This is a genomic window from Phycicoccus sp. Root563 (genome assembly GCF_001427915.1).
GTDB lineage: Bacteria > Actinomycetota > Actinomycetes > Actinomycetales > Dermatophilaceae > Pedococcus.
The window spans coordinates 1,143,677-1,248,313 of record NZ_LMGM01000001.1 but is presented as its reverse complement, the minus strand read 5'-3'; the positions used below and the strand labels follow the sequence as shown (position 1 = coordinate 1,248,313).

The 104,637-nt window shown below is 71.1% G+C and carries 106 protein-coding genes and 2 pseudogenes (1 of these 108 running past the window's edge); 81 read left to right on the top strand and 27 right to left on the bottom strand.

The features are described from left to right. Nucleotides 1-186: 186 nt before the first annotated feature. From cysT to trmD, 10 genes and pseudogenes are all read left to right on the top strand, one after another. The gene (gene cysT / locus ASD62_RS05840; RefSeq protein ID WP_235529054.1) at nucleotides 187-921 is read left to right on the top strand and encodes a sulfate ABC transporter permease subunit CysT; all 735 of its coding nucleotides are present in this window, start codon (nucleotides 187-189) and stop codon (nucleotides 919-921) included. Continuing rightward, a pseudogene (locus tag ASD62_RS20895) lies at nucleotides 918-995 on the top strand (hypothetical protein); the annotation flags it as partial. The gene cysT and the pseudogene ASD62_RS20895, both read left to right, overlap by 4 nt. A 1-nt stretch (nucleotide 996) precedes the next feature. Continuing rightward, nucleotides 997-1,664 (top strand): sulfate ABC transporter permease (locus tag ASD62_RS05835; RefSeq protein ID WP_235530644.1); only part of this gene is annotated, 668 nt, incomplete at its 5' end. After that, nucleotides 1,661-2,671 carry a sulfate/molybdate ABC transporter ATP-binding protein gene (locus ASD62_RS05830; RefSeq protein ID WP_056915148.1) on the top strand — a complete coding sequence of 337 codons (1,011 nt, stop codon included), beginning with the start codon at nucleotides 1,661-1,663 and terminating at the stop codon, nucleotides 2,669-2,671. The genes ASD62_RS05835 and ASD62_RS05830, both read left to right, overlap by 4 nt. 56 nt (nucleotides 2,672-2,727) lie before the next feature. Next, entirely contained in the window at nucleotides 2,728-3,192 is a 465-nt protein-coding gene (locus ASD62_RS05825; RefSeq protein ID WP_056915147.1) for an Rrf2 family transcriptional regulator, read from the top strand. Next, nucleotides 3,189-4,742 carry an SDR family NAD(P)-dependent oxidoreductase gene (locus ASD62_RS05820; protein WP_056917196.1) on the top strand — a complete coding sequence of 518 codons (1,554 nt, stop codon included), beginning with the start codon at nucleotides 3,189-3,191 and terminating at the stop codon, nucleotides 4,740-4,742. Before ASD62_RS05825 ends, ASD62_RS05820 begins: the two co-directional genes overlap by 4 nt. A 218-nt stretch (nucleotides 4,743-4,960) precedes the next feature. Further along, nucleotides 4,961-5,482, top strand: a complete 522-nt coding sequence (gene rpsP / locus ASD62_RS05815) for a 30S ribosomal protein S16 (RefSeq protein WP_056915146.1) — start codon at nucleotides 4,961-4,963, stop codon at nucleotides 5,480-5,482. A 2-nt stretch (nucleotides 5,483-5,484) separates the two neighbouring features. Further along, nucleotides 5,485-5,727, top strand: a complete 243-nt coding sequence (locus tag ASD62_RS05810) for an RNA-binding protein (protein WP_056915145.1) — start codon at nucleotides 5,485-5,487, stop codon at nucleotides 5,725-5,727. Nucleotides 5,728-5,821: 94 nt separating this feature from the next. Continuing rightward, the gene (gene rimM, locus ASD62_RS05805; protein WP_056915144.1) at nucleotides 5,822-6,370 is read left to right on the top strand and encodes a ribosome maturation factor RimM; all 549 of its coding nucleotides are present in this window, start codon (nucleotides 5,822-5,824) and stop codon (nucleotides 6,368-6,370) included. Between the two features lie 10 nt (nucleotides 6,371-6,380). Next, a complete protein-coding gene (trmD, locus tag ASD62_RS05800; protein WP_056915143.1) occupies nucleotides 6,381-7,640 on the top strand; it encodes a tRNA (guanosine(37)-N1)-methyltransferase TrmD in 1,260 nt (419 codons plus the stop codon). Here trmD and ASD62_RS05795 read toward each other — a convergent pair. Beyond that, nucleotides 7,623-8,381: an ABC transporter permease gene (locus ASD62_RS05795; RefSeq protein ID WP_056917195.1), complete on the bottom strand. Its 759-nt coding sequence runs from the start codon at nucleotides 8,379-8,381 to the stop codon at nucleotides 7,623-7,625. The genes trmD and ASD62_RS05795 overlap by 18 nt on opposite strands. Before the next feature lie 238 nt (nucleotides 8,382-8,619). Here ASD62_RS05795 and rplS point away from each other — a divergent pair, with 238 nt between their 5' ends. From rplS to ASD62_RS05735, 13 genes and pseudogenes are all read left to right on the top strand, one after another. Next, nucleotides 8,620-8,979, top strand: coding sequence for a 50S ribosomal protein L19 (gene rplS, locus ASD62_RS05790; protein ID WP_056915142.1), 360 nt, complete (start codon nucleotides 8,620-8,622; stop codon nucleotides 8,977-8,979). 135 nt (nucleotides 8,980-9,114) lie between these two features. Next, nucleotides 9,115-9,843 carry a signal peptidase I gene (gene lepB, locus ASD62_RS05785; protein WP_200956858.1) on the top strand — a complete coding sequence of 243 codons (729 nt, stop codon included), beginning with the start codon at nucleotides 9,115-9,117 and terminating at the stop codon, nucleotides 9,841-9,843. Next, nucleotides 9,840-11,117, top strand: a complete 1,278-nt coding sequence (gene lepB, locus ASD62_RS20600; RefSeq protein WP_235530643.1) for a signal peptidase I — start codon at nucleotides 9,840-9,842, stop codon at nucleotides 11,115-11,117. The genes lepB (ASD62_RS05785) and lepB (ASD62_RS20600) overlap by 4 nt, the downstream gene beginning before the upstream one ends. A 3-nt stretch (nucleotides 11,118-11,120) precedes the next feature. After that, complete coding sequence (locus tag ASD62_RS05775) at nucleotides 11,121-11,936, top strand: ribonuclease HII (protein ID WP_235530642.1); 816 nt, start codon at nucleotides 11,121-11,123, stop codon at nucleotides 11,934-11,936. Then, a complete protein-coding gene (locus tag ASD62_RS05770; RefSeq protein ID WP_056883649.1) occupies nucleotides 11,933-12,250 on the top strand; it encodes a DUF2469 domain-containing protein in 318 nt (105 codons plus the stop codon). Before ASD62_RS05775 ends, ASD62_RS05770 begins: the two co-directional genes overlap by 4 nt. 105 nt (nucleotides 12,251-12,355) lie before the next feature. Beyond that, entirely contained in the window at nucleotides 12,356-12,742 is a 387-nt protein-coding gene (locus ASD62_RS05765) for a YraN family protein (protein ID WP_056915141.1), read from the top strand. After that, nucleotides 12,739-13,656 (top strand): annotated as a pseudogene (locus ASD62_RS20595) (ATP-binding protein); the annotation flags it as partial. The gene ASD62_RS05765 and the pseudogene ASD62_RS20595, both read left to right, overlap by 4 nt. A 10-nt stretch (nucleotides 13,657-13,666) precedes the next feature. Beyond that, nucleotides 13,667-15,079: a recombinase family protein gene (locus ASD62_RS05755; RefSeq protein ID WP_082580595.1), complete on the top strand. Its 1,413-nt coding sequence runs from the start codon at nucleotides 13,667-13,669 to the stop codon at nucleotides 15,077-15,079. 571 nt (nucleotides 15,080-15,650) lie between these two features. Then, on the top strand, nucleotides 15,651-15,821 hold the full coding sequence (locus tag ASD62_RS19675) for a helix-turn-helix domain-containing protein (protein ID WP_082580594.1): 171 nt from the start codon (nucleotides 15,651-15,653) through the stop codon (nucleotides 15,819-15,821). Nucleotides 15,822-16,221: 400 nt separating this feature from the next. Next, complete coding sequence (locus ASD62_RS05750) at nucleotides 16,222-16,704, top strand: hypothetical protein (protein WP_056915138.1); 483 nt, start codon at nucleotides 16,222-16,224, stop codon at nucleotides 16,702-16,704. Continuing rightward, nucleotides 16,701-17,111, top strand: a complete 411-nt coding sequence (locus tag ASD62_RS05745; protein WP_056915137.1) for a hypothetical protein — start codon at nucleotides 16,701-16,703, stop codon at nucleotides 17,109-17,111. Before ASD62_RS05750 ends, ASD62_RS05745 begins: the two co-directional genes overlap by 4 nt. Nucleotides 17,112-17,313: 202 nt before the next feature. After that, complete coding sequence (locus ASD62_RS05740) at nucleotides 17,314-18,438, top strand: hypothetical protein (RefSeq protein WP_056915136.1); 1,125 nt, start codon at nucleotides 17,314-17,316, stop codon at nucleotides 18,436-18,438. Nucleotides 18,439-18,695: 257 nt separating this feature from the next. Then, complete coding sequence (locus ASD62_RS05735) at nucleotides 18,696-19,472, top strand: hypothetical protein (RefSeq protein ID WP_056915135.1); 777 nt, start codon at nucleotides 18,696-18,698, stop codon at nucleotides 19,470-19,472. A 64-nt stretch (nucleotides 19,473-19,536) separates the two neighbouring features. On the opposite strand, the gene ASD62_RS05730 is transcribed toward ASD62_RS05735, so the two are convergent. Further along, nucleotides 19,537-21,468 carry a DUF262 domain-containing HNH endonuclease family protein gene (locus ASD62_RS05730; RefSeq protein ID WP_056915134.1) on the bottom strand — a complete coding sequence of 644 codons (1,932 nt, stop codon included), beginning with the start codon at nucleotides 21,466-21,468 and terminating at the stop codon, nucleotides 19,537-19,539. Between the two features lie 119 nt (nucleotides 21,469-21,587). Beyond that, nucleotides 21,588-22,595, bottom strand: coding sequence for a hypothetical protein (locus tag ASD62_RS05725; RefSeq protein ID WP_056915133.1), 1,008 nt, complete (start codon nucleotides 22,593-22,595; stop codon nucleotides 21,588-21,590). A 121-nt stretch (nucleotides 22,596-22,716) separates the two neighbouring features. Between ASD62_RS05725 and ASD62_RS05720 the strand changes: the two genes are divergently transcribed. Further along, on the top strand, nucleotides 22,717-23,055 hold the full coding sequence (locus ASD62_RS05720; protein WP_056915132.1) for a nucleotide pyrophosphohydrolase: 339 nt from the start codon (nucleotides 22,717-22,719) through the stop codon (nucleotides 23,053-23,055). Between the two features lie 174 nt (nucleotides 23,056-23,229). Here the strand turns inward: ASD62_RS05720 and ASD62_RS05715 are convergent, their stop codons facing one another. Beyond that, nucleotides 23,230-24,447, bottom strand: coding sequence for a hypothetical protein (locus ASD62_RS05715; RefSeq protein ID WP_157581370.1), 1,218 nt, complete (start codon nucleotides 24,445-24,447; stop codon nucleotides 23,230-23,232). Between the two features lie 95 nt (nucleotides 24,448-24,542). Between ASD62_RS05715 and ASD62_RS05710 the strand changes: the two genes are divergently transcribed. The 5 genes from ASD62_RS05710 (at nucleotide 24,543) to ASD62_RS05690 (ending at nucleotide 28,991) form a co-directional block, all read left to right on the top strand. After that, nucleotides 24,543-25,184, top strand: a complete 642-nt coding sequence (locus tag ASD62_RS05710; RefSeq protein WP_056915130.1) for a ribonuclease D — start codon at nucleotides 24,543-24,545, stop codon at nucleotides 25,182-25,184. A gap of 82 nt (nucleotides 25,185-25,266) precedes the next feature. Next, nucleotides 25,267-25,887, top strand: a complete 621-nt coding sequence (locus ASD62_RS05705; RefSeq protein WP_056915129.1) for an ATP-binding protein — start codon at nucleotides 25,267-25,269, stop codon at nucleotides 25,885-25,887. Next, nucleotides 25,884-27,002 (top strand): DNA-processing protein DprA, encoded by a 1,119-nt coding sequence (dprA, locus tag ASD62_RS05700; RefSeq protein ID WP_056915128.1) that lies wholly within the window; start codon nucleotides 25,884-25,886, stop codon nucleotides 27,000-27,002. The genes ASD62_RS05705 and dprA overlap by 4 nt, the downstream gene beginning before the upstream one ends. A 62-nt stretch (nucleotides 27,003-27,064) precedes the next feature. Next, complete coding sequence (locus tag ASD62_RS05695; RefSeq protein ID WP_235529051.1) at nucleotides 27,065-28,000, top strand: tyrosine recombinase XerC; 936 nt, start codon at nucleotides 27,065-27,067, stop codon at nucleotides 27,998-28,000. Nucleotides 28,001-28,157: 157 nt separating this feature from the next. After that, nucleotides 28,158-28,991: a DUF3152 domain-containing protein gene (locus ASD62_RS05690; RefSeq protein ID WP_056915127.1), complete on the top strand. Its 834-nt coding sequence runs from the start codon at nucleotides 28,158-28,160 to the stop codon at nucleotides 28,989-28,991. A gap of 19 nt (nucleotides 28,992-29,010) precedes the next feature. Here ASD62_RS05690 and ASD62_RS20590 read toward each other — a convergent pair whose 3' ends face one another. Together ASD62_RS20590 and ASD62_RS05680 are read right to left on the bottom strand one after the other, a co-directional pair. Further along, nucleotides 29,011-29,625 carry a M23 family metallopeptidase gene (locus ASD62_RS20590; RefSeq protein ID WP_235530641.1) on the bottom strand — a complete coding sequence of 205 codons (615 nt, stop codon included), beginning with the start codon at nucleotides 29,623-29,625 and terminating at the stop codon, nucleotides 29,011-29,013. 240 nt (nucleotides 29,626-29,865) lie between these two features. Further along, nucleotides 29,866-31,026 carry a pyridoxal phosphate-dependent aminotransferase gene (locus ASD62_RS05680; protein ID WP_082552842.1) on the bottom strand — a complete coding sequence of 387 codons (1,161 nt, stop codon included), beginning with the start codon at nucleotides 31,024-31,026 and terminating at the stop codon, nucleotides 29,866-29,868. Between the two features lie 58 nt (nucleotides 31,027-31,084). Here ASD62_RS05680 and ASD62_RS05675 point away from each other — a divergent pair, with 58 nt between their 5' ends. Then, complete coding sequence (locus ASD62_RS05675) at nucleotides 31,085-31,450, top strand: SET domain-containing protein-lysine N-methyltransferase (protein ID WP_162254754.1); 366 nt, start codon at nucleotides 31,085-31,087, stop codon at nucleotides 31,448-31,450. A 6-nt stretch (nucleotides 31,451-31,456) separates the two neighbouring features. On the opposite strand, the gene ASD62_RS05670 is transcribed toward ASD62_RS05675, so the two are convergent. Next, nucleotides 31,457-32,746, bottom strand: a complete 1,290-nt coding sequence (locus tag ASD62_RS05670) for an MFS transporter (protein WP_082580592.1) — start codon at nucleotides 32,744-32,746, stop codon at nucleotides 31,457-31,459. A 358-nt stretch (nucleotides 32,747-33,104) separates the two neighbouring features. On the opposite strand from ASD62_RS05670, the gene rpsB reads away from it, so the two are divergent. The 3 genes from rpsB to ASD62_RS20060 all read left to right on the top strand — a co-directional run bounded on the left by rpsB (nucleotide 33,105) and on the right by ASD62_RS20060 (nucleotide 35,278). Beyond that, nucleotides 33,105-34,067 (top strand): 30S ribosomal protein S2, encoded by a 963-nt coding sequence (rpsB, locus tag ASD62_RS05665; RefSeq protein ID WP_056915124.1) that lies wholly within the window; start codon nucleotides 33,105-33,107, stop codon nucleotides 34,065-34,067. A 51-nt stretch (nucleotides 34,068-34,118) separates the two neighbouring features. Continuing rightward, nucleotides 34,119-34,949 (top strand): translation elongation factor Ts, encoded by an 831-nt coding sequence (gene tsf, locus ASD62_RS05660; RefSeq protein ID WP_056915123.1) that lies wholly within the window; start codon nucleotides 34,119-34,121, stop codon nucleotides 34,947-34,949. A 143-nt stretch (nucleotides 34,950-35,092) separates the two neighbouring features. Continuing rightward, nucleotides 35,093-35,278, top strand: a complete 186-nt coding sequence (locus ASD62_RS20060) for a hypothetical protein (protein ID WP_157581369.1) — start codon at nucleotides 35,093-35,095, stop codon at nucleotides 35,276-35,278. On the opposite strand, the gene ASD62_RS05655 is transcribed toward ASD62_RS20060, so the two are convergent. Beyond that, nucleotides 35,259-35,846 carry an antibiotic biosynthesis monooxygenase gene (locus tag ASD62_RS05655; protein ID WP_056915122.1) on the bottom strand — a complete coding sequence of 196 codons (588 nt, stop codon included), beginning with the start codon at nucleotides 35,844-35,846 and terminating at the stop codon, nucleotides 35,259-35,261. The two genes, ASD62_RS20060 and ASD62_RS05655, sit on opposite strands and share 20 nt — an antisense overlap. Before the next feature lie 8 nt (nucleotides 35,847-35,854). Further along, on the bottom strand, nucleotides 35,855-37,816 hold the full coding sequence (locus ASD62_RS05650) for a M13 family metallopeptidase (RefSeq protein WP_056915121.1): 1,962 nt from the start codon (nucleotides 37,814-37,816) through the stop codon (nucleotides 35,855-35,857). Nucleotides 37,817-38,037: 221 nt separating this feature from the next. Between ASD62_RS05650 and pyrH the strand changes: the two genes are divergently transcribed. The 3 genes from pyrH (at nucleotide 38,038) to ASD62_RS05635 (ending at nucleotide 40,348) form a co-directional block, all read left to right on the top strand. After that, on the top strand, nucleotides 38,038-38,763 hold the full coding sequence (gene pyrH / locus ASD62_RS05645; RefSeq protein ID WP_056917191.1) for a UMP kinase: 726 nt from the start codon (nucleotides 38,038-38,040) through the stop codon (nucleotides 38,761-38,763). An 89-nt stretch (nucleotides 38,764-38,852) separates the two neighbouring features. Further along, the gene (gene frr / locus ASD62_RS05640) at nucleotides 38,853-39,410 is read left to right on the top strand and encodes a ribosome recycling factor (protein ID WP_056915120.1); all 558 of its coding nucleotides are present in this window, start codon (nucleotides 38,853-38,855) and stop codon (nucleotides 39,408-39,410) included. 44 nt (nucleotides 39,411-39,454) lie between these two features. Then, entirely contained in the window at nucleotides 39,455-40,348 is an 894-nt protein-coding gene (locus tag ASD62_RS05635; RefSeq protein ID WP_082552919.1) for a phosphatidate cytidylyltransferase, read from the top strand. Nucleotides 40,349-40,420: 72 nt separating this feature from the next. On the opposite strand, the gene ASD62_RS05630 is transcribed toward ASD62_RS05635, so the two are convergent. Next, nucleotides 40,421-41,404: a hypothetical protein gene (locus ASD62_RS05630; protein ID WP_056915119.1), complete on the bottom strand. Its 984-nt coding sequence runs from the start codon at nucleotides 41,402-41,404 to the stop codon at nucleotides 40,421-40,423. A gap of 94 nt (nucleotides 41,405-41,498) precedes the next feature. Between ASD62_RS05630 and rlmN the strand changes: the two genes are divergently transcribed. Genes rlmN through purU form a run of 3 tightly spaced genes read left to right on the top strand, consistent with a single transcriptional unit; the run spans nucleotide 41,499 to nucleotide 44,879 of the window. Then, nucleotides 41,499-42,713 carry a 23S rRNA (adenine(2503)-C(2))-methyltransferase RlmN gene (gene rlmN / locus ASD62_RS05625; protein ID WP_056915118.1) on the top strand — a complete coding sequence of 405 codons (1,215 nt, stop codon included), beginning with the start codon at nucleotides 41,499-41,501 and terminating at the stop codon, nucleotides 42,711-42,713. 48 nt (nucleotides 42,714-42,761) lie between these two features. Beyond that, the gene (locus tag ASD62_RS05620) at nucleotides 42,762-43,985 is read left to right on the top strand and encodes a hypothetical protein (RefSeq protein WP_056915117.1); all 1,224 of its coding nucleotides are present in this window, start codon (nucleotides 42,762-42,764) and stop codon (nucleotides 43,983-43,985) included. Nucleotides 43,986-44,006: 21 nt separating this feature from the next. Beyond that, nucleotides 44,007-44,879, top strand: a complete 873-nt coding sequence (gene purU / locus ASD62_RS05615) for a formyltetrahydrofolate deformylase (RefSeq protein ID WP_056917189.1) — start codon at nucleotides 44,007-44,009, stop codon at nucleotides 44,877-44,879. 237 nt (nucleotides 44,880-45,116) lie between these two features. On the opposite strand, the gene ASD62_RS05610 is transcribed toward purU, so the two are convergent. Genes ASD62_RS05610 through ASD62_RS05595 form a run of 4 tightly spaced genes read right to left on the bottom strand, consistent with a single transcriptional unit; the run spans nucleotide 45,117 to nucleotide 47,993 of the window. Next, complete coding sequence (locus tag ASD62_RS05610) at nucleotides 45,117-45,506, bottom strand: VOC family protein (protein ID WP_056915116.1); 390 nt, start codon at nucleotides 45,504-45,506, stop codon at nucleotides 45,117-45,119. Further along, nucleotides 45,503-46,027 carry a DUF1990 family protein gene (locus ASD62_RS05605; protein ID WP_056915115.1) on the bottom strand — a complete coding sequence of 175 codons (525 nt, stop codon included), beginning with the start codon at nucleotides 46,025-46,027 and terminating at the stop codon, nucleotides 45,503-45,505. The genes ASD62_RS05610 and ASD62_RS05605 overlap by 4 nt, the downstream gene beginning before the upstream one ends. Further along, a complete protein-coding gene (locus ASD62_RS05600) occupies nucleotides 46,024-46,860 on the bottom strand; it encodes a YndJ family protein (protein WP_056915114.1) in 837 nt (278 codons plus the stop codon). The genes ASD62_RS05605 and ASD62_RS05600 overlap by 4 nt, the downstream gene beginning before the upstream one ends. Continuing rightward, nucleotides 46,857-47,993 carry an LOG family protein gene (locus ASD62_RS05595; RefSeq protein WP_056915113.1) on the bottom strand — a complete coding sequence of 379 codons (1,137 nt, stop codon included), beginning with the start codon at nucleotides 47,991-47,993 and terminating at the stop codon, nucleotides 46,857-46,859. The genes ASD62_RS05600 and ASD62_RS05595 overlap by 4 nt, the downstream gene beginning before the upstream one ends. Before the next feature lie 41 nt (nucleotides 47,994-48,034). Here ASD62_RS05595 and ASD62_RS05590 point away from each other — a divergent pair, with 41 nt between their 5' ends. After that, nucleotides 48,035-49,033, top strand: coding sequence for a phosphotransferase (locus tag ASD62_RS05590; protein WP_056915112.1), 999 nt, complete (start codon nucleotides 48,035-48,037; stop codon nucleotides 49,031-49,033). 16 nt (nucleotides 49,034-49,049) lie between these two features. Here the strand turns inward: ASD62_RS05590 and ASD62_RS05585 are convergent, their stop codons facing one another. Genes ASD62_RS05585 through ASD62_RS05570 form a run of 4 tightly spaced genes read right to left on the bottom strand, consistent with a single transcriptional unit; the run spans nucleotide 49,050 to nucleotide 52,798 of the window. Then, nucleotides 49,050-49,439: a pyridoxamine 5'-phosphate oxidase family protein gene (locus tag ASD62_RS05585; RefSeq protein WP_056915111.1), complete on the bottom strand. Its 390-nt coding sequence runs from the start codon at nucleotides 49,437-49,439 to the stop codon at nucleotides 49,050-49,052. Between the two features lie 47 nt (nucleotides 49,440-49,486). Next, nucleotides 49,487-50,914 carry an FAD-binding oxidoreductase gene (locus tag ASD62_RS05580; RefSeq protein ID WP_082580590.1) on the bottom strand — a complete coding sequence of 476 codons (1,428 nt, stop codon included), beginning with the start codon at nucleotides 50,912-50,914 and terminating at the stop codon, nucleotides 49,487-49,489. Nucleotides 50,915-50,927: 13 nt separating this feature from the next. Next, nucleotides 50,928-52,325 (bottom strand): aspartate aminotransferase family protein, encoded by a 1,398-nt coding sequence (locus ASD62_RS05575; protein WP_056915110.1) that lies wholly within the window; start codon nucleotides 52,323-52,325, stop codon nucleotides 50,928-50,930. Further along, nucleotides 52,322-52,798: an Lrp/AsnC family transcriptional regulator gene (locus ASD62_RS05570; RefSeq protein WP_200947704.1), complete on the bottom strand. Its 477-nt coding sequence runs from the start codon at nucleotides 52,796-52,798 to the stop codon at nucleotides 52,322-52,324. The genes ASD62_RS05575 and ASD62_RS05570 overlap by 4 nt, the downstream gene beginning before the upstream one ends. A 179-nt stretch (nucleotides 52,799-52,977) precedes the next feature. Between ASD62_RS05570 and ASD62_RS05565 the strand changes: the two genes are divergently transcribed. The 13 genes from ASD62_RS05565 to ASD62_RS05505 all read left to right on the top strand — a co-directional run bounded on the left by ASD62_RS05565 (nucleotide 52,978) and on the right by ASD62_RS05505 (nucleotide 68,201). Further along, a complete protein-coding gene (locus ASD62_RS05565; RefSeq protein ID WP_056915108.1) occupies nucleotides 52,978-54,462 on the top strand; it encodes a gamma-aminobutyraldehyde dehydrogenase in 1,485 nt (494 codons plus the stop codon). A 61-nt stretch (nucleotides 54,463-54,523) separates the two neighbouring features. After that, nucleotides 54,524-55,771 carry a PotD/PotF family extracellular solute-binding protein gene (locus ASD62_RS05560; RefSeq protein WP_056915107.1) on the top strand — a complete coding sequence of 416 codons (1,248 nt, stop codon included), beginning with the start codon at nucleotides 54,524-54,526 and terminating at the stop codon, nucleotides 55,769-55,771. After that, nucleotides 55,771-56,919, top strand: a complete 1,149-nt coding sequence (locus ASD62_RS05555) for an ABC transporter ATP-binding protein (protein ID WP_056915106.1) — start codon at nucleotides 55,771-55,773, stop codon at nucleotides 56,917-56,919. The genes ASD62_RS05560 and ASD62_RS05555 overlap by 1 nt, the downstream gene beginning before the upstream one ends. Beyond that, nucleotides 56,916-57,833, top strand: a complete 918-nt coding sequence (locus tag ASD62_RS05550; RefSeq protein ID WP_082552838.1) for an ABC transporter permease — start codon at nucleotides 56,916-56,918, stop codon at nucleotides 57,831-57,833. Before ASD62_RS05555 ends, ASD62_RS05550 begins: the two co-directional genes overlap by 4 nt. A 113-nt stretch (nucleotides 57,834-57,946) precedes the next feature. After that, nucleotides 57,947-58,720 (top strand): ABC transporter permease, encoded by a 774-nt coding sequence (locus ASD62_RS05545; protein ID WP_082552918.1) that lies wholly within the window; start codon nucleotides 57,947-57,949, stop codon nucleotides 58,718-58,720. A gap of 28 nt (nucleotides 58,721-58,748) precedes the next feature. Further along, nucleotides 58,749-60,026, top strand: coding sequence for a saccharopine dehydrogenase family protein (locus tag ASD62_RS05540; protein ID WP_056915105.1), 1,278 nt, complete (start codon nucleotides 58,749-58,751; stop codon nucleotides 60,024-60,026). Nucleotides 60,027-60,066: 40 nt separating this feature from the next. Then, a complete protein-coding gene (locus tag ASD62_RS05535) occupies nucleotides 60,067-61,125 on the top strand; it encodes a hypothetical protein (protein ID WP_056915104.1) in 1,059 nt (352 codons plus the stop codon). Next, nucleotides 61,122-62,228, top strand: coding sequence for an agmatinase (speB, locus tag ASD62_RS05530; RefSeq protein WP_082552837.1), 1,107 nt, complete (start codon nucleotides 61,122-61,124; stop codon nucleotides 62,226-62,228). Before ASD62_RS05535 ends, speB begins: the two co-directional genes overlap by 4 nt. Next, entirely contained in the window at nucleotides 62,228-63,688 is a 1,461-nt protein-coding gene (locus tag ASD62_RS05525; RefSeq protein ID WP_056915103.1) for an NAD-dependent succinate-semialdehyde dehydrogenase, read from the top strand. Before speB ends, ASD62_RS05525 begins: the two co-directional genes overlap by 1 nt. An 84-nt stretch (nucleotides 63,689-63,772) precedes the next feature. Beyond that, nucleotides 63,773-64,843, top strand: a complete 1,071-nt coding sequence (locus ASD62_RS05520; protein ID WP_056915102.1) for a DnaB-like helicase C-terminal domain-containing protein — start codon at nucleotides 63,773-63,775, stop codon at nucleotides 64,841-64,843. Nucleotides 64,844-64,880: 37 nt separating this feature from the next. Further along, complete coding sequence (locus ASD62_RS05515; protein ID WP_056915101.1) at nucleotides 64,881-65,534, top strand: Pr6Pr family membrane protein; 654 nt, start codon at nucleotides 64,881-64,883, stop codon at nucleotides 65,532-65,534. A gap of 31 nt (nucleotides 65,535-65,565) precedes the next feature. Beyond that, nucleotides 65,566-66,837, top strand: coding sequence for a 1-deoxy-D-xylulose-5-phosphate reductoisomerase (dxr, locus tag ASD62_RS05510; protein ID WP_056915100.1), 1,272 nt, complete (start codon nucleotides 65,566-65,568; stop codon nucleotides 66,835-66,837). Then, nucleotides 66,834-68,201 carry an RIP metalloprotease gene (locus tag ASD62_RS05505; RefSeq protein ID WP_056915099.1) on the top strand — a complete coding sequence of 456 codons (1,368 nt, stop codon included), beginning with the start codon at nucleotides 66,834-66,836 and terminating at the stop codon, nucleotides 68,199-68,201. The genes dxr and ASD62_RS05505 overlap by 4 nt, the downstream gene beginning before the upstream one ends. Here the strand turns inward: ASD62_RS05505 and ASD62_RS05500 are convergent. Beyond that, nucleotides 68,198-69,139 carry a hypothetical protein gene (locus tag ASD62_RS05500; RefSeq protein WP_157581367.1) on the bottom strand — a complete coding sequence of 314 codons (942 nt, stop codon included), beginning with the start codon at nucleotides 69,137-69,139 and terminating at the stop codon, nucleotides 68,198-68,200. The two genes, ASD62_RS05505 and ASD62_RS05500, sit on opposite strands and share 4 nt — an antisense overlap. 68 nt (nucleotides 69,140-69,207) lie before the next feature. Between ASD62_RS05500 and ispG the strand changes: the two genes are divergently transcribed. From ispG to ASD62_RS05465, 7 genes are all read left to right on the top strand, one after another. Further along, nucleotides 69,208-70,368 carry a flavodoxin-dependent (E)-4-hydroxy-3-methylbut-2-enyl-diphosphate synthase gene (gene ispG / locus ASD62_RS05495; RefSeq protein WP_056915097.1) on the top strand — a complete coding sequence of 387 codons (1,161 nt, stop codon included), beginning with the start codon at nucleotides 69,208-69,210 and terminating at the stop codon, nucleotides 70,366-70,368. Between the two features lie 303 nt (nucleotides 70,369-70,671). Then, nucleotides 70,672-71,508 (top strand): ABC transporter substrate-binding protein, encoded by an 837-nt coding sequence (locus ASD62_RS05490; RefSeq protein WP_056915096.1) that lies wholly within the window; start codon nucleotides 70,672-70,674, stop codon nucleotides 71,506-71,508. Between the two features lie 39 nt (nucleotides 71,509-71,547). Continuing rightward, on the top strand, nucleotides 71,548-72,336 hold the full coding sequence (locus ASD62_RS05485) for an amino acid ABC transporter permease (RefSeq protein ID WP_056915095.1): 789 nt from the start codon (nucleotides 71,548-71,550) through the stop codon (nucleotides 72,334-72,336). Further along, on the top strand, nucleotides 72,333-73,091 hold the full coding sequence (locus ASD62_RS05480) for an amino acid ABC transporter ATP-binding protein (RefSeq protein ID WP_056915094.1): 759 nt from the start codon (nucleotides 72,333-72,335) through the stop codon (nucleotides 73,089-73,091). The genes ASD62_RS05485 and ASD62_RS05480 overlap by 4 nt, the downstream gene beginning before the upstream one ends. Nucleotides 73,092-73,157: 66 nt before the next feature. After that, complete coding sequence (locus ASD62_RS05475) at nucleotides 73,158-74,003, top strand: DUF4081 domain-containing GNAT family N-acetyltransferase (protein ID WP_056915093.1); 846 nt, start codon at nucleotides 73,158-73,160, stop codon at nucleotides 74,001-74,003. Further along, nucleotides 74,003-74,254, top strand: a complete 252-nt coding sequence (locus tag ASD62_RS05470) for a hypothetical protein (protein WP_056915092.1) — start codon at nucleotides 74,003-74,005, stop codon at nucleotides 74,252-74,254. Before ASD62_RS05475 ends, ASD62_RS05470 begins: the two co-directional genes overlap by 1 nt. Continuing rightward, nucleotides 74,251-74,667 (top strand): MauE/DoxX family redox-associated membrane protein, encoded by a 417-nt coding sequence (locus tag ASD62_RS05465; RefSeq protein ID WP_056915091.1) that lies wholly within the window; start codon nucleotides 74,251-74,253, stop codon nucleotides 74,665-74,667. The genes ASD62_RS05470 and ASD62_RS05465 overlap by 4 nt, the downstream gene beginning before the upstream one ends. A 13-nt stretch (nucleotides 74,668-74,680) precedes the next feature. Here the strand turns inward: ASD62_RS05465 and ASD62_RS05460 are convergent, their stop codons facing one another. Continuing rightward, nucleotides 74,681-75,316, bottom strand: a complete 636-nt coding sequence (locus ASD62_RS05460; protein ID WP_056915090.1) for a pyridoxamine 5'-phosphate oxidase family protein — start codon at nucleotides 75,314-75,316, stop codon at nucleotides 74,681-74,683. Nucleotides 75,317-75,435: 119 nt separating this feature from the next. On the opposite strand from ASD62_RS05460, the gene ASD62_RS05455 reads away from it, so the two are divergent. From ASD62_RS05455 to ASD62_RS05440, 4 genes are read left to right on the top strand one after another with little or no spacing between them, the layout of a single operon-like run. Continuing rightward, nucleotides 75,436-77,220 carry a proline--tRNA ligase gene (locus tag ASD62_RS05455; protein ID WP_056915089.1) on the top strand — a complete coding sequence of 595 codons (1,785 nt, stop codon included), beginning with the start codon at nucleotides 75,436-75,438 and terminating at the stop codon, nucleotides 77,218-77,220. Beyond that, on the top strand, nucleotides 77,220-77,978 hold the full coding sequence (locus tag ASD62_RS05450) for an HAD family hydrolase (RefSeq protein WP_056915088.1): 759 nt from the start codon (nucleotides 77,220-77,222) through the stop codon (nucleotides 77,976-77,978). The genes ASD62_RS05455 and ASD62_RS05450 overlap by 1 nt, the downstream gene beginning before the upstream one ends. Next, on the top strand, nucleotides 77,979-78,761 hold the full coding sequence (locus ASD62_RS05445) for a TSUP family transporter (protein ID WP_056915087.1): 783 nt from the start codon (nucleotides 77,979-77,981) through the stop codon (nucleotides 78,759-78,761). Then, entirely contained in the window at nucleotides 78,758-79,438 is a 681-nt protein-coding gene (locus ASD62_RS05440; RefSeq protein ID WP_056915086.1) for a nucleoside/nucleotide kinase family protein, read from the top strand. The genes ASD62_RS05445 and ASD62_RS05440 overlap by 4 nt, the downstream gene beginning before the upstream one ends. Nucleotides 79,439-79,538: 100 nt before the next feature. On the opposite strand, the gene ASD62_RS05435 is transcribed toward ASD62_RS05440, so the two are convergent. After that, a complete protein-coding gene (locus ASD62_RS05435; protein WP_056915085.1) occupies nucleotides 79,539-80,066 on the bottom strand; it encodes a TIGR03086 family metal-binding protein in 528 nt (175 codons plus the stop codon). Between the two features lie 120 nt (nucleotides 80,067-80,186). On the opposite strand from ASD62_RS05435, the gene ASD62_RS05430 reads away from it, so the two are divergent. Genes ASD62_RS05430 through ASD62_RS05415 form a run of 4 tightly spaced genes read left to right on the top strand, consistent with a single transcriptional unit; the run spans nucleotide 80,187 to nucleotide 83,661 of the window. Continuing rightward, complete coding sequence (locus ASD62_RS05430; RefSeq protein ID WP_235530640.1) at nucleotides 80,187-81,620, top strand: ferric reductase-like transmembrane domain-containing protein; 1,434 nt, start codon at nucleotides 80,187-80,189, stop codon at nucleotides 81,618-81,620. 10 nt (nucleotides 81,621-81,630) lie between these two features. Beyond that, nucleotides 81,631-82,203, top strand: coding sequence for an FMN-binding protein (locus ASD62_RS05425; protein WP_056915084.1), 573 nt, complete (start codon nucleotides 81,631-81,633; stop codon nucleotides 82,201-82,203). Then, the gene (locus ASD62_RS05420) at nucleotides 82,200-83,000 is read left to right on the top strand and encodes an FAD:protein FMN transferase (protein WP_235530639.1); all 801 of its coding nucleotides are present in this window, start codon (nucleotides 82,200-82,202) and stop codon (nucleotides 82,998-83,000) included. The genes ASD62_RS05425 and ASD62_RS05420 overlap by 4 nt, the downstream gene beginning before the upstream one ends. A 43-nt stretch (nucleotides 83,001-83,043) precedes the next feature. Further along, nucleotides 83,044-83,661 (top strand): histone deacetylase, encoded by a 618-nt coding sequence (locus tag ASD62_RS05415; RefSeq protein ID WP_200956857.1) that lies wholly within the window; start codon nucleotides 83,044-83,046, stop codon nucleotides 83,659-83,661. On the opposite strand, the gene ASD62_RS05410 is transcribed toward ASD62_RS05415, so the two are convergent. Beyond that, the gene (locus tag ASD62_RS05410) at nucleotides 83,642-85,615 is read right to left on the bottom strand and encodes a thioredoxin domain-containing protein (protein ID WP_056915082.1); all 1,974 of its coding nucleotides are present in this window, start codon (nucleotides 85,613-85,615) and stop codon (nucleotides 83,642-83,644) included. The two genes, ASD62_RS05415 and ASD62_RS05410, sit on opposite strands and share 20 nt — an antisense overlap. A gap of 165 nt (nucleotides 85,616-85,780) precedes the next feature. On the opposite strand from ASD62_RS05410, the gene ASD62_RS05405 reads away from it, so the two are divergent. Further along, complete coding sequence (locus tag ASD62_RS05405; RefSeq protein WP_056915081.1) at nucleotides 85,781-86,917, top strand: FG-GAP-like repeat-containing protein; 1,137 nt, start codon at nucleotides 85,781-85,783, stop codon at nucleotides 86,915-86,917. On the opposite strand, the gene ASD62_RS05400 is transcribed toward ASD62_RS05405, so the two are convergent. Continuing rightward, nucleotides 86,908-87,510, bottom strand: a complete 603-nt coding sequence (locus ASD62_RS05400) for a GNAT family N-acetyltransferase (RefSeq protein ID WP_056915080.1) — start codon at nucleotides 87,508-87,510, stop codon at nucleotides 86,908-86,910. The genes ASD62_RS05405 and ASD62_RS05400 overlap by 10 nt on opposite strands. A 69-nt stretch (nucleotides 87,511-87,579) precedes the next feature. Between ASD62_RS05400 and ASD62_RS05395 the strand changes: the two genes are divergently transcribed. Together ASD62_RS05395 and ASD62_RS05390 are read left to right on the top strand one after the other, a co-directional pair. Further along, entirely contained in the window at nucleotides 87,580-88,824 is a 1,245-nt protein-coding gene (locus ASD62_RS05395) for an FAD-dependent oxidoreductase (protein WP_056915079.1), read from the top strand. After that, nucleotides 88,821-89,606, top strand: coding sequence for a YqjF family protein (locus ASD62_RS05390; RefSeq protein WP_056915078.1), 786 nt, complete (start codon nucleotides 88,821-88,823; stop codon nucleotides 89,604-89,606). The genes ASD62_RS05395 and ASD62_RS05390 overlap by 4 nt, the downstream gene beginning before the upstream one ends. Nucleotides 89,607-89,762: 156 nt before the next feature. Here the strand turns inward: ASD62_RS05390 and ASD62_RS05385 are convergent, their stop codons facing one another. Then, nucleotides 89,763-91,130, bottom strand: coding sequence for a cation:dicarboxylate symporter family transporter (locus ASD62_RS05385; protein WP_056915077.1), 1,368 nt, complete (start codon nucleotides 91,128-91,130; stop codon nucleotides 89,763-89,765). 212 nt (nucleotides 91,131-91,342) lie between these two features. Here ASD62_RS05385 and ASD62_RS05380 point away from each other — a divergent pair, with 212 nt between their 5' ends. Continuing rightward, nucleotides 91,343-92,920: a sensor histidine kinase gene (locus tag ASD62_RS05380; RefSeq protein ID WP_235530638.1), complete on the top strand. Its 1,578-nt coding sequence runs from the start codon at nucleotides 91,343-91,345 to the stop codon at nucleotides 92,918-92,920. Then, nucleotides 92,913-93,608 (top strand): response regulator, encoded by a 696-nt coding sequence (locus ASD62_RS05375; protein ID WP_056917183.1) that lies wholly within the window; start codon nucleotides 92,913-92,915, stop codon nucleotides 93,606-93,608. Before ASD62_RS05380 ends, ASD62_RS05375 begins: the two co-directional genes overlap by 8 nt. A gap of 7 nt (nucleotides 93,609-93,615) precedes the next feature. Here ASD62_RS05375 and ASD62_RS05370 read toward each other — a convergent pair whose 3' ends face one another. The 3 genes from ASD62_RS05370 to ASD62_RS20940 form a co-directional block, all read right to left on the bottom strand. Further along, on the bottom strand, nucleotides 93,616-94,494 hold the full coding sequence (locus tag ASD62_RS05370) for an LLM class F420-dependent oxidoreductase (RefSeq protein ID WP_056915075.1): 879 nt from the start codon (nucleotides 94,492-94,494) through the stop codon (nucleotides 93,616-93,618). A 104-nt stretch (nucleotides 94,495-94,598) separates the two neighbouring features. Continuing rightward, the gene (locus ASD62_RS05365) at nucleotides 94,599-95,558 is read right to left on the bottom strand and encodes an aminoglycoside phosphotransferase family protein (RefSeq protein WP_056915074.1); all 960 of its coding nucleotides are present in this window, start codon (nucleotides 95,556-95,558) and stop codon (nucleotides 94,599-94,601) included. Beyond that, nucleotides 95,555-96,577 carry a DUF4439 domain-containing protein gene (locus ASD62_RS20940; RefSeq protein ID WP_056915073.1) on the bottom strand — a complete coding sequence of 341 codons (1,023 nt, stop codon included), beginning with the start codon at nucleotides 96,575-96,577 and terminating at the stop codon, nucleotides 95,555-95,557. Before ASD62_RS20940 ends, ASD62_RS05365 begins: the two co-directional genes overlap by 4 nt. Nucleotides 96,578-96,679: 102 nt before the next feature. Here ASD62_RS20940 and rimP point away from each other — a divergent pair, with 102 nt between their 5' ends. The 8 genes from rimP to rodA form a co-directional block, all read left to right on the top strand. Further along, on the top strand, nucleotides 96,680-97,288 hold the full coding sequence (gene rimP, locus ASD62_RS05355) for a ribosome maturation factor RimP (protein ID WP_056915072.1): 609 nt from the start codon (nucleotides 96,680-96,682) through the stop codon (nucleotides 97,286-97,288). 2 nt (nucleotides 97,289-97,290) lie between these two features. Further along, nucleotides 97,291-98,451: a transcription termination factor NusA gene (gene nusA, locus ASD62_RS05350; protein WP_082580588.1), complete on the top strand. Its 1,161-nt coding sequence runs from the start codon at nucleotides 97,291-97,293 to the stop codon at nucleotides 98,449-98,451. An 11-nt stretch (nucleotides 98,452-98,462) separates the two neighbouring features. Then, nucleotides 98,463-98,828, top strand: coding sequence for a YlxR family protein (locus tag ASD62_RS19670; protein ID WP_369796179.1), 366 nt, complete (start codon nucleotides 98,463-98,465; stop codon nucleotides 98,826-98,828). A 154-nt stretch (nucleotides 98,829-98,982) separates the two neighbouring features. Then, nucleotides 98,983-101,895, top strand: coding sequence for a translation initiation factor IF-2 (infB, locus tag ASD62_RS05345; protein ID WP_056915071.1), 2,913 nt, complete (start codon nucleotides 98,983-98,985; stop codon nucleotides 101,893-101,895). 160 nt (nucleotides 101,896-102,055) lie between these two features. Beyond that, the gene (rbfA, locus tag ASD62_RS05340; RefSeq protein ID WP_056915070.1) at nucleotides 102,056-102,565 is read left to right on the top strand and encodes a 30S ribosome-binding factor RbfA; all 510 of its coding nucleotides are present in this window, start codon (nucleotides 102,056-102,058) and stop codon (nucleotides 102,563-102,565) included. Beyond that, complete coding sequence (gene truB, locus ASD62_RS05335; RefSeq protein WP_056915069.1) at nucleotides 102,552-103,466, top strand: tRNA pseudouridine(55) synthase TruB; 915 nt, start codon at nucleotides 102,552-102,554, stop codon at nucleotides 103,464-103,466. The genes rbfA and truB overlap by 14 nt, the downstream gene beginning before the upstream one ends. 10 nt (nucleotides 103,467-103,476) lie before the next feature. Then, the gene (locus tag ASD62_RS05330; protein ID WP_056917182.1) at nucleotides 103,477-104,439 is read left to right on the top strand and encodes a bifunctional riboflavin kinase/FAD synthetase; all 963 of its coding nucleotides are present in this window, start codon (nucleotides 103,477-103,479) and stop codon (nucleotides 104,437-104,439) included. After that, nucleotides 104,403-104,637 carry the 5' portion of a rod shape-determining protein RodA gene (gene rodA, locus ASD62_RS05325; protein ID WP_082580586.1) on the top strand. The gene runs 944 nt beyond the window's last position, so the window shows 235 of its 1,179 coding nt (coding positions 1-235); it begins with the start codon at nucleotides 104,403-104,405; the stop codon falls past the right edge of the window. Before ASD62_RS05330 ends, rodA begins: the two co-directional genes overlap by 37 nt.

Here is a 104,637-nt window from a genome sequence, read left to right as displayed (position 1 = left end):
TGATCTACGACAAGGCGACGTCGTAACCCATGACGACGACCCTCACCCCTCGTACGGGCGCCGGCAGGGACGACACCGACGTGTCGTCCCTGCCGGCGCGCCCNGGCGCCGCCGCGCAGCGGACTCGGCCGCCGCGTCGGCCGCCCCCTCGGAGTCGGGCTGGTCGGGCTCTGGCTCAGCATCATCGTGCTGCTGCCGCTCGCGGCGCTGACGGTGACCTCGTTCGGCGAGGGCTGGTCGGGCTTCTGGGACGCGGTCACCGCGCCCGTGGCCCTGGCCTCCCTGCGCGTCACGGTGGCGGTCTCGGCCGTCGTCGCCCTCGTCAACGCCGTCATGGGCACCCTCATCGCCTGGGTGCTGGTGCGTGACGACTTCCGGGGCAAGCGCGTCGTCAACGCGCTGATCGACCTGCCGTTCGCCCTGCCGACCATCGTCGCGAGCATCGTCCTGCTGTCCCTCTACGGCCCCAACAGCCCGGTCGGCATCCACCTCAACGCCACCCAGCCCGGTCTGCTCGTCGCCCTGGCGTTCGTGACGCTGCCGTTCGTGGTGCGCTCGGTGCAACCGGTCCTCATCGAGGCCGACCGCGAGGTGGAGGAGGCCGCGGCCTCGCTGGGTGCGTCGAACTGGACGACGTTCCGCCGGGTCGTGCTGCCCACCCTGGCACCGGCCGTCATCGGGGGCACCGGCCTCGCGTTCGCCCGTGCCATCGGCGAGTACGGCTCGGTCGTCCTCATCGGCGGCAACATTCCCCGGAAGACGCAGGTGGCCTCGCAGTACATCCAGCAGCAGATCGAGATCGACCGGCCGGTCAACGCCGCCGCGGTCTCGGTGGCCCTGCTCGCGATCGCATTCGTGACCCTGTTCGTCCTGCGCGTCCTCGCCGGACGCAGCCAGCGGCGCGAGGAGGACTCGGCATGAGGACCTCGACCGCTGCCCGCCTCAGCCTGCGCACCGTCGCCCTCGGCTACCTCGTCCTGCTCATCGGGGTGCCGNCCCCGGCCGCCATCTCGGCGCTCAACCTCTCCCTGCTCATCGTGGCCATCACCGTGCCGCTCAACGTCGTCTTCGGCGTGGGCACGGCGCTCGCGCTCGTGCGCGGGCGGTTCCGTGGCCGCGGCCTGATCCAGGCGGTCGTGGACCTGCCGTTCGCGGTGTCGCCGATCGTCGTGGGCGTCTCGCTCATCCTGCTGTGGGGCTCCAGCGGCTGGTTCGGGGGCATCGAGAACAACCTCGGTGTCCGCGTCATCTTCGGCCTTCCCGGCATGGTCATCGCGACGATCTTCGTGACGCTGCCGTTCGTCGTCCGCGAGGTCGAACCGGTCCTGCACGAGATCGGCACGGAGCAGGAGCAGGCCGCCTCGACCCTGGGGGCGAGCTCGGCCCAGACGTTCTGGCGGATCACGCTGCCCGCCATCCGGTGGGGCCTGACGTACGGCGTCGTGCTCACGATCGCCCGTGCCCTCGGCGAGTTCGGGGCGGTGATCATGGTCAGCTCCGGCTTCCCCGGGGTGTCCCAGACCCTGACGCTGCTCGTCCACTCCCGCTACATCGACGACCACAACACGTATGGCGCGTACGCCGCCGCCACCCTGCTCATGGGCCTCGCCGTCCTCACCCTGCTGCTGATGACCCTGCTCGACCGCAAGAGGAGCACGACATGATCACCGTGACCGGAGCCCGCAAGAACTACGGAGACTTCGCCGCGCTCGACGACGTGACGCTCGACATCCCCGCGGGCACGCTGACGGCGCTGCTGGGGCCGAGCGGCTCGGGCAAGTCGACCCTGCTGCGCTCCATCGCCGGTCTCGAGCGCCTCGACGCGGGCTCGATCGTCATCGGCGGCCGCGACGTCACCGGTGTGGCGCCGCAGAAGCGGGGGATCGGGTTCGTCTTCCAGCACTACGCCGCGTTCAAGCACATGACGGTGCGCGACAACGTGGCGTTCGGCCTGAGCATCCGCAAGCGCCCCAAGGCGGAGATCGCGAAGAAGGTCGACGACCTGCTCGAGATCGTCGGCCTCGACGGCTTCCAGCACCGCTACCCGGCCCAGCTCTCCGGTGGGCAGCGCCAGCGCATGGCCCTCGCGCGCGCGCTCGCCGTCGACCCGGAGGTGCTGCTGCTCGACGAGCCGTTCGGCGCCCTGGACGCCAAGGTGCGGGCCGACCTGCGCCAGTGGCTGCGGCGCCTGCACGACGAGGTCCACGTGACCACGGTGCTGGTCACCCACGACCAGGAGGAGGCGCTCGACGTCGCCGACCGGATCGCCGTCCTCAACAAGGGCCGGATCGAGCAGGTCGGGGACCCGGTCTCCCTCTACGACCGCCCCGCCAACGACTTCGTCATGTCGTTCCTGGGCTCGGTCGCCCGCCTCGGCGGCCAGCTGGTCCGCCCGCACGACATCGCGCTCGAGCGCAACCGTGACCGGGCCGTCGCCGCCGACGCCCTGACCGGCACCGCCGGCGGGGTCGTCGAGTCGGTCGTCGAGCGGGTCGTGCGGCTGGGTTTCGAGGTCCGCATCGACCTGCGGGCGGACTCCGGGCAACGGTTCGCGGCGCAGGTGACCCGCGGACAGGCCGACGTCCTCGGCCTCCAGGTGGGGGAGACGGTCTACGCCCGCGCCACGCACGGCCCCGACGCCTACGAGCTCGACCCCGCCCTCGCCATCTGAGCCGGCGCAGGACGCCCGCTGCACGGCATACCCTCCGGGTGCGACACAATGCGCCCGTGGACATCTCGGCGCGCACGGAGTACGCCGTCCGGGCCATGCTCATCCTCGCCGAGGCGGCGACCACCGCAGCGGGCCCGGTGAGCGTGGAGACGCTGGCATACCGGCAGACGCTCCCGCGCAAGTTCCTCGAGGCGATCGCGGCCGACCTCCGGACCGCCGGCCTCGTCAAGAGCACCAGAGGCGCCCGCGGCGGCTACGCCCTGGCCCGCGAGCCGCGCGACATCAGCCTCGGTGACGTGTTCCGTGCCGTCGACGGACCCCTCGCCGAGGTCCGCGGCCTGCGCCCGCACGAGACCCGGTACGACGGCGTGGCCGAGCACCTGCCCACGGTGTGGGTCGCCGTGCGAGCCAGCCTGCGCTCGGTGCTCGACGAGACCAGCCTCGCGGACGTCCTCTCCGGCGAGCTGCCCGAGCGCGTCTCCGCGCTCGCCGCCGACCCGGACGCGTGGCGCGCCCGATGAGCGAACCGACCCGCGAGCCCGTGTCCGAGGAGGACCCGACCACGTCGCCCACCGAGCTCGACCAGATCGACCCCGCCGACCTGGCCACCGCGCTCAAGGTCCTCGAGCTGCTGCCCGAGCTGGACGCGGGCCACCCCGACATCGAGACGATCAAGCGGGCGACGGGACGGATGTACAAGCGCGTCCGCAAGTCGCGCCGCCGCGCGGCCCTGCAGCCGCAGGTGGAGCACGACGAGGCGATCATCGCGGCGACGGCCACCGGATCGCCGATGCGGATCGACGACGAGACCAAGGGCATCCCGCTCGTCTCCAGCGTCCGTGGCGCCCATGCGGGTGAGCTGATGAAGTCCCGCGGCTGCTACATCTGCAAGGCGGAGTACACCCTCGTCGACGCGTTCTACCACTGGCTCTGCCCGGACTGTGCCGAGCTGAGCCACACCAAGCGCGACCAGCGCACCGACCTCACGGGTCGTCGCGCGCTGCTCACCGGTGGTCGGGCGAAGATCGGCATGTACATCGCGCTGCGCCTCCTGCGCGACGGTGCGCACCTGACCATCACCACCCGGTTCCCTCGCGACGCGGCGAGGCGCTTCGCGGCCCAGGAGGACTCGGGCGACTGGATCCACCGGCTCAAGGTCGTCGGCATCGACCTGCGCGACCCCACCCAGGTCGTCGCGCTCGCCGACGAGGTCGCGGCTGCCGGTCCGCTCGACATCCTCATCAACAACGCCGCGCAGACGGTGCGGCGCTCGCCGGGGTCGTACGGACACCTCGTCGACGGCGAGAACGCGCCGCTGCCCCAGGGCGTCGACCTGCCGGAGCTCGTGACGTTCGACCGGATCAGCGAGGCCCACCCGGCCAACCTCATCGGGACCCTGCGCGAGCACCAGGTCGCCCACCACGAGGGAGAGTCGCCCGAGCACGCGGAGGAGGTCCTCGCGGCGCGGTCGGCAGCCTCGATGACCGCGATGGCCCTCTCAGCCGGTCACGCCAGCCTCGACGCCCACCTCGCCGGGACCGCGCTCGACGCCGGGGGGCTGCTGCCCGACACCCAGGTCAACAACTCGTGGACCCAGAAGGTCGAGGAGGTCGACCCCCTCGAGCTGCTCGAGGTGCAGCTCTGCAACGCCACCGCGCCCTTCATCCTCGTGTCGCGGCTGCGGCCCGCGATGCGGGCGGCGGTCGCCGCCGGCGCGCGACGGGCCTACGTCGTCAACGTCTCGGCGATGGAGGGCCAGTTCTCGCGCCGCTACAAGGGCGCGGGTCACCCCCACACCAACATGGCCAAGGCCGCGCTCAACATGCTGACCCGCACCAGCGCGGGGGAGATGTTCGAGACCGACCGGATCCTCATGACCGCCGTCGACACCGGCTGGATCACCGACGAGCGCCCCCACCACGAGAAGCTGCGGATCGCCGCCGAGGGATGGCACGCACCCCTCGACCTCGTCGACGGCGCGGCCCGTGTCTACGACCCGATCGTGCGGGGTGAGGCGGGCGAGGACGTGTACGGCTGCTTCGTCAAGGACTACCGGCCCAGCCCGTGGTGACCGACGCCTGAACGCCGTGGTCCGGGCCACCCCCGGCGATCTGGCAGAATGGGCGGCTGTACCCGTCCAGGCACGGGCCCCCGTATGGCGCGGAGCACCGCTTCGCCCGTCGGACCGGGCCTCCTGGCTCTGGAACGCCTACACCGGGTTCCGGCACCCCGCGCGAACCGTGCGCGGTCTCGCCGTGCTCACAACACGAACAAGGAGACACCACCACCGTGGCCGTCAAGATCCGTCTGAAGCGCATGGGCAAGATCCGTGCACCGTTCTACCGCGTCGTCGTCATGGACTCGCGCGCCAAGCGCGATGGCCGTGCCATCGAGGAGATCGGCAAGTACCACCCCACCGAGGAGCCGTCGCTCATCGACATCAACTCGGACCGCGCCCAGTACTGGCTCGGCCAGGGTGCGCAGCCGACCGAGGCCGTCGCCGCCCTGCTGAAGATCACGGGTGACTGGCAGAAGTACAAGGGCGAGCCCGGCACCGAGGGCACCCTCAAGGTCAAGGCTGCGAAGCCGTCCAAGAAGGAGCTCTACGACGCGGCCATCGCCGCCGCCGGCAAGTCCGACGCGGGCGCCGACACGGCGACCACCCCGAAGAAGAAGGCCGCCAAGAAGGCTGACGAGGCCCCCGCCGAGGAGCCCAAGGTCGAGGAGCCCAAGGTCGAAGAGGCCAAGGCTGACGAGGCCACGACCGCGGAGGCCCCGGCCGCCGAGGCCGACGCCGCGGACCAGGCCTGACCGTGCTGGAAGAGGCGCTCGAGCACCTCGTGAAGGGCATCGTCGACCACAAGGACGAGGTTGCCGTTCGACGCAAGGAGCTCCGCCGCGGTGAGGTGCTCGAGGTCCGGGTCCACCCCGAGGACCTCGGGCGCGTGATCGGTCGTTCCGGCCGGACCGCGAGCGCCCTGCGCACCGTCATGGGTGCGCTGGCCGGCGGGCACACCGTCCGGGTCGACATCGTCGACACCGACAAGGTCCGCTGACCGCGCACCGACAACCGGTCGTTCCGAGGGCCGCTGGGATCACGATCCCGGCGGCCCTCGGCATGTCACCACCCACCCTGAGAGGATCGTGGCCATGCCCGCCACCGACCAGCTGCTCGTCGCCCGCATCGGCAAGCCCCACGGCCTGCGCGGTGAGGTCACCGTGCAGGCCCACACCGACGACCCGGAGCGCCGCTTCATCCCCGGCGTCGTCTTCGCCACGGAGGCCCCCGAGGGCTCCGGGGTCCCGCGCGCGCTGACCCTCGCGACCGCACGCCTGCACCAGAAGGTCTGGCTGCTGGGGTTCGAACAGATCCCCGACCGCACCGGCGCCGAGGGCCTGCGCGGCACCCGGCTCTTCGTCGCCCTCGGCGACGTCATCGACGCCGTGGACGACGACGAGGACGGCTGGTACGAGGACGAGCTCGTCGGGCTCACGGTCGTCGACACGGCAGGGGCCACCGTCGGGGAGGTCGCGGGGCTGGAGACCGGGGCTGCCCAGGACCTGCTGGTCGTGACCCTCACCGGTGGCCGCCAGGCGCTGGTGCCGTTCGTCGAGGCGATCGTGCCCGAGGTGGACATGGAGTCACGCCGCGTCGTCATCGACCCGCCGCCCGGCCTGCTCGAGCTCGCCGACGAGTGACCGCCTGACCATGCGCCTCGATGTCGTCTCGATCTTCCCCGAGTACCTCGCGCCCCTCGACCTGTCGCTCATCGGCAAGGCCCGGCGCGACGGCCTGCTCGACCTGCAGGTGCACGACCTGCGCGAGTTCGCCCACGACCGCCACCGTACGGTCGACGACACGCCCTACGGCGGCGGCGCCGGCATGGTGATGAAACCCGAGCCGTGGGCCGAGGCGCTGGCGCACGTCGCCGGCTCGGCTCCGGCGTCGGTGCCGACCGCTGCACGACCGCGGCTCATCGTCCCCGGACCCGGGGGCGTGCCGTTCACCCAGGCCCTGGCGCGCGAGCTCGCGGACGAGCCGTGGCTCGCCTTCGCCTGCGGTCGCTACGAAGGCATCGACGAGCGGGTCCACGAGCACGCCGCGCAGGACCTCGGCCTCGAGGTGACCGTCGTGTCCCTCGGCGACTACGTGCTCAACGGGGGGGAGGTGGCGGTGCTCGCCATCGTCGAGGCCGTCGCCCGCCTGCTGCCCGGCGTGATCGGCAACGCCGAGTCCCTCGTCGAGGAGTCGCACGAGGACGGTCTGCTCGAGTACCCCGTCTACACCAAGCCCTCGTCCTGGGAGTCGGCCCCCGGCGTCCGTCGCGACGTCCCCGCGGTGCTGTTGTCCGGGGACCACGGTCGGATCGCCGCCTGGCGGCACCAGCAGCGGCTCGAACGCACCGCCGCCCGGCGTCCCGACCTGCTGCACGCCTCGCAGGCCGCGCCAGCGGCGCCCGGTGGCCCGGCGACGAACGCGCTCGACGGCTTCGACGTCGCCCTGGCGACGCCGGCCGACGCCCCCGAGCTGCTCACGCTGAGCCGGGCCTGCTGGGTCACCGAGGGCCGGGCCAACGACTCGTTCGAGATCCCGCCGCTCGTCGAGACGCTGGAGGAGGTCGTCTACGGGCTCACGCAGTGGCTCACGTGGATGGTCCGCTCCGAGGGGCGGCTGGTGGGTTCGGTGCGTGGTCGCCGCGACCCCGAGGACCCCGCCACCTGGCAGGTGGGGCGCCTCATGGTCGCCCCCGACCTGCAGGGCCGGGGGCTGGGCCGGGCCCTGCTCGCCCACGCGGAGGCCGCGGCACCGGCGGACGTCGTCACCTACTGGATCAACACGGGTCAGGGCAGCGAGCGCAACCTGCGCACCTACCGCAAGGCCGGGTACCGCGCGGTCCCCGGCGAGGGTTCGTACCCCGGGACCGTGGACCTGACCAAGGCGCGGCGCGGCTCAGTCGACGAGGGCTGACCGCAGGTCCGGCGACACCAGCCGACGGGCGGCCACCAGCCGTTCGGCCACGCCCACGGTGATGGTCTGGGCGGCCATGATCCCGAAGAGCACGAGGACCTGCGCGGTCGCGGCCTGGACCGGTGAACCGCCGCCGAGCATCACCCCGATGAAGGCGCCCGGCAGCGTCACGACACCGGTGGTCTTGACCTGGTCGAGCCCGGGGAGCAGGGCCTCCGGTGCGCGACGGTGGACGATCTCGCGGATCGCCTGCGCGGGCAGGAGGCCGAGGGAGAGAGCCGCCTCGTACTGCGGGTGCTCGTCGCGCAGGGCGGAGAAGGCCCGACGCCCCACCAGGGTGTGGGCGGTCATGGCGTTGCCGACGATGATGCCCGCTATCGGGATGATCGCGATGCCCTCGAGCGGGATGGTGCCCGTCGCCAGCACCACCACGAGGACAGGGACCACGCCCGCGGCCATGGCGGTCGCGGCGGCGGGCCAGGACCCGGGTGCGTCGACCCGGCGCGAGGTGGTCAGCACCCCCAGGGCGAACATGACCACGACGAGCAGCACCGACAGCCACAGGTGCTCGACCACCGAGGTGATGAGCAGGGCGGCGACGCCGAGCTGGGCGATCGAGCGGGCGGCAGCGACCAGCGCCGGCTTCTCGAGGCCGTAGCCGTTGAGCCGGTGGGCGCCGACGGCGATGCCGAGCAGGACCACGAGCGCGAGGGCGACGGGCCAGCCGGGGTCGATGCTCACGCGCACACGGTAGTCCGGGGCGTGGGTCACGATTTCAGGGGTGGGGTCTCCTCGTGGCAGAATGACTCCTTGCGTCTGCACGACCAGCGCCCCTGCCACAGGGGGAGTACGGCGGCACCGGTTCCGGTGCCCACGGCCTGACCGCCACGTACGCGGCCCGCGCAGCACGCGCCATACACATCACGCACGACCGACAAGCCTGGGCGACCTGTGGCGCCGAGAAGAAAGCGAATCTGCCATGCAGCGTTTCGACGAGATCGACAAGGCCTCCCTGCGCGACGACGTCCCCGCCTTCCGCGCCGGTGACACCGTCAACGTGCACGTCAAGGTCGTCGAGGGCACCCGCTCCCGCATCCAGGTCTTCAAGGGCGTCGTCATCCGTCGCCACGGTGGGGGCATCGGCGAGACCTTCACCGTCCGCAAGGTCTCCTTCGGCGTCGGCGTGGAGCGCACCTTCCCGCTGCACACCCCGATCATCGACAAGATCGAGGTCGTCACCCGCGGTGACGTCCGTCGCGCGAAGCTGTACTACCTGCGCGACCTGCGCGGCAAGGCCGCCAAGATCAAGGAGAAGCGCGAGACGATCCCCGCCAAGTAGGGCGATCTCATCTCGACCCTCGGGTGTCCCGGCACGCTCCGACCCAGCCTCGAGGGTTAGGCTCCGGAAGCGATGAACCCCGGACCCGAAGCACCCCAGCAGGATCCGGCCACCCCGTCAGCGCATGCTGACGCGGTGGCCGTTTCCGCGACTGCCGACGACCACGCCAGCGGGCGTGGCGCGGCGCAGTCCGGTCACCCCCGGCGACGTGGCCCCTCGTGGCTCGTGCTGGTCGGCGCCGCCCTGCTGGTCATGCTCGTGGTCCGGGGTTTCCTCGTGCAGTCGTTCTTCGTGCCGTCGGGGTCGATGGAGCCGACGATCGAGCCGGGCGACCGCGTCCTGGTCAACAAGCTCGTGCCCGGCGACGACGTGCAGCGCGGCGACGTGGTCGTCTTCGACGGCACCACGACCTTCGCTGCCGCCGACCGCAGCCCGCACCAGGACGACGGCCTGGTGGGCCGCGCCCTGGCCAGGGCCGCCTCGCTCGTCGGGGTCGACCTCGGCGAGCAGGACTTCATCAAGCGCGTCATCGGCCTGCCCGGTGACCACGTCGTGTGCTGCGACGCCCAGGGCAAGCTCACGGTCAACGGCGTCCCGGTGACGGAGGACTACCTCTACCCCGGTGACGTGCCGAGCGACCTGACGTTCGACATCACCGTCCCCGCAGGCCGGTTGTGGGTCATGGGTGACCACCGCAGTGACAGCGCCGACTCCCGCGCCCACCTCGGTGACCCCGGCGGGGGCACGGTCCGCACCCGCGACGTCGTGGGCCGCGCGAGCGCCACCTTCTGGCCGCTGAACCGCATCGGGGGCTTCGACCGCCCGAGCTCGCTCGCGACCATCCCTGCGGCAGGCACCCGGTGACGCCGCCGTCCGGCACCCCGGACCGCGGCTGGCTCGGGTACGACCGCACCGCCGATGAGACCGCTCGCACCGGCGCCGAGACCGCTCGCCCCGGCGCCGAGACCGAGGCCGCGCCCAGTCCCTGGCTGCGGCACGAGGCCGCCACCGACCCGGACCCCGCCACTGGCCGCGACCCTGCCTGGCTCGACCCCGAGCTCGCCGTGCCCGCCGACCGACCCGATGCCGACCACGACACCGGCGTCCCCCCGACCCTCGCCGAGGAGCCCCCCACCGTGCAGCACAGCGACCCGGCCGGCGGCACGGCACCCGAGCCCGTGCCTGCCGGCGGCGAACCCCACGGCGAGGAGCCCCGCAGGGGGTCCGGGTCCGACGCGGAGGCGTCCGAGGTCCACGGCGACGACGTCGAGGCCACCGGCCCGCGCGACGAGGCCACCGGCCCTCGCGACGAGGGCACCGACGTCGAGGAGGAGGCCGGGCTGGCCGCGGTGGCGGGCGCCGCCATCAAGGAGTTCGCGATCGTCGTGGGCATGGCCCTCGTGCTGTCGTTCATCGTCAAGACCTGGCTGCTCCAGGCGTTCTACATCCCCTCGGGGTCGATGGAGGACACCCTCGTCCTCAACGACCGCGTCATCGTCAGCAAGCTGACCCCGGGACCGATCGACCTCAAGCGCGGCGACATCATCGTGTTCGCCGACCCGGGCGAGTGGCTCGAGGCCACCCCGACCGTCCCGCACGGCAAGGTCGTCAGTGCCCTGCGCGAGACGATGACCTTCGTCGGCCTGCTGCCCGACAACTCCGAGAACCACCTCATCAAGCGCGTCATCGGCCTGCCCGGCGACCACGTCGTCTGCTGCGACGAAGGGGGCCGGATCACGGTCAACGGGACGGCGATCAAGGAGCCGTACCTCAAGCCCGGCGACTCCGCGAGCGACCAGGAGTTCGACATCACCGTGCCCCGGGGCCGCGTCTGGGTCATGGGTGACCACCGGTCCAACTCGGCGGACTCCCGGGCCCACGACGCCCCCGAGAACGACGGCAGCCAGGGGTCGGTCGACGAACGGCTCATCGTCGGACGGGCCGTGGCGCTGGTCTGGCCGCTGGACCACATGACCTGGTTGTCGAACCCCACGGCGACGTTCGCCAAGGTCCCCAACCCGACGGCCGGCGACACCTCCACGCCCTCGAACTCGCCGTCGAGCGGGCCACAGGGCGACCCGAGCTCGCAGACCGGTGGCGCCGAGGTGACCGGCGGCGACGGCGGCGCAGGCGGCTGAGCTGTGCCGGCACCACGACGAGTCGCTGCGCGGACCGGGAGCCGCAAGCCCAGCCTGCGGGTCGAACGCGCACTGCAGCGTGACGGGCACCGGGTCCTCGCCGGGATGGACGAGGTCGGCCGGGGAGCGCTCGCCGGACCGGTGACGGTCGGGGTCGTCCTCATCGACGAGACCAGCCGCAGCGCACCGACCGGGGTCAAGGACTCCAAGCTGCTCACCCCGGCGGCACGGGTCGCCATGGTGCCGCGCATCCAGCGCTGGTGCCTGGCGTACGCCGTCGGTCACGCCTCGCCCGCCGAGATCGACGAGATCGGGATCATCGCAGCCCTGCGGCTGGCCGGCTGCCGTGCGCTCGCCGCGGTGGACGTCCGCCCCGACCTGGTCATCCTCGACGGCAACCACGACTGGCTGACCTCGCCGGACGAGGTGGGACTGTTCGCCTTCGCGGACGGCGGCACCCCCGTCACCCCGCCGGTCACCACGATGATCAAGGCCGACCTGAAGTGCTCGTCGGTGGCCGCGGCCTCCGTCCTCGCCAAGGTCGAGCGCGACGCCATCATGGTCGCGCACGCCCCCAACCACCCCGTCTACGGCTGGGAGGTCAACAAGGGCTATGCCGCGCCGGAGCACATGGCTGCCCTCGAGACCCACGGCGCCAGCGTGCTGCACCGTCGTTCATGGCGACTTCCCGGCCGACTTCCCGAGCGACTTCCCGAGCGACTTCCCGGGGTCGAGCGTGACCCGGAGCCGGTCACCGACCATGATGGCGAGGACAGCACGACCGCGACCGCGCACGAACCGGAGATGAGCAGGCGATGAGTTCTGAGGACCTCGAGAAGTACGAGAGCGAGATGGAGCTCGCGCTCTACCGCGAGTACCGCGACGTCGTCGGCCTGTTCTCGCACGTCGTGGAGACCGAGCGACGCTTCTACCTGTGCAACTCCGTCGACGTGAAGGTCCGCAGCGACGGCGGCGAGGTCTACTTCGACGTGACGATGCAGGACGCCTGGGTCTGGGACATCTACCGTCCTGCCCGGTTCGCCAAGCAGGTGCGCGTGGTGACGTTCAAGGACGTCAACGTCGAGGAGCTCGCCAAGAGCGAGCTGGAGCTCCCGAAGGACTCCGGCTTCTAGGTCCCCGTCGGCTCGCCGTCCACAGCCGCGCGCTCCAGCGCGCCCCGTCCACAGGGCGGGTGGCCGCGGCTCGTCCCACGGTCCGCCCCCGGCTTTGCTGGGGCCATGCCAGAGACGACGGCCCAGCCGGGTGACGATCCGCGCAGGATCCTGGGGAGGTATGGCGAGGAGCTCGCTGCGAGGTACCTCACCGAGCAGGGGTGGCGGGTGGTGGACCGCAACTGGCGGTGCGCGCACGGCGAGATCGACCTCGTCGCCCGTGACGGCGACTGCCTGGTCTTCTGCGAGGTCAAGACGCGCACGACCGAGCGCTTCGGGGGAGCGATCGAGGCGGTGGACCACCGCAAGGCCGCCCGGCTGCGACGGCTGGTGGCGGCCTGGCTCCAGTGCCACGACGAGCGCGCCGGCCGGGTGCGGATCGACGTCATCGGGATCCTGCGACCGCAGGCGGGGCGGGCCCAGCTGCGGCACCTGGTGGGGGTCGGGTCATGACCTTCGGGCGCACTCGGTCGGTGGCGCTCGAAGGGCTGGTCGGCACGGTGGTGGACGTCGAGGCGCACCGGTCCGGTGGGTTGCCGGCGTTCATGCTGGGTGGGCTCCCGGACGCCGCGTGCGCGCAGTCGCCCAACCGCGTCAAGGCAGCGACGGCGAGCATCGGCCGGTCCCTGGCCCAGGAGCGGTTCACCGTCAACCTGTCGCCCGCCTCGATCCCCAAGAACGGCAGCGGGTTCGACCTGCCGATCGCGGTGGCGGTGCTGGCGGCGCTGGGGCTGGTCCCGGCACCGCGGGTCCGCGAGGTCGTCCACCTCGGAGAGCTCGGGCTGGACGGCACCATCAGGGCGGTGCGGGGCGTCCTGCCCGCGGTGCTCGCGGCCGCCCGTGCCGGCTGCCGCGACGTCGTCGTGCCGGTCGCCAACGCCGCCGAGGCGCGGCTGGTCCCCGAGATCGCGGTGCACGCCGTCGACCACCTGCACGACCTGGTGACCGCCTACGGCGACGGCGGCGACCGCCTGGCGCTCGGGGTCCCCGACACGGCGCCCCGACCGGCGACACCGCAGGCGCCGGGCCCGGACCTCGCCGACGTCGCCGGTCAGCCCGAGGCCCGCACGGCGCTCGAGCTGGCTGCTGCGGGCGGGCACCACCTGTTCCTGCTCGGGCCGCCCGGCTCGGGGAAGACGATGCTGGCCGAGCGGCTGGTCTCGATCCTGCCGAGGCTGACCCGGGAGCAGTCGATCGACGTCCTGGCGGTGAAGTCCCTGCTCGGCCTCGAGGCCGCCGAGGTCGGGGTCGAGTTCGTGCCACCGTTCATCGCGCCGCACCACAGCGCGACGCAGGCGGCGATCATCGGCGGCGGCAGCGGTGCCGTGCGGCCGGGCTCGATCTCCCAGGCCCACCACGGCGTCCTCTTCCTCAACAATGCTCGCTTACAGTGGTGCCATGAGGAACGAGGGGACGCGTCAGGCGGTCATCTACTGCCGCCAGTCGCAGGACACGGAGAAGACCGGGGCTGCCGTCGAGCGGCAGGAGGAGGCCTGCCGAGCTTTGGCGCTCGCCCGTGGCTGGGACGTGGTCGAGGTTGTTCGCGACAACGCGGTTTCTGCCAGCAAGGGGAAAACCCGTCCCGGATGGGAGCGGGTACTGGAGCTGGTCGAGGCCGGTCGCGCAGACGTCATCGTGGCATGGCACATGGACCGCATCACGCGCACCACGCTGGACCTGGAACGGCTCATCACGCTCGTGGAGCGCAGCGGTGCTGCTATCGCTACCGCGACCGGTGATCTTGACCTGACGACCGATCAAGGGCGCATGGTTGCTCGCATCTTGGCAGCCGTGGCTCGTGGTGAGGTCGAACGCAAGGCGGCTCGCCAGTCGTTCGCCGAGAGGAAGCGAGCCGAGAGCGGCAAGGCGCGATGGTCCCGTCGTCCTTTCGGATACGAGAAGGGCGGCGTCCTGCGGGAGGTCGAGGCCGAACGCCTGCGCTGGGCCTATCGCCAGATCCTGGGCGGTGCTCGCGTGTCCACCATCGTCCGGGCCTTCAACGAGGACGAGGTGAAGACCGCCACCGGGTCGGCCTGGACCACTCAGGCCATGGGCAAACTGCTGCGAGACCCGCGCAACGCGGGTCTGTTGCGCTATCAGGGCGAGGTTCTCGGAGCCGGGAGCTGGGAACCAATCCTCCCCGAGGACCAGTGGCGTGTGGCCGTGGCGCGCATGGAGCGTCCTGAGTTCAAGTCTGGCGGTGCCCGAGGCACCTCTGGTGCATGGCTCGTGAAGGTCGCGACCTGCGCCGAGTGCGAGGGGCGGGTGTTCACGGTCAAGCGGTCTGGTTCTGAGGTGCGCAACTACACGTGCCAGCGCGGTTGCATCTTCCTACCGCAGGAGTGGGTGGAGGGGCGGGTCTACCTCGCCCTCGCCGAGATCCTGCACAACCCGGAGAACGCCCGGCACTGGCGCTTGCAGGCGGAGCACGACAGCGAGGACTCGGCTGCCCTGCGTGCCGAGCTGGCCGTCCTGGACGAGCGGCAGCGCACGCTCGCGGATGACTACGCCACCGGCCTCCTGACCCGTGCCCAAATGCTCAGTGGCACGGACAGGGTGCGCGCTCGAATGACAGAGGTGGGGGAGGAGCTGGACCAGCTTGGGGCCGGTGCGGGCCTTGACCGGTTGAACCTGGACCCTGAGTACGTAGCTCAGGAGCTGGAGGCCATGCAGCCCGATGAGGTGCGCGAGCTGCTGCGGGCCGTGACCCAACGCGTCGTGCTGCACCGGCGAGGCAAGGGGAGTCGAGCTGGGCTGCGCCCGGAGCTTGTGGAGGTGGTCGCGCGATGACGGGTGCGGCTGGCGGCGAGCTGCGACGACCGCACGCTCCGATACCGACCCCATCGCTAAAAGGGCAACGCTCGACTACCCCCGCATTGAACATGGTTGAGCTGCCGAGCAACGACCCGTTGTCGTGGTGGAAACTGGAAGACTTTCAGGGATCACTTGCTGCCCGTACATGGGTTGAGGCTGAAGATGGTCCAGTTCCGTTCGAGCAGCTGGCCCGTCGCGGCAAGGACGCTCCACACGCCGACTCGCATTGGTTCTGGTGCGGGGCCGTCCAGGGCCCTGGTCGGCGAGGCATCGTTCGCGTTCGCCGCAAGCGGTTCTACGTGAACCGCGTGCTGTGGCACGTGGTTCGTGGACAGCCGAGCATCGAGTACGTCGTCCACCGAACTTGCGATGCGACCGAGTGCGTAAACCCCCACCACGCGAAGCTGGTTCTGCAAGGTTCGTGGAACAAGAACCGCAGGTCAACCAATGTGTGAACACATCACCTATTGAGAGAAGTAGAGACGAAGGGTCGCCCAGCCGGGTGGCCCTTTTTCTTTGCCCTAGTTGATTACAGGAAGGACAACCGATGACATTCGTGACCGAGAAGGAGGCCGCCGCGACGCTGCACGTGCACCCAGGCACCCTCCGCAACTGGAGGAGTGCCGGACGTGGAGGTCCAGCGTTCTACAAGATTGGCGGGAAGGTCCTCTATCGACGCGTGGACGTGGCGCGGTTCCTGGCGGGATCGCGCCGATGAGCCTTCGGCGGGGCCCCTCAGAATCGCCGAAATCTGACCGTCCCGAGTCCTTGCGGCAGGCAGCCCGCTGGGACAGCGTGGCGGCTGGCTATCGAGCTGCTGGGCTGTGTGACGCGTGCGCTGCGCAGGGCGCGAACGTCCGACAGAACGGGTCCGGACTCGCGTCCGGCCCGTGCACAACGTGCTGGCCACTCTGGGCGCGTTTGCTGACCGTTTCGACCCCACGGGCACCGGAGTCACCCGTTAGCTCCGTGACGGTCGCAGAATCGCCGGGACGGGCCGTCGCACGTGGCGCTAGCCCTCGCGCCTGGGAGCTCTGCTACCAGGAAGGTGGGGTCCGGGCTGGCCGGTATGCCGACGACGTCGCCGCCTGGGCGGGCTCGGCCGAGGCGGTGGCAGCGTGAGCACCGTCAACGGAGCGAGTTTCGACCGCGACCTGCTGGCGTCCGTTGCCACGGACCCAGCCCTGGCCCACATCGCGCGACTCCTCATGCTTGCCGCCGAGCGGGCCGGATTTGACGGCGTGGCCGAGTTTGATCCTGGCGAGCTGGGTGAGCTGCTGGCCATGCAGGGCTCGCGTGGGCGCAGCCCGTCGAGCCGCACCGGACGACTCGTCCGAGAGGCTGTGAATCAGGGATTCCTGCGAGCTGGCTCCCGCGCCGTGCGGGTTCTCCTCGACACCGACCTGATCCAGCCTCACGGAATCCCGAGAGCTGGGGAGCGGTACGGCCTGCTTACGTTGACGGGCCAGACGCGCGTTGGCGCATGGGCGACCACCTGCTCGTGCGGACAGGTCCGCGTGTTCGATGAGCGGCACCTCGTCGCTGGGATCGTCGGCCACTGCGGCGACAGCGTGCGACACCGCCTCGCGGTGGCCGCATGACAGAGACCTGGGACGCGAAGGTCCAGCGGCACCGCGAACTGGTTCGTAAGCGGGGATCGGCGCTCTCTCACGAGTGCGTCCCTCCGGTCGGCCATGCGGCCGACTGGTATTGGGATGCCATCAACTACGTGCCCCGCAGCGGGCGGCTCGTGGCTCGCCAGCTCGCGCGCCTGTGCGGCGACGACACCGAGCTGGTCCTCCCCATTCGGTCGTTGACCGATGCGGTCGCCACTCGCGACAAGGCTGGTCGGACCCGCGCCTTCGTTGAGCGCGGGGTCGAGGTGCTGGCGGACGCCGGATGGCTACACGTCCACAAGATCGGGCACGGACGTGGTGCGCGGACCACCTACCGGCTCCACCCTGGCGACCGACACGACGTCTTGGAAGTGAGCCGCGAGGCGGCCTGAGTTATGGCCAGAAGATGTGCGCGCCGACTTATGGCCAGAAGAAGGGCTAGGCGCGACGGCGACGGCGAAGCCGGAGCCACTAGTTAGCGAGCTAGTCGCCAACCCATTGGCGAGTTAGCGGGAGTCCCCCCGAAGGGGACTCCCATGTCATCAACCCCAAGCGGGGGCCGAAGGCCCCCACCAACTAGCAAGGAGTCAACACATGACGAAGACCATCACCAAGAAGGCCAGCACCAAGGTCCTGACGGACGCTGAGCACATCGCCGCCGCTGAAGCGGCTCAGCTCGCCGCTGCCCGCGACCGTCAGGAGGCCGCCCCCAAGGCCGCCCAGCGCATCGAGGAGCTGGAGGCCGAACTGGAAACCGCCGGGGCCAAGACCGAGGAGCTGACCGCTCGCCTGCGCGACGGCGACCTGACCGTGGACGCGATGGCAATGGCTCTCGCCACCGCCGAGGTGCAGCGCGCTCAGGCCCTGCTCGCGGGTGCCCGTGCAGCCGCATCCAAGCTGGAGAAGGACGACGCTAACCTGATCGGCTCCGCTGTCGCTGAGGCTGTCGCGGAGCTGATGTCCGGGCTCGTGCCGGAGCTGGTGCCGGTCCTGGCTAGCTCCGTCAAGCACTACCCGACCGGCCACGCTGTGGTCATCCGCCAGGAGATGCGCAGCATCGACCTGGGCGAGGGGCGTTTGGGTGGACGGGTGGAGATCGCCTACCGGCGTCACACCTACTACGCGAAGCTCAACCTGCCCGGCATCCTCGCCAAGGCGGAGCAGGCTGGGTTCCAGATGGAACAGATCGGGGCCGTCCAGACGGCCCAGCTCGACGGCAACGACGTGCTCGACACCGTGCGCCTGCGCATTCAGCGCATCCACGCATCGCGGCCGGTCATCGCCGGTGACCCCGATGAGCTGACCGCCAGCGTGGCGCTGGGCTCGTTCGGGGACTTCCTGCGCCCCTTTGGCAAGGGGCTGCGCGTGGGAAGGGTGTCGGTGCAGAGCGTGACTAGCCGCGCGACGGGCGAGGACCGCGCCACCATCATCAAGGGATCGGTCGCCCTCCACGGAGCGGGCCCGGCCACCTTCGAGCGTGGGCGGCAGACCGCCTTGGCGGAGGGGCGCCTGTTCGGCGGCGCGGGGGTGCTTACCGACTTGCGCGTAGACGCAGCCACGCCGGGCGACAACATCGTCATCCGTCACGGCGACGGCAGCTACGGGACCGGAGAGACCATGACCTGGCACCTGACCATGGAGACGGCATCCACGGCGCGCCAGGAGCCGTTCGCGCCCTTGGTGCAGGGACCTCTCGGGACGCGCACTCCGCGCCCCTGAGTGACCGTGCCGGGCGGCACCCCTACGCAGGGTGACCAGCCCGGCGTCGCGGTTGTTTATGAACGATTTTGAGCAGGTGCAGCGGAGGCCGGCCGACCAGGGTCGGCCCCGCTGACCTGCCCCGTTGACGAAACTGGCCCCTGTCGGGGCCGGTTCAGATCGACCTTGGAACCTGCGCGCGATTTCAGCGGCTAAGACGGAGCGGTGGAGCGGCGAGCCGTGCGTGGGTCATACCCCCAGGGTGCGATGCTTGGCAGATGGGGGAGCGTTCGGAGGGGTCGGCTTTCGCGTCTATGCGGGATCACTTGGGACTTGTCGTCGCGGCGGTCACGACGCTGGCCGCGACCTTGAAGGCGATGGTCGTTGCTTCGGGAGACCCGCGACTGGCGGGTTACCTAGTGACCGAAGCGGGCCCGACTTCGATCCTCAGTTACACAGTGACGTCGCTAGTCCCGATGCTGCTTAGCTTCGGGATCCTTGCCGCTTTGATCGCTTGGCTTCCGTGGCACACGACGCGTAAGCAGAACTACGGACTGGTCACCCTGGTCCTGCTCGTGGGTTTCTTCACCGTGCCTGTCTTCGCTTGGCTAGGGCTTGTTGCCACGGTCTTGCTCATCGAGATCATCAGCGCAACAAGGATGCGGAGCTATCGAGCGAAGCCCTTACCGGAGAGGGTGGTAGAAGCCGAGCAGGTGTTAGCGAAGATGTGGAGCCCTGCTCGGCTGACCAAAGGGGTCCTCGCGTATCTCGCGGTCGCCTCGCTAGTAACCGTGTCGGTCTCAGGAACCCCGTGGCTCCCGGCGGAGTCGATCACGCCGCACGGCAAGAAGCCGTTCACTGGCTACGTGATTAGCGACTCCGATGGTCGACTCGTCATCTTGCGAGATATCCCCCGGTCGCTCACTGCGTTGCCCAGCGACACGACGCAGAGGGCATTCTGCTTCCCGACCCTGGTGGGTCACTGGTTTTGGTCGGGCTCGCCGTCGGCGGCCCTTCAAACGCGCGAGTACGACGCGCCACGGTGCCCCAAGTAGCCGGACTAGACTCGAAAGTCACGCAATCGAACTTGCTCGGTCACCGCCGGAGTGGGGCATTACCCTAGCTTTTCGGGTAGGCGGTTTTCATGGTTTGAGCGAGGAAGACCGCGCGCTCTCGGACGTCCGTCGCGGTCCAGCGGCCCCGGTCGCTGTTTACGCCACCGCGTATAGCGTAAACGACCGAGTTACTGACATCTGGGGCTCGGTCTTTCAGGATCCTGCGCTTGCCGTGCTTCCGTCCTTTGTCGAGAAAGGCACGGCGGCCCAAGGCCGAGTTCTGATGCACCAGCGTCAGGTTGCCCAAGTTGTTCCGAAGCCCTACGAGCTCGTCCACGTCTCCTGCCACCTGACCCCAATCGCGGAGTTGGTCCTTCCAGTCCTGGGTGATGCTGGCGCGGTCTCGGAAGCTGTCCGGAAAGACGTGCTCGATCGAGTAGTCCATGCGGGTCTTGTCATGTCTCGACAGGTGTATATCGGGGATGTGACGTCCGGCTACCTCGTCGTTCAGTCGGCGCAAGACTGCGAACTTTTGACGAGCCGAAAGCTTGTTCATGTCGACTCGGTCCATCACGGCCGACACCAGCACCGGATCGGAGGGCATGGGCATGCCCGGAGTGTTCAGATACCGAGCCAGTATCTCAGCGAGCGTCCGAGGGCGGCCAGCTCCCATCTTCTTGGCGATGGTGGACGCGTTGCCAAACTCCTTGATCACCTTCGCTGTGACTGAGTTCAGATGGCTTCGCAGAAGCTGTTGCTTCTCTCCAGCGACTATCCGCCGGCCAAGGTAGGACTCGAGAACCCGTACTGAATCGTAGAGCTGTGCATCGGAGATGAAGTTTGTTCGTCGATACCGCAGCAGGAGAAGTGACAGCGGCAGGGGGGGACCAGAGGACAACATGCTGATGTTGTCGAGGGCGCGGACCGCGGCTGGCTTGTAGGTGCTGCCGTGACCATCGAAGGCGGAAGACTGCGCCACCTTGAAGTCGTCGAAGCTCGTGACAAGTTCTTTGATGACGCCGCGGACCTTGCGTCGCCGCGCGTCTGCGCCGAGGTTCATTGGGGCATGTTCAAGGATGAGTTCGTTGAGTCGCCGCGCCAGTCGGTACTGACTCGCGCCTTCGCCCAGTGAGTGGAGGTAAGAATCGATGAACAAGGGAAGTGTGCCGAGTCGAGCTCCGCCGAGCTTGACCTGCCGACACTCGGACTCCATGGTCGCCCAGGTGCTGGTGAACAGCTGGATGTCGTTCAGCTCGGCGAAGACAGTGTTACGGAGGAGGTCTACTGGCTCCAGCTCGCGGCGTTTCCCGTTGATGGCGTCGAAGACAGCTGGTGCCGACTGGTCCTCTTGATTCAGCATCATGTCAGTGACGTGGAGGCGCTCGCGCACAATCCGAAGCAACTGCGCAGGCTTGATCTCCTTGCCTCGGGGTGCACGAGACGAGGCATACCCGACGGGCACGGGTTTCCAGAAGCTCGTAGTGCCTGCTGCGAGCTGGCGTGTGAAGAACGCGTAAGCGTTACCGACTGTTGTCTTTGCTTCGGATCGCGAAAGACTCACGTTTGAGGTGAGCAGGATGCGCCCCAGCAGCTCCCGGTCTTCCTCTTGCCCCAAGAGGCGAGGGCGTGCGGGTTCGTCGACCGTCATCAAGGCAGTCGCGTCCCGCTTCACAGCTGGCGTGCCTGCGTCGCGCAAGGCGGCGAGGAGCAATAGCAGGGTGACCAGACGCTGTTGCCCGTCCACAAGCGCCCACACATTGCGGCCGTAAGTTGTCGCTTGCTTCCCGCGCACCGCGGATGAAGCATTGAGCTCTCTCGCGCCTAGAAGTACACCCAAGTAGTGCCGCTTTGGGTTGCTGCCCACATACATCTCACCCAGGTCAGACCAGAGCCCTTCCAAGAGGTCGTTCGTCCATTGGTACGGCCGCTGGTAGGCCGGAATGACGAACTCCACCTGCCCCAAGTAGACGCCGATGCTGCTGTCTTTGATGTCCACGGTGGTAACCCTTTAGTGCGTAGTGGGAGTCTTGCCGCATCTTCGCAGGAAACGACCGTGCGGTCGTGATCGCGAAGGGCGCGTGTCTCTTCCGATCCGGGATACTGGCTGCCGACGTTTCAGGCCCGAAGTATGTGGACAAGCGCCTTGCGTGCCTGGTCCGACGGATCGTGCCGAGTGAAGTCCCCCTCTCCAGATGGATACGTCACTCCGACTCCCAATCGGGCGGCCAGCTCGAGGAGGTCTGAGTCGGGCCGGGCCGGGAGCAGCACGGTTGCGGCTCTCACGTCTGCGACGTGATGGCAGTAGTCAAGGATCTGGCCCAGAGCCATGCGGACTGCTTCTCGGCTCGACGACGATTTCGCCTCAACAACTTCGAGGCCCCCTTCGAAGGGGAGAACCATGTCCGTAACCCCGGCGCGGGTCCTAACTCGGGTGGTATCCACGCCCAGGTGTTCTCGGTAGAGCCGTACCAGTTGGGCCTCGTGTCGATTCACAGTCATCTGCCGAGCGGGTTGGTCATGGGTGCTGGACTCCACCTTTAGAGCTTCGTCAGGAACGATGAAGGAGAACTTCTCCACCGCCGCAGTCACTTGCTTCTCAGCCAGCATTTCCAAGCTTTCGGCTTCTGTGCTCGTTCGGATTTTGAGTCCGTCAAGGACCTCCTCCGCCCGGTCGCCGCGGAGGAATCGGGCGCCCATAAAGTTGTCGCCTACGTTGAAGCTTGGGAGTTCCCAAATCTCGGAGTAGGGCACCTTGGTGGCTCGAAAAGACTTCAGGGAGTAAACATTGTTGTAGCTACCTCGCTCAGGGTGGGGATCCCAGAGTTCGTCTCCCAAGGGGCTACTCCTCAACACCACGCCGATCTCGCCGATCCCTTGGATCAGCTTCTGGCCGGTGAACAGAACCACGTCGCCTGTGTCGATCGTGTCCATCTGTGAGTCGTGGTTGCTGGTCATGCCCCAGAATCGCGCCAGCCCGTCGGGATGCATCGCGTTGAGGGCGCGCCTTTCGGAAGTGGTGAGCGACTCGATCAGTTGCAGCGTGAGCGGCCCCTCCATCGTCGTCTGCCAATGCCTCCTCGCATCCGCATTGCCGAAACTCGGCTGGATGATCACGGTTGCCACGCCACGCCCCACCTTCCTTCGTACGAATCGTCGTTGACCGAAGTTACATGCGATGTCCGATTTGCGTAGCCGATCACACGAACTGTCAGCACTCCGGCGCGGATGTAGCAGACTTGGAGTCATGGAGGTCTCAAGGGAGCAGCAAGCCATCCGTGAGTTCGCTGATGCGCGAGATTGGGGGCGGTTCCACACGCCCAAGAACCTGGCCATGGCTCTCGCTGGCGAGGCCGGTGAGCTGTTGGCGCTCTTCCAATGGCTCACGCCGGAGCAATCGTCGGAGATCATGGACACAGAATCGGCTGATCACGTTCGCGATGAGCTGGCGGACGTGTTCATCTACGCTCTGCGGCTTTCCGACGTGTTGGATGTCGACCTTGGCGCGGCAGTGGCCTCCAAGCTCAAGAAGAACGCTTCCCGATACACAGTTCACGACAGTTTCGGAAACGCCGAGAAGCGGTAGTCCGTACTAGCAGGGGCTTGGCCTATGCCTCGTCGTGCGCACGGCTCTCTGTCTGCTACCGCCGCGATCACACCACAGGCGCCACGGGGGTCGTGACGCACCGGAGAACTGCACCTCACCCTCCCTTTTGTGGTGCAGCCGACGCCTCACGAGGCCGGCTCGGACGGACCTTGGCTATGTCCAGGACTCATCCGGAGCCAACTTTTGAACACGTGCCGCGATCTTGGTGCGGTTCAAGTACAACCACGCCGACTGGTCGCCGAAGGAGTTGAGGAGACGGACTTCGTGCTTCCGGGTGGACAGGATGAAGGTAGTGAGGCCAAGGAGCAGGCCCCACCACAGGACTGCGCCCGGCGGGCGCCCCTGCTCGACGGTCAGGTTCGCGGCCGACAGCATGGCTGGCCCCAACAGGGCAAGATCTACGAGTGATCGCTGGGCTGGCATAAAGGACGTTTCGTTCGTGCCAGGGCACTTCAGCGCGTTCAAGAGCCCACCCCTAAGGGGGGCTGGGCCCGACGGGCCGGAATGGCCGCTGGGCGGCCAGATCGGTGGTGGACCCAACTCAACCAGGGTCCAGAGGATCAGGGCGCCCGTAGCAACGAGCAGTCCGCAGCAACGGAGGACGACGTTATTTTGTTCGGCGAGAAGCAACCCCGCGACCTGCGCCCCGGCGATGATGAGACTGACCATGCGAACCTGCTCGAGCCCGAGCTTGAGCCGTTGACCGTAGGACTTGCTTTTGGTGGCTTCACCGCGGGCTCGCCTCCGTTCAGACGCGTTGCGATGCAGCACTGTGGCCATCGCTCCCGCACCGATTAGAAGCGCCACGCTCAAACCGGCAGCCAAGGCATGGCTGGGGCGTACCTCCGACACGCCCCAGGCGACCCGCCCGTCGCCGACTACGACAAAGCCAACCAGCGGTCCGAGCGTAAGTGCTGACGCCGTTAGTACGCGAGCGTCGAAGTAGATCCGGTAGAGGCCGCCGAAAAAGTAGACCTTCTTGTGGAGTTCCGTCGGTAGGTGTGCGTCCATCAGGAGGAAATACACGGGCAGAGCCCTCTTCAACATCCATCCCTTATGGGGCCCGTGAGCCTCCCGGACCAGTGCGGTCAGCGTCTGGCTCGGCACCGTAATGCCATGTTCCGGGTCGCCGTCGGTGTAGATGCGTGCTCGGACCGGAAGATCCAAGGCGTAGAGCACGAACCCGAGAATCAGGGCGAGCACCAGGAACGTTGTTCCAGTGCTCAGCTCCTTGATGAGCCCCGCGGCTTGACCTCCGGCGTAGAGCGGGCCCGTGCCCGTTGCCAAGCGCAGGGTGAGGGTCACAAGCACGGCCGCGATAGCGCCGGGAATCACGAACCTGAGCGTCTCGTACAGGTTGAATCCGGTCATAGTGAACGCAGTCGACCGCATGCTCTGGTGTCGTGGTCGGAGGCGCGCCGAGCCCAAGCTGTTGGGCTGTCAGAGGTTGGGTGTTGACTACGGGTATGCCCAACTTGACCGCCAGCCAGATGCCTCGGACCGTGCGACGTGGTGACGCCTCCGACGAGCTTGTGCTTGCCGCGCAAGCGCATGGAATGGTGTCGATCGACACCGAGACAACTGGGTTGGACCCCCGATTGGCGCGTCTGTGCACCATCCAGATCCATGTTCCGGACTGGGGCACCGAAGTCATCCAGGTGGAGTCCGACACAGCTCCAGAGCACGTGAGGCTGCTTGTCGAATCGGCAGATGTCACCAAGGTGTTTCACCATGCCGTTTTTGACCTCGGCTTCCTACGAGCGCAGTTCGGGATTTCCTCGTCTCAGGTGAGGTGCACAAAGATCGCCGCCAAGTTGCTGTGGCCAGGACAGAAGAGGCGGCAGTCCTTAGCAGGACTGACCGAGGATCTTTTAGGTGAACCGATGCCCAAGGCCGAGCAGCTATCCGATTGGACACGACCGGACCTGACAGATGCTCAGGTGACGTATGCGGCCCGGGATGCAGAGGTTCTGCCCCCGCTACTCGGCAAGCTCCAGGAAGAACTGGGGGACCGAGACCTCTTACAGCTGGCTTCCGCATGCTGGCTCCACATCCCAACTCGCGTTGAGCTTGAGGCACAAGACTTCGGTGATGTTTTCAGTTACTAGCCTTCGCGCGCTGCGACCACCGAACTCCCGAGCGACAGCCAGACTCCGCCGAAAATACTAGGACCCAAGCAAGCGAGCTTGCTTGCTCGACGAGGCCCCCGAGTTCCGCACCGGCGCGCTCCAGGCGCTGCGGCAGCCGCTGGAGTCGGGGCAGGTCGTCGTGTCCCGGGCGCGGACTGCGGTGCGCTTCCCGGCCCGGTTCCAGCTCGTCATGGCGGCCAACCCCTGCCCGTGCGGTCTGGGGTTCGGGAAGGGGATCGGGTGCACGTGCACCCCGATGGCCAAGCGCGCCTACGTCGCCAAGCTGTCCGGACCCCTGCTGGACCGGGTCGACCTGCAGGTCCAGGTCCCGCCGGTCACCCTCTCCTCGCTCGGCAGCGCGCCGGGGGAGTCCAGCGCGGTGGTCGCCGAGCGGGTGGCCCGGGCCCGGGCGGTGCAGGCCGACCGGTGGCGCGAGACGTCGTGGCGGCTCAACAGCCAGGTGCCGGGAGCCTTCCTGCGCCGAGGTCCGCGCCGGCTGCCCCGGTCGATCACCACCGACCTCGACCGAGCCCTCGACCGCGGCCACCTCACCCTCCGCGGCTACGACCGCGTGCTGCGCCTGGGCTGGACGGTGGCCGACCTGGCCGGTCGACCGAGCCCGACCCGCGACGACCTCGGCACGGCCCTGACCCTGCGCAACCAGGGACCGGTGGCGGCATGAGTCGGCTCGCGCTCGCCGGGATCCCGTCCGGGGATCGAGCGGCCCGTCTCGCCTGGGCCCGCCTCGTCGAGCCGGGCGACCCGGCTGCCGCGAGGCTGATCTCGGCGGTGGGCGCCGAGGCCGCGCTGCACGGGGTGGATCCCTCGAGCACCCTGGGTCAGCAGATGGCGGTGCGGGTGCCGGACCTCGACGTCGAGCGCGACCTCGAGATCGCGGCCGCCCTGGGTGCCCGCATCGTCGTGCCCGACGACGACGAGTGGCCGACGGGGCTCGACCTCCTCGCCAACCCGCCGTTCTGCCTGTGGGTCCGCGGTCCGGTGCAGCTGGACGAGGTGTGCGAGCGCAGCGTGTCCGTGGTCGGCGCTAGGGCGGCGTCGGGGTACGGCCTGCACCAGGCCAAGGAGATCTCGGCCGGACTGGCCGAGCGCGGCTGGACGGTGGTCTCGGGTGCTGCGTACGGCATCGACGGCGCGGCCCACGAGGGGGCCCTGGCCGTCGACGGGGTGACCGTCGCGGTCGTCGCGGGCGGCGTGGACCGGCCGTACCCCGCCGGGCACGCCGGACTGCTGGCCCGGGTCGCCGACGCCGGAGCCGTCGTCAGCGAGGTGCCACCCGGTTCGGCTCCGACCCGCTGGCGGTTCCTCAGCCGCAACCGCGTGATCGCGACGATGAGCCGGGGCACCGTCGTGGTGGAGGCGGGGCTGCGTTCGGGTTCGCGCAACACGGCAAAGACCGCCCTGGAGCACCAGCGCGTGGTCTGTGCGGTACCCGGGCCGGTGACGTCAGCGGTGTCGGCCGGGTGCCACGTGCTCATCCGCGACGGCGCCCTGCTCGTCACCGACACGGCCGAGGTGCTCGAGGCGGTGGGTCCGATCGGGGAGCTCGCGCCGGTGAAGCGCGGCCGGCAGGACCCGGGCGACGACCTCGACCCCTCCCACCGGGTGGTCCTGGCCGCACTGCGGGTGGGTAGTTCCACCACGCCGAGCAGGCTGGCCAGGCTCTGCGGGATGAGCGAGGGCGAGGTCGTCGGTGCGCTGGGGGTGCTCGGGCTCACCCGGCTCGTGAGCCACGACGAGGACGGGTACCGCCGCGTGCCTCGTCGCGCACGCGCGTAGTGGTGGAGCGTCCGGCGGGGTGGCGGCTTGTGCACGGCGTGGGCCTTTGCGACGGTGGCGACGTGGAAAAGGCACAGGGGGTGGACGACGTGGACGCCTGGGCGGAGGCCGTCGCCTCCTTCGAGCGCCACCTGCGCAGCGAGCGGGGGCGCTCGGAGCACACCGTGCGGGCCTATCTCGGCGATGTCCGCACCCTCGTCCGCTTCCTCGGGGAGGCCGGCATCGACGGCCCCGCGGACGTCACCTTGAAGGACCTGAGGGCGTGGTTGGCGGCGCAGGCGCAGGCGGGGGCGGCCAGGGCCACGATCGCGCGCCGGTCGGCGGCCGCTCGCACCTTCCTCGGGTGGGCGACCCGGACCGGCCGGATCGCGCTCGACCCCTCGTTGCGCCTTGCGGCACCCAAGCGCGGGGGCCACCTGCCCGAGGTCCTGCGCCAGGCCGATGCCACCGCGCTGCTCGACATCGCGGCCGTGGCCAGTGACGACCAGGACGCGCTGCACCTGCGCGACCGCGCCGCCCTCGAGCTGCTCTACGCCAGCGGGATCCGCGTGGGTGAGCTCACTGCCCTCGACGTCGACGACGTCGACCTGGACAGGGGAGTCGTCCGGGTCATGGGCAAGGGCGGCAAGGAACGCACCGTGCCGTTCGGGGCCCCCGCCCGCGACGCCGTGGTGGCCTGGCTGGAGCTCGGCCGACCCCAGGTGGTGACGCAGGACAGCGGCCCCGCCCTGCTGCTCGGCCGCCGAGGTCGCCGGGCCGACCCCCGTCAGATCCGTTCCGCGGTGCACACGTTGTTGGCCCACGTGCCGGATGCGCCTGACGTGGGCCCGCACGGGCTGCGGCACAGCGCGGCGACGCACCTGCTCGAGGGCGGCGCCGACCTGCGGCTCGTGCAGGAGCTGCTCGGGCACGCGTCCCTGGCCACGACGCAGATCTACACCCACGTGTCGGTCGACCGCCTCAAGCAGTCCTACCGCCAGGCCCATCCGCGCGCATGAGGACGACCGAGTCGAGGTTCACCCCTTCGGCCCGCTCGGGCGTGCCGTCCCACCCCGCGGAGCGTGCAGGGGCGACAATGGTGTCCCGTCGTGACCTGCCACCCCACCAGGTGGCGCCCCTGCCACCGATCCCCCAGGAGAGGTCCGGACCGAGCACGTGAGCACCCCAGGCCCGGCCGCCCAGCGGCCCAGCAGCCACCGTCGGCGCGCCAGCCGGAAGGTGCGGCTGCGGCGCACCCTCGCAGGGACGATCGCCCTGGTCCTGGTCGGCAGCATCGCCTACCGTCAGCTGACCAAGGACGACCCCGCTCCCGTCCAGGCGGTCAAGGCCTCGGCGTCCGCTCCGTCCACGACGCGCGCCACGGCGAAGCCGTCGACCACCACGACCAGCTCCGAGGACGGGTCCCCGTCGACGGAGACCACGGCACCCGACGCCAAGTCCGTCCCGCAGCACGGCACCGGCGCCATCACCGTCGTCCCCGTGCCGGCCGTCAAGCCGGCCACCTCCGGCCGCACCGTGCGCTACACCGTCGAGATCGAGGGTGGCCTCGGCGTGGACCCGACGACGGTCGCGGCGACGATCCAGTCGGTCCTGCTGGACAGCCGCGGTTGGCAGAAGGTCGACGGCATCAGGTTCGTCAACGTCACCCCTGCAGAGGCCAAGCAGGGCGCTCATGTCGACATCCGCGTGACGCTGGCCAGTCCCGGCCTCACCGACAAGCTCTGCGCGCCGATGCAGACGCTGTCGCAGGTGTCCTGCTGGAACGGCGAGCGGTCCGTCCTCAACTTGCGGCGCTGGGTCCTCGGCGACGACAGCTACGGCACCGACGTCGCCCGGTACCGCGAGTACCAGGTCAACCACGAGGTCGGCCACGGGCTCGGTCACCAGCACCGCAGCTGCCCCGCGAAGGGCGACCGGGCTCCCGTCATGGTCCAGCAGACGTTGAGCCTGCAGGGCTGCACACCCTGGCCGTACCCCAGCGGCGCCTGACGCCGACGCCCCGGCCGACTCACCTCAGCGGCAGCAGCCTGACGCGGGCGGCGCCCAGCAAGGTCATCGGGTCGAGGTAGCGGGTCCCCCGCAGGGCACCCAGGTGCAGGCAGGTGGAGGGAAGGCAGTGCCCTCCTGCCGAGACCGTGCCGATCACCTGGCCCCGGCCGACCTCGTCACCGACGGCGACGCCCGGGTCCACGGGTTCGTAGGTGGAGCGCAGACCCGACCGGTGCAGCACCGTCACGGTCCCGCGTCCCGCGACCACCCCCACGTGCGCGACGACGCCGGCGTCGACGGCGCGCACGGCACTGCCCTGCGAGCTGGTCAGGTCGACTCCCCGGTGACCGGCTCCCCAGGTCGTCGCGGGCCGCACGAAGGGTCGTGCGACGCTCGGGCGGGGCGTCAGGGGCCACATCCACCGACCCCGAGGAGCCACCTGCGGGACGGGCCCGTCGCCGGTGGGCGCGGCGAGCGCGGCGTGGGTGTCGTGCACGGGTGGTGCGGGCGCGCCGCCTGTCGCCACCTGCGGTGGCTCCACGGACGTGCGGGCAGGAGCGACCACGGTCGACACGGTCGTGACGGCGAGGGCCGCGGCCGCGGCAGGCAGCAGGACGGAGGCGAGCGATCTCATGCCCTCGACCGTGCGCGCCGCAGGCGGGGCCGGCCAGCACCGTCCGGCCGGCTTGTGGACGCGGGGCGGACGCACGGCCCGCCTGTGGACGGCTGCCCGGTTCCCGCAGGGCCGCGAGCGGCTGCCCGGTTCCCGCAGGACCGCGAGCGGCTGCCCGGTTCCCGCAGGACCGCGAGCGGCTGACCGGTTCCCGCAGGACCGCGAGCGGCTGCTCGGTCCCGCAGCGCCGGGGGCGGCCGCTCAGTCCCGCAGGGCCGCGAGCCGCCGGACCGCTTCTGCCAGCACCTCGTCCCGCTTGCAGAACGCGAACCGCACCAACGTCCGGGCGGCCGCCACGTCATCGTGGAACACCGAGACCGGGACACCCACGACCCCGGCCCGTGCGGGCAGCTCGCGGCAGAACGCCAGGGCGTCGGTGGCCCCCAGCGGCGCCGCATCGGCCACGACGAAGTACGTCCCGTCCGGCACGGACACCTCGAGCCCGGCTCCCCGCAACCCCGCCACGAGCAGGTCGCGCTTGGCCTCCAGCGAGCCGGACAACGCGGCATACACCTCGTCGCCGAGGGCGAGGGCGACGGCGGCGGCCGGCTGGAAGGGACCCGAGCCGACGAAGGTGAGGAACTGCTTGACCGTCCGCACCGCCGCCACCGCCTGCGCCGGACCGGACACCCAGCCGACCTTCCAGCCCGTGGCCGAGAACGTCTTGCCCGCCGAGGAGATCGTCAGCGTGCGCTCGCGCATGCCCGGCAACGTCGCCACCGGGACGTGCGCCGCGTCCCCGAACACGAGGTGCTCGTAGACCTCGTCGGTGACGACCCACGCGTCGAACTCCCTTGCCAGGGAACAGATCAGGTCGAGCTCGGCCCGGGTGAAGACCTTGCCGGTCGGGTTGTGCGGGGTGTTGAGCAGGACCAGCCGCGTCCGTGGCGAGAACGCGGCGCGCAGCGACGCCTCGTCGACGGCGAAGTCCGGGAACCGGAGCACGGAGGTACGGCGCACCGCTCCCGCGAGGGCGATCGACGCGGCGTACGAGTCGTAGTAGGGCTCGAAGGTGACCACCTCGTCGCCCACCTCGCACAGCGCCAGGATGGTGGCGGCGATCGCCTCGGTCGCACCGACGGTGACGAGCACCTCCGAGCGCGGGTCGACCTCGAGGCCGTAGAACCGGGACTGGTGCGCCGCCACGGCGTCGAGCAGCTCGGGGACGCCGGGGCCGGGCGGGTACTGGTTGCGCCCGCCGTCGATGGCGGCCTTGGCGGCGTCGAGCATCTCGCGCGGACCGTCGGTGTCGGGGAAGCCCTGCCCGAGGTTCACCGCGCCGTGCTCGGTGGCGAGCGCGGTCATCTCGGCGAAGATCGTGGTCCCGAAACCGTGCATGCGGGCGACGAGGGGAGAAGCCATGCGCCGACGGTATGCCGCCTGCGCCGGGTTCGCAGGCCGCCGCGCGTACCCTGCGGCCATGGCCATCGAACGGCAGCCGTCCACGATCGCCGGGCGCGGGTGGTTCACGACCGGGGGACTGGCCCGGGGCGAGGCGGTCGCGGTGGACGTCGCGGCCCTGAACCACTCGTGCGACCCGACGCTGGCGTGGGCGGCCGACGGCGAGCGCGTCGTGGCCTTCCGCGACGTCGATCCGGGGGAGGAGCTCACCCTGGACTACGCGACGGGCTCGACCGACCCCGAGATGGTCGTGCGCTGCCACTGCGAGACCTACCGCTGCCGCCAGCTCGTCACCGGCGACGACTGGCGCATCCCCCAGGTGCAGCGGCGCTACGCCGGCCACCTGGCCCCGGTGGTCCAGCGGGCGGTCGACGCCACGGCCTGAGCCGGTTCAGTCCTCGGTCGCCTCGACGGGTGCCTGCCCGGACGCCGGCTTCGACCGTGCGCCGTCGACGTGGGCGATGTGGTCGAGCTGGCGCCACACGGCGAGCAGCGTGACCCCGGCGCCCACGAACGCGAACCAGAACGGTGCTGCCGCCCCGAAGTGCCGGGCGATGAGGCCACCGAGCAGCTGCCCGACGAGCAGCCCCACGATCAGGCCCAGCCAGTACACGCTCCCCACGCGGCCCTGCAGCTCGTTGGGGGTGGCGCGCTGCCGGACCGCCGAGGAGAGCGACCCCCAGACGAACGCGTACGCACCGAAGACGACCATGACCACCATCGCGACCCAGGCCACGGTGGTCAGGGCCAGTGCGAGGTGGGTGAGCACCTCGAGGGCGAGGCAGATCTTCATGAGCCGGGCCAGCGGCACCCTCGCCTCGAGCCGGTCGTAGAGCAGGACGGACGTGACCCCACCGATCACCGAGCACGTCGTGAGCAGGCCGAACCCGACCGCTCCCACACCGAGCCGCTCCTGGGCCCAGTAGACGAGGACGCCCCACGGAGCGCCCCAGGTGACGTTGAAGATGAAGATGATGAGCGTCAGGGTCCGGATGGGGGCGTTCCCCGCGATCCAGCGCAGGCCGTCGAGGATGTCGTGGCCGATGTGCTGCTCCGGGCGGACCGTGTCGTCCTCCCGCGGCAGCCGGACCTTGGTGAAGAGGGCTGCGGAGAACAGCAGGGCGCAGCCCTGGACCCCGAAGGGCACGGCGGAGCCCAGCGCGAAGAGGCTGGCCCCCACGGCCGGACCGATGAACTGGTTGGCCACGAGGAACCCCGACATCTGCCGGGCGTTCCCGATGCCCAGGTCCGCCTTGGGGACGATCATCGGGAGCACGGCCCGCCACCCGGTGTCGGCGAACAGCTCGGCCACGCCCACGGCGAACAGCGCCACCAGGAGCAGGGTGATCGACACCGTGCCGGTCGCGATCGTCGCAGCCAGGACCGCGAGCACGACCACGCGCACGAGGTTGGCCGCCAGCACGAGCCGCCGCCGGTCGACGCGGTCGGCGACGGCGCCGGCATACAGGCCGAGCAGGAGGGTCGGGAGGTTCTGCACCATCGCCGCGGCGGCGATGAGGCTGGGGTCGCGGGTCAGCGAGGCGACGAGCAGGGGCCCGGCGGCCAGGGCGATGCCGTCCCCCAGCTGGCCGACCCACGACGACGCGAGGTTCCAGCGGAACGGGACGCCCATCCGCGCAGGTGCGACCCACTCACCGAGGCGGGACAGGAGGGGAGCCACAAGTCGGGCACCCTACGCCGGGCGGGGCGCGTCGTCGCCCCCATTTCCCCCGTGTCACCGGGCGACGCGGGCCAGGAAAGGGCCGGGACCGGGCCGGGGACCGGGCCGGGGACCGGGCCGGGGCGGTGGATTTCTCGATCACCCCGCCCAGCACGTACGATGGACGCCGGTCACCGTGTGCTCGCACGCGGAGGCCTAATTCGCGCGTCTTCTCGCCGGGTGACGAGGTTTCCTCCGAACCCGGGGCGCACCACAGCAGTCCGGCCAGGGTGCCGGTGGGGTGCGGCCAGACGCCAGGCAGGACCACGCCCCCATGGCGGGTCCGACGAAACTGACAACGACACATAGGAGACACGGCATGGCCGTCGTTACCATGCGCCAGCTCCTCGAGAGCGGCGTCCACTTCGGGCACCAGACCCGTCGCTGGAACCCCAAGATGAAGCGCTTCATCATGACCGAGCGCAACGGCATCTACATCATCGACCTGCAGCAGTCGCTGACGTACATCAACAACGCGTACGAGTTCGTCCGCGAGACCGTCGCCCACGGCGGCTCCATCCTCTTCGTCGGCACGAAGAAGCAGGCCCAGGAGCCCATCGCCGAGCAGGCGACCCGCGTCGGCATGCCGTACGTCAACCACCGCTGGCTCGGTGGCATGCTCACCAACTTCAACACGATCTCCAAGCGCCTCACGCGCCTCAAGGAGCTCGAGGAGCTGGACTACGACAACGTCGCGGCCTCCGGCTTCACGAAGAAGGAGCTCCTGATCTTCAAGCGCGAGCGCGACAAGCTCGAGAAGACCCTGGGCGGCATCCGCAACATGGCCAAGGTCCCCTCGGCCGTGTGGATCGTCGACACCAAGAAGGAGCACCTCGCGGTCGACGAGGCGCGCAAGCTCGGCCTGCCGGTCATCGCGATCCTCGACACCAACTGCGACCCCGACGAGGTCGACTACAAGATCCCCGGCAACGACGACGCGATCCGCTCCGTCACGCTGCTGACCCGCGTCATCGCCGACGCCGTGGCCGACGGCCTCATGTCCCGCTCCGCTGGCAAGTCCGGCGAGCAGGCCGAGGGTGTCGTCGCGACCGACGAGCCGCTGGCCGAGTGGGAGCGCGAGCTCCTCGGTGGCGACGCCGCCAAGACCGCTGACGCGGTGGCCCCCGAGGCCGGCGAGACCGCTGCCGCGGACGCTCCCGAGGCTGCAGCTGCCGAGACGACCGAGGCGCCCGTCGCCGAGGCCACCGAGGCGCCTGCCGCCGAGGCGACCGACGCTGCTGCCGAGGCTCCGGCCGAGGCCGACGCCGACGCCAAGGCCTGAGCACTCGTCCCACCGACCGCACTGCTGACAGAGAAGAGCTGAGAAACACACATGGCGAACTACACCGCCGCTGACATCAAGGCGCTGCGTGAGTCCACCGGCGCCGGCATGCTCGACGTCAAGAAGGCCCTCGACGAGGCTGACGGCGACCGCGCCAAGGCCACCGAGATCCTTCGGGTGAAGGGCCAGAAGGGCGTCACCAAGCGCGAGGGGCGCACCGCGTCCAACGGGCTGGTCACGGCCCGCTCCGGCGCCGGCATGGGCACCCTCGTGGAGGTCCTCTGCGAGACGGACTTCGTCGCCAAGGGTGAGAAGTTCATCGCCCTCGCCGACCAGGTCCTCACGCAGGCCGTGGCGTCCGGCGTCTCCGACGCGGACGCGCTGCTCGCGAGCAGCCTCGAGGACGGTCGTACCGTCAAGCAGCTGCTCGACGACGCGAACGCGACCATCGGCGAGAAGATCGAGGTCAAGCGCGTGGCTCGCGTCGAGGCCCCGGTCGTCGTGTCGTACCTGCACAAGACCAGCCCCGACCTGCCCGCGCAGATCGGTGTCCTCGTCGGCGCCGACGGTGGCGACGAGCAGGTCGTCCGCGACGTCGCGATGCACGTCGCGGCGTTCAGCCCCACGGTGCTCAGCCGCGACGAGGTCGACCCGACCACCGTCGAGAACGAGCGTCGCGTGGCCGAGGCCACGGCGAAGGAGGAGGGCAAGCCCGAGGCCGCCCTCCCGAAGATCGTCGAGGGTCGCGTCAACGGCTTCTTCAAGGAGAACGTCCTGCTCGAGCAGCCGTTCGCCAAGGACGCCAAGAAGACCGTCGCCAAGGTGCTCGAGGAGGCCGGCGCGACCGCGACGTCGTTCGCCCGCTTCCGCGTCGGCAGCTGACACCAGCTCCACCCGGGCCCTCGGGCCCACCGCAGTTCACGAGGCCCGTCCCCTTCGGGGGGCGGGCCTCGCGTGTGGGCGGCCTAGGGCGCGTGCCCGGGCGGATGGCGCGTGCGCGGCCCGGGTCCGCGGCATACTGAGGTATGGGGAGAGCACGCAGGACCACCGCGAAGGCGCCACGCACCCGTGAACCGCGGGACTTCACGCACCTGCCGGAGCGTGTCCCGCCGGAGGAGATGACGACGACCCAGGACGTCGACCCCGGTCCGGACCCGCGGGGCGGGCGCGACACCGAGACCGAGTTCATGCTCAGGAACGCCGGGTTCTGACCAACCAGGGTTGCAGGAGCCGGGTGACCTGCGGCAGCACGAGGTAGGTCATGACCGGGGTGAGCAGCAGGGTCATGAACAGGACCCGCAGCGCCAGCGGCCACGCGTGCGTCAACGGCACCAGCAGCCACGTGAACAGCAGGTTGGTCGGGAAGAACGCCGTCCAGATCGTCACGGCCTGCTTCCAGCGAGGGGGTGCAGGGGGCACGGGGTCGCCCGCGTCGTCCGCGGGGCGGTGCTGGGGTTCGTCGAACCAGCCCTCGATGCCGGTGCGGTGCTCCACGCGGGTGTGCTGCACGAGGTCCTGGGCCGAGCGCAACCACATGGTGCGCTCGCGTGACTCCTCCCAGAGCAGCAGGCTCGCGCGGGAGTCGAAGCGGTAGAGCATGTGCCACTCACGCGACCCGGGGCCGGGCCGCAGCCAGCCGGTGCCGAGGAATCCCGGGAAGTTCTGCGCGAGCGAGGTCCCGGCCTCGACCCACGCCTGCATGAGCTGCTCGTCCTCCGGACGGACCCGCCGGGTGATGGCGACGGTGACCGGCGGGTCGTCGCGGAGGGTGTCGGGCATCGAGGTGCTCAGAAGATGCGGACGCGCTGGTCCGGCGCGAGCCACATGCCGTCGCCCTCGCGGACGTCGAACGCCTCGTGGAACTCGTCGCAGTTGCGCACGGCGTTGGCCCGGATCTCCATGGGGGAGTGCGGGTCGATGGCGAGCAGCCGCTTGGCCTCCTCGGTCCGCGCCTTGCCCGACCACACCTGCGCCCAGCCGACGAAGAACCGCTGCGGCCCGGTGAGGCCGTCGAGCTCGGCGACCTGCTCGCCCTCGGTGGCGATGCGGTAGGCGGAGTAGCCGATCGCGAGGCCGCCGAGGTCGCCGATGTTCTCGCCGACGGTGAGTGCGCCGTTGACCTTGTCGTCCGGTGCCGCGAGGGGGGACAGCTCGCTGAACTGGGCGATGAGGGCCTGGGTCCGCTCGTCGAAGCGGGCGCGGTCCTCCTCGGTCCACCAGTCGCGCAGCGCGCCCCGGGCGTCGTACCGCGAGCCCTGGTCGTCGAAGCCGTGGCCGATCTCGTGACCGATGACCGCACCGATGCCGCCGTAGTTGACGGCGTCGTCGGCGTCCAGGTCGAAGAACGGCGGTTGGAGGATGCCGGCCGGGAACACGATCTCGTTGAGCATCGGGTGGTAGTAGGCGTTGACCGTCTGCGGGAGCATCATCCACTCGTTGCGGTCGATCGGGCCGCCCAGCTTGGCCAGCTCCCGCTCGAACTCGAACTCGTTGGCCCGGCGGACGTTCGCCACGAGGTCGTCGTCGATCTCGAGGGCCGAGTAGTCGCGCCACACGTCGGGGTAGCCGACCTTGGGGGTGAACGACTCCAGCTTCTCGAGCGCCTGGGTCCGCGTCTCCGGTCCCATCCAGTCGAGCCCGTCGAAGGAGCGCCGGAACGCCTCGACGAGGTTGCCGACGAGGGTGAGCATCCGGTCCTTGGCCTCCGGCGGGAAGTGCTCCGCGGCATACAGCTGGCCCACGGCCTCGCCGATGGCTCCCTCGACGAGGGAGACGCCACGCTTCCAGCGCTCGCGGTTCTCGGGCAGCCCGCTGATGACGCGTCCGGAGAAGTCGAACTCGGCGTCGACGAACTCGCGGCTGAGCAGCGGGGCGGCCGAGCTGACGAGGTGGAAGGACAGCCACGCCTTCCAGTCGTCGATCCCGATCTCGTCCAGCGCCACCGACAGGCCGTCGAGGAAGCTGGGCTGGCCCACCACGACGTTCTCGAACGCGCCCTGGGCGTCGAGCCCGCGGATGTAGTCCGACCACATCACCTCGGGCCCGAGGTCCTCGAGGTCGTAGCGGCCGTACGGGTTGTAGCTCTTCACCGCGTCGCGGGTGGCGACGTTGTCCCAGTGGTGGCCGGCGAGGGTCGTCTCGAGGGCCACCACGCGCGCGGCGGGTGAGCCGGGGTCGGTGGCGCCCCCGCCGATGCCCACCAGGTCGAGCATGCGGGCGACGTGCGGGAGGTATGCCGCGAGGACGGCTGCGTGCCGCTCCTCGCGGTAGTAGGACTCGTCGGGGAGGCCGAGGCCGCCCTGGGAGAGGTACAGGGTGTACTCGTCGGGGTTCTTGGCGTCGGGGGCGACGTAGAAGCCGAGCACGCCGGGGACGCCCTGGCGCTGCAGGCGGCCCATCGTGCGGAAGAGCTCGTCGGTGCCGGTCACCGTGGCGATGTCGGCGAGGTCGGCGTCGATCGGCGTGTGCCCCAGCGACTCGACCTTCTCCTCGTCCATGAAGGAGCGGTAGAGGTCGCCGACCTTGCGGGTGGGCGAACCGGCTTCGGCGCTGGTGTCGGCCGCCGCGCGGTCGATCAGGCGGCGGACCCGCTCGTCGGACTGCTCGCGCAGCATGTCGAAGGTGCCGTAGCGGCCGCGGTCGCCGGGGATCTCGGTCTCCCGCACCCACGTGCCGTTGGCGTAGCCGAACAGGTCGTCCTGGGGCCGGACCGCGTCGTCGCGGTGCCCGGGGAGGATGCCTGACCTCATGTGCGTCTCCTTCGCTGCCTGCTGTGCCGTGGGTGGGCGTGCCCGCGCTCGGGGCCCACCTCGGCCAACCCTGCCACGCGCGGGGTCCACGAGCCCAACCCGGGGACGACCGCCGAGGCGGAGGATCACGGGAGGTGTGGAAGTATGCGGTGACCGCCAGTACAGCTTCAGGAGGATCTGTCGTGACTTCTGCCCCCGAGCAGACCCCAACCGGATCGTCCATCGACGGGTCTCCCGGGTTGCGCCGCCGGGTGCTGCTCAAGCTCTCGGGCGAGGTGTTCGGTGGCGGCAAGGTCGGCCTGGCCCCCGACGTCGTCCGCGGGATCGCCCGCCAGATCGCCGAGTCCGTGCGTGGGGGGATCGAGGTCGCCGTGGTCATCGGTGGCGGCAACTTCTTCCGCGGCGCCGAGCTGCAACAGCAGGGCATGGACCGCACCCGGGCCGACTACATGGGCATGCTCGGCACGGTGATGAACTGCCTCGCGCTGCAGGACTTCCTGGAGAAGGAGGGCATCGAGACGCGCGTGCAGACCGCGATCACGATGGGTCAGGTCGCGGAGCCGTACATCCCGCGCCGCGCGATCCGGCACCTCGAGAAGGGCCGCGTGGTCATCTTCGGCGCCGGCGCCGGCATGCCGTTCTTCTCCACCGACACCGTCTCGGCCCAGCGTGCGCTCGAGATCAAGTGCGACGCCGTGCTCATGAGCAAGAACGGGGTCGACGGGGTCTACGACTCCGACCCCCGCACCAACCCCTCCGCCACCAAGTACGACGAGATCACCTACACCGAGGCCATGCAGCGCGGGCTGCGGGTCGTGGACACGGCAGCGTTCAGCCTCTGCATGGACAACAAGCTGCCCATGGTCGTCTTCGGCATGGAGGGCGAGGGCAACGTCGTCAAGGCGCTGCGCGGTGAGAGGATCGGGACGCTGGTCATCCCTGGGTGAGTCGGCCCACCACCGCGACCTGCCCGACCCACGACTGACCACACACCACCGGCGGCCCCCACCGGGACCGCCCGAGAAGGAGCCGGAACATGATTGAAGAGACTCTCCTCGAGGCCGAGGAGAAGATGGACAAGGCCGTCGAGGTCGCCAAGGACGACTTCGCCGGCATCCGCACCGGCCGCGCGACCCCGGGCATGTTCAACAAGCTCATGGTCAGCTACTACGGGGCCCCGACCCCCCTGCAGCAGCTCGCCTCCTTCCAGACGCCCGAGGCGCGCACCATCCTCATCTCCCCGTTCGACAAGTCGGCGATGAGCGAGATCGAGAAGACCCTGCGCGACTCCGACCTCGGCGTGAACCCCAGCAACGACGGCAACGTCATCCGCTGCGTGCTCCCGATGCTCACCGAGGAGCGCCGCAAGGACTACATCAAGCTCGCCCGCACCAAGGGCGAGGACGCCAAGGTGTCGATCCGCAACATCCGCCGCAAGGCCAAGGACGAGATCGACAAGCTCGTCAAGGACGGCGACATCGGCGAGGACGACGGCGCCCGCGGCGAGAAGGAGCTCGACGCCACGACGAAGAAGTACGTCGACAGCGTGGACGAGCTGCTCAAGGGCAAGGAGGCCGAGCTCCTCGAGGTGTGAGGCGCCCGCCGACCACCACCCGAGGACGTTCGCTCACGTCCGACATGTCCGCTCCCTCCTCCCGCAGTGCGCGCCGTCAACGCCGTGACGTCCCGGACGACGCGGACTCCGGCGCGCCCGTGACCAAGCCGTCGCGCGCGGGCCGCGACCTCCCCGCGGCCATCGCGGTGGGGGTCGGGCTCGGCATCCTCATCGTCGGCTCGTTGCTCCTGCTCAAGGAGCTGATGCTCGTCATCGTGGTCGCGGCGGTCGCCGTGGGCGTCTGGGAGCTGCGCCGCGCCCTGCTGCAGGTCTCCATCGCCGTCCCACTGGTGCCCAGCGTCGTCGGCAGCGTGAGCATGATCCTTTCCGCCTACATCGGCGGTGGCGAGGCGCTGGTCCTCACCCTCGGCCTCACCTGCGTCGGGATCCTGCTCTGGCGCATCGCCGACGGGGTGCTCGACGCCGTCCGCGACCTCGCCGGAGGCTTCTTCGTCGCGGTGTACCCCTCGTTCCTCGCCGGGTTCGCGGCCCTGATGCTGCGGCCGGACGACGGGTCGCGCCGGGTCGTCGCCTTCATCCTCGTCACGGTGCTCAGCGACGTGGGTGGCTATGTCTTCGGCGTGATCTTCGGCAAGCACCCGATGGCTCCGTCGGTCAGCCCCAAGAAGTCGTGGGAGGGCTTCGCCGGTTCGGTCATCACGTGCGTCGCCGGCGGGGCGATCACCGTGGTCCTGCTCCTCGACGGCCCTGCCTGGGGTGGCGCGCTGCTGGGTGCCTGCGTGGCCGTGGCGGCGACCGTCGGCGACCTCACCGAGTCGACGGTCAAGCGCGACCTCGGCGTCAAGGACATGAGCAACATCCTCCCCGGGCACGGCGGCATCATGGACCGCCTCGACTCGCTCGTGCTGGTCGCTCCGGTCGCGTGGGCACTGCTCGCCTGGCTCGTCCCCGTCTGAGGCGCGGTCAGGCTGCGTCTCGTCGGTCCAGGCCTCGTCGGCTCGGGTCTCGTGGGCTCGGGTCTCGTGGGCTCAGGCCTCGTCGCCGCGGGTCATCCCGAGCAGCACCTCGAGCTCGGGGCCGGGCGTGACCGACAGCCGCCGGTCGGCGGTCATCGTGGAGACCTGACGCACCCGGCCCTCCTGCCACCAGAAGACGCTCGGGCTCACCGGTCCGCTGCCCTCCAGGAACCCCGCGGCGGCGAACTGCGGCATCACCATCAGCGCGTTCAGGGCTGCCTGCGGCCCGTCGACGACGTGGAACGCGAGCTGGTGACGGAACGGGATCGCGAACAGGACGCCCTTGTCCGACAAGGGCTGCGCGGCATACCGCTGCACCACGTCCGGCAGGAGCAGGGCCAGGCTGGCCGTGTAGACGCTGTCGCCGAGCAGGCACCAGAACGTCGAGTCGCCATGGGTGACCGCCTCGAGCTGGAACGTCTCGGTGTCGAGCTGGGCCCGCAGGTTGGCCAGCCCACGGTCGAACCACGGTCCCAGCGGCCTGAACTCCTCGAACGCGGCCGGCGGCAGGACCTGGACCGTCTCCGGGGTGTCGACGACGACCACCTGCCGCACCCCCGGGGCCCACTCCAGCCCGCGGTCGACCCAGTCCGGGGTCTGGCGCAGGCCGTCCTCCTCCATCAGCCGGCTGACGACGTGCGCCTCGAGGTATGCCGCGGTGAGGGGCTCGTCGTCGGCGCCGGCCATGACCGTGGTGAAGTGCGCGCGGACGGTGGCGGGCCACTGGTCGTGAGGGGTGCCGGCGCACCCGGCACCGAGGTTCCACAGGCCCCACTGGCGGCCGTCGTCGGTCGTCACGTGGTCCGCGAGCACGGTGACCTCGAAACCCATCTCCGCGAGCGTCTCGCGGACCGTGGACCGGAAGGTGGCGGCATCGGACTCCTCGAACATCGTCAGGGCGTCGTCGACCCGCCGTGGGCCGCTGTGGCCGCCCGAACCCGGGCGCGACGGCTCGTCCGGGCCCGGCGAACCCTTCCTGCGTGAGAACAGCCCCACGGCGCAGTTCCTCCCCTGGTCGGTGCGCCCCACCCTAGGCCGGTGCCCCGGCGATTGGGCAGTTCCGGTGGGTGGCTGCGAAACTGGGGGAGCCATGACGACCTCCCTCCCCGAGCCCACCGCGCAGCGCCCCGCCCCCGGAGCCCTGACGTTCACCGCGCCGCGACGGGGCAAGCCCCCGCGCCACCTCGCCGACCTGTCGCCGGCCGAGCGCAAGGAAGCGGTGGAGGCGCTGGGGCACAAGGGATTCCGCGCCAAGCAGCTGTCGACGCACTACTTCGAGCGCCTCGTCGGTTCGCCTGAGGAGATGACCGACCTGCCCAAGGGGGTCCGCGACCAGCTCGTGGCCGACCTGCTCCCCACACTGCTGACGCCGCACGTCCAGCGCACCGCCGACGACGGCATGACCATCAAGTCGGCCTGGAAGCTGCACGACGGGGCCATCGTGGAGTCCGTCCTCATGCGGTACCCCAGGCGCGTCACCATCTGCATCTCCAGCCAGGCCGGCTGCGGCATGAACTGTCCGTTCTGCGCCACCGGACAGGCGGGTCTGACCCGCAACATGTCGGCCGGTGAGATCGTCGAGCAGGTCGTGCAGGCGGCCCGGATGCTGCGCAGCGGGGAGCTCGCCGCGTCGGTCACCACCGAGGGGGCGGTCGACGCTGCCGAGCTCGGCGACGAGGACGGCGCCCCGGAGGTGAGCGGCCCGACCCGCATCTCCAACGTCGTGTTCATGGGCATGGGTGAGGCGCTGGCCAACTACAAGGCCGCGATCGGCGCCATCCGCCGGATGACCGACCCGGCGCCCGACGGCCTCGGCATGTCGGCCCGCGGCATCACGATGTCGACGGTCGGTCTCGTGCCGGCCATCGACAAGCTCGCGGCCGAGGGCATCCCGGTGACGCTCGCCCTGTCGCTGCACGCCCCCGACGACGAGCTGCGCAACGAGCTCGTGCCGATCAACACGCGCTGGAGCGTCGACGAGGCGCTCGACGCCGCCTACCGCTACTACGAGGCAACCGGTCGCCGGGTCAGCATCGAGTACGCCCTGATCAAGGACATCAACGACCATGCCTGGCGGGCCGACCTGCTCGGGAAGAAGCTCAACGCCCGCGGTCGCGGCTGGGTGCACGTCAACCCGATCCCGCTGAACCCGACTCCCGGCTCGAAGTGGACGGCCTCCCGCCCCGGCGTCGAGCAGCAGTTCGTCGAACGGCTGCGGGCGCACGGCATCCCGACGACGATCCGCGACACCCGTGGCCAGGACATCGACGGGGCCTGCGGCCAGCTCGCCGCCTCGACCGCCTGAGGTCGAACCACCTCCCGGAACGCCGGTGCTGCCTACACTCATGAGGTGATGCACCGCCGCCCCGTCCGTCGCGCCCTCACCGGGTGCGCCATGGCCGCGGTCGCAGCCCTCGTGCTCACGGCCTGCGCCAGCCGAGGGACGACAGCCGGGTCCGCAGCGACCGCGGCACCGCCGGCCACGACGACACCGGCAGCCACCGCCACGACGACGTCGGGGCACGCCGCCCACGGCGCGGCCACCACCAAGCCGGTCGCGCCGCTGCGCACCGGCGAACGGTTCGTCACGCTGCGGATGCCGGCGGCATACACACCCAAGGCGCCGGCCGCCCCGGGGACGGACGACTACCGCTGCTTCCTGCTCGACCCGCACCTCACGGCCAAGTCCGTGGTCACGGGGATCAACGTCCTGCCGGGCAACCCGGACGTCGTCCACCACGTCATCCTGTTCCGGATCCCGCCGGACAAGGTGGCGGTGGCCCAGGCGAAGGACGCGGCGGAGCCCGGGCAGGGCTGGACCTGCTTCGGTGGCACCGGCGTCGAGAGCCAGGGCAGCACCCTCGACGACGCACCGTGGCTGGGGGCGTGGGCACCCGGCGGCGGCGAGAGCCTGCTGGCCAAGGACCTGGGCATGCCCCTGGCACCGGGGACCCGCATCGTCATGCAGGTCCACTACAACCTGCTCGCGGGTGACTCCCCGGACACCTCGGCAGCCCGGCTGCGGGTCGCGGCCGACGACGGCACCCGCAAGACCCTCGAGACCGTCCTGCTCCCGGGCCCGGTCGAGCTGCCGTGCCGCCCCGGACACGCCGGACCCCTGTGTGCGCGTCAGGCTGCCGTGGCCGACGTGCAGCAGCGGTTCGGCGCCGCGGCCGGCTCGACCGCGAACCTCCTGCACCTGCTGTGCGGGCCGATCAGGGCCACGCCCACGCAGTCGTGCACCCGCCCGGTGACCCAGCCGGGCACCATACGGGCGGTCGCGGGGCACATGCACCTGCTGGGGCGCAGCATCTCCGTCGTGGTGAACCAGGGCAAGAAGGGTGAGCGCACCATCCTCGACCTGCCGATCTGGGACTTCGACAACCAGGGGAGCAAGCCGGTGACGCCCGCGGTCAGGGTGAAGGCCGGCGACACCCTCACCGTCACCTGCCGGCACGACCAGGGCCTGCGCGACCAGCTTCCCGCGCTCGCCGGCGTGCCCGAGCGGTACGTCGTGTGGGGCGAGGGGACGACCGACGAGATGTGCCTGGGGATCGTGCTGCTGACCCGCCCCTAGGCTGTCCGGGTGCACCAGTCCATGCCGGCGTCCGCCGAGAGCGGCCGCGAGTTCGTCCTCACCGTCTCCTGCCCCGACCGCCGTGGCATCGTCCACGCCGTCTCGGGCGTCATGCTCGAGCTGGCGATGACCATCCTCGACAGCCAGCAGTTCGCGGACGCCACCTCGGGGGAGTTCCACCTGCGCATGCACCTCGTGCGCGAGGGGGCGGCCCTGCCGGTGGCCGAGGTCGACGCCGGACTGGCGCCCGTGGCGGCGCAGTTCGCGATGGAGTATGCCGTGCACGACCTGTCCCAGCGGCGGCGCGTCCTCGTCATGGTCAGCCAGCAGGGACACTGCCTCAACGACCTGTTGTTCCGGGTCGAGAGCGGGTCGCTGCCCGTCGAGGTCCCGGCCATCGTGTCCAACCACGAGGACTTCCGGGGTCTCGCGGAATGGCACGGGGTGCCGTTCCACCACGTCCCGGTGACCCGTGACACCAAGCCCGCCGCGGAGCAGCAGCTGCGTGACCTCATCGCCGAGCACCGGGCCGACACCATCGTCCTGGCGCGGTACATGCAGATCCTGTCGGCCGACCTCTGCGCCGACCTGCCGGGGCGGATCATCAACATCCACCACTCGCTGCTGCCGAGCTTCAAGGGTGCCAAGCCGTACACCCAGGCGCACGACCGCGGCGTCAAGGTCATCGGGGCGACGGCGCACTACGTGACGGCCGACCTCGACGAGGGGCCGATCATCGAGCAGGACTTCCGCCGGGTCGACCACCGGATGAGCCCGGCGCAGCTGGCCTCGGTGGGGCAGGAGCTCGAGGCCATGGCCCTGGCGCGAGCCGTCCGCTGGCACGCCGAGCACCGCGTCGTCCTGCGCGGCCGCCGCACCATCGTCTTCGACTGATCCAGCCGGCCAGCCAGTCGGCCGCGCGTCGGCCCCGCGGCTCGCGGCGGGGCTCTCGACGCCCACCGTGACACGCGCAAAGCGGGTGTCGTTCCGCAAGGCACCGACAAATAAGTCCCGGGTCGCCGAACGACACCCGCTTTGCGTGCGGCGCGGGGGGCGGGGGTGTCGGGCGCGGGGGCGGGGGTGTCGGGGGCCGGGGTGTCGGGCCGGGTGGCCGGGTGGAGAGTGGGGACGTCAGCGGGGCTGGATGAGGTCCCAGCGGTTGCCGTAGAGGTCCTCGAAGACCGCGACGTCGCCGTACTCCTCGTGGCGGGGCTCCTCGAGGAAGCGCACCCCGGCCGCGACCATCCGCGCGTGGTCGGCGGCGAAGTCGTCGGTGCCGAGGAAGTGCATGACCCGTCCGCCCCCGGGGTCCCCGACGCGGGCGACCTGCTCGGGGGTGCTGGCGCGAGCGAGCAGGACCTGGGTACCGTCCGAGCCGGCCGGACGGATGACGACCCAGCGCGTGCCGTCGCCCCGGTCGGTGTCCTCGACGAGCTCGAACCCGACTGCGCCGCAGTAGAACTCGAGGGCCTCGTCGTAGTCGCGGACGAGCAGGGTGACGAGGTTCAGGCGCTGGCTCATGGTGCCATCCTGCCGTCCGCGGCTCGCTGCAGCGCACGCAGGTACCCCAGCGCCGCAACTCTCTGCAGCTGCCAGCTCACGGGTCCACCCAGCCGGGCCAGGAGCGTCGCCGCCCGGGCGTAGGCGCGGATCACGGCATACACCTCGTCGCCGCGGCGCTCGACGAGGAAGCCCTCCTCGCCGCTCTCGATGTGGCCGCGCAGCGTGCCGTACCCGAACCCCGTGCGTTCCGGTCCTTCCACGGTCCACACGACCCGGCACGGAACAGGCAGCACCACGAGGTGGCTGAGGATCTCGACGCCCTCGGCAGCGCGGGGTGCCGTCGCCACCGGACGCAGACCGATCCCGCGCTGCGGCGCCCACCGCATGAGCGCCTCCGCCGCCCGGGCGTATGCCGCGTCGCCGGCTCCCAGCCGGCGCTCCACCTCGAGGTGGTGGAAACCCTGCGGCATCGGCCCGTCGAGGGTCAGCCCGCGCGGTTCGTAGGTGAGGGGCAGGTGGGCGAGGTCGGTCAGCTTCATGGTCGGCTCTCGATCCGGGTCGGGCGCGCGAGGGCGCAGAGGGCACACAGGGCGAAGCCGACGGCGTTCGCCAGTCCGTGGGTCCAGGCCATCCACTCGATGGGCAGGTGCGGCACGGCGTCGACGACGTGGCCCAGGGCCCAGTCGAGGGCGAGCAGCATCGTCAGGACGAGGGTGACGGCACTGACCCCGAGGAGCAGCCGGGTGCGCGAGTCCCTGGTCCCGGCCCGTCCCCGGGTCCACAGGGTCCAGCCCACCAGCCACATGCCGGCGGTGAGGATCACCGCCCCCAGCAGCTCGACCTCGTCGTTGACGAAGTAGCCGAGCCGCACGACGAGGGTGCCGGACGGCACGGACCAGGCCGCCGCCGTCGTCACCGGGCTCGGATGGGTGGTCGCCACGAGGTGGGCGACCAGGGCGGCGGCGAACCCCGCGAAGTGGAAGTGCGGCACGGTGAGGGCGAGGATCTTCAGGCTGAACCCGAACACCTCGGTCGACGCGCGCTCGCTCACCAGGGCGAACGCCGCGATCGCCGGGCACACCAGTGCCGTGACGGCCGCGGCATCTGCGCCGCGGAGGGTCCTGCGGGACAAGCAGTTCCACCCGTGGCGGACGCCGAGCAACGCCAGCAGCAACGTGCCGACGCCGTACCAGCCGGCCAGCGTCGTGGAGAGGACGCCGCGGGGGAGCCAGAGGGCGACGACGCCGGGCACGGCGAAGACGGGGTAGGCACGGGCCAGCGCGAGGGTGCCGGCCACGGGCAGCAGCCGGAGCCCCAACGGGACGATCACGAGCATGCCGAGCGTGACGACGAGGTTGACGACCACGGTCACCGGACAGCCTCCCGCCCCGGTGAGGAGGCGATGACGGCGACCGCCTCGTCCACGGTGTCCACGAGGTGCAGGGCGTCGCCGAGGGCCCGCCCCTGCCCGAGGGCACGCACGGCTGCCCAGATCGGGACGGTGTCCGTCCAGTACTCCTGACCGACGAGCACGACCGGCGGGAGGGCGAGGGTCTCGTCGTCGGCGGCGTAGTACGACGGGGTCAGCGCCTGGAACACCTCCTGCACCGTCCCTGCCGCGCCCTCGAGCACCACCACCCCGGCGGTGGCGCGCGAGAGGAGGCCGTCCTCACGGATGGCGTTCGAGAAGTACTTGCCGATGCCGTCGCAGAACACGTTCGGTGGTTCGTGGCCGTAGAACCACGTGGGGATGCCGAGGCTGCGGGCGCCGGTGTCGTCGGCCCGCACGTCCGTGCGCAGCTCCTGGCGCACCTCGAGCGCGAGCGACGCCCAGGCACCGATGTCGGGTCGGAACGAGGGGACGGCCGCGAGCCGCCGGAGGGCACTCTCCAGGGCCTGCTCGTCGTCGGCGAACGCACCGAGGTTGGCCGCCTCCATCGCACCCGGTCCTCCGCCGGTGGCCACGATGACCCCCAGCCGCGCGAGGCGGTGGCCGGCCAGCGCTGCCTCGGCGTATGCCGTGCGGCCGCGGTCGAGCGCGTGGCCGCCCATCACCCCCACGAGCGGGCGACAGTCCACGAACTCGTCGAGGGCGTCGCTGATGGAGTCGTCGTGGATGGCGCGCAGCAGCGTGGCGAAGGCGTCGTGGTGCCTGCTGCCGTCACGCGCCCACCGGTACGCGCGGGAGTCCGGGGTGGCGTCGTAGCCGTGCTCGGACAGGCCGGCATACAGCTCGGCGGGTGAGTAGAGGGTGGCCCGGTAGGGGTCCACCGGAGCGTGCGGGTCGGTGGGGAAGACGAGCGCACGGTGGGCGCGCAGGTGCGCGTCGAGCTCTGGGGACAGTCGACCCCCGAGGACGACGAGGCCGGTGAGGTCGGTGCGCCCCAGGAGCTGCGCCTCGTGGCCCGTGAGGTCGAGGTCCTGCAGCCGGACCCCGGTGAGCGGCTTGCCGGAGGCGAGCAGGGCCTCGAGCGCGGGGAGCGACTCCACCTCGCGCCGGACCATGCTGCGACTCTAGACGGCCGGTCGCTGTCTAGAGTCGCGGCATGGGCGAGCTGTTCTCCACGCGCGTCGCGGGTGAGGCCTGGCGGGGCGAGGCGACCCGCTGGGTCGAGGAGGAGCTGCGGCGCGTCGGTCGCCGCGTCACGGGCCCGCTCGAGCAGCCGAGGATCCGGCCGTGGTCGACCCAGCTCGTGGTGCCGACGGACCGGGGCAGGGTGTGGTTCAAGGCCAACTGTGCCTCCGCCGCCTTCGAACCCGCCGTGCACGCTGCCCTGGCCCGGCTGGAGCCGACCGAGGTCGAGGCACCGCTGGCCGTGGACGCCGGCCGCGGCTGGATGATCACCGCGGACCGGGGGGCCACGCTCGGGGACAGCCGCGACGCGACGCTGGAGGACTGGCAGGGGCTCCTGACGGCAGCCGCGACGGTGCAGCGCCGGACGGCAGCCCACCGTGACGAGCTGGTCGGCGCCGGCCTGCCCGACTGTTCCCCGCCCACGGTCCCCGCGCGGTACCTGTGGCTGGTCGACGAGCTCGCCGCCCTCCCGGACGGCCACCCCTCCCACCTGACGGCCGAGGAGGCGGGCTCCCTGCGCTCGCGGATCGGTGACGTCGAGGCCGCTGTCGCCGCCCTGGTCGCAGGCCCCCTGCCGTCCAGCCTCGAGCACGGGGACCTGCACCCGCGGAACGTCTTCGTCGTCGACGGGGCGTTGCGGTTCTTCGACTTCGGCGACGCCCAGTGGGCCCATGTGCTCGAGGTGCTCGCCGTTCCCCACGGCTACTCGACCCGCGTCACGCACCACCCGTGGGACGCCCTCCTCGACGCGTACGCGCGAGTGTGGGCGGACGTGCTGGACCGCGACTCCCTCGAGTCGCTGATGGGCCCGGCGATGGTCACCCACGCCGTGAACCGGTCGTTCACCTGGCTGGGAGCGATTCGTGGTGCCCAGCCGGACGAGCTCGCCGAGTGGGGCGACTCACCCCTGTACTACCTGCGCCTCACCCACGAGCCCTTCCCGCCGCAGGAGCCGGAGCAGGGCCCCTGACGTCGACAGCGAGGAGTCAGACGTTGCCGAGGACCCGGTCCACGGCGACCTCGATCACCACGCGCTCGGGGTTCTCGCGGGGCACGCGGTAGCGGGCGGCATACCGCTGCTCGGCGTCCGCCACGGACTCGCGGTCGGTGCGGACGCGGGCCGGTCCCTCGAAGGACAGCCAGTGCCGCCCGTCCACCTGGCACAGGACCGCCCGGCTGCCGGCCGCGGCGTTGCGCGCCTTGCGGCTCGCCCCGCTGGTGATGACCCGGGCCACGAGGGCCTCGGGGTCCCAGGTGAACCCGACGGGGACGACGTGCGGGCTGCCGTCGGGGCGCAGCGTCGTCAGGGTCGCCAGGTGGCGGACGGTGACGAACTCGAGGGCGGCGGCGGACAGCTCTGCGGGGGGCGTGGACACCCTCGAAGTCTGCCAGCGACCCGCCGCCGGCGCCGGGGCGTGCCGGTTCAATGGCCGGTGAGGGCCTCGAGGAGCCGCCCGATCCGGGCGGGGCGTCCCGTGCGCGCCTCCTCGCGGTCGGCGGCGTGGGCCAGGCGCAGCCCGGCGTTGATCCCGACCCACCGAGCGGGTTCCGGTTCCCAGCGCCGGCTGCGGTGCCCGACCCACGGGAGGTCGGTGATGGCCGTATGGCGCCCCAGCACCAGGTCGGCGAGGGTGCGGCCCGCAAGGTTGCTGGCGGCGACGCCGTCACCGACGTAACCACCGGCCCAGCCGAGCCCGGTGGCAGGGTCGTGGCCGACGGAGGGGTGCCAGTCACGGGCGATCCCGAGGGGGCCGCCCCACGCGTGGGTGAACTCGACCTGCCGGATCTGCGGGAGGAGGTCGCGAAGGGTGGCGCGCAGGTCGGCGAAAACCGTTGCCTCGTGGTCGAACTCGGGCCTGACCCGTGACCCGAAGTGGTACGGCGCGCCCCGGCCACCGAAGGCGAGCCGGTCGTCGTCGGTGCGCTGGCCGTAGATGATGACGTGGCGGTGGTCGGCGAAGGTCTCGCGCTGCGCCAACCCGATCTGCTCCCACAGCTGCGCCGGCAACGGCTCGGTGGCGACCATGAGCGAGTAGACGGGCGCGACCGTGCGACGGTGCCCCGCCAGGACGGGGGTGAAGCCCTCCGTCGCACGGATGACGTGCCGCGCGCGCACGGTGCGGCCGTCGTCGAGCCGGGCCAGCCCGGGCTCGATGGCCTCGACGCGCACACCCTCGTGGATCCGGGCTCCCTGCCCGCGGACCGTGGCAGCCAGTCCGTCGACGAGCCGCCGCGGGTGCACCCGCGCGCAGCTCGGGTTGTACGTCGCACCGAGGACGCCCTCGGCCGCGAGCCGCTCGGTCGCCTCCGCCGCGTCGAGCCACCGGGTGCCGGTGCCCCACGAGGCCGAGTGCGCGACCTCGGCGCGGGCGCGGACCACCTGGGCTTCGGAACGGGCGAGACCGAGGGTGCCGCCCTTGCGGAATCCGCAGTCGATCCCCGCAGATTCCGCGGCGGTGCCGACCTCGTCGACGGTGTGCCGCAGCTCGGCCAGCATCGCCTCCGCCGCCGCCCGGCCCGAGCGTCGCGCGAGCGTGTCGGGACCGACCGGCCACAGGGCGGAGACCCACCCGCCGTTGCGTCCGCTGGCCCCGAACCCGGCGTGCCGGGCCTCGAGCAGGACGACGTCGAGCGAGGGCTGCGCCAGCAGCAGGTAGTGCGCCGTCCAGAGCCCGGTGAAGCCGGCACCGACGATGACGACGTCGGCTCGGGCGGGCAGGGGAGCGGGGGGCGGGGAGGACGCGGGGGACGAGGAGCTTCCGGGCAGGGACGGCGAGGAGGGCTCGTGCGCCGACGACGCGGCACTCGAGCCCTCCCGCTGCGCTGCCTCGGACCAGAGTGGCTGGGTCACGAGGGCGGCCGGCTCAGAGGTGCTTCTCGGCGTCCTTGAGGACCGACCGGAGGCGGCTCTCGATGTCGTCGAACTCGGTCTGCCCGATGATCAACGGCGGCGCGAGCTGGATGACCGGGTCCCCGCGGTCGTCGGCGCGGCAGTAGATGCCGGCGTCGAACAGGGCCTTGGAGAGGTAGCCACGCAGCAGCCGCTCGGACTCCGCGTCGTTGAACGTCTCGCGGGTCTCCTTGTCCTTGACGAGCTCGATGCCGTAGAAGTACCCGGCTCCGCGGACGTCGCCGACGATCGGCAGGTCGAGCAGCTTCTCGAGGGTCGCCCGGAACTTCGGGGCGTTCTCCTTGACGTGGTCGTTGAGGCCCTCGCGGTCGAAGATGTCGAGGTTGGCCATCGCCACCGCCGAGCTCACCGGGTGGCCACCGAAGGTGTAGCCGTGCGGGAAGCTCGTCGTGCCCTTCTTGAACGGCTCGAAGAGGCGCTCGCTGGCGATCATCGCGCCGATGGGGGAGTACCCGGAGGTCATGCCCTTGGCGCAGGTGATGATGTCGGGGACGTAGTTGAAGTCGTCGCAGGCGAACATCGACCCGATGCGGCCGAACGAGCAGATGACCTCGTCGGAGACCAGGAGCACGTCGTACTCGTCGCAGATCTCGCGGACGCGCTCGAAGTACCCGGGCGGGGGCGGGAAGCACCCGCCGGAGTTCTGCACCGGCTCGAGGAAGACGGCGGCGACGGTGTCGGGGCCCTCGAACTCGATGGCTTCGGCGATGCGGTCGGCGGCCCAGCGGCCGAACGCCTTCTCGTCGTCACGCAGGTGCTCAGGCGCGCGGTAGTGGTTGGTGTTGGGGACCTTGAACGCGCCCGGGACGAGCGGCTCGAACATCTCCTTGGCGGCCGGGATCCCCGTGATCGAGAGGGCGCCCTGCGGGGTGCCGTGGTAGGCCACCGACCGGCTGATCACCTTGTGCTTGGTGGGCTTGCCGGTGAGCTTGAAGTACTGCTTGGCCAGCTTCCACGCGGTCTCGACGGCTTCGCCACCACCGGTGGTGAAGAAGACGCGGTTGAGGTCGCCCGGTGCGCCTGCGGCGAGGCGCTCGGCGAGCTCGATGGCCTTGGGGTGGGCGTAGGACCACAGCGGGAAGAACGCGAGCTCCTTGGCCTGCCGGGCCGCCGCGTCGGCGAGCTCCTGGCGACCGTGCCCGACCTGCACGACGAACAGGCCTGCGAGCCCGTCGATGTACTCCTTGCCGTGGTCGTCCCAGATCTTGTGGCCCTCGCCGCGCACGATGACGGGGACCTTGCCGCCCTCCTCGTACGTCGAGTGACGGGTGAAGTGCATCCACAGGTGGTCCCGGGCAGCGTCCGCGTATGCGGTGCCGGCCGGCGTCGTGGACGTGGAATCGATGCTCATCGGGTACCCCAGTTGTAGTGCTGCTTGTTGAGTTTCAGGTAGACGAAGGTCTCGGTCGACTGGACCCCGTGGAGGGTCCGGATCCGCTTGGTGAGGAGCTCGAGCAGCTCCGTGTCGTCCTCGCAGACGACCTCCGCGAGGATGTCGAAGGACCCCGCCGTGGTGACGACGTAGTCGACCTCAGCCATGGCCGACAACGCGTCACCGACAGGCGTCAGGTCCCCGTCGACGCGGATGCCGATCATCGCCTGGCGTCGGAACCCCACCTGCAGCGGGTCGGTGACGGCGACGATCTGCATGACCTCCTGGTCGAGGAGGCGCTGCACCCGCTGGCGCACCGCCGCCTCCGACAGCCCGACGCGCTTGGCGATCGTGGCGTAGGACTGCCGCCCGTCCTCCTGCAGCTGCTCGATGATCGCCTTCGACACGTCGTCGAGGCGCACGTCGGTGCCGTTGCTGGGAGTGCGGGTCACGCGGCCATGGTGTCGCTGGATCTCGTTTGGCGCAAGTCCCCTCGCGACGGAATCGGTTGCTGATTTGTTAAATCGATGTTGATTTCCGCATCGAAGTGCCGAGAACCTATTGAAATCGGTGGTGCTGGGGCTACAGTGCCAACCACCGGAATCCGTACCCGAGCTCCCTGGGAGAGTCAGTGACCGCCACGACCGCCGGCCCCGCCACCACCGGCACCACGGCCTCGCCGCGCGTGCTGCGCAACTTCGTCGGCGGCGAGTACGTCGACGCCACCACCGACGCGACGGCCGACATCGTCAGCCCCGTGACGGCCCAGGTCGTCGCGACCGCCCCCGTGTCCACGGCCCAGGACGTCGACGCGGCCTACGCCTCGGCCAGCCGCGCCTTCGAGGAGTGGGGGCAGACCACCCCCGGTGAGCGCCAGGCCGCCCTGCTCCGGTTCGCGGACGCGATCGAGCGCAGGGCCGACGAGTTCGTCCGCCTCGAGTCCGAGAACACCGGCAAGCCGCACGCCCTCACCGCGAGTGAGGAGATGCCGCCGATGGTGGACCAGATCCGCTTCTTCGCCGGGGCTGCCCGCGTGCTCGAGGGGCGCTCCGCCGGGGAGTACATGCGGGGCCACACGAGCTGGATCCGGCGCGAGCCGATCGGCGTCGTCGGCCAGGTCACCCCGTGGAACTACCCGATGATGATGGCCACCTGGAAGATCGCCCCGGCCCTCGCGGCGGGCAACACCGTCGTGCTCAAGCCGTCGGACACGACGCCCGAGACGACGCTGCTCATGGCGGAGATCGCCTCCGAGTTCCTGCCGGCCGGCACCTTCAACGTCGTCACCGGCGACCGCGAGACGGGCCGCGCGGTGGTCGAGCACCGGACGCCGGCGCTCGTGGCCATCACCGGCTCCGTTCGTGCCGGGATGCAGGTCGCCGAGAGCGCTGCGCGCGACCTCAAGCGCGTCCACCTCGAGCTCGGCGGCAAGGCGCCCGTCATCGTCTTCGACGACGCCGACATCGAGGCCGCCGTCGAGGGCATCGCCACCGCGGGCTACTTCAACGCGGGCCAGGACTGCACCGCCGCGACCCGCGTGCTCGCCGCGCCGCACATCCACGACGACTTCGTGGCGGCACTGGCCGAGTACGCCAGGAGCTCGGTCAAGGTCGGCCTGCCCGAGGACGAGGATGCCCTCCTCGGCCCGGTGAACAACCGCCAGCAGCTCGAGCGCGTGCAGGGCTTCCTGTCACGGCTGCCCGACCACGCCAGCGTCGCGGCCGGTGGGCACCGGATGGACGCGCTCGGCGACGGGTTCTTCCTGGAGCCGACGGTGCTGTCCGGGCTGCGCCAGGACGACGAGGCGATCCAGGACGAGATCTTCGGCCCGGTCATCACGGTGCAGCGGTTCACCGACGAGCAGGAGGCCATCCGCTGGGCCAACGGCGTCGACTACGGCCTCGCCTCCAGCGTCTGGACCAAGGACTTCGGCCGCGCCATGCGCGTCTCGAAGGCGCTGGACTTCGGCTGCGTCTGGATCAACACCCACATTCCTGTCGTCGCGGAGATGCCGCACGGCGGTTTCAAGAAGTCCGGCTACGGCAAGGACCTGTCCATGTACGGCTTCGAGGACTACACGCGCATCAAGCACGTGATGGCCAACATCGACAGCTGACCCCCGTCCCACCCGGCAGCCGTCCTCGGGCGGCAGCCGGCCGAACCCCTAGCGAGTGCCGATGAAACCCCTGCGACCTCCCGCAGACCCCGTCGCCCGTGGCCTGGTCCGCGCCGCGATGTCCTCCACCCGAGATCGCTCCTTCTCCAGAAGGGGACTCCTCGGGGCCTCCCTCATGGGTGGTGCTGCGGCAGCGCTGTCGGCCTGTGCACCCCCGACGCCTCCGGCAGCCGGCGCCGTCGCCGTGCAGCTGCCGACCGACGTGTCGGCCACCGACAAGGTCCTCAAGTGGGCGAACTGGACCGCCTACCTCGACTACGACGAGGACACCAAGAAGTACCCGACGCTCGAGGCCTTCATCAAGAAGACCGGGATCCAGGTCACCTACAGCGAGGACGTCGACGACAACGACTCCTACTTCAACAAGATCGCGCCGCAGCTGCGGGCCAAGCAGGACATCGACCGCGACATCTTCGTGTTCACCGACTGGATGGCCAACCGCGTCATCCGCGACGGGCTGGTGCAGCCGCTCGAGCTGATCCGCATGCCGCACGCGGCCAACCTGCTCGACTCGCTCAAGGACGTCTCGTTCGACCCGGGTCGCCAGAAGTCCCTGACCTGGCAGAGCGGGTTCGCCGGGATCGGCTACGACAAGTCCAAGGTCGGCCGCGAGCTCAAGTCGCTCGACGACCTGTGGCAGGACGACCTCAAGGGCAAGATCGTCGTCCTCAGCGAGTTCCGCGACACCCTGGGGCTGGTCATGCTCCAACAGGGCGTCGACATCTCCAAGGGCTTCGGCAAGGCGCAGTTCGAGGCGGCCGTCGCGGAGATCGACAAGCGCATCAGCGACGGCTACATCCGCCGCGTCAAGGGCAACAGCTACCTCGAGGACCTCAAGAGCGGCAACGCCATCGCGGGCATCGTCTGGAGCGGTGACCTGTTCGTGCTGCGGGCCGAGACCGAGAACGACAACTGGCAGTTCGTCATCCCCGAGTCGGGCGGAACGCTCTGGAGCGACAACATGATGATCCCGATCACGTCGCGGCACCGGAAGAGCGCCATGGCGCTGATGGACTACTACTACCAGCCCGAGGTCGCGGCCCAGGTCGCCGCCTACGTCAACTACGTCTGCCCCGTCGAGGGTGCACAGGCGGAGATGGAGAAGATCGACCCCGAGCTGGCCAAGAGCCCGTTCATCTTCCCGAGCGAGTCCTACATCAAGGACAACAACGTCAAGGGGTTCCGGGCGCTCTCCCCACAGGAGGACGCCGACTACAGCAGCATCTGGGCAAAGGTGGTCGGTAACTGATGGCACTCTTCTCCTCTGGCGGAGCCGGTTTCCGCGCGGCCAAGGGCGACCTCAACCTCGAGTCGGTCACCAAGCAGTTCGCCAACTTCACCGCCGTCGACGACCTCAGCCTCACGGTTCCCCGCGGCTCGTTCTTCGCCCTCCTCGGCCCGTCGGGCTGCGGCAAGACGACGACGCTGCGCATGGTGGCCGGGCTCGAGCAGCCGACGCGCGGACGCATCCTCATCGGCGACACCGACCTCACCGGCTCCCGGCCGTACGAGCGCCCGGTCAACACCGTGTTCCAGAGCTACGCGCTCTTCCCGCACCTCACGATCCGGGACAACGTCTCCTTCGGTCCCCGGCGCCGGGGTGACTCCGACGCGGGCAAGGCCGCGGAGGACGCCCTCGAGCTCGTGCAGATGTCGAGCTTCGCCACCCGCAAGCCCGCCCAGCTCTCCGGCGGCCAGCAGCAGCGTGTCGCCTTGGCGCGCGCGCTGGTCAACCGCCCGGAGGTGCTGCTGCTCGACGAGCCCCTCGGCGCCCTCGACCTCAAGCTGCGCCGGCAGATGCAGGTGGAGCTCAAGCGGATCCAGACCGAGGTCGGCCTCACCTTCATCCACGTGACCCACGACCAGGAGGAGGCCATGACCATGGCCGACACCGTGGCCGTGATGAACGCCGGGCGGATCGAGCAGATGGGCCACCCGGAGGAGCTCTACGACCTTCCGCGCACGTCCTTCGTGGCCAACTTCGTCGGCCAGTCCAACCTGGGTGTCGGCGACGTCACCGGCACCGACGGCGACAACCTCGTCGTCGAGGTGGCGGGCACGACGGTCCGCATCCCGAAGGCGCGCTCCGCGGTCCACAGCGGGCGGATCACCTTCGGCGTCCGTCCCGAGAAGGTGCGCATCAGCAGCGACCAGCCCACCGGTGCCGGCAACGACGTGAAGGCCCAGGTCGTCGACGTCTCCTTCACCGGGGTGGCCACGCAGTTCCTCGTGACCGTCCCCAGCGGCAGCACGTGGGCCGTGTACGAGCAGAACCTCGACGTCCAGCGCAACACCCTGCGCCCGGGCGACCCGGTGTGGCTCGAGTGGGACTCCGGGCACGCGTTCGGGGTCGAGGTGGACGAGGCCGCGGCCGCCGAAGCCCAGGTCGCGTCGTGAGCGCCCTCGCCCACGTGGGCGGGGGGACACCGGGGGCACCCGACGACGGTCCGCCGCAGGAGCGCGGCGGACGCTCGTGGGCGCCATACCTGCTGCTCATCCCGGGCACGATCTGGCTGTTGGTGTTCTTCGTGTTCCCGCTCCTGCAGCTGTTCACGGTCTCCCTCCAGAGCGGCTTCCCGGGCTTCCCCGGCTACTACTACCGGGACGTGAACTTCGGGAACTACCTCGACGCGATCACCGAGTTCGCGCCGCACTTCGGGCGGTCCCTGCTGTATGCCGGGCTGGCCACCTTCTTCGCGTTCGTCCTCGCCTACCCCCTCGCGTACGCCATGGCGTTCAAGGCGGGGAAGTGGCGCAACGTCATGATGATCTGCGTCATCGCGCCGTTCTTCACGTCCTTCATCCTGCGGACCATCGCCTGGCGACAGATCCTCGCCGACAACGGTCCGGTGGCGGAGACGCTGAAGTTCCTCCACCTGCTCCCCGGCGGACGCATCACCGAGACGTGGGTCGCGGTCGTGGCCGGCCTGACCTACAACTTCCTGCCGTTCATGGTGCTGCCGATCTACGCCTCCCTCGAGCGCGCCGACCCCAAGGTCATCGAGGCGGGTGGCGACCTGTACGCCAACGGGCTCACCACGTTCCGCAAGGTCACGCTCCCGATGAGCCTGCCCGGTGTCATCGCCGGCACGCTGCTCACGTTCATCCCGGCAGCCGGTGACTACGTCAACGCCGAGCTGCTCGGGTCCGACCGCAGCACCAAGATGGTCGGCAACGTCATCGAGAGCCAGTTCTTCCGGGTCCTCGGTGGCTTCCCGACGGCGGCCGCGCTCAGCTTCACCCTCATGGCGATCATCCTCGCGATGGTGTTCGTCTACATCCGCAAGTTCGGCACGGAGGAGCTCCTGTGACCGCCACCGCCTCACGCCCCCGCACCGGTGGGCCCACGCCACCGACCCGCTCGTCCGTCGCGGGTCCGACCCCCCTGGCACGGGTGAAGACGTGGCTCGGCACGCACGTCTCGATGATCGCGGCGCTGGCCGTGCTGGTCTACCTGTTCGTGCCGGTGGCCTACACGTTCGCCTTCTCGTTCAACGACTACCGCAAGTCCAACATCGTCTGGAACTCCGCGGCCGGTCCGACGCTGAAGCACTGGAAGGACCCCTGTGGCGCCCCCGGTGTCTGTGACGCGCTGGTCACCTCCATCCAGGTGGGCGTCATCGCCACCGTCGTCGCGACGGTGCTCGGCACGATGCTCGCGTTCGCCCTGGTGCGGCACAAGTTCCGGGGCCGCGCGGCCAGCAACGTCCTGGTCTTCGTCCCCATGGCGACGCCGGAGATCGTCCTCGGCGCGAGCCTGCTGACGATCTTCGTGCAGGGCTTCTCCCGCTTCGGCCTCAAGCTGGGGTTCTGGACGATCGTCATCGCGCACGTGATGTTCTGCATCAGCTTCGTGGTCGTCACGGTCAAGGCCCGCCTGCAGAGCCTCGACCCACGGCTCGAGGAGGCGGCGCAGGATCTGTTCGCCGGTCCCGGGGCCACGTTCTGGCGGGTCACCTTCCCGCTGGTGCTCCCGGGTGTCGTCGGCGCCGCGCTGCTGGCCTTCTCGCTGTCGTTCGACGACTTCATCATCACCAACTTCGTGTCGGGTGACGCGACGACCTTCCCGAAGTTCGTCTACGTGTCCTACCTGCGCGGGATCCCGGCCCAGGCCAACGTGATCGGCTTCTCGATGTTCGTCATCGCGGTGCTCCTCGTGGTGGCCGGTCAGCTCATCGGCAACGCGCGCAAGCGCTGACCCCCGACCCCACCAAGGACGACCCCCCATGCGGATCCTCATGATCGGCGCCGGTGGCGTCGGTGACGCTGCCGCGCGCATCGCCGTCGAGCGCGACTTCTTCGAGCTGCTCGTCGTCGCCGACTACGACCTGTCCAGGGCGGAGGCGACCGTCGCCCACGCCACCGCCCGGCGCCCGGGCGAGGACCGCCTCGTCGCCGAGGTGGTGGACGCCTCCGACGGCGCTGCCGTGGCCGCCCTGGCCCTGAAGCACGCGGTCACGCACGTCTTCAACGCCGTCGACCCGCGGTTCGTCATGCCGATCTTCCGTGGGGCGCTGGTGGCCGGTGCCGGCTACCTCGACATGGCCATGAGCCTGTCGCAACGCCACCCCGAGGAGCCGTACGCCAAGGCGCACGTCAAGCTCGGCGACGAGCAGTTCGCCATGGCGGGGGAGTGGGAGGCATCCAACCAGCTCGCCCTCGTGGGGATGGGCGTGGAGCCCGGGCTGTCGGACGTGTTCGCGCGGTATGCCTCCGACCACCTCTTCTCGCACATCGAGGAGCTCGGCACCAGGGACGGCGCGAACCTCGCCGTCCTCGACGCCGACGGCAACGAGACCTTCGCCCCCGGCTTCTCGATGTGGACGATCATCGAGGAGTGCCTCAACCCGCCGGTGGTGTGGGAGAGGTCCCGCGCCGAGGCCGCGGGCGGCGACGTGGAGGCGGGGTTCCGCACCCTGCCGGCGTTCGCCGAGCCCGAGGTGTTCGACTTCCCTGAGGGCATCGGCCCGGTCGAGTGCGTCCACGTCGAGCACGAGGAGGTGCTCCTCATGCCCCGCTGGGTCGACGCCGACAGGGTGACCTTCAAGTACGGCCTCGGCGAGGAGCTCATCACCATCCTCAAGACCCTGCGCACGCTCGGCCTCGACCGCACCGACCCGGTGACGGTCAAGGGTGTCCAGGTCTCGCCGCGGGACGTCGTGGCCGCGGTGCTGCCCGACCCTGCGACGATCGGTCCGCAGATGAAGGGCAAGACCTGCGCGGGCCTCTGGGTCACCGGCACGGGCAAGGACGGTCAGCCTCGCCGCACGTACCTCTACCACGTGTCGGACAACGAGGACACGATGCGCGAGTACGGCGCCCAGTGCGTCGTGTGGCAGACCGCGGTCAACCCGGTCGTCGCACTCGAGCTGCTCGCCAACGGTACGTGGGCCGGCAACGGGGTCCTCGGTCCGGAGGCGTTCGACGCCGTGCCGTTCCTCGAATTGCTCAAGGCGCCCAAGCCCGACGGCTACGGTTCGCCGTGGGGCATGGAGGACCGCTGACGCCGCAGGGCGGCTCGGCCGTGGCAGCGAGGGCGTGGCGATGACGGGGTGGACCCGGGCGTGGTGGGTGGTGCTCGCGGGCATCCTCGCCCTGCAGGCGCACCTGACCCGGTTGTCGCTCGCCTCGTCTTCGGCGGACGCCCTCGCCACCGTGCCGGACGGGTCGTCGTACGCCTGGTTCGGTCGCGACATCCCCGGCTACGCCGACTACGCGCGGCTCGACGACGTCTCAGCGCTTGCAGCCTTGCTGCCGATCATGGTCCTCGTGGTCGCGGTGGCGGTCCGCCGCAGCAGTCGCCTGGTCGTCCTCGGCGTGGTGCTGGCTCTCGCCTCGGTGCTCATCGGGCCGCTGTGGTGGGGGCCAGCGGCCGGGAGCGTGGCTACGGCCGTGCTTGTGGGGGCGGCGGGCTGGTCCTCGAAGTCCGCCCCCGTCCGCTGGGCGGGGGTGGCGGTCGGGTCGCTGCTCGGGGTCACGGAGGTCACGGCCCAGGTCGTGGGCCCCGGATCAGGTCTCCACGAGACGCGCCCTGCCGTGCTCTGGGCCGCGGCCGCGGTGCTGGTCGTCCGCGCCGTCGCCGGACCTGCCGCCCGGGCCGGTGACCCGGCAGCGTCGACGGTGGTTGGCCGCGACCTGGTGGGTGCGGCCTGGGCGGTGGTGCTGGCGGCCGGTGCGCTGCACGTTGCCCTGCTCGCGCAGGCCTCGCTCGAGGGCGTGCACGCTCAGGTCCTCGCCCTGGCCCGACCGGCGGGACTCGTGGAGGAGCCGGAGACCGTCACGGTGGCCATCGCGCAGTTCACCGGGTCGACGGCGCACGGCTCCTCCAGTCCCTGGGCGTTCGCCGACCCCGGGGGACTCGCCGTCGTCGCTGCCGTGCTGGCTGTCGTGGCCGCGTGGTTCCTGCGGCGGGAGCACCGACTCGTCGTCGTTGGTGCGGTCCTCGTCCTCGTGGGCCTGCTTCCGTGGTGGCCCGACGGCGGTGTCGACCCGACCCCACCGATCGTGCGACTGCTCGGGTTCGGGGTGCTGGGTTACGCCGCGATCCTGAGTCACCGGGGCCGTGAAACCTTCGGGGGCAACGGGACTAGGGTCGGCTCATGACGCGATACGGGCAGCAGTACGGCCCCGACTTCACCTTCCTCGGCGTGGACCGGTGCGACCTCGACGACGAGAGCACGTATGCCGACGCGGACGTCGTGATCCTCGGTGCACCGTTCGACGGCGGCACCTCCCACCGACCGGGAACCCGGTTCGGGCCGCAGGCGATCCGCATGACCGACTACCTCCCGCACGACGGTTCGCGGCCCTCGCTGGCGCTGCGCACCGACGGCCTGGTGGACCTGCGGGTGGTCGACGCCGGTGACGTGGAGATGTACTCCGGCGACATCGAGCGGTCCCTGCCCAAGCTCGAGGCTGCGGTCGAGAAGGTGACCCGCGCTGGCGCCATACCGGTGGTCCTGGGTGGTGACCACTCCATCGCGTTCCCTGACGCCAAGGGGGTAGCGAACGTCCTCGGGCACGGCCGCGTGTCGATGATCCACTTCGACGCGCACGCCGACACCGGTGACATCGAGTTCGGGTCGCTCTGGGGCCACGGCCAGCCGATGCGTCGGCTCATCGAGTCCGGGGCGCTGCGCGGGGACCGGTTCCTGCAGGTCGGGCTGCGCGGCTACTGGCCGCCGCCGGAGACGCTCGACTGGATGGCCGGCCAGCAGATGCGCTCGTTCGAGATGACCGAGATCGTCCACCGGGGGCTGCAGGAGTGCCTCACCGAGGCGTTCGCGATCGCCACCGACGAGTGTGAGGGGGTCTTCCTCTCCGTCGACATCGACGTCTGCGACCCCGGCCACGCACCGGGTACCGGCACGCCCGAGCCCGGCGGCCTGTCGGCCCGCGAGCTGCTCGACTCGGTGCGCCGGATCTGCCTCGAGCTGCCCGTCGTCGGTGTCGACGTCGTCGAGGTCAGCCCTCCCTACGACCACGCCGACATCACCGCGGCTCTCGCGAACCGCGTCGTCCTCGAGGCGCTGTCGGCCATCGCCCGCCGTCGCCGGGACGAGCGTGACGGCACCCGCTGGGACCCGGCGCAGCCGCTCCTCGCCGGTCGCGCCGGCGCCATACCGGAGGGACACATCCCCTCCCACCACCACACGCACGAGACCCACGACCAGCACGACCACGCACCCACGGAGGAAAAGTCCTGATGGCCACCACGCAGAAGTCGCTCGTCGAATCCGTCCCGAAGGGCCTGTTCATCGCGGGGAAGTGGCGCGACGGCAGCGACGGCCGCACCATCGCCGTCGAGGACCCCTCGAGCGGCGCCACGCTCGCGCACGTCGCTGACGCGTCGGTCGCTGACGGCAAGGCGGCCCTCGATGCCGCCGTTGCGGCACAAGGGGACTGGGCCAGCACGCCGCCGCGCGACCGTGGCGAGATCCTGCGTTCGGCCTTCGAGAAGATCACCGAGCGCGCCGAGGACTTCGCCACGCTCATGACGCTCGAGATGGGCAAGACCCTGGCCGAGTCGCGGGGCGAGGTGACCTACGGCGCCGAGTTCTTCCGGTGGTTCTCCGAGGAGGCGGTACGGATCAGCGGCCGCTGGTCGACGGCCCCGAACGGTGCGACCCGGCTCCTCACGATGAAGAAGCCGGTCGGGCCCACCCTGATGATCACGCCGTGGAACTTCCCGCTGGCCATGGGCACCCGCAAGATCGGCCCGGCCATCGCCGCCGGGTGCACCATGGTCGTCAAGCCCGCGAGCCAGACCCCCCTGACGATGCTCGCCCTGGCCGAGCTGCTGCGTGAGTGCGGCCTGCCGGACGGGGTCCTCAACGTGGTGACCACCTCGCGGACCGGTGACGTCATGGAGCCGCTCATCCGGGACTCACGCCTGCGCAAGCTCACCTTCACCGGCTCGACCAACATCGGTCGTCGCCTCGTCGAGCAGTCGGCCGAGCAGCTCCTGCGCGTGTCGATGGAGCTCGGCGGCAACGCCCCCTTCCTCGTGTTCGAGGACGCCGACCTCGACCGCGCCGTCGACGGCGCCATGCTCGCCAAGATGCGCAACATCGGTGAGGCCTGCACGGCGGCCAACCGGTTCTACGTCCACGAGAGCGTCGTCGAGGAGTTCTCCGCCAAGCTCGCCACGCGGATGGGTGGGCTCACCCTCGGCAAGGGGACCAAGAAGGGCGTCGACGTCGGCCCGCTCATCGACGGCAAGGCCCGCGACGGGGTGTCCGAGCTGGTCGAGCACGCTCGCTCGCAGGGCGCCACGGTCGTGACCGGCGGCAAGGCCGTCCCGGGGCGCGGCTACTTCTACGAGCCCACGGTCATCACCGGCGTCCGCAAGGACGCCCGGATGATGCGCGAGGAGATCTTCGGGCCGGTCGCGCCCATCGCCTCCTTCCGGACCGAGAAGGAGGCCATCGACCTGGCCAACGGCACGGAGTACGGACTCGCGTCCTACGTCTTCACGAACGACCTGGGCCGTGTCATCCGGGTCAGCGAGGCGCTCGAGTACGGGATGATCGGCATCAACCAGGGGATCATCTCCAACCCCGCAGCGCCGTTCGGAGGGGTCAAGGCCTCCGGCTTCGGGCGCGAGGGTGGCTTCGAGGGGATCGAGGAGTACCTCGAGACGACGTACGTCGGCATCGCCCCCTGATCGGCGGGTCTGTCCCGTAGTTCCCCCGGACGAAGTTGGCCGAACTGTCCCCGTACGGCGGGCAATGGGTATTCAATCGCTCTCATGACCACCGTCGAGTCGCACGAGGCCTCGGCCGAGCCTGCCTCGGCGCCGGCGACCCCGCCCGGACGCACGGCGCCGCGGCTTCGCTCCCTCACTGACGTCCTCGTCGAGACCGACGAGAAGATGCGCACCGGCCGGGCGGCCGGTGCGCGGGTGTGGCCCACGGGTTTCGACAGCCTGGACGTCGCGCTGACGGGTGGTTTCCGTTCGGGGGAGCTCATCCTGCTCGGCGGACCCCAGGGCCTGGGCAAGACCGCGATGGCACTGCAGATGCTGCGCAACGCGGTCTCCGCCAACCGCTCGGCGGTGTTCTTCTCCTACGAGCACGACGCCCACAGCGTGCTCGAGCGCCTGCTGGCCATCGAGGCGGGAGCCATCGCCGGCTCGGACGGCATCAGCCTGACCAAGATCCGACAGCGCTTCGAGGCCCGCCACAGCAACGCCCACTCCATGAGCGAGCGCTTCGCGAACGCACCCGGTGGGGCCGAGGCCGTCGCTGCCCTCGAGCGGTACGGCGAGCACCTGCACGTGCACACCTCCAGCGGCCTGCACACCACGCTGGACGAGATCCGCACCGCGATCGAGCAGGTGGTGAGCCAGGAGAGCCAGCCACCCCTCGTCCTCGTGGACTACCTCCAGAAGGTGCCCGTCGCGCAGTTCTCGGGCAGCGAGGAGGAGCGCGTCGCCGTCGTCGTCGAGCGGCTCAAGGACCTCGCCCTCGAGTTCCAGGTGCCGATCCTCGCGATCGTGGCGGCCGACAAGGGCAGCCTGGTCGCCGGGAAGCGGATGCGGGTCAACGACCTGCGCGGCTCGTCGGCCCTGGCGTACGAGTCCGACGTCATCCTCATCCTCAACGACAAGTACGACGTCGTGGCCAAGCACCACCTCGTCTACCACCTCGAGAACGCCGAGCGCTTCCGCCAGTGGGTGATCATGTCCATCGAGAAGAACCGCAGCGGTGTCGACCACGTCTCGCTGGAGTTCCGCAAGCGGTTCGAGCAGGGCCGCTTCGAGCCCGAGGGCCGGCTCGTCGAGGAGCAGCTCATCGAGGAGCGCGTCTTCCGCGACTGACGGGTCGTCCGCCGCCGTCGGGGCTAGCGTGGTGGGGGTGACCCCGACCCATCGCCGCGCCGTCCACGGCGTCGTCGCCGCCGTCACGCTTGTGGCCGTGCTGTGGCAGCTCGTCCTCATCGTCAACGGCGAGGCGGTCCTCGACGAGACTGCCGCGAAGCCGCTGGGCACCCGGCTCGTGGAGTTCATCTCCTACTTCACGGTGCTGTCCAACCTCCTCGTGGCCTACGTGTCGCTCACGCTGGCCCGCGACCCGGACCACGACGGCACCTTCTGGCGGGTGGTGCGCCTGGCCACGATCGAGGGCATCACCGTGACCGGCCTGGTGCACTGGTTCTTCCTGCGCCCGATCCTCGACCTGCACGGCGCGAGCTACGTCGTCGACAAGCTGCTGCACGTGGTGGTGCCGATCCTCGCGCTCGTGGCGTGGGCGGTCGCCGGACCACGCGGCCAGGCCGTGCGGTCCGCCGTGCTGCCCTCGCTCGGCTGGCCGCTCCTGTGGGGGCTCTACACCCTCGTGCGGGGGGTGGTCGCCGACTGGTGGCCCTACCCGTTCATGAACGTCGACACGCTCGGCTGGGGTCGGGTGCTGCTCAACCTCGCGGCCATCGCCGTGCTCTTCGCCGTGGTCGGCCTCGGTTTCGTCGCCGCGGACCGGGCGCTGGCGCGGCGCCGGCAGTCCGACGGGTGAGCCCCTCGGCGCGGGCTGCGACAATGCAGGGGTGACCTCTCCGCGCTCCGTCGCCATCCTCGGCTCCACCGGATCCATCGGGACCCAGGCGCTCGACGTGGTCTCGCGCAACTCCGACCGGTTCCGCGTCACCGCGCTGTCGGCCGGGTCCAACATCGACCTCGTCGCCGAGCAGGCGGTCGCCTTCGACGTCGACCTCGTCGCGGTCGCCGGCGGCACCGCCGAGCAGGTCGCCGAGGCGATCGCCGCGCATGCCGCGCGAGCCGGCCGCGCGGCATACCGGCCCCAGATCGTGGTCGGGGACGATGCCGCGGTGACCGCGGCCGGGTCCGGTGCCGACGTCGTCCTCAACGGGATCACCGGCGCGATCGGGCTGCGGCCCACGCTGGCGGCGCTGGCACAGGGGTCGGTCCTGGCCCTGGCCAACAAGGAGTCCCTCATCGTCGGTGGCCCGCTGGTCAAGGCCGCGGCGAAGCCGGGGCAGATCGTGCCCGTGGACTCCGAGCACTCCGCGATCGCGCAGAGCCTGCGGGGAGGGCGCGCCGAGGAGGTCCGGCGCCTCGTCGTCACGGCCAGCGGTGGGCCGTTCCGGGGGCGCTCGCGGGAGTCCCTGCGCGAGGTCACGCCCGACCAGGCGCTGGCCCACCCGAACTTCTCCATGGGGCGGGTCATCACGACGAACTCGGCCACCCTGGTCAACAAGGGGCTCGAGGTGATCGAGGCGCACCTGCTGTTCGACATCCCGTTCGACCGGATCGACGTCGTGGTCCACCCGCAGCAGCTGATCCACTCCATGGTGGAGTTCGTCGACGGCTCGACCATCGCCCAGGCGGGACCGCCGCGGATGCTCGTGCCGATCGCCCTCGGCCTGTCCTGGCCCGAACGCCTCGCCGACGTCGACGTGCCGGTCGACTGGACCAGGGCGCAGACCTGGGAGTTCGAGCCGCTGGACGACGAGGCGTTCCCGGCCGTGCGGCTCGCCCGACAGGTCGGCGAGGCGGCGGGCACCTACCCCGCGGTCTACAACGCGGCCAACGAGGTGGCGGTCGACGCGTTCCACGAGGGGCGGATCGGGTTCCTCGACATCGTCGACACCATCGACCGGGTGGTCGCTGACCACGCTGACCACGCTGACCACGCGAACGCGCTCCACGGGGGGATCGAATCAGCGACACTGTCCGTTGAGGACGTGTTGCGCGCCGACAGGTGGGCGCGCGAGCAGGCCCGCACCGTGCTGGGGCTGCCCCACGCACACCAGACCGACGAACCACTGACCGACGCCGAGGGGGCGCTCCACCGATGACCGTGCTGCTGTTCGTGCTCGGGGTGCTCTTCGTGGTGCTCGGGGTGGGGCTGTCCATCGGCCTGCACGAGATCGGCCACCTCGTCCCTGCCAAGAAGTTCGGCGTCAAGGTGACCCAGTACATGGTCGGCTTCGGCCCGACGTTGTGGTCACGCAAGCGCGGCGAGACCGAGTACGGCATCAAGGCGATCCCGCTCGGCGGCTACATCCGGATGATCGGGATGTTCCCGCCGCGGCCCGGGGACAAGCCGGGGACCCTGCGCGTGTCGAGCACCGGCCGTTTCTCGCAGCTCGCCGACGAGGCGCGCCAGCTCAGCCTCGAGGAGGTCCAGCCGGGCGACGAGGAGCGGGTGTTCTACAAGCTCCCGGTGCACCAGAAGGTCATCGTCATGCTCGGCGGCCCGACGATGAACTTCCTCATCGCCGTGGTGCTGCTCACCGGGGTGCTCACGACGTACGGCGTCGCGACCCTCCAGGACGGTGCCCGCGTCGCGAGCGTGTCCGAGTGCGTCGTGCCCGCCCAGGAAGCCGCGACCAAGACCACGTGTGCCGCCAGCGACCCCAGGACCCCTGCCTACTCCGCCGGGATCCGCCCCGGTGACGAGATCGTGTCGGTCGCCGGGCAGCCGATCAGGACGACGGCCGACGTCGGCAAGCTCATCCGTCCGCGCGTGGGCCAGTCGGTGCCGATCGTCGTCAAGCGCGACGGGGTCGAGCAGACGCTGACCGCCACCCCCATCAAGAACTCCGTCCAGCAGGTCGGCCCGGACGGCACGCCGCTCGTCGACGCCGACGGCCAGCCGATCACGCAGGAGACCGGCTTCCTCGGGGTCTCCTCCGAGGGGATCGTCGGCTACGAGGCGCAGCCCCTGTCCGCCGTCCCCGGGGTCGTGGGGGACCAGCTGCTGGCCACCGCCGGCGTGGTCCTCAAGATCCCGCAGAAGATGGTCGGTGTCGTGCAGGCCGCGTTCGGTTCCGGGGCGCGCGACCCCAACGGGCCCGTGTCGGTCGTCGGTGTGGGCCGCATGGCGGGCGAGGCCACCTCGGGCAAGATCCCGTGGATCGGTGGGGAGAACGGCATGAACCCGTTCGTCTTCCTGCTCATGCTGATGGCCTCGCTCAACCTCGCGCTGTTCGTCTTCAACCTCATCCCGCTGCTGCCGCTGGACGGTGGCCACGTCGCGGGAGCGCTGTGGGAGGGCACGAAGCGTGGGGTCGCCAGGCTGCGCCACCGCCCGGACCCCGGTCACGTCGACGTCGCCAAGGCCCTGCCGGTGGCGTATGCCGTGTCCTCGGTGCTCATCGTCATGTCGGTCCTGCTCATCTACGCCGACCTGGTGAAGCCGATCAGCCTCGGCGGCTAGGAGCGAGGGGCGCCGACGAGGTCGCGGTACTCCTGCTCGAGGTCCTCGGCCCGTTGCCGGGCCTGCGTGCTGCGCTCCGCGACCACGCCGAGCAGCCGCCCGGTCTCGGTCAGTGCGACGGCGACGGCGTGCGACGAGTCCTTGATGCGGGAGCGCACCATGAGGTCGCTGATGACGTTGTCGAACCAGATGTCCATGCCGCGCAGCAGGTCCGACACCTCGGGCCCCGCGGGACCCTCGAGGTCGACGTCGGCGAGCTCCCGGCTGAACCTCGCCAGGGCCTCCCCGGCCGTGCGGATGAACGCAGCGGCCTGGTCGAGCCGGTCGTGCTTGACCACGGAGCTGATCAGCCCGCCGCCCAGGAAGGTGTCGTAGGTCGACCACGTGTCGGCGCTGTCGAGCAGCCCCGCCGCGCGGTCGAGGTCGGCGCGTGCCTGCGCACCCGCGGCAGCCGCCTCGTCGAGCTCCCTCAGCTGCGCCGCCAGCACGCCGCGACGGGCGGCGAGGTCCGACAGCCGGGCTGCCGTCACGGGGTCGGCGGACAGGGCGGCCTCCTTGGCGGCCACGGCCTGGGCCATCAGGGCCTTGGGGGAGGGTGCGCCGTCGAGGTCGGCGCGGCAGGAGGCCTCGTCCTGGCGTGCCCGGGCCAGCGCACGCTCGGCGTCGGCGACGGCATACTGCGCCGCCTGGGCCTCGGCCCGCTCGCGGTCGAGGTCCGCGTCACGGTTGCCGCGCAACGCGGAGGCGATGCGCGCCAGCGAGTAGGACTCGAGCCTCGCGACGTCCTGCTCCTCCTGCGCCAGCCCAGCGCGTCGGCTCGACACCAGCTCGGTCAGCCGGGCCACCTCGCGCTCGAGCGAGCCGAGCCGCGCCGTCGCGGTGGCGTGCTCGTGGGCGGCGCGAGCCGCCTCGGCGATCGCCTCGTCGGCGCGGCGCACGTCGTCCCCATGTCCCCCGGTGACCCCCATGGTCGGGGATCAAACCACAGGTGGGCGATACTTGGGCCATGACTGTTGGACTCGGTATGCCGGCACTGCCCCCGCCCGTCCTCGCGCCGCGGCGCAAGACGCGCAAGATCAAGGTCGGCAAGGTCGAGGTCGGCGGTGACGCGCCCATCTCCGTGCAGTCGATGTGCACGACCCCGACGACGGACATCAACGCGACGCTGCAGCAGATCGCCGAGCTCACCGCGTCCGGCTGCGACATCGTGCGCGTGGCCTGCCCCAGCCAGGACGACGCGGACGCCCTGCCTGCGATCGCCCGCAAGTCCCAGATCCCGGTGATCGCCGACATCCACTTCCAGCCGAAGTACGTCTTCGCCGCGATCGACGCCGGCTGCGCCGCGGTGCGGGTGAACCCCGGCAACATCCGCAAGTTCGACGACCAGGTCAAGCAGATCGCCGCGGCCGCCAAGGACGCGGGCGTCTCGATCCGCATCGGGGTCAACGCCGGTTCGCTCGACCCGCGACTGCTCGAGAAGTACGGCAAGGCCACCGCCGAGGCGCTCGTCGAGTCGGCCGTCTGGGAGGCGTCGCTCTTCGAGGAGCACGACTTCCACGACTTCAAGATCTCGGTGAAGCACAACGACCCGGTCGTCATGGTCAAGGCCTACGAGATGCTGTCCGAGCGGGGCGACTGGCCGCTGCACCTCGGCGTCACCGAGGCGGGCCCGGCGTTCCAGGGCACGATCAAGTCGGCGACCGCGTTCGGGGCGCTGCTGTCCAAGGGCATCGGCGACACCATCCGGGTCTCCCTGTCGGCTCCTCCCGTCGAGGAGGTCAAGGTCGGCAACCAGATCCTCCAGTCGCTCAACCTCAAGCCCCGCAAGCTCGAGATCGTCTCGTGCCCGTCGTGCGGTCGGGCCCAGGTGGACGTCTACAAGCTCGCCGACGAGGTCACGGCCGGCCTCGAGGGCATGACCGTGCCGCTCCGCGTGGCCGTCATGGGCTGTGTCGTCAACGGCCCCGGTGAGGCCCGCGAGGCCGACCTCGGCGTCGCCTCCGGCAACGGCAAGGGCCAGATCTTCGTCAAGGGTGAGGTCGTCAAGACCGTGCCCGAGAGCCAGATCGTGGAGACCCTCATCGAGGAGGCCATGCGCATCGCCGAGGAGATGGGCGAGCCCGTCGACGAGGCCAGTGCCGGGGCCCCCAGCGTCACCGTCGGCTGACCTGTCCAGCCCCGTCCCACATCGTGGGCGAAGCGTCACCCCGGTTATCACCCGAAGTTATGGGTGGGATAACTTTCTGATGTGTTCACGTTGAGCGGCCGCACGGCACCGGTCCCCGGTGTCCGCCCGGCCCGTCGGGCCTGTCCCTAGCCGCACCCGTATGGCGCCTGCCCGGCGCCCGCGTGCGGTCCGCCCCCTCGTCAACGTCCTTCCGACACACCAGCACCGCGCGGGTTCCGTCATGCCCGCGCCCGGGTCAGCGCCGACCCTGCCCAGCCCTCACGACCCTAGGAACCGATCACCATGTCCGTGCGCCGTCGCGCCCTCGTCCTCGCCACCTCCGCAGCGCTCGCGCTCTCCCTCGCCGCGTGCGGTGGGGGCAGCAGCAGCTCCGCCGAGTCCAACCCCTACAAGCTCCAGCAGCCCGGCACGCTGCGCGTCGGCACGCTGACCGACGCCCCGCCGAACGTCTTCCTCAAGGACGGCAAGTTCACCGGGTTCGACAACGACCTCCTCTCGGCCGTGGCCGCCAAGCTCGGCCTCAAGGTCCAGTTCGTCGGCACCGAGTTCAGCTCGCTGCTCGCCCAGGTCAAGACCGGCAAGTACGACCTCGGGTCGTCCTCGATCAGCATCACCGAGGCGCGCAAGAAGACCGTGGCGTTCTCCAACAAGTACGACTTCGGCTTCCTCGGGCTCGACGTCCCGAAGGGCTCGCCGATCACGTCGTTCGACCAGCTGTCCGGCAAGCGGGTCGTCGTCGTGCAGGGCACCGTCCAGGACGACTTCGCCACGCGCGAGAACCTCGACCCCGTGCGGGTGCCCGACTACAACGCCGCCCTCAACCAGCTCAAGGCGGGTACGGCCGACGCATGGGTGACCCCCGCGGAGATCGGCGAGAAGACGGCCACCGACTCCGGTGGCAAGGTGCTCGCCGTCGCCAAGCAGCTCGACCCGGGTGGCACGGCGTTCGCCGTGAACCAGCAGAACGACGCCCTGCGCAAGGCCGTCGACAAGGCCCTCGACGAGGTCATCGCCGACGGCACCTGGGCCAAGCTGCAGAAGCAGTACTACCCCAGCCGCGAGATCCCGGCCGACTTCACGCCGGGCAGCGGCTCGGTCGCCATCGGCGCTGCCCGGTAACGAGCACCACCACCACCACCACCGAGAGGAGGGCCAGGGATGGATGTCCTGAGCACCCTGTGGCAGACGTTCTTCGACGTCGACGCCATGCGCACCGCCCTGCCCGAGCTGATCAAGGTCGGACTGCCCAACACCCTGATCCTGGCCCTCACCTCGGCGGTCATCGGGACCGTCGTCGGCATGGTCCTGGCCGTCGCCGGCCTGTCCGGCAGCCGTTGGCTGCGCTGGCCGGCGCGGGTCTACACCGACGTCTTCCGCGGCCTCCCCGCCGCCGTGACGATCCTGCTCATCGGCGTCGGCCTGTCGCCGGTCGGGCTGCAGATCTGGGGCCCGAACCCGTACCCGCTCGGCATCCTCGCGCTCTCGCTCATCGCCAGCGCCTACATCGGCGAGATCTTCCGCTCCGGCATCCAGAGCGTCGACGCAGGACAGCTCGAGGCCGCCCGCGCGCTCGGCTTCTCACGCCCGAGCGGCATGCGGCTGGTGGTCATCCCGCAGGGGATCCGGCGGGTGCTGCCGGCCCTGGTCAACCAGTTCATCGCGCTGATCAAGGAGTCGTCGCTCGTCTACTTCCTCGGGCTGCTCGCCAGCCAGCGCGACCTGTTCCGGATCGGCCAGGACGCCGCCGCCAACACCGGCAACGAGTCGGCGCTCCTGCTGGCCGGGTTGTTCTACCTGCTCATCACGGTGCCGCTCACCCACGTCGTCAACGCCATCGACCGCCGGCTGCGCGACGGCCGTCGCGCCGACGGCGCGGAGCGCGTCGAGGACGAACCCACCGACCCGGCCGCCCCGTCCCTCGCCCTCGCCCAGGAAGGCCACCGATGAGCACCACCGCCGCACCGCCCACGGCCACCACCGGGGTGTCGGTCGCCACGCGCGACGTCCACCTGTCGTTCGGCACCAACCACGTCCTGCGTGGCGTCACCCTCGCGGTTCCTGCGGCCTCGACGACCTGTGTCATCGGGCCGTCGGGATCCGGCAAGTCGACGCTGCTGCGCGTCGTGAACAGGTTGCTGGAACCCGACTCCGGTGACGTCCTGCTCGAGGACCGCAGCGTGCTCGCCGACGACCCCGACCAGCTGAGGCAACGGGTGGGCATGGTGTTCCAGCACTTCAACCTGTTCCCGCACAAGACGGTCCGCGACAACATCACCCTGGGGCTCACCCGCCTCCGCGGCCTCTCGAAGGACGAGGCGGTCGAGCAGGCGCTCGCCCAGCTCGACCGGGTGGGGCTGCGGCACAAGGCCGACGTCCGGCCCGGGACCCTGTCGGGAGGCCAGCAGCAGCGCGTCGCCATCGCCAGGGCGCTCGCGATGCAGCCCCAGGTGATGCTCTTCGACGAGGCCACCTCGGCCCTCGACCCCGAGCTGGTCAAGGGGGTCCTCGCGACCATGGCCGACCTCGCCTCCGGGGGTATGACGATGCTCGTCGTGACGCACGAGATGGGGTTCGCCCGTTCGGTGGCGGACCAGGTGCTGTTCATGGACCGGGGTGTCGTCGTCGAGTCGGGTTCGCCCGACACGGTGTTCGAGGACGCCCGCAGCGACCGGCTCCGACGGTTCCTCTCCCAGGTGCTGTGACCCTTCCTGCCCGCGTCGTCGGTCGATAGCGGCGCGCAGACGTCACGCACGGCCTAGGCTGACTGCGTGCTGCGCACCCGGAACCCGGTCCACGCCCTGACGGCGGCGGACCGCGACGACGCCCTCGAGGTGTGCGCCCGCAACCTCCCGGCCAACGTCTTCGTCGCCGCCCGCCTGCTCGAAGGGGTGCTGACGACGCAGCCGGGAACCGTCCTCGGGCACCGCGTCGACGGACGCCTGCAGTCGCTGTGCTGGTCCAGCGCCAACCTCGTTCCCGTCGAGGCAGACGAGGCCGACATCGCCTTCTTCGCCGACCGGGTCCGTCGCTGGCGACGGCACTGCGCGTCGATCCTCGGCCCGGCAGACCAGGTGGCCGAGCTGTGGCGCCACCTCGCCCCTGCGTGGGGTCCCGCGCGCGCGGTGCGTGCCGACCAGCCCCTCATGAGCGCGATGGACCTGCCGTCGTCCCTCGGGGTCGACCTCGACCCGCGCGTGCGCCCCGCCACGACCGACGAGGTCGACCTCGTGATGCCGGCCGCGGCGCACATGTTCGAGGGGGAGATCGGCTACCCGCCCTACTCGGGGTCCGGCGCGGCATACCGGACTGCGCTCCTGGCCCTCATCGACCGGGGCCACACCTTCGTCGTCGTCGAGGACGGTGCCGTCATCTTCAAGGCCGACGTCGGGTCGGTGGCCCTCGGGTGCGCCCAGCTGCAGGGCGTGTGGCTGGCACCGCACCTGCGCGGGCAGGGGCTGGCCGTGCCGCTCATGGCGTCCGTCGTCGAGCAGGTGATGGCCACGCGGGCCAAGTGGGTCACGTTGTACGTCAACGACTTCAACACCAGCGCGCGTGCGACCTACACGAAGGTCGGCTTCGAGGACGTCGGTTCGTTCTCGACCGTCCTGCTCTGATGCAGCAGGACGCGCCCCGGGAGGACGACCCGGCCGCGGGCAACGCCCTGCTGTGGCTCACCGGCTCCGTGCTCGCCTTCGGCCTGTTCGTCGCGCTCGTGCCCGGGGTGCAGCCCGAGGGGCGCACCTGGCTCTGGGTCGGCCTCGTGCTGGTCGCCCTCGGTGGGGTCACCTTCGCCCTGGCGCTGCGGGCCCGGCTGCGGTACCTCGCCGCGCACCGGGTGGCCGAGCCGGACAGGATGGACCCATGACCTCCCTGCGCGCCGTTCGCGACACCACCCCGCCCCTGAGCAAGGACGTCGCCGGGCTGGCGGCGCTGTTCCTCACGTCGGGGGTGACCCACCTGACCAAGCCGGAGGTGTTCGAGCCGCTCGTGCCGAACTCGCTCCCGCGACGACGCGAGCTGGTCTACGCGTCCGGTGTCGCCGAGCTCGTCTGTGCCGCCGGCCTGCTCCACCCGCGGACCCGTCGCCTCGCCGGCTGGGGGAGCGCCGCCCTGCTGGTGGCGATCCTGCCGGGCAACGTCCAGATGAGCGTCAACCACGGCAAGCGCGCCCAGCGCAGGCAGACCACCGGGGCCAGGGCGATGTTCGCCGGCACCGTGGCGCGGCTGCCGCTCCAGCTCCCGCTGATCCGCACCGCCCTCCGGGCCGCCGGCCGCTGACGAGGCGTGCCGGTCAGTACAGGCCGGTCGAGTACTGCTCGCCGTAGTACCTCTCGAGCTCCTCGACCGAGTCCTCCGGTCGTTCCAGGGCCTTGGCGATCTCCGGCCGGGAGCCGACGGCCATCGGGTCCCAGGTCGCCGGGTGCCACAGCTTGCTGCGCATGAACGCCTTGGCGCAGTGGAAGAAGACCTCCTCCACGTCGAGGACGAGTGCCAGCACGGGGCGGTGGCCCTTGACCTCCATGTCGTCGAACCACGGGGCGTCGGAGACCAGCCGGGCGCGGCCGTTGACACGCAGCGTGTCACCGCGGCCGGGGACGAGGAAGATCAGGCCGGCGTGCGGGTTCTCCAGGACGTTGAGGTAGCCGTCGACCCGCTTGTTGCCCTTGCGCTCGGGGACGGCGAGCGTCGTGTCGTCGAGGACCTTGACGAACCCCGCCGGGTCGCCCTTCGGCGAGGAGTCGCACCGTCCCAGGGCGTCCGAGGTCGACACGACGCAGAACGGTGACGCGGCGATCCAGTCCCGGTCGAGCTCGTGCAGCGACGTCCTGACCTTGTCCCGCACCCGGGGGAGCGGGTCGCCGACGAGCTCCCGCAGCTGGTCGGCGGTCTCGATCCGGTGGTCGTCCACGGTGGCGTCGGAGCTCATGCCGCCAGTGTGCCAGCGCCGTCCGGCCCCGTACGGCCCTCCGCCGGCACAACTGGGGTGAGCCCGCGGCACACGCACCGATATCCTCTGGTGGTTGTCCACCACCTGAGGAGTCCGAAGTGGCACTGCGCATGTCGACCCTGTTCCTGCGAACCCTTCGCGAGGACCCGGCCGATGCCGAGGTGCCGAGCCACCGGCTGCTCGTCCGGGCCGGCTACATCCGCCGCGTCAGCCCCGGCATCTACACCTGGCTGCCGCTCGGCCTGAAGGTCCTGCGCAAGGTCGAGAAGATCGTCCGCGAGGAGATGGACGAGATCGGCTCCCAGGAGCTGCTCTTCCCCGCCCTGCTGCCCAAGGAGCCCTTCGAGGCGTCCGGGCGCTGGACCGAGTACGGCGACAACATCTTCCGCCTCCAGGACCGCAAGGGTGCCGACTACCTGCTCGGCCCGACGCACGAGGAGATGTTCACCCTCACGGTGAAGGACCTCTACTCGTCCTACAAGGACCTGCCCCTGTCGATCTACCAGATCCAGACGAAGTACCGCGACGAGGCGCGTCCGCGCGCCGGCATCCTGCGCGGCCGCGAGTTCATCATGAAGGACTCCTACTCGTTCGACATCGACGTGGCCGGGCTCGACAAGAGCTACCAGCTGCACCGTGACGCATACGTCCGCATCTTCAACCGGCTCGGCTTCCACTACGTCATCGTCCAGGCGATGGCCGGCGCCATGGGCGGGTCCAAGAGCGAGGAGTTCCTCGCCACCGCGGAGAACGGCGAGGACACCTACGTCCACTGCCGCAACTGCGGGTATGCCGCGAACGTCGAGGCCGTGCAGGTGCCCGTCCCCGACGCGTTGCCCTACGACGACGCGCCTGCCGCGCACGCCGAGGACACCCCCGACACCCCGACCATCGAGACCCTGGTCGACCACCTCAACGCGGCCTTCCCCCGGGAGGACCGTCCTTGGGCCGCGAGCGACACCCTGAAGAACGTCCTCGTCGTGCTCGTGCACCCCGACGGCACCCGCGAGCCCCTCGCCATCGGCGTGCCCGGCGACCGCGAGATCGACGAGAAGCGCCTGGGCGCCCAGGTCGAGCCCGCCGAGGTGGAGGCGTTCGAGGAGAAGGACTTCGCGGCCAACCCCGCCCTCGCCAAGGGCTACATCGGGCCGGGCGCCCTCGGCTCCGAGTCGTCGTCGAGGATCCGCTACCTGCTCGACCCCCGCGTCGTCGAGGGCACCCGCTGGGTGACCGGTGCCGACGTCCCCGGCAAGCACGTCATCGACCTCGTCGCCGGCCGCGACTTCACCGCCGACGGCACGATCGAGGCGGCCGACGTCCGCCCCGGCGACGCCTGCCCCTCGTGCGGCCACGACCTCGAGTCGGCCCGCGGCATCGAGATGGGCCACATCTTCCAGCTCGGCACGAAGTACGCCGAGGCCCTCGACCTCAAGGTGCTGGACCAGAACGGCAAGCTCCAGACGGTCATCATGGGTTCCTACGGCGTCGGGGTCTCGCGGGCGGTGGCCTGCGTCGCGGAGGGCAACCACGACGAGCTCGGCCTGCGCTGGCCGCGCGAGATCGCCCCCGCCGACGTCCACCTGGTTGCCGCGGGCAAGGACATGAACCGCGACCCCGAGGTCTTCACGAAGTCCGAGGAGCTCGTCCGCGAGCTCGAGGCCGCGGGCCTGACGGTGCTGTTCGACGACCGGCAGAAGGTCAGCCCCGGCGTGCGGTTCAAGGACTCCGAGCTCATCGGCATCCCGACCATCGTGGTCGTCGGCAAGTCGCTCGAGAACGGCATCGTCGAGGTCAAGGACCGCGCCACCGGGGAGCGCACCGAGGTCCCGGTCGACGGCGTCGTCGCAGCGGTCCTGGCCGCGGTGAACGGCTCGGCCGGCTGATGGGGGCTGTGCCCCTCGAGGCGGTCATCTTCGACTGGGGCGGCACGTTGACGCCCTGGCACGATGTCGACCTGCCGAAGCAGTGGCGGGTCTTCGCGCGCGAGGTCCATGGCCTGCCCGTCGAGGACCCCGACATGCCGGCCGACGACCTTGCCGAGGCCGACTCGCTCGCGATGCGGATCCACGCCGCCGAGGAGCGCGCGTGGTCCCGGGGACGTGAGAGCCACGAGAGCGCGTCGATCGAGCAGATCCTCGCGGACGCGGGGGTGGACGCCGAGCACGACCGGCACCACCTGGCGCTGGCGGCATACCGGAGGTTCTGGGAGCCGCACACCCACACGGACCCACAGGTCCGCCCGCTCTGGGAGGGGCTGCACGACCGCGGGCTCAAGGTGGGCGTGCTGTCCAACACGATCTGGACCCGGGCCTACCACCGCGAGGTGTTCCAGCGCGACGGCGTCCTGGACCTCGTCGACGGTGACGTGTACTCCTCCGAGATCCACGTCGTGAAGCCGCACCCCGAGGCGTTCCTCGCCGCCTGCGCCGCGGTCGGTGTCGAGCCGCAGGCAGCGGTCTACGTCGGCGACCGGCCGTACGAGGACGTGCACGGCCCCCAGCAGGTCGGCATGCGCGCGATCTGGGTGCCGCACAGCGACATCCCGGAGAGCCAGCGGGTCACGGTCGACGTCACGCCCGACGCCGAGGCCCACGAGCTGCTCGACATCCTGGACATCGTCGACGGCTGGCTGGGTCGGTAGGTGCCCGACCTCGACCTGACCACGGTCCTGCTGATGGCCCTGGCGGGGTTCGGCGCGGGGTGGGTCGACGCCGTGGTGGGCGGTGGTGGGCTCGTGCAGCTCCCGGCCCTGCTCCTCGGCTTCCCGTCGGCGACCCCGGCGCAGCTGCTGGCGACCAACAAGATCGCCGGGATCTTCGGCACCACCACGAGCTCGATCACATACTGGCGCAGGGTCCGTCCCGACCTGCGCACGGCCCTGCCCATGGCAGCGGTCGCGTACGTCGGGGCGGTCGGCGGGGCGCTCCTCGGGCTGCACATCCCCAAGGCGGCGTTCAACCCGGTCATCCTGGTCATGCTCGTGGTCGTCGGTGCCTACACCGTCGCCAAACCACGCCTCGGGCACGAGACGGCGCTGCGGTTCGACGGCCACCGCCACACCGTCGTCGCGATGCTCACCGGTTTCGTCATCGGCGTCTACGACGGCGCGCTGGGGCCGGGCACCGGGTCGTTCCTCGTCTTCGCCCTCGTCGGCCTGATGGGGTACGCGTTCCTCGAGGCCAGCGCCAAGGCCAAGATCGCCAACTTCGCCACCAACCTCGGGGCGCTGACGGTCTTCGTCCCCGGCGGGCACGTCATGTGGACGATCGGTGCCGTCATGGCGGTCGCCAACATCGTCGGGGGGTACGTCGGGGCCAGGACCGCCGTCGCCCGGGGGAGTAGGTTCGTGCGCGTGGTCTTCGTCGTCGTCCTCGTCGCGTTCATCGTCCGGATCGGCGGCTCGGTGCTGGGGGTGTGGGCATGACGGCCGCGGGACCGGTGCTGCGCCCGGACCCCCGGCTGCTCGACCGCTGCGCCGTCCTCGTGGAGGCCGCCACCCTCGAGGGACGCCGACGGGTCCTGGGCATCAGCGGGGCGCCCGGCGCGGGCAAGACCACGCTCGTCCTCGCGGTGCTCGCTGCTGCCGCGGCTGACCCTCGCCTCGCGGGACGTGTCGCCCACGTGCCGATGGACGGCTACCACCTGCCCAACGCGGAGCTGGACCGCCTGGGGCGCCGGCACCGCAAGGGCGCCCCGGACACCTTCGACGTGGAGGCGTATGCCGCGACCCTCACCACCGCGCGGGCCACCCCGCGAGCGGCGCTGTGGGCCCCGAGCTTCGACCACGGTGTCGGCGAACCGGAGCCCGACTCGATCGAGGTCCCCGTGGGCGCCGACCTCGTCCTCACCGAGGGCAACTACCTGCTGCTGCCCGACGGTGGCTGGCCGACGGTCCGCGCCGAGCTCGACGAGGTGTGGTTCTGCGACCTGGCGGCCGAGCAGCGGCGGGCCCGCCTGGTCGACCGGCACGTCCTCACCGGGCGTGAGGTCGACGACGCCGAGGCGTGGGTCGACCGGTCCGACGAGGCCAACGCCCGGCTCGTCGTCACCGGGCGCGACCGGGCCGACGTGGTCGTCGTCGACGGCCTCGTGGTCGACTGACCCGACCCGCCCCGCCCCGTCCGCGCCCTCCCGTCGCGCGCTCCGGTCGTTGAGTGGTCCGGCGGGCCAGGCCCCGTCGGACCACTCAAGGACTGCGGGATCAGACGGAGCGGCCGGCGAACGCGGCCAGGCGCTCGTACGGGCCGGCGTCCTCCGGGGCGTCCTGCTCGGGCCGGAAGGCCTGGCCCCGGGCTTCTGGCGTGAGAGCCTGCGACATCGTCGCGTACCCGGCCTCGGCCACCCCGGCGTCGAGCTCGCCGCTGTCCTTGCCCAGGGCGGTCGCCAGGTCCCAGGCGTGCACGGCCAGCTCGGCGGTCTGGAATCCCGCTCCACCCTGGGCGTCGGGGTTCTCGTCCCAGGCGGCGCGGAGGTCGTCGGCGTGCGTGCGGAAGGTGTCGGCCCAGTCCTCGGGCAGCTCGCTCCCGGCGGACCAGTCCGGCTTGCCGCCGCGCACCGAGGTCGCGAAGTTGGCCGGTCCCTGGACGACGTGGCCGAGCAGCTCGCGCACGGTCCAGTCGGAGCAGGGCGTCGGCCGGTCGAGGTCGGCAGGTTGCACCGACTCCACGAGGCTGCCGAGCTGGGTGAGGCCACGGTCCAGGGTCGAGAGGTCGTCTCGTGAGGTGTCCATCCCGCCACGCAACCACTCCAACCCCGTCCAGACAAGACCTTTCGGGCAGGTCGGGAAAGCCAAACCGACGTCACGGGCTGTCCACAGCAAACTCCTAGACTTCGGCCGCACAGTTCTCCTGTGACCACGATCGACGTGCCGGCCCCCATGGCGCCCGCCCCCTCCCCGGCCGCCCCGGCGGCATACCGGAGCCGTGCGGTCCGGACCGTCCCGCGCTGGTGGCGCGACGCCTCGGCGGCCGCCTTCTGTCTCGTGCTGCTGTGGGTGACCGCGCTCTGGGTCGCCCACGGCGGCATCCAGGACCTCGGTTCGGTCGCGGGGGCCCTCACCAGCACCGGCCGGCTCACCGGACTCATCGCCTCGGCGCTGCTGCTGGTGCAGGTCTTCCTCATGGCACGGGTGCCGTGGTTCGAGCAGGCGTGGGGCCAGGACGAGCTCGCGAGGACGCACCGGCTGGTCGGGTTCACGTCGTTCAACCTGCTGTGGGCGCACATCGTGCTCATCACCCTCGGCTACGCCGCCGGGACCCCCACGGGGATCTGGGGGACGCTCGTCGACCTGGTGCTGCACTACCCGGGCATGCTCCTGGCCACGGCCGGCGCCATCGCGCTGTGCATGGTCGTCGTGACCTCGGTGCGCAGGGCCCGGCGTCGGCTGCGCTACGAGTCGTGGCACCTCATCCACCTCTACGGCTACCTCGGCGCGGGCCTCGCCCTGCCGCACCAGCTGTGGACCGGGCGGGAGTTCCTGGCCTCCACCGCCTCGACGGTCTTCTGGTGGACCCTGTATGCCGTGTGCGCGGCGGCCGTGCTCGGCTACCGGATCGGCGTGCCCGCCTGGCGCTCGCTGCGGGCCCCGCTGCGGGTCGACTCGGTCGTCGACGAGGGGCCGGGGGTCACCTCCGTGGTCGTCACCGGCCGCGGCGTCGAGAAGCTCGACGTGGAGCCCGGGCAGTTCCTCCAGTGGCGCTTCCTCGACGGTCCGGGCTGGAGCCGCGCCCACCCCTACTCCCTGTCCGCGGCCCCCGACGGCCGGTCCCTGAGGATCACGGCGGCCGAGGTCGGCGACGGCACCGCCCGCCTGGCCACGATGGCGCCCGGCACCCGGGTGCTCATCGAGGGTCCGTACGGTCGCCTGCACCCGGGGGTGCGCACCCGCCGCAAGGTCCTGCTCATGGGCGCGGGGATCGGCATCACCCCGATCCGCGCCCTGCTCGAGGGTCTCGAGCAGGACCCCGGCGACGTCGTCGTCGTGCACCGGGCCCACAGCCGCGACCAGTTCGTCTTCGCCGCCGAGCTGTTCGAGCTGGCTCGCGAGAAGGGTGCCCGGTACGTCACCGTCGAGGGCGCCCGCGTCCCGGGTCGAGACTCCTGGCTGCCGGCCTCCGCGGCCCACCTCAGCGACGCGCAGGCACTGAGCCAGCTCGTCCCGGACGTGGCGGAGCGCGACATCTTCCTCTGCGGCGCACCGAAGTGGATGGACGCGGCTCGCAATGCCGCCCTCGACTGCGGTGTCCCGTCCGACCACATCCACCTCGAGCTGTTCGAGTACTAGGAGACCTGGAGTGCGACGCATCACCCTGTGGAGCCTGTCCACCCTCACCACGCTGGTCCTGCTGTTCAGCTACCACACGTCGACCTCCAGCAAGGGCTCGACGGTGGTACCCCCCGTCATCGCCCAGGCGGCCACGCCGGCAGCCGTCCCCACCCCGGAGACGACGACCTCGACCGACGGCGGCGCCTCGACCCCCTCCGGGTCCTCCGGCACGGCGACGGACACCCCGAGCGACACCTCGACCCCGAGCTCCTCCAGCTCGTCGTCCTCGTCGACCGGCTCGTCGTCCAGCTCGTCGTCCTCGGCCGCGAAGACGTACGCCGGCGACGCGATCAGCACGCGGTACGGCGACGTCCAGGTCCAGATCACCGTGAAGAGCGGCAAGATCACGGCCTCTGCCGTGCTGCAGGTCCCGTGGAACGACCACCGCGACCAGGAGATCAACTCCTACGCCGTGCCGATCCTCAACCAGGAGGCCGTCGCGTCCCAGAGCTCGACCATCGACATGGTGTCCGGTGCGACCTACACCTCCGACGGCTACATCCAGTCCCTGCAGTCCGCCATCGACCAGGCCCACCTGTGAGCGCCCCGACGTTGGAGCGGCCCGGTGGCGCCACCGGGGCGACCTCGCAGCCGCCCACGCGGTCGGGCTCGGACGCCGCGCTCCCTCGCCGGGCGTTCGTCACCCAGGTCATGGGGCTGCCGGTGTCGGCGCACGTGCGGGGCAGGGTCGACACGCCCGAGGTCGAGGCGGCGGTCGGCCAGGTGTGGTCGACGCTCCAGAAGGTCGACGCCCTGTTCAGCACCTGGCGTACCGACAGCGAGCTGATGCGCCTGCGCCGTGGCGAGCTCGACGGTGCCCTGGCACACCCGTGGCACGAGGAGGTCGCGCTCCTGTGTGCCGAGGCGCAGCGCCGGACCGCCGGCCTGTTCACGGCGTCCTACCCCGGCGCCGGCGGGTACGACCCGACCGGCCTCGTCAAGGGGTGGGCGGTGGCGAAGGCGGCTGCGCACCTGGCCAACGTGCCCGGGATCTCGTTCTGCCTCAACGCCGGTGGCGACCTGGTCGCGGGCGCGGGCCGGGACACCCGGCCGTCCACCTGGCGCGTCGGTATCGAGGACCCCGCGCGGCCGGGCATCGTGGCCGCCACCCTGGACCTGGCCACGGGTGGACTGGCCACCTCGGGCACGGCGGCCCGCGGGGCGCACATCGCCGACCCGCGTTCGGGCGGAGCCGTCGAGCGCACGGGTTCGGCGACGGTGTGGGGCCCGAGCCTGCTGTGGGCCGACGTCTGGGCCACGGCCCTGTTCGTCGACCCCGTGGCAGGGCGCGAGGCGCTGGCCGTGAACGACCCGCAGTACCGCACGTTCGTCCTCTGAGCGCGGGGCGTGGTCCGGCGACCCCTCTGGCACAGTGGTCCGCGTGCAGGTCTGGTACGCGAGCTACGGCAGCAACCTCGCCCGCGACCGGTTCCTCTGCTACCTGCAGGGGGGTCGGCCACCCGGTGCGACGCGGACCTACCCGGGCGCTCGCGACACGACCGCCCCGGCGGACGACCGTCCGATGACCCTTCCCGGGGAGGTGTTCTTCGCCTGGGAGTCGCCCACCTGGGGTGGAGGCATCGCCTTCTACGACGCGACCGCGACCGGGACGGCGCTCGCCCGGGCGTACCTCCTGACCGAGCAGCAGTTCGCCGACGTCGCCGCCCAGGAGATGCACCGCGAGCCGGGGGAGGACCTCGACCTCACGACCGTGCTGGACGAGGCACGCCACGACCTGGGTCCCGGCCGCTACGAGTCCCTTCACCTCGTCGGGGAGCTCGACGGCCACCCCGTCCTGACGTTCACCACGCCGGATCCTGTTTCGCTGCAACGCAACGCGCCCACCCGGCCATACGTCGAGACGATCGCCCGTGGCCTGCGGGAGAGCCACGGCCTCGGTGCGCACGCCATCACGGACTACCTCACGGCGCGCCCCGGCGCCGAGCTGGGCTGGGACGCGGCGCAGCTCCTGGCGGTGGTCAGCGCAGCGCTGCGGTGAGGGCGTCGACGTCCGTCACCGGCGCGTCGCAGACGAACCCGCGACAGACGTAGGCCGCCGCGCGGCCACCGACGAGGGGCCGCTCGGCAAGCAGCGGTACCCCGTCGGCGTCTGGCTGACCAGCGACGGTCACGAGGCCGGGCGACGTGGACCGGCGCACCGTCGCCGCCAGGGCTGCCGCGTCCGGGCCGCTGCCGACGACGGCCACCTGGAGCGGTCCGGCCAGGGATGCCTCGGCGACGGCGAGGGCCCAGCCGCCGAAGCGGGGGTCGCGGGCCGCGAGCTGCCCGGACGCCCCGAGCGCAGCCTCGGCACGTTCACGCATCCCGCTGTCACCGACGAGGGCTGAGCAGGTCAGCAGGGCACCCGCGAGGGCGGACTGCCCTGACGGCTCGGCGTTGTCGGCGGCGCTGCGCGGGCGGGTGAACAATGCCTCCGCGTCGTCGGCCGTGTCGTGGAAGCCGCCGTCCTCGGCGGTGAAACGTTCGGTCGCCGTCCGCAGCAACGTCCGGGCGACCTCGAGCCACCGGGCGCGCCCGGTCGCCTGGTGCAGCGCGAGCAGGCCCTCGGCGAGGTTGCCGTAGTCGTCGGCGACACCGGCCGCGCCCCCGACCACGCCGTCCCGGGAGGCTCGGCGCAGTCGCCCCTCCACGACGTGGGTTCCCACGACGAACTCGGCGCAGACCTCGGCCGCGGCCAGCATCGCCGGTTCGTCGAGCAGGGCACCGGCGTCGGCCAGCGCCGCGATGGCCAGGCCGTTCCATGACGTGACCACCTTGTCGTCGCGAGCCGGCTGCGGTCGCCGGTCGCGCGCCTCGAGCAGGCGAGCGCGCGCTGCCGCCCACCAGGACGCGTCGTCGGGGTCGGTCAACAGCTGCAGCGTGGACGAGCCGTGCTCGAACGTGCCCCGGGCCGTGACGGACAGCAGCGCCGCAGCCCGGGTCCCGTCCTCGTCGCCCAGCACCTCGACGAGCTGGGCAGGGGTCCACGCGTACGTCAGCCCCTCCACCCCGTCGGTGTCGGCGTCCAGCGCCGACGCGAACCCGCCCTGCTCCGTGCGGAGGTCGCGCAGCAGGAACTCCGCGGTCTCCACGACGACCCGGCGGGCGAGGGCGTCACCGGTGCTTCGGAACAGGTGCGTGTAGACCCGAAGCAGCTGGGCGTTGTCGTAGAGCATCTTCTCGAAGTGGGGGACCACCCACCGGGCGTCCACGGAGTAGCGCGCGAAGCCGCCTCCGAGCTGGTCGTACATCCCGCCGCGGGCCATCGCGTGACAGGTGCGGGAGGCCATGGCGAGGGCGTCGTCGTCGCCGGTCCGGGCATGGTTGCGCAGCAGGAACTCCAGCACCATCGACGGCGGGAACTTCGGTGCACCACCGAAACCCGCTGCGCCGTGGTCGAACTGGCCCCGCAGGGTGTCGACGGCGGCGTCGAGGACGTCGGCACCGAGGGCGTGCGGCGTCGTGGGGGCGGAGAGACCGCGCAGGGTCTCGGCGATGTGGCTCCCGCTCTCGAGGACCCTGGCACGTTGGTCGGTCCAGGCCGCCGTGGCGCCCGCGAGCAGCTGCAGTAACTGCGGCCTCGGGAAGTAGGTCCCGGCGAAGAAGGGGTCCCCGTCCGGGGTGAGCAGGCAGGTCATCGGCCACCCACCCTGGCCCGTCAGGGCGGTCGTCGCGGACATGTAGACGGCGTCGATGTCAGGGCGTTCCTCACGGTCGACCTTGATGGCGACGTAGTCGGCGTTGACCACCCGGGCCACGTCCTCGTCCTCGAACGACTCGTGGGCCATCACGTGGCACCAGTGGCAGGCGGCATACCCGACCGAGAGCAGGACCGGCACGTCGCGGCGACGGGCCTCGGCGAAGGCGTCCGGACCCCACTCCTGCCAGTCGACGGGGTTGTCCTGGTGCTGGAGGAGGTACGGGGAGGTCGAGTTCGCGAGGCGGTTGGCCATGCCCACCACCGTATGCGGCGCGGCCGGGCGGGGTACGAGCGTCCCCCCTACGGCGGACGAGCCCGGTGGTGTTGCGTGTGCACGCAGTTCCGCCGGATCGGGGCCGGGGAGTGCACTTGGAGTTCTACGATCCGCCCGGACGACACAGAGGACGGTGGGGATCTCATGGTGCATCTCGGGAGTGGCAGGTACGTCGGCGCGTTCGTCGCCGCACTGGCAACGGTGGGCGGGGTCGTGGTCGCCGCGCCTGCAGAGGCGGGCGTCACATCCGGTCACGTGCCGCAGGCACCGTCGATCACGAGCAGGCCGTGGCCGCACGGTGCCCGGATCTCGTTCGGTTCCTCGCCCGACATCGGCGAGATCACCGGGTACGAGATCGTCGCCGAGCCGGGTCACCACGTGAAGGAGCTCACCGGGGTCAACATCTACACCGGGATCATCGACGGGCTCGATGCAGGGAGGACGTACACGGTCTCCGTCCGATCCCTGAGCGCTGCCGGACCGGGCCCGGCAGCGACGTTCACCACCACCCCGCTGCTGACCGCCTCGGTCATCGGGGTGGGTGACCTCAGCAAGGACGGCCACGGCGACCTCGTCGCCTTCGACCGGACCATCGAGCACACCCGGGCCTACTGGGGGAATGGCAGGGGCGGCATCTCGGGCGGGGGACACCCTGTCGCGGACGTCGTCCCGGCGAGCCGCGTCCTCCCCGCTGGCGACATGAACGGCGACGGGCGGCCCGACCTCCTGACCGACAACGGTGGACGGCTCACCCTCTACCTCGGCGGGTACCAGGGCTTCCTCACCGACCCCATCGTCGTCGGGAAGGGCTGGGGTGGCAGGCGCTTCATCACGGGTGGCGGCGACTTCTCGGGCGACGGCCGCTCCGACGTCCTCGCCGTCAACGCGAAGGGCGAGCTCAACCTCTATGCCGGGAACGGTCACGGCAAGGTCGCCGCCGGACGCCGGATCGGGACCGGCTGGGGGAGCTTCGTGGGTATGTTCGCCACCGCTGACTTCAACGGCGACCGCACCCGGGACGTGCTGGCCGTCGACCGTTCCGGTGCCATGTGGCTGTACCCCGGCAACGGCAGAGGCGGCTTCCGCGGTGCCCGAACGAAGGTCGGCACCGGCTGGGCCGGTCTGGCCATGGTGGGACCGGTGGGCGACTTCACCGGCGACGGTCGGGCCGACCTCCTCGGCGTCACGAACGACGGGACGCTGCGGGTCTACGCCGGCGACGGCAGGGGCCACGTGCGTTCGCCGAAGGTCGTCGGGACGGGGTGGCGGCGCTACTTCTGAGTCGCGCCCGGCTGCTGGGCCAGCCACTGGTCGCGGCTGATCCGGTAGAGGACGTGGCGGCGGGTCGGGTCACCCTCGGGGATCAGGGGGTGGTCGAAGTCCGCGGACTCGTCCCGCGCCATACCGATCTTGCGCATGACGGACTGGGAGCGGTCGTTGGCGGGGATGGTCATGGCGACCACCTCGCGCAGGCCCAGCGGGCCGAACGCGTGGGCGAGGGCCGCGCGCGCACCCTCCGGGGCGTAGCCACGGCCCCACGACGACCGCGCGAGGCGCCAGCCGATCTCGACGCACGGGGTGAAGTGCTCCTCGAACCGCGGGATCGACAACCCCACGAAGCCGATGAACTCCCCGGTCTCCGCCACCTCCGTCGCCCACAGGCCCCACCCGTGCTGCGTCAGGGCTGCTTCGATGCGGTCCGCCATCGCGTCGCTCGCCGCCCGCGTGAGGTGCTCGGGGAAGTGCTCCATCACGGCCGGGTCGTCATTGAGCGCGGCGAACGGTGCGCGGTCCTCGGGGCGCCACTGGCGCAGGACGAGGCGGTCGGTGCGCAGCTCGGTGGGTGTGGTGGCAGTCGTGGTCGGGTCGGCCATGGGCCCCACCGTATGACGCGTGCGTCACTCACGTGGGCAGCGCGGCCGCGCGCGTGGCACGGTGAGTCCATGCATGACGTCGTGGTGGTGGGTGCGGGACTGGCCGGGCTGGCCTGCGCGGTCTCGCTGGAAGAACGAGGGCTCGACGTCCTCGTGCTCGAAGCGGCCGAGGAGGTCGGTGGGCGGGTCCGGACCGAGGTCGTGGACGGCCACCTGTGCGACGTCGGGTTCCAGCTGCTCAACCCGGCGTACCCGGTCGTGCGGCGGCTCGTGGACGTGGACGCCCTGGCCCTGCAGCCGTTCGGCGCCGGGGTCGAGGTGCGGCACCCTCGTGGTGACGGTCGGACCGTGACGGCCCTGCTGGCCGACCCTCGCCGTGAACCCCGGGCCCTGCCCAGGACCCTCGCGTCGGGCCTGTTGACACCGCGCGAGCTCACCGCCCTGGCCCGGTGGGCGGCGCCGTCGCTCGGACCGGTCCGCCGGCTCCTCGACGGTCCGGACGCCTCGCTCGCGGCGTCGCTGGACTCGGCGGGGGTGCACGGGCCGCTGCGCCGCCAGGTGCTCGAGCCGTTCCTCGCGGGGGTGCTCGGCGACGACCGGGGTGTGACGTCCGCGGCCTTCGTGCGGCTGCTGCTGCGGTCGTTCCTGCTCGGGACCCCCGGGCTCCCCTGGGACGGGATGCGCGCGCTGCCCGCCCAGCTGGCGGCGCGGCTGCGGCGCCCGGTCAGGCTGGGAACCCGGGCCACGCTCGGCGCCGGGACGGTCGTCCGCACGAGCGACGGAGAGGTCCCGGCGAGGGCCGTCGTCGTCGCGACCGACGTGGCGGCGGCGGCCGACCTCGGTGTGGTCGAGGTCGCCCCCACGAACGCGTTGCGCACCTGGTGGTTCTCCACGACCGACCCTGCGCCGACCAGCCGTTGGTTGCGCGTCGACGGCGCCAGGGGTCCGATCGTCAACACGGCCGTCGTCTCCGACGCGGCGCCGTCCTACGCGCCACCGGGTCGGCGGCTCGTCCAGGCGACCACGCTGGGGGCCGCACCGGACGACGTGGCCCTGGTCCGGCGCGAGCTGGGGCGGCTCTGGTCGACCTCCGCCGAACGATGGGACCTGTTGGTACGACACGATGTCCGCGCTGCGCTGCCGTGCGTGCCGCCGCCCCTCGTGGTGCGACGGCCGGTGGCCCTGGGTGGGGGACGGTTCGTCGCGGGGGACCACCGCGACACCTCGTCGATCCAGGGGGCCCTGGTGTCCGGTCGTCGCGCGGCACGGGCCGTCGCGGCCCACCTCGGCGTCGATCCCGGGGCGTCGTCATGAGCGGCGGACCGGTCCTGGACCCGCAGGGGCCGCCCCTGCCGACGACCCAGATCATGAGCCAGTGGTGGCGCGACATCGCCTTCGTCCACTGGCCGGTGGAGCCGGCGCTGCTCGCCCCGCTGCTGCCCAGGGGCGTGCGCCCCGACGTCTTCGACGGGTCGGCCTGGGTAGGGCTGATCCCGTTCCGGATGGTGGATGCGGGGGTGCTGCGAGGGGGCCCGGTGCCGTGGCTCGGGACGTTCCCCGAGACGAACGTGCGGGTGTACTCCGTCGACGACGCAGGCCGCCACGGGGTCGTGTTCCTGTCGCTCGAGGCGTCCCGGCTGCTCGTCGTCCTCGGGGCCCGACTCGGGTTCAACGTGCCGTACCAGTGGGCCTCCATGCGGGTGCGCGACGACACGGACGCGGCGGGCGCCCGGGTGCTGACGTACACGACGCGTCGGGCGACACGCGCCACTCCCGGCACCCGCGGGCAGGTAGGGCGGGCGGGACGACCCCGCGCGCGGATCAGCATCCGCGTGGGGGAGCCCGTCGCCGAACCCGCTCCGCTCGACCTCTTCCTCACGGCGAGGTTCGGGCTGCACACGGCGGTGGCCGGCCGGTCGCTCTGGGTCCCCAACACTCACGGGCCCTGGCCGTTGCGGTCGGCCGAGGTGCTCGAGCTCGACGACGACCTCGTGGCGGCTGCCGGCCTGGGGACGTTCGCACGCACGACGCCACCGGCCAGCGTGCTGTTCTCCGAAGGTGTCCGCACGACCTTCGGTTTCCCGCAACGCCTCTGACACGAATGGACCCCGTCGCGACGGGGTCCATTCGTGTCAGATCGGTCGACGATGGCCCTGTTCCGGGCCGGGCGAGGGCGATTCGTGACGGATCCAGCGAGGACCGCCCTGCTCGCCCGAGCGACCCGCCCTGCGTCGCCCTACGCCGGTCGGAGGCTAGTGGCCGGCGGTCACCGAGTCGGGGTCACCGACCCGGTCGGGTTCGTGGTCGTCGACCATGGTGGCCTCGTCGAACGGGGCGTCACCGGCCAGCACGCGGTCCAGCTGGGCCCGGTCGAGCTCGCCGACCCAGTGGCCGATGAGGACCGTCGCGATCGAGTTGCCGGCGAAGTTGGTGAGCGCGCGGGCCTCGCTCATGAGGCGGTCGATGCCGACGATGAAGCCGACGCCGTCGACCAGGTCGGGGCGGTGCGACTGCAGGCCACCGGCCAGCGTCGCCAGGCCGGCGCCCGAGACACCCGCGGCGCCCTTGGAGGCGATGATCATGAAGACCAGCAACGAGATCTGCTCACCGATGGAGAACGGCTTGTCCAGGGCCTCCGCGATGAACAGCGAGGCCATCGTCAGGTAGATCGCCGTGCCGTCGAGGTTGAACGAGTACCCCGTGGGGACGGTGATGCCGACGACGGGCCGGCTGACACCGAGGTGCTCCATCTTGGCGATGAGGCGCGGCAGGGCCGACTCCGACGACGAGGTCGACAGGATGAGCAGGAACTCGCGGGCGAGGTACTTCAGCAGCGAGAAGACGTTGACGCCCGTGACGACCTTGAGGATGCCGCCGAGGACCACGAACACGAACAGCGCGCAGGTGATGTAGAACGCGACCATGAGCAGGCCCAGGCTCTTGAGGGCGTCCAGTCCGGTGGCACCGACGACCGCCGCCATCGCGCCGAACGCACCGATCGGCGCGACGTACATGATCATCGACATGAGCCGGAACACGAGCTTCTCGAGGTGCTTGATGCCGCCGAGGATCGGCTCACCGGCCCGACCCATCTTCTGCAGGGCGAACCCCACGAGCAGCGCGACGAGGAGCGTCTGCAGGACCGACCCGGACGTCAGGGACGAGACCAGGGTGTCGGGGATGAGCCCGAGGACGAACTCCGTGGTCGACTCGCTGCCGCCGGCAGCCTGCTTCTGGCCGGTGGCGGCCAGCTCCTTGGTGAGGTTGAGGCCGGCGCCGGGCTGGATGATGTTGCCGACGACGAGGCCGATGGCCAGGGCGACGGTCGACATGGTGAGGAAGTAGCCGAGGGCGAGCCCGCCGACCTTGCCCACCTGGGCCGCTCGGCGGACCGAGCCGATGCCGAGGACGATGGTGCAGAAGATGATCGGGCTGATCATCATCTTGATGAGGTTGACGAAGGCCGTGCCCAGCCACTTCAGGCTCACGCCGAAGTCGGGGAACAGGACACCGACGGCGATGCCGAGGCCCATGGCGATGAGAACGGCGATGTAGAGGAAGTGCGTCCTGTCGCGGCGTGGTGCCGGACGGTCGACGGCGTTGTCGGCTGCGGTGCTCACGTGTACTCCAGTGGACTCGTGGTCGGGCTCCGTCCCGGGGGTGCCCGGCGCGGTGAACTCCGCACGAGTATGCCGAGCGGAGTGACTAGGGTCACCCTTGTGTTCATTGAGTTCCGACGTGTCGCCCCGGCGGGCCGGCGCCTCGGTCACCCGACGGCGCGGGTATGGCGCTGAGCCGGCGGCGGTGGGCCAGCTCACCGGCGCGCTGGAGCGTGGCAGGTCAGACGTTCGCCCTGCAGGTGCTCGTGGCGCTGCTCGTGGTGGGCATCGGCACCGGGGCCGCGTTCGCGCAGGCACGGCGGGCGGGCACGCAGGAGGCGACGGCGCGCGCACTCGCAGTGGCGCGGACGGTCGCCAGCAGCCCGGACGTCGTCGCCGCCGTGGAGGACCACGACCGGGCTGGTGTGCTGCAGCCGTTCGCCGAGAACGTCCGCCGCCGGACCGAGACCGACTTCGTCGTCATCATGAGCCCCAACGGAATTCGTTACTCCCATCCGGACACGTCGCTCATCGGGAAGAAGTTCGTCGGTCACATCGAGGACGCCCAGGCGGGTGGCACGGTGGTCGAGGACTACACCGGGTCGCTCGGAGCCTCACGGCGCGCGGTCGTCGCGGTGCGCGCGAGCGATGCTCCCGACGCGCCCGTCGTCGGCCTGGTCGCGGTCGGCATCCGCAACGCCGTGGTGAGCCAGCGGTTGGAGGGCCAGCTGGTCGCCCTGCTCGCTGCCGGTGTGGCCGCCGCCGTCCTCACCGGCCTGGCCACGGCGCTCGTGGCGCGCCGGGTCCGACGGCAGACCCACGGGCTCGGAGAGCGGCAGCTGCGGGAGATGGTCGAGTACTACGACGCGGTCCTGCACGCGGTCACGGAGGGCCTGCTGCTGATCGACCGGGACGGCCGCCTGCGGCTGGTCAACGACGAGGCGGTCCGGCTGCTCGGCCTCGGTGACGGTGCGGTGGGGCGACGGGTGGACGAGCTCGACCTGTCCGAGCCGCTCGTGGCAGCGCTGACGGACGAGACCCCCCGCGGAGACGAGCTGCACGTGACGGCGGCCCGCGTCCTCGTGCTCAACACGGCGCCGGCGCGCTGGGAGGGACGGGTGCTCGGCCAGGTCGCCACGCTCCGGGACCGGACCGACCTCGAGCACCTGACCGGCGAGCTCGACTCGGCGCGAGGGCTGACGGAGGCGCTGCGGTCCCAGGCGCACGAGTCGGCCAACCGGTTGCACACCATCGTCTCCCTCATCGAGCTGGGCCACCCCGAGCGAGCGCTGGCGTTCGCGACCGAGGAGCTCGAGCTGTCCCAGCTGCTGACCGACCGGGTGGTCGCCGCCATCGAGGAGCCGGCCCTGTCGGCCCTGCTGCTCGGCAAGGCGGCCGAGGCGGGGGAGCGCGGCATCGACCTGCGCATCGACGAGGGAGCGGTGTGGCCGGTCGACGCGCTCCCCGCGCGCGACGTCGTGACCATCGTCGGCAACCTCATCGACAACGCCTTCGACGCCGTGACGGGTCACCCCGGCGAGCGGCAGGTGCGGGTCGACACGAGGCGCGACGGGAGCGACCTGGTCCTCACGGTCGCCGACACCGGCCCCGGGCTGCCGCCCGGCGCCGTGGCGAGGGCGTTCGAGCGCGGGGTCTCGACCAAGGACCAGGGCGGCGAAGGCCGTCGCGGCATCGGCCTGGCCCTCGTGGCCCAGGTGGTGGGCCGGCTCGGCGGATCGCTGTCCGTCGACGGCGGCCCCGGCGCAGTGTTCACGGTCCGGCTTCCCCTCACCGGTGGCGCAGGTGCCTGACGCGACCGCCCTCCGGGTCCTCGTCGTCGAGGACGAGCCGGTCGCGCTCGAGGCCCACGCGGCATACGTGGGGCGCGTCGACGGGTTCGAGGTGGTGGCGACCGCCGGCACCGCGAAGGCGGCCCTGCGGGCGCTCCAGAACGGGGCCGTGGACGTGGTCCTGCTCGACATGAACCTGCCCGACGGTCACGGTCTCGACGTGATCCGGGCGATGCGCGCCGCCGGTCACCGGGCGGACGTCATCGCCGTCACCTCGGCGCGCGACCTCGAGGTCGTGCGGGGTGCGGTGTCGCTGGGCGTGGTGCAGTACCTGCTCAAGCCGTTCGTGTTCGCCACCCTGCGCGACCGGCTCGAGGCGTATGCCGCGTACCGGCGCCAGCTCCCCGCCACCGACCGCGTGGACAGCCAGGCCGAGGTCGACGAGCTCCTCGCCGGCGCCCGGCCGACCACGCGGACGTCCCTGCCGAAGGGGATGAGCGAGGACCTGCTCGGCCGGGTGACCCGCGCCCTGCGCGACGCGGCTGCGGACTCCGGGTGGTCGGCGACCGAGCTCGGTACGGAGCTCGGCGTCAGTCGCGTCACCGCTCGCAGGTATGCGGAGTTCCTCTGCGAGACAAGGGTCGTCGCACGACGGTCCCGCTACGTCGGACAGGGTCGTCCCGAGGTCGAGTACCGCTGGGTCAGGTGACCGGGCGTCAGCCGCCGATCTCCGCCAGACGCGGCGCCACCCGCTCGCCGAACGCCGTCACGGCCGCCGCGGGGTCGGGGGCCATCGCCCGCAGGTGGATGTGCTGGACGCCCAGGTCGGCATACTCCTGGGCCAGCCGCAGGAAGCCGTCGACGTCGTCGAGCGGGTCGCCCTGCGGGCCCATGACGGTCTTCTCGATCGAGTCGTAGTCGCGGCCGAGGTCGTCGCAGTGGCGGCGCAGGACGTCGAGCTTGTGGGCCAGCTCCTCGGTCCCGGAGACGATGAGGTTGGTGGCATCGGCGTACTGCGCGACGAGGCGCAGCGTCTTCTTCTCGCCGCTGCCGCCGATGACGATGGGCGGGTGCGGGCGACTGAGGTTCGCAGGGACGTTGATCGTCTCGGCGAGCTGGTAGTGCTTGCCCTCGAACGGGCCCTCGTCCTCGCTCCACATCTGGCGGATGATCTGCAGGGCCTCCTCGAGCCGCTCGAACCGCTCCGCCAACGGCGGGTAGGGAACGCCGAGGGCCTTGTGCTCGCGCTCGTACCAGGCAGCACCGATGCCCATGAAGGCCCGGCCGCCACTGAGCACGTCGAGGGTCGTCCCGATCTTGGCGAGCAGCCCCGGGTGGCGGTAGGTCACACCCGTCACCACGGTGCCGAGCTTGACCTTCTCGGTGACGCCTGCGAGGAAGCCGAGGGTGGCGTAGGCCTCGAGCATCGGGTCGTGGGCCGTCCGGAAGAACTCCATCTGGAAGTAGTGGTCCATCACGGTGAACCAGGAGGCGCCGGCGGCCTCGGCGGCAGCCGCGGTCGAGCGCAGGGCCGGGGCGTAGGACGCCGGGCCGTCAGGGAGGGTGAAGTCGAGGAAGTGGAATCCGAAGCGCATGCTTGCAGTCTGCAACGCCCACCCACGATCTGCTCGTCGGGGACCGGGCCCTGCGGCACACCGTCGCGGGCTGGGCGATGAGGCACGGCTGGGCGCCGCGGGCGTCAGCCGTCGAGCGCCTTGAGCAGGGCGATGTTGAACGACACCCCGCGGGTGTCGTCACCACCCGCCGCCCAGCGAGCCTCCATGGCGGTGTGCACGTACGTCCAGGCCAGGGCCTCGTCCTCGTCGATCCCGGCGACCTCGCAGACGATCTCGAGGCGACGACGGACGAGATAGCGGAACGTCGACCCGGTCCCCAGCTCGTCGACGCGGTTGCGCAGCAGGGGCTGGACCTCGAACCCCGGGTGGCCCGCCATGGGGTGCGGGTCGATGGCCAGCCAGTCGGGACGGTCGGAGCCGGGGAGGCTGTGCAGGACGTTGCGGTAGTGCAGGTCGGTGTGCACGAGCGTTGCGTCGCAGGCGGATTCGGAGGTGAGCTCGCGCACGAGGCCAGCCGTGCGTTCGACCATCCGGCGCGGCAGCAGCCCCTGTGCGGCCTCGAGCTTGCCGATCTGGTCACGGGCGAAGTCCGACAGGGACCGCAGCCCCGCCGGGGCCGGCCGGTGCAGCTGCGCGAGCACCCCGCCCGCCACGGCGCAGGCGGTGTCGACCTCGACGGACTCGAGGTCACGGGTGGCGTCGAGGGCCTCGAGCAGGAGTGCGCCGCGACCGGGGTCGGCGGCGACGAGGCGTACCGCCCCGCGGCCGTCCCAGTGGCGCAGGACCAGGGGTTCGTCCCGTGCCTCGATGTGCGGCCAGACCAGCTTGAGGGCGAGCGGCACGCCGTCGCGGCGGACGGGCACGACCAGGGCGGTCCAGCCCGTCCTCGGTTCGCCGGCGAGCTCGAGGTCCCAGTCGGCGAGGACGTCGGCGAGCAGGCGGGGGAGGCGGTCGGCCCAGTCCGCGCCCGACGGACCGCGGACGCCTCCGTCCTGGGCGGAGAACTGCCCGACAGAGGTCCGGAACCCGGCCGGCACCAGGGCCCCGGCGTCCTCCGTGCGGAGCGGGCGGCCCGGGCTCACGTCAGGCCGGGGAAGGGTGCGAGCGCGACCCCCCAGCGGGAGGCGAGCACCTCGGTGTCGGCCAGCCACTGCACGACCGCGCCGAGCGGTCCGACGTCCCCGCCCGCGGAGCCCAGCTCGCGGGCCACGGCTGCGCGGAGGTCGGTCAGCACCCGGACGGCCAGGGCTCGGGCCGTTGCGGGGGTCGTCACGGTGAACGGCAGGGGGTACCCGAGGGCGGGTGGTGTCGCGGCGTCGCCGGCGAGGGACTCCTGCTGGCTGGCCCTGGCCCTCAACGTGCCGAGGGTGGTCAGGGCCAGGGTGTGCTGGGCGCCCTCGGGAGACTGTGCGGCCACGACCTCGAAGGCGTAGGCCGCGGCGCGGGTGCTGTCGAGGTAGGACGCCGCCAGCGACGGTTCGGACCACGTCGGGTCGGGCCAGGTCGCCGGCTGGCCGAGCAGGGTGGCTGCGGCGGCCCGCTGGGCGAGCACCGAACCGGCCAGGGGCACTGTCCCGGGCACGACCCGGGCGAGGGCGGAGATGGCGGAGGGCCCGAGGTCGGTGGCCTCCGAGGCCGCGAGCGTGGCGGGCCCGGCCGCGCCCGAACCGGTGGCGGTCGTGGCCGGGGCCGTGGAGGTGGTCCCGGTGGCTCCCGGGGTGGCCGTCGCCACAGGTGCGTCCAGGACGGTGCGGGGCACCCCGAGGCGCTGCAGCTCGGTTTCCAGGACGGCGGCCTGCTGACGGTGCAGCACGGCGAGCCGTGCCGGAAGGCCCTTGGCAGGACCGCCGAGGGCCTGGGCCTCGGCCGCGAGGTCGGTGCAGTGCTGGCGCAGGAGCAGGAGGAAGGACTCACCGGCGACTGGCTGCCGGGTGGGCAGCCCTGGGAGCCGCGGGGCGTCATCCTCGAGCCGGATCCCGCACCCTGCCAGGGATGCCGCGAGGACGGCCGCGCCCCCGACCTGCAGGCCCGCGCCGAGGACGGTGCGCCGGGTCAGGTGCCGTGTCGGGAACGGCGGCACACCGGTGCGGTCCTCGGGCATGCGCCGATCCTGCCACGTGGGTCGGCGCTGGCATGCGTGCCGCTCCCCGCGTGGATAGAGTGGGCCCCGCACGACCACCAAACTTCAGAGAGGACGAGTCAGTTGAGCGTCAAGGACCAGATTCGTCCCGCAGTCGACGGGCCCCTCGCGGCCCTCGGGCTGCTCGTGGAGGACGTCGCCGTGACGCCGGCCGGGAAGCGCCGGCTCGTCCGCATCTGGATCGACCGGGCCCTGCCCGAGTCGGCCGACGCCACCACGACCGTCACCGCCCCCCTCACCCTCGACGAGGTCGCCGACGCGACCCGTGCGGTGAGCGAGGCCCTCGACGAGACCGACGCGATGGGGGAGCAGCCGTACACCCTCGAGGTCACCTCGCCCGGGGTGGACCGACCGCTCACCGAGCCGCGCCACTTCCGCCGCAACGTCACCCGGCTGGTCACCCTCACCCCGCTCGAGGGCCCCGCCGTGACCGGCCGCGTCGTCAGCGCCGGGCCGGACGTGGTCACCGTCGAGGTGCCCGCCGCGAAGAAGACCCCCGCCCGGACCGTCGAGCTCGCGTATGCCGCGATCGCCCGGGCCGTGGTCGAGGTCGAGTTCTCGCGCCCCGCGGGTACCGGTGAGGACCTGGCCGGTGACCTGCACGACGACGACCAGCACGACGACGACCTCGCCGACGGCGACGACATCGACGACGACACCGAGGAGAACTGACCATGGACATCGACCTTGCTGCCCTGAGGGCGCTCGAGCGCGAGCGCGACATCTCCCTCGACATCCTCATCCCCGCGATCGAGCAGGCCCTGCTGGTGGCCTACCACCGCACCGACGACTCCTACCGCAACGCCCGCGTCGAGCTGGACCGCAAGACCGGTCACGTCGTCGTCTGGGCCAAGGAGGAGCTGCCCGCCCCCGAGCCGGTGGACCCGCCGGTCGAGGAGTCCGGCGACGATGCCGAGGCCACGGCACCCGTCCGCGCACCCGAGCGACCGGTCCGCGAGTTCGGTCCCGAGTTCGACGACACCCCCACGGGGTTCGGTCGCATCGCCGCCGCCACGGCCCGCCAGGTCATCGTGCAGCGACTGCGCGACCTCGAGGACGACGCCATCATGGGCGACTTCAAGGGCCGCGAGGGCGACGTCGTCGCCGGCGTCATCCAGCAGAGCCCGGACCCGCGCCACGTCACCGTGGACTTCGGCACCGTCGAGGGGATCCTGCCCCTGTCCGAGCAGGTGCCGGGCGAGAAGTACGTGCACGGCGAGCGCCTGCGCTGCTTCGTGGTCTCGGTGCGCCGCGGCCCCAAGGGCCCACAGATCGGTCTGTCCCGCACCCACCCCAACCTCGTGCGCAAGCTGTTCGCGCTCGAGGTGCCCGAGATCGCCGACGGCTCCGTCGAGATCGCGGCGCTGGCCCGCGAGGCGGGGCACCGCACGAAGATCGCCGTCCACTCCAAGGTCGCCGGGCTCAACGCCAAGGGTGCCTGCATCGGCCCCATGGGCGCCCGGGTGCGCGCGGTGATGACCGAGCTGCACGGCGAGAAGATCGACATCGTCGACTACTCCGACGACGCCCGGACGTTCGTCGCGGCGGCCCTGTCGCCCTCGCGGGTCGAGTCGGTCGAGATCGTCGACCCGCAGCTGCGGTCGGCCCGCGTCATCGTCCCCGACTACCAGCTCTCCCTGGCCATCGGCAAGGAGGGCCAGAACGCCCGGCTCGCCGCCAAGCTCACCGGCTGGCGCATCGACATCCGCCCCGACACCCAGGCAGACGGCACCACCGGGACTGGTGGTGCCGCTGGGACCGCTGGTGGCGGTGCTCCGCGAGGGGGCTCCGGGGCCCCCCGCCGCGGTCCGGATGACGCACCCGGGCGCCGGTAGGGGATAGACTGGTGGTGACCGACCGGACTGGACCCCAGCCCGCAGCACAGGACGACACCACCCGCACGACGCCCCGGACTCCCGTCCGGACGTGTGTGGGGTGCCGCGGGACGGATAGCTGGTCGGCACTCCTGCGAGTGGTCGCGGAGAAGGACGAGGCCGGGGAGACCCGGTTGGTGCCGGATCCGTGGCGCCGCCTGCCGGGGCGTGGCGCATGGCTGCACCCCACGGGCGACTGCCTCGAGCAGGCCCTACGCCGACGGGCGTTCGGTCGAGCGCTGCGTGTCGGCGCCACGGCCGGCCCCGAAGCCGTCGCAGCACACGTTCGAGGGTTGGTCGACGACCGAGGTCCAGACCAGCCGTCGAACACCCTTTGAACCAACCGTCCATCGCTATGGGAACCGACCATGACTCGTAACAGAGAGTGGGTTTGACCGCTGATGAGCACCCGATGAGAACTCAGCAATGAGCTCCCCCCAGCAGTAACGACGGTCCGCGCCTGTCCTGGCACGGACCAGGAACAGGAGAAACGTGGCCAAGGTCCGTGTAAGCGCGCTCGCCAAAGAGCTCGGCACCGACAGCAAGACGCTGATCGCCCACCTCAACAGCATCGGCGAGTACGTCAAGACCGCCAGCTCGACCATCGAGGCCCCCGTCGTCCGCAAGGCGACGGAGACCTTCCCGGAGGACAAGAAGTCCCCGGCCGCCAAGGCTTCACCGGCCAAGCCGGCTGCTGCCGCACCTGCCGCTCCGGCAGCCCCCACCCCGCCGGCCCCGGCGAAGCAGGCTCCTGCCGAGCCCACCGCCCCGGCGGCACAGGCTGCTCCGGCAGCTCCCGCCGCACCGGCCCCGGCCGCCGCACCTGCTGCCCAGGCCCCCGCGCCGGCAGCTCCGGCCGCCAAGGCGACCCCCGCGGCTCCGGCCCCGGCGGCCCCCGCGGCGCCGGCCGCCAAGGCCGACGTGCAGTCCGCCCGCGACAGCGACAGGCAGGGTGGCGCCCCGTCGGCACCCCGCCCCGGCTCCGCGCCGCGTCCCGGTGGCCAGTCGTCCGCCCCCCGCCCGGGTGCCCCGCGCCCCGGCAACAACCCGTTCGCGCCCAGCCAGGGCATGCGCACCGGTCGTGACGGCGGCACTCGTGAGGGCGGCACCCGCGAGGGTGGCCCGCGCGAGTCCACGCGTCCCGGCAACAACCCGTTCGCCCCGTCGCAGGGCATGCCGCGCCCGCAGAGCCGCCCCGGCGGCGCTGGCGCTGCCGGCCCGCGTCCCGGCGGCACCGCCGGCCCGGGCGGACCCCGTCCCGGCGGTCCCCGTCCGAGCCCGGGCATGATGCCCGACCGCAGTGCGGTCGGTCGTCCCGGTGAGCGTCCCGCCCGTGGCGGCGCCCGTGGCCCCGGTGGTCCCGGTGCCGCTGGTCGTGGCCCCGGTGGTCCCGGTGCCGGTGCAGGTGGTGGCGGTTTCGCCGGTCGCCCCGGTGGCGGTGGCTTCCGCGGTGGCGCAGGTCGCGGCTCGACCGCGGGTGCGTTCGGTCGCGGTGGCGGTCGTCCGGTCCGTGGCCGCAAGTCCAAGCGTGCGAAGCGCCAGGAGTTCGAGCAGATGCAGGCGCCGTCGCTCGGTGGCGTCAGCGTGCCCCGCGGCAACGGCACGACCCTCATCCGGGTCCGTCGCGGCTCGTCGCTCAGCGACTTCGCCGACAAGATCAACGCCAACCCCGGCGCGCTGGTGACGGTGCTCTTCCACCTCGGCGAGATGGCCACGGCCACCCAGTCGCTGGACGAGGACACCTTCAAGCTGCTCGGTGTCGAGCTCGGCTACAACATCGAGGTCGTCTCCCCCGAGGAGGAGGAGAAGGAGCTCTTCGACGCCTTCAACATCGACCTGGAGACGGGTATCGAGGGTGAGGACGACGAGGACCTCGAGGCCCGTCCGCCGGTCGTGACCGTCATGGGTCACGTCGACCACGGAAAGACCCGCCTGCTCGACGCCATCCGCAACGAGGACGTCGCCGGTGGCGAGTCCGGTGGCATCACGCAGCACATCGGTGCCTACCAGGTGCACAAGATGCACGAGGGCGTCGACCGTCCGATCACCTTCATCGACACCCCGGGTCACGAGGCGTTCACCGCCATGCGTGCCCGTGGTGCGAAGGTCACCGACATCGCGATCCTCGTGGTCGCGGCCGACGACGGCGTGATGCCGCAGACCATCGAGGCGCTCAACCACGCCCAGGCTGCGGACGTCCCGATCGTGGTCGCGGTGAACAAGATCGACGTCGAGGGTGCGAACCCGTCCAAGGTCCGCCAGCAGCTCACCGAGTACAACCTGGTGGCCGAGGAGTACGGCGGCGAGACGATGTTCGTCGACGTGTCGGCCAAGGCCGGGCAGAACATCGACGCCCTCCTCGAGGCCGTCCTGCTCACCGCCGACGCCGCGCTCGACCTGCGCGCCAACGCCGACCGCGACGCCCGCGGTGTCGCGATCGAGGCCAACCTCGACCGTGGCCGTGGCGCCACGGCCACGGTGCTGGTCCAGGCCGGCACCCTGCACGTCGGTGACGCCATCGTCACGGGTTCGGCCTACGGCCGCGTCCGCGCGATGCTCGACGAGCACGGCAACAACCTCAAGGAGGCGGGTCCGTCCCGTCCCGTGCAGGTGCTCGGTCTGTCCTCGGTCCCGCGCGCCGGTGACACCTTCGTGGTGGCCCCGGACGACCGCACGGCCCGTCAGATCGCCGAGCGGCGCGAAGCTGCCGACCGCCAGGCCTCCCTGGCCAAGGCCCGCAAGCGCATCTCCCTCGAGGACCTCAACGAGGCGCTCGCGGCCGGCAAGGTCGAGACGCTCAACCTCATCCTCAAGGGCGACGTGTCCGGTTCTGTCGAGGCGCTCGAGGACGCGCTCCTGCAGATCGACGTGGGCGACGAGGTCGACCTGCGGATCATCGACCGCGGCGTCGGTGCGATCACGATGAACAACATCAACCTCGCGATGGCGTCCGACGCCATCATCATCGGCTACAACGTCCGGGCCGAGGGCCAGAACGCTGACTACGCCGAGCGCGAGGGCGTCGAGATCCGCTACTACTCGGTGATCTATCAGGCCATCGAGGAGATCGAGGCAGCGCTCAAGGGCATGCTCAAGCCGGAGTTCGAGGAGGTGGAGCTCGGCACCGCCGAGATCCGCGAGATCTTCCGCTCCAGCAAGTTCGGCAACATCGCCGGATCGATCGTCCGCAGCGGCGAGATCAAGCGCGGCACCCGCGCCCGGATCACCCGCAACGGCGTCGTCGTCTCTGAGAACGTCGAGATCGCCGGCCTGCGCCGGTTCAAGGACGACGTCACCGAGGTCCGCGAGGGCTTCGAGTGCGGTATCAACCTGGGGTCGTACAACGACCTCCAGCTCGGCGACCTCATCGCCACGTACGAGATGCGCGAGAAGCCGCGCGCCTGATCGTATGCAGCGTGAGCNCCGGCCTCGCTGGGCGACGGTGACGTCGCCCGCGGCTTCGCTGGATGACGGCGCTTGCACCTCTCACAAGCTCTCTCACGGTGCGGCGCGCCACCATCCAGCTTCGCCTCCGCCCCACCGATTCCCAGCAAGGAGACCGCTCGTGGCTGACACCGGACGCGCCCGCAAGATCGCCGACCGCATCAAGGTCCTCATCGCGGCCAACGTCGTGTCGATCGTCAAGGACCCCGACCTCGGTTTCATCACCATCACCGACGTCCGCGTCACCGGTGACCTCCAGCACGCATCGGTCTTCTACACCGTCTTCGGTGACGAGGCCCAGCGCGCGCGGACCGCGGCCCTGCTCGAGAAGAACAAGGGCCGGCTGCGCTCGTTCGTCGGCCAGCAGATCAAGATCCGCCTGACGCCGAGCCTGGACTTCTTCGCCGACGCCATCCCGGAGACCGCCTCGCACCTCGAGGAGCTGCTGCGCGAGGCCAAGGAGCGCGACGCCGCCGTGGCGGCCGCCGCTGCCGGTGCGACGTACGCGGGGGAGGCCGACCCGTACCGCAAGGACGAGGACGACGCTCCCGTGGGCGACGAGGCCGACAGCGACGACAGCGACACGGGCGGTCTGACCGAGGACGGCACGGCGTCGGATGCCCGCGCCTGACGGCCTCCTGGTCGTCGACAAGCCCGCCGGCTGGACCAGCCACGACGTCGTGGGCCGCGGCCGGCGCCTGTGCGGCACCCGCAAGGTCGGTCACGCCGGGACCCTCGACCCGATGGCCACAGGCGTCCTCGTCCTCGGCATCGGCCGGGCGACCAAGCTGCTGACCTTCCTCGTCGGCTGCGACAAGGACTACACCGCCACCATCCGGCTCGGACAGGCCACGATCACCGACGACGCCGAGGGCGAGGTCACCACCTCGGCCGCGGCCGACGGCGTCACCCCGGAGGCGCTGGGGGCCGCGGTCGCCCAGCTCACGGGAGACATCCAGCAGGTGCCGAGCAGCGTCTCGGCCATCAAGGTCGACGGCCAGCGGTCCTACCACCGCGTCCGCGCTGGCGAGGACGTCCAGCTCCCCGCCCGACCGGCGACGGTCAGCCGGTTCGTGGTGGTCGCGACCCGTCCCGCCGACGCCGACGGCACACCCGTGCTCGACGTCGACGTGGAGGTGACGGTGAGCTCGGGCACCTATGTGCGCGCACTCGCCCGCGACCTCGGCGTCGCCCTCGGTGTCGGGGGCCACCTCACCGCCCTGCGCCGCACGCGCGTCGGGGCGTTCACCCTGGACCGGGCCCACACCCTGGAGGACCTCGGCCGGCTCGACTCGCCCGAGGAGGTGCCGGTCACGGTGCTCGCCGACGCTGCTCGCGCGCAGTTCGCCGTGCGCGAGCTGAGCGAGGAGCAGGCGCGCACGATCGGCTTCGGCCAGCGCATCGACTCCGCCGAGCCGGGCCGCACCGAGCCCGTGGCGGCCTTCGCCCCCGACGGCACCCTGGTCGCGATGCTCGATGAGTCCGGTCACAAAGCCAGGTCGCACGTCGTGTTCGCCCCCGCGGGTTCGTAGAGTGTCCTCCGTGCACCGCTGGACCGACCCCGCCCAGACCCCTGACTCGCTGCGACGCAGCGTGGCGACCTTCGGCAACTTCGACGGGGTCCACCTCGGTCACCGCGCCGTGCTGAGCCAGCTGGTCGAGGAGGGAACGCGCCGCGGCCTGCCGAGCGTGGCCGTCACCTTCGACCCCCACCCGGCCGAGATCTTCCACCCCGAGGGTGGGCTGGAGCTCATCGCCCCCGGCCGGCTGCGCGACGAGCTCCTCGCAGAGACCGGGCTCGACGGCCTGCTGGTGCTCGACTTCACCCGTGAGTTCGCCGAGCAGACCGCGGAGGAGTTCATCGTCCGCACGTTCGTCGACACCCTCGGTGTCGCCGCGCTCGTCGTCGGCGCCGACGCGCGTGGGTTCGGCCGCGCCTACACCGGCGACGTCGGCACCCTGCGCGAGCTCGGCGCCACCCACGGCTTCGACGTCGTCGTCCTCGACGACCTCGGCGAGGGGGAGCGCTGGTCGTCCTCGGCCGTGCGCCGCCACCTGGCGGCCGGTGAGGTCGCGGCCGCTGCCGGGATCCTCGGTCGACCGCACCGGATGACCGGCACGGTGGTCCACGGCGCGCACCGTGGCCGCGAGCTGGGGTACCCGACCGCGAACCTTTCCGACGACTCGCTGGGCCTCGTCCCCGCGGACGGCGTCTACGCCGGCTGGCTGACCCGCACCGGGCTGGCCACCCAGGACCCCGAGCGCACCCTGCCGTGCGCCGTCTCGGTCGGCACCAACCCGACCTTCGACGGCACCGTCCGCACGGTCGAGGCCTACGTCCTCGACCGCACCGACCTCGACCTCTACGACGAGCAGGTCACCGTGGAGTTCGTGGAGCACATCCGCCCGACGCTGCGCTTCGAGTCCATCGAGGAGCTGCTGGAGGCCATGGCCGGGGACATCGAGAAGTGCCGACAGGTCCTGGCCTCGATCGTCCCGTCCTGACCGCCTCCCGCCGGGGCGGGTTCTGGTCGAGGGCCAGCGGGGGAGCCTCGCTGTGGGCCCACAGCGACTGGGGCCTGGTCATCGCCGCCCTGGGGCTGTCACTCGTGGGGGCCCTGCTCGTGTGGTCCGCGACCCGGCAGGAGGCCGGGGCGGCATACCTGGTCCGGCACCTGTTCACCACGGCGGTGGGCCTGACCA

Coding starts and splice junctions, on each gene's coding strand:
- ASD62_RS05830 (WP_056915148.1), top strand. CDS start 1,661: ATGATCACCGTGACCGGAGCCCGCAAGAACTACGGAGACTTCGCCGCG.
- ASD62_RS05820 (WP_056917196.1), top strand. CDS start 3,189: ATGAGCGAACCGACCCGCGAGCCCGTGTCCGAGGAGGACCCGACCACG.
- rimM (WP_056915144.1), top strand. CDS start 5,822: ATGCCCGCCACCGACCAGCTGCTCGTCGCCCGCATCGGCAAGCCCCAC.
- trmD (WP_056915143.1), top strand. CDS start 6,381: ATGCGCCTCGATGTCGTCTCGATCTTCCCCGAGTACCTCGCGCCCCTC.
- rplS (WP_056915142.1), top strand. CDS start 8,620: ATGCAGCGTTTCGACGAGATCGACAAGGCCTCCCTGCGCGACGACGTC.
- ASD62_RS05770 (WP_056883649.1), top strand. CDS start 11,933: ATGAGTTCTGAGGACCTCGAGAAGTACGAGAGCGAGATGGAGCTCGCG.
- ASD62_RS05765 (WP_056915141.1), top strand. CDS start 12,356: ATGCCAGAGACGACGGCCCAGCCGGGTGACGATCCGCGCAGGATCCTG.
- ASD62_RS05755 (WP_082580595.1), top strand. CDS start 13,667: ATGCTCGCTTACAGTGGTGCCATGAGGAACGAGGGGACGCGTCAGGCG.
- ASD62_RS19675 (WP_082580594.1), top strand. CDS start 15,651: ATGACATTCGTGACCGAGAAGGAGGCCGCCGCGACGCTGCACGTGCAC.
- ASD62_RS05745 (WP_056915137.1), top strand. CDS start 16,701: ATGACAGAGACCTGGGACGCGAAGGTCCAGCGGCACCGCGAACTGGTT.
- ASD62_RS05740 (WP_056915136.1), top strand. CDS start 17,314: ATGACGAAGACCATCACCAAGAAGGCCAGCACCAAGGTCCTGACGGAC.
- ASD62_RS05735 (WP_056915135.1), top strand. CDS start 18,696: ATGGGGGAGCGTTCGGAGGGGTCGGCTTTCGCGTCTATGCGGGATCAC.
- ASD62_RS05720 (WP_056915132.1), top strand. CDS start 22,717: ATGGAGGTCTCAAGGGAGCAGCAAGCCATCCGTGAGTTCGCTGATGCG.
- ASD62_RS05715 (WP_157581370.1), bottom strand. CDS start 24,447: ATGACCGGATTCAACCTGTACGAGACGCTCAGGTTCGTGATTCCCGGC.
- ASD62_RS05710 (WP_056915130.1), top strand. CDS start 24,543: ATGCCCAACTTGACCGCCAGCCAGATGCCTCGGACCGTGCGACGTGGT.
- dprA (WP_056915128.1), top strand. CDS start 25,884: ATGAGTCGGCTCGCGCTCGCCGGGATCCCGTCCGGGGATCGAGCGGCC.
- ASD62_RS20590 (WP_235530641.1), bottom strand. CDS start 29,625: ATGAGATCGCTCGCCTCCGTCCTGCTGCCTGCCGCGGCCGCGGCCCTC.
- ASD62_RS05680 (WP_082552842.1), bottom strand. CDS start 31,026: ATGGCTTCTCCCCTCGTCGCCCGCATGCACGGTTTCGGGACCACGATC.
- ASD62_RS05675 (WP_162254754.1), top strand. CDS start 31,085: ATGGCCATCGAACGGCAGCCGTCCACGATCGCCGGGCGCGGGTGGTTC.
- rpsB (WP_056915124.1), top strand. CDS start 33,105: ATGGCCGTCGTTACCATGCGCCAGCTCCTCGAGAGCGGCGTCCACTTC.
- tsf (WP_056915123.1), top strand. CDS start 34,119: ATGGCGAACTACACCGCCGCTGACATCAAGGCGCTGCGTGAGTCCACC.
- ASD62_RS20060 (WP_157581369.1), top strand. CDS start 35,093: ATGGGGAGAGCACGCAGGACCACCGCGAAGGCGCCACGCACCCGTGAA.
- ASD62_RS05655 (WP_056915122.1), bottom strand. CDS start 35,846: ATGCCCGACACCCTCCGCGACGACCCGCCGGTCACCGTCGCCATCACC.
- ASD62_RS05650 (WP_056915121.1), bottom strand. CDS start 37,816: ATGAGGTCAGGCATCCTCCCCGGGCACCGCGACGACGCGGTCCGGCCC.
- frr (WP_056915120.1), top strand. CDS start 38,853: ATGATTGAAGAGACTCTCCTCGAGGCCGAGGAGAAGATGGACAAGGCC.
- ASD62_RS05635 (WP_082552919.1), top strand. CDS start 39,455: ATGTCCGCTCCCTCCTCCCGCAGTGCGCGCCGTCAACGCCGTGACGTC.
- rlmN (WP_056915118.1), top strand. CDS start 41,499: ATGACGACCTCCCTCCCCGAGCCCACCGCGCAGCGCCCCGCCCCCGGA.
- ASD62_RS05620 (WP_056915117.1), top strand. CDS start 42,762: ATGCACCGCCGCCCCGTCCGTCGCGCCCTCACCGGGTGCGCCATGGCC.
- purU (WP_056917189.1), top strand. CDS start 44,007: ATGCCGGCGTCCGCCGAGAGCGGCCGCGAGTTCGTCCTCACCGTCTCC.
- ASD62_RS05610 (WP_056915116.1), bottom strand. CDS start 45,506: ATGAGCCAGCGCCTGAACCTCGTCACCCTGCTCGTCCGCGACTACGAC.
- ASD62_RS05605 (WP_056915115.1), bottom strand. CDS start 46,027: ATGAAGCTGACCGACCTCGCCCACCTGCCCCTCACCTACGAACCGCGC.
- ASD62_RS05595 (WP_056915113.1), bottom strand. CDS start 47,993: ATGGTCCGGCGCGAGGTGGAGTCGCTCCCCGCGCTCGAGGCCCTGCTC.
- ASD62_RS05590 (WP_056915112.1), top strand. CDS start 48,035: ATGGGCGAGCTGTTCTCCACGCGCGTCGCGGGTGAGGCCTGGCGGGGC.
- ASD62_RS05575 (WP_056915110.1), bottom strand. CDS start 52,325: ATGAGCATCGATTCCACGTCCACGACGCCGGCCGGCACCGCATACGCG.
- ASD62_RS05560 (WP_056915107.1), top strand. CDS start 54,524: ATGAAACCCCTGCGACCTCCCGCAGACCCCGTCGCCCGTGGCCTGGTC.
- ASD62_RS05555 (WP_056915106.1), top strand. CDS start 55,771: ATGGCACTCTTCTCCTCTGGCGGAGCCGGTTTCCGCGCGGCCAAGGGC.
- ASD62_RS05545 (WP_082552918.1), top strand. CDS start 57,947: ATGATCGCGGCGCTGGCCGTGCTGGTCTACCTGTTCGTGCCGGTGGCC.
- ASD62_RS05540 (WP_056915105.1), top strand. CDS start 58,749: ATGCGGATCCTCATGATCGGCGCCGGTGGCGTCGGTGACGCTGCCGCG.
- ASD62_RS05535 (WP_056915104.1), top strand. CDS start 60,067: ATGACGGGGTGGACCCGGGCGTGGTGGGTGGTGCTCGCGGGCATCCTC.
- speB (WP_082552837.1), top strand. CDS start 61,122: ATGACGCGATACGGGCAGCAGTACGGCCCCGACTTCACCTTCCTCGGC.
- ASD62_RS05525 (WP_056915103.1), top strand. CDS start 62,228: ATGGCCACCACGCAGAAGTCGCTCGTCGAATCCGTCCCGAAGGGCCTG.
- ASD62_RS05520 (WP_056915102.1), top strand. CDS start 63,773: ATGACCACCGTCGAGTCGCACGAGGCCTCGGCCGAGCCTGCCTCGGCG.
- ASD62_RS05505 (WP_056915099.1), top strand. CDS start 66,834: ATGACCGTGCTGCTGTTCGTGCTCGGGGTGCTCTTCGTGGTGCTCGGG.
- ispG (WP_056915097.1), top strand. CDS start 69,208: ATGACTGTTGGACTCGGTATGCCGGCACTGCCCCCGCCCGTCCTCGCG.
- ASD62_RS05490 (WP_056915096.1), top strand. CDS start 70,672: ATGTCCGTGCGCCGTCGCGCCCTCGTCCTCGCCACCTCCGCAGCGCTC.
- ASD62_RS05485 (WP_056915095.1), top strand. CDS start 71,548: ATGGATGTCCTGAGCACCCTGTGGCAGACGTTCTTCGACGTCGACGCC.
- ASD62_RS05480 (WP_056915094.1), top strand. CDS start 72,333: ATGAGCACCACCGCCGCACCGCCCACGGCCACCACCGGGGTGTCGGTC.
- ASD62_RS05470 (WP_056915092.1), top strand. CDS start 74,003: ATGCAGCAGGACGCGCCCCGGGAGGACGACCCGGCCGCGGGCAACGCC.
- ASD62_RS05465 (WP_056915091.1), top strand. CDS start 74,251: ATGACCTCCCTGCGCGCCGTTCGCGACACCACCCCGCCCCTGAGCAAG.
- ASD62_RS05460 (WP_056915090.1), bottom strand. CDS start 75,316: ATGAGCTCCGACGCCACCGTGGACGACCACCGGATCGAGACCGCCGAC.
- ASD62_RS05450 (WP_056915088.1), top strand. CDS start 77,220: ATGGGGGCTGTGCCCCTCGAGGCGGTCATCTTCGACTGGGGCGGCACG.
- ASD62_RS05440 (WP_056915086.1), top strand. CDS start 78,758: ATGACGGCCGCGGGACCGGTGCTGCGCCCGGACCCCCGGCTGCTCGAC.
- ASD62_RS05435 (WP_056915085.1), bottom strand. CDS start 80,066: ATGGACACCTCACGAGACGACCTCTCGACCCTGGACCGTGGCCTCACC.
- ASD62_RS05410 (WP_056915082.1), bottom strand. CDS start 85,615: ATGGCCAACCGCCTCGCGAACTCGACCTCCCCGTACCTCCTCCAGCAC.
- ASD62_RS05405 (WP_056915081.1), top strand. CDS start 85,781: ATGGTGCATCTCGGGAGTGGCAGGTACGTCGGCGCGTTCGTCGCCGCA.
- ASD62_RS05400 (WP_056915080.1), bottom strand. CDS start 87,510: ATGGCCGACCCGACCACGACTGCCACCACACCCACCGAGCTGCGCACC.
- ASD62_RS05395 (WP_056915079.1), top strand. CDS start 87,580: ATGCATGACGTCGTGGTGGTGGGTGCGGGACTGGCCGGGCTGGCCTGC.
- ASD62_RS05390 (WP_056915078.1), top strand. CDS start 88,821: ATGAGCGGCGGACCGGTCCTGGACCCGCAGGGGCCGCCCCTGCCGACG.
- ASD62_RS05370 (WP_056915075.1), bottom strand. CDS start 94,494: ATGCGCTTCGGATTCCACTTCCTCGACTTCACCCTCCCTGACGGCCCG.
- ASD62_RS20940 (WP_056915073.1), bottom strand. CDS start 96,577: ATGCCCGAGGACCGCACCGGTGTGCCGCCGTTCCCGACACGGCACCTG.
- nusA (WP_082580588.1), top strand. CDS start 97,291: ATGGACATCGACCTTGCTGCCCTGAGGGCGCTCGAGCGCGAGCGCGAC.
- truB (WP_056915069.1), top strand. CDS start 102,552: ATGCCCGCGCCTGACGGCCTCCTGGTCGTCGACAAGCCCGCCGGCTGG.